The 115,343-nt window shown below is 37.8% G+C and carries 114 protein-coding genes and 16 tRNA genes (1 of these 130 running past the window's edge); 69 read left to right on the top strand and 61 right to left on the bottom strand.

The window, feature by feature from the left end; translation table 11 throughout:
• Both HHL23_RS13180 and HHL23_RS13175 read left to right on the top strand, forming a co-directional pair.
• Positions 1-397, top strand: the 3' portion of a protein-coding gene (locus tag HHL23_RS13180) for a GNAT family N-acetyltransferase (protein ID WP_169235250.1). The gene continues 50 nt to the left of window position 1, outside the view; only the last 397 of its 447 coding nucleotides appear in the window; its start codon lies beyond the left edge, outside the window; it ends in the stop codon at positions 395-397.
• A gap of 116 nt (positions 398-513) precedes the next feature.
• Positions 514-2,007 (top strand): S8 family peptidase, encoded by a 1,494-nt coding sequence (locus tag HHL23_RS13175; RefSeq protein ID WP_169235249.1) that lies wholly within the window; start codon positions 514-516, stop codon positions 2,005-2,007.
• Positions 2,008-2,195: 188 nt separating this feature from the next.
• Here HHL23_RS13175 and ygiD read toward each other — a convergent pair whose 3' ends face one another.
• Entirely contained in the window at positions 2,196-3,023 is an 828-nt protein-coding gene (gene ygiD / locus HHL23_RS13170; protein ID WP_169235248.1) for a 4,5-DOPA-extradiol-dioxygenase, read from the bottom strand.
• Between the two features lie 158 nt (positions 3,024-3,181).
• Positions 3,182-3,694 carry a YceI family protein gene (locus HHL23_RS13165; RefSeq protein ID WP_169235247.1) on the bottom strand — a complete coding sequence of 171 codons (513 nt, stop codon included), beginning with the start codon at positions 3,692-3,694 and terminating at the stop codon, positions 3,182-3,184.
• A gap of 370 nt (positions 3,695-4,064) precedes the next feature.
• Here HHL23_RS13165 and HHL23_RS13160 point away from each other — a divergent pair, with 370 nt between their 5' ends.
• Entirely contained in the window at positions 4,065-6,206 is a 2,142-nt protein-coding gene (locus tag HHL23_RS13160; protein ID WP_169235246.1) for a S9 family peptidase, read from the top strand.
• Positions 6,207-6,267: 61 nt separating this feature from the next.
• On the opposite strand, the gene HHL23_RS13155 is transcribed toward HHL23_RS13160, so the two are convergent.
• Positions 6,268-7,074 (bottom strand): TraB/GumN family protein, encoded by an 807-nt coding sequence (locus tag HHL23_RS13155; RefSeq protein ID WP_228464745.1) that lies wholly within the window; start codon positions 7,072-7,074, stop codon positions 6,268-6,270.
• A 108-nt stretch (positions 7,075-7,182) separates the two neighbouring features.
• Between HHL23_RS13155 and HHL23_RS13150 the strand changes: the two genes are divergently transcribed.
• The gene (locus HHL23_RS13150; protein WP_169235244.1) at positions 7,183-8,208 is read left to right on the top strand and encodes an LLM class flavin-dependent oxidoreductase; all 1,026 of its coding nucleotides are present in this window, start codon (positions 7,183-7,185) and stop codon (positions 8,206-8,208) included.
• Between the two features lie 65 nt (positions 8,209-8,273).
• Here HHL23_RS13150 and HHL23_RS13145 read toward each other — a convergent pair whose 3' ends face one another.
• From HHL23_RS13145 to HHL23_RS13125, 5 genes are all read right to left on the bottom strand, one after another.
• Positions 8,274-8,774: a hypothetical protein gene (locus tag HHL23_RS13145; protein WP_169235243.1), complete on the bottom strand. Its 501-nt coding sequence runs from the start codon at positions 8,772-8,774 to the stop codon at positions 8,274-8,276.
• Between the two features lie 101 nt (positions 8,775-8,875).
• Positions 8,876-9,517 carry a pirin family protein gene (locus HHL23_RS13140; protein WP_169235242.1) on the bottom strand — a complete coding sequence of 214 codons (642 nt, stop codon included), beginning with the start codon at positions 9,515-9,517 and terminating at the stop codon, positions 8,876-8,878.
• A 123-nt stretch (positions 9,518-9,640) separates the two neighbouring features.
• Positions 9,641-10,372: a dioxygenase family protein gene (locus HHL23_RS13135; RefSeq protein ID WP_194306304.1), complete on the bottom strand. Its 732-nt coding sequence runs from the start codon at positions 10,370-10,372 to the stop codon at positions 9,641-9,643.
• Positions 10,373-10,578: 206 nt separating this feature from the next.
• Positions 10,579-11,253 (bottom strand): LytR/AlgR family response regulator transcription factor, encoded by a 675-nt coding sequence (locus HHL23_RS13130; RefSeq protein WP_169235241.1) that lies wholly within the window; start codon positions 11,251-11,253, stop codon positions 10,579-10,581.
• A 2-nt stretch (positions 11,254-11,255) separates the two neighbouring features.
• Entirely contained in the window at positions 11,256-12,350 is a 1,095-nt protein-coding gene (locus tag HHL23_RS13125; RefSeq protein ID WP_169235240.1) for a sensor histidine kinase, read from the bottom strand.
• Between the two features lie 172 nt (positions 12,351-12,522).
• Between HHL23_RS13125 and HHL23_RS13120 the strand changes: the two genes are divergently transcribed.
• Together HHL23_RS13120 and HHL23_RS13115 are read left to right on the top strand one after the other, a co-directional pair.
• Entirely contained in the window at positions 12,523-12,774 is a 252-nt protein-coding gene (locus HHL23_RS13120) for a VF530 family protein (protein WP_169235239.1), read from the top strand.
• Between the two features lie 116 nt (positions 12,775-12,890).
• Entirely contained in the window at positions 12,891-13,391 is a 501-nt protein-coding gene (locus tag HHL23_RS13115) for an FKBP-type peptidyl-prolyl cis-trans isomerase (RefSeq protein ID WP_169235238.1), read from the top strand.
• Positions 13,392-13,427: 36 nt separating this feature from the next.
• Here HHL23_RS13115 and HHL23_RS13110 read toward each other — a convergent pair whose 3' ends face one another.
• Both HHL23_RS13110 and HHL23_RS13105 read right to left on the bottom strand, forming a co-directional pair.
• Positions 13,428-13,805 carry a YchJ family protein gene (locus HHL23_RS13110; RefSeq protein WP_169235237.1) on the bottom strand — a complete coding sequence of 126 codons (378 nt, stop codon included), beginning with the start codon at positions 13,803-13,805 and terminating at the stop codon, positions 13,428-13,430.
• A 166-nt stretch (positions 13,806-13,971) separates the two neighbouring features.
• Positions 13,972-16,113, bottom strand: a complete 2,142-nt coding sequence (locus HHL23_RS13105) for a M3 family metallopeptidase (protein WP_169235236.1) — start codon at positions 16,111-16,113, stop codon at positions 13,972-13,974.
• 59 nt (positions 16,114-16,172) lie between these two features.
• Here HHL23_RS13105 and HHL23_RS13100 point away from each other — a divergent pair, with 59 nt between their 5' ends.
• Positions 16,173-17,000: a head GIN domain-containing protein gene (locus HHL23_RS13100; protein WP_169235235.1), complete on the top strand. Its 828-nt coding sequence runs from the start codon at positions 16,173-16,175 to the stop codon at positions 16,998-17,000.
• 1 nt (position 17,001) lies between these two features.
• On the opposite strand, the gene HHL23_RS13095 is transcribed toward HHL23_RS13100, so the two are convergent.
• The 5 genes from HHL23_RS13095 to HHL23_RS13075 all read right to left on the bottom strand — a co-directional run bounded on the left by HHL23_RS13095 (position 17,002) and on the right by HHL23_RS13075 (position 21,434).
• Positions 17,002-18,888, bottom strand: coding sequence for a monovalent cation:proton antiporter-2 (CPA2) family protein (locus tag HHL23_RS13095; protein WP_169235234.1), 1,887 nt, complete (start codon positions 18,886-18,888; stop codon positions 17,002-17,004).
• A 3-nt stretch (positions 18,889-18,891) separates the two neighbouring features.
• A complete protein-coding gene (locus HHL23_RS13090) occupies positions 18,892-19,413 on the bottom strand; it encodes an NAD(P)H-dependent oxidoreductase (protein ID WP_169235233.1) in 522 nt (173 codons plus the stop codon).
• Positions 19,414-19,601: 188 nt separating this feature from the next.
• A complete protein-coding gene (locus HHL23_RS13085) occupies positions 19,602-20,417 on the bottom strand; it encodes a TPM domain-containing protein (protein WP_169235232.1) in 816 nt (271 codons plus the stop codon).
• Entirely contained in the window at positions 20,398-20,829 is a 432-nt protein-coding gene (locus HHL23_RS13080; RefSeq protein ID WP_169235231.1) for a TPM domain-containing protein, read from the bottom strand. The genes HHL23_RS13085 and HHL23_RS13080 overlap by 20 nt, the downstream gene beginning before the upstream one ends.
• Entirely contained in the window at positions 20,829-21,434 is a 606-nt protein-coding gene (locus HHL23_RS13075; protein ID WP_169235230.1) for a LemA family protein, read from the bottom strand. The genes HHL23_RS13080 and HHL23_RS13075 overlap by 1 nt, the downstream gene beginning before the upstream one ends.
• 74 nt (positions 21,435-21,508) lie before the next feature.
• Between HHL23_RS13075 and HHL23_RS13070 the strand changes: the two genes are divergently transcribed.
• Positions 21,509-22,003, top strand: a complete 495-nt coding sequence (locus HHL23_RS13070) for a dihydrofolate reductase (protein ID WP_169235229.1) — start codon at positions 21,509-21,511, stop codon at positions 22,001-22,003.
• A gap of 75 nt (positions 22,004-22,078) precedes the next feature.
• Entirely contained in the window at positions 22,079-22,648 is a 570-nt protein-coding gene (locus tag HHL23_RS13065) for a DUF2892 domain-containing protein (RefSeq protein ID WP_169235228.1), read from the top strand.
• A gap of 68 nt (positions 22,649-22,716) precedes the next feature.
• Here HHL23_RS13065 and HHL23_RS13060 read toward each other — a convergent pair whose 3' ends face one another.
• The 3 genes from HHL23_RS13060 to HHL23_RS13050 all read right to left on the bottom strand — a co-directional run bounded on the left by HHL23_RS13060 (position 22,717) and on the right by HHL23_RS13050 (position 25,036).
• Positions 22,717-23,349 carry a trimeric intracellular cation channel family protein gene (locus tag HHL23_RS13060; protein WP_169235227.1) on the bottom strand — a complete coding sequence of 211 codons (633 nt, stop codon included), beginning with the start codon at positions 23,347-23,349 and terminating at the stop codon, positions 22,717-22,719.
• A 90-nt stretch (positions 23,350-23,439) separates the two neighbouring features.
• Positions 23,440-23,913 carry a pantetheine-phosphate adenylyltransferase gene (gene coaD / locus HHL23_RS13055; RefSeq protein ID WP_169235226.1) on the bottom strand — a complete coding sequence of 158 codons (474 nt, stop codon included), beginning with the start codon at positions 23,911-23,913 and terminating at the stop codon, positions 23,440-23,442.
• A 139-nt stretch (positions 23,914-24,052) separates the two neighbouring features.
• Entirely contained in the window at positions 24,053-25,036 is a 984-nt protein-coding gene (locus HHL23_RS13050) for a D-alanine--D-alanine ligase (protein WP_169235225.1), read from the bottom strand.
• A gap of 155 nt (positions 25,037-25,191) precedes the next feature.
• Here HHL23_RS13050 and HHL23_RS13045 point away from each other — a divergent pair, with 155 nt between their 5' ends.
• The 5 genes from HHL23_RS13045 (at position 25,192) to murI (ending at position 30,684) form a co-directional block, all read left to right on the top strand.
• Positions 25,192-26,289 carry a PASTA domain-containing protein gene (locus HHL23_RS13045; protein WP_169235224.1) on the top strand — a complete coding sequence of 366 codons (1,098 nt, stop codon included), beginning with the start codon at positions 25,192-25,194 and terminating at the stop codon, positions 26,287-26,289.
• 73 nt (positions 26,290-26,362) lie between these two features.
• On the top strand, positions 26,363-27,436 hold the full coding sequence (locus HHL23_RS13040) for an RluA family pseudouridine synthase (RefSeq protein WP_185194874.1): 1,074 nt from the start codon (positions 26,363-26,365) through the stop codon (positions 27,434-27,436).
• A gap of 51 nt (positions 27,437-27,487) precedes the next feature.
• Positions 27,488-28,438 (top strand): PorP/SprF family type IX secretion system membrane protein, encoded by a 951-nt coding sequence (locus HHL23_RS13035; RefSeq protein WP_169235223.1) that lies wholly within the window; start codon positions 27,488-27,490, stop codon positions 28,436-28,438.
• A 51-nt stretch (positions 28,439-28,489) separates the two neighbouring features.
• Complete coding sequence (gene hemW, locus HHL23_RS13030; RefSeq protein ID WP_169235222.1) at positions 28,490-29,614, top strand: radical SAM family heme chaperone HemW; 1,125 nt, start codon at positions 28,490-28,492, stop codon at positions 29,612-29,614.
• Positions 29,615-29,853: 239 nt separating this feature from the next.
• Positions 29,854-30,684 carry a glutamate racemase gene (murI, locus tag HHL23_RS13025; RefSeq protein ID WP_048502928.1) on the top strand — a complete coding sequence of 277 codons (831 nt, stop codon included), beginning with the start codon at positions 29,854-29,856 and terminating at the stop codon, positions 30,682-30,684.
• Between the two features lie 55 nt (positions 30,685-30,739).
• Here the strand turns inward: murI and HHL23_RS13020 are convergent, their stop codons facing one another.
• On the bottom strand, positions 30,740-31,339 hold the full coding sequence (locus HHL23_RS13020; RefSeq protein ID WP_169235221.1) for a nitroreductase family protein: 600 nt from the start codon (positions 31,337-31,339) through the stop codon (positions 30,740-30,742).
• Positions 31,340-31,424: 85 nt separating this feature from the next.
• Here HHL23_RS13020 and HHL23_RS13015 point away from each other — a divergent pair, with 85 nt between their 5' ends.
• Positions 31,425-31,775: a winged helix-turn-helix transcriptional regulator gene (locus HHL23_RS13015; RefSeq protein ID WP_169235220.1), complete on the top strand. Its 351-nt coding sequence runs from the start codon at positions 31,425-31,427 to the stop codon at positions 31,773-31,775.
• On the opposite strand, the gene HHL23_RS13010 is transcribed toward HHL23_RS13015, so the two are convergent.
• The 4 genes from HHL23_RS13010 to HHL23_RS12995 form a co-directional block, all read right to left on the bottom strand.
• Positions 31,772-32,344, bottom strand: a complete 573-nt coding sequence (locus HHL23_RS13010; protein WP_169235219.1) for an RsmD family RNA methyltransferase — start codon at positions 32,342-32,344, stop codon at positions 31,772-31,774. The genes HHL23_RS13015 and HHL23_RS13010 overlap by 4 nt on opposite strands.
• An 84-nt stretch (positions 32,345-32,428) precedes the next feature.
• The gene (locus HHL23_RS13005) at positions 32,429-33,145 is read right to left on the bottom strand and encodes a DUF3822 family protein (protein ID WP_169235218.1); all 717 of its coding nucleotides are present in this window, start codon (positions 33,143-33,145) and stop codon (positions 32,429-32,431) included.
• 18 nt (positions 33,146-33,163) lie between these two features.
• Positions 33,164-33,688 (bottom strand): Smr/MutS family protein, encoded by a 525-nt coding sequence (locus HHL23_RS13000; protein WP_394354156.1) that lies wholly within the window; start codon positions 33,686-33,688, stop codon positions 33,164-33,166.
• A 2-nt stretch (positions 33,689-33,690) separates the two neighbouring features.
• Positions 33,691-34,188, bottom strand: a complete 498-nt coding sequence (locus HHL23_RS12995) for a metallophosphoesterase family protein (RefSeq protein WP_169235217.1) — start codon at positions 34,186-34,188, stop codon at positions 33,691-33,693.
• Between the two features lie 135 nt (positions 34,189-34,323).
• Here HHL23_RS12995 and HHL23_RS12990 point away from each other — a divergent pair, with 135 nt between their 5' ends.
• Positions 34,324-35,874, top strand: a complete 1,551-nt coding sequence (locus HHL23_RS12990; RefSeq protein ID WP_169235216.1) for a serine hydrolase — start codon at positions 34,324-34,326, stop codon at positions 35,872-35,874.
• Between the two features lie 489 nt (positions 35,875-36,363).
• On the opposite strand, the gene HHL23_RS12985 is transcribed toward HHL23_RS12990, so the two are convergent.
• A complete protein-coding gene (locus tag HHL23_RS12985; protein ID WP_169235215.1) occupies positions 36,364-37,248 on the bottom strand; it encodes an archaemetzincin in 885 nt (294 codons plus the stop codon).
• Positions 37,229-37,705, bottom strand: a complete 477-nt coding sequence (locus HHL23_RS12980) for a SixA phosphatase family protein (protein ID WP_169235214.1) — start codon at positions 37,703-37,705, stop codon at positions 37,229-37,231. The genes HHL23_RS12985 and HHL23_RS12980 overlap by 20 nt, the downstream gene beginning before the upstream one ends.
• Before the next feature lie 115 nt (positions 37,706-37,820).
• Here HHL23_RS12980 and ruvX point away from each other — a divergent pair, with 115 nt between their 5' ends.
• The 6 genes from ruvX to HHL23_RS12950 all read left to right on the top strand — a co-directional run bounded on the left by ruvX (position 37,821) and on the right by HHL23_RS12950 (position 42,325).
• Positions 37,821-38,237 carry a Holliday junction resolvase RuvX gene (gene ruvX / locus HHL23_RS12975; protein WP_073331993.1) on the top strand — a complete coding sequence of 139 codons (417 nt, stop codon included), beginning with the start codon at positions 37,821-37,823 and terminating at the stop codon, positions 38,235-38,237.
• The gene (gene def, locus HHL23_RS12970) at positions 38,234-38,806 is read left to right on the top strand and encodes a peptide deformylase (protein ID WP_073331991.1); all 573 of its coding nucleotides are present in this window, start codon (positions 38,234-38,236) and stop codon (positions 38,804-38,806) included. The genes ruvX and def overlap by 4 nt, the downstream gene beginning before the upstream one ends.
• 79 nt (positions 38,807-38,885) lie before the next feature.
• Positions 38,886-39,443 (top strand): DUF5606 family protein, encoded by a 558-nt coding sequence (locus tag HHL23_RS12965; RefSeq protein WP_169235213.1) that lies wholly within the window; start codon positions 38,886-38,888, stop codon positions 39,441-39,443.
• Positions 39,444-39,586: 143 nt separating this feature from the next.
• Complete coding sequence (gene mazG, locus HHL23_RS12960) at positions 39,587-40,354, top strand: nucleoside triphosphate pyrophosphohydrolase (protein ID WP_169235212.1); 768 nt, start codon at positions 39,587-39,589, stop codon at positions 40,352-40,354.
• A gap of 1 nt (position 40,355) precedes the next feature.
• Complete coding sequence (locus HHL23_RS22835) at positions 40,356-41,438, top strand: FUSC family protein (RefSeq protein ID WP_169235211.1); 1,083 nt, start codon at positions 40,356-40,358, stop codon at positions 41,436-41,438.
• A gap of 2 nt (positions 41,439-41,440) precedes the next feature.
• Positions 41,441-42,325: a hypothetical protein gene (locus HHL23_RS12950; RefSeq protein WP_169235210.1), complete on the top strand. Its 885-nt coding sequence runs from the start codon at positions 41,441-41,443 to the stop codon at positions 42,323-42,325.
• 29 nt (positions 42,326-42,354) lie between these two features.
• On the opposite strand, the gene HHL23_RS12945 is transcribed toward HHL23_RS12950, so the two are convergent.
• Together HHL23_RS12945 and HHL23_RS12940 are read right to left on the bottom strand one after the other, a co-directional pair.
• Complete coding sequence (locus tag HHL23_RS12945; RefSeq protein WP_169235209.1) at positions 42,355-43,074, bottom strand: hypothetical protein; 720 nt, start codon at positions 43,072-43,074, stop codon at positions 42,355-42,357.
• Between the two features lie 284 nt (positions 43,075-43,358).
• Complete coding sequence (locus HHL23_RS12940) at positions 43,359-47,072, bottom strand: metallophosphoesterase (RefSeq protein ID WP_169235208.1); 3,714 nt, start codon at positions 47,070-47,072, stop codon at positions 43,359-43,361.
• Positions 47,073-47,098: 26 nt separating this feature from the next.
• Between HHL23_RS12940 and HHL23_RS12935 the strand changes: the two genes are divergently transcribed.
• Together HHL23_RS12935 and HHL23_RS12930 are read left to right on the top strand one after the other, a co-directional pair.
• On the top strand, positions 47,099-48,280 hold the full coding sequence (locus tag HHL23_RS12935; RefSeq protein WP_169235207.1) for a Pycsar system effector family protein: 1,182 nt from the start codon (positions 47,099-47,101) through the stop codon (positions 48,278-48,280).
• A gap of 18 nt (positions 48,281-48,298) precedes the next feature.
• On the top strand, positions 48,299-49,222 hold the full coding sequence (locus HHL23_RS12930) for a bestrophin family protein (protein WP_169235206.1): 924 nt from the start codon (positions 48,299-48,301) through the stop codon (positions 49,220-49,222).
• Positions 49,223-49,322: 100 nt separating this feature from the next.
• On the opposite strand, the gene HHL23_RS12925 is transcribed toward HHL23_RS12930, so the two are convergent.
• From HHL23_RS12925 to HHL23_RS12825, 21 genes are all read right to left on the bottom strand, one after another.
• On the bottom strand, positions 49,323-51,626 hold the full coding sequence (locus HHL23_RS12925) for a GAF domain-containing protein (protein ID WP_169235205.1): 2,304 nt from the start codon (positions 51,624-51,626) through the stop codon (positions 49,323-49,325).
• A 127-nt stretch (positions 51,627-51,753) separates the two neighbouring features.
• Positions 51,754-52,005: a hypothetical protein gene (locus HHL23_RS12920; RefSeq protein WP_169235204.1), complete on the bottom strand. Its 252-nt coding sequence runs from the start codon at positions 52,003-52,005 to the stop codon at positions 51,754-51,756.
• Between the two features lie 149 nt (positions 52,006-52,154).
• Positions 52,155-53,540 carry an NADH-quinone oxidoreductase subunit N gene (locus HHL23_RS12915; RefSeq protein ID WP_169235203.1) on the bottom strand — a complete coding sequence of 462 codons (1,386 nt, stop codon included), beginning with the start codon at positions 53,538-53,540 and terminating at the stop codon, positions 52,155-52,157.
• Between the two features lie 158 nt (positions 53,541-53,698).
• The gene (locus tag HHL23_RS12910; RefSeq protein WP_169235202.1) at positions 53,699-55,192 is read right to left on the bottom strand and encodes a complex I subunit 4 family protein; all 1,494 of its coding nucleotides are present in this window, start codon (positions 55,190-55,192) and stop codon (positions 53,699-53,701) included.
• Positions 55,192-57,105, bottom strand: coding sequence for an NADH-quinone oxidoreductase subunit L (nuoL, locus tag HHL23_RS12905; protein ID WP_169235201.1), 1,914 nt, complete (start codon positions 57,103-57,105; stop codon positions 55,192-55,194). Before nuoL ends, HHL23_RS12910 begins: the two co-directional genes overlap by 1 nt.
• A gap of 3 nt (positions 57,106-57,108) precedes the next feature.
• Positions 57,109-57,438 carry an NADH-quinone oxidoreductase subunit NuoK gene (gene nuoK, locus HHL23_RS12900; protein WP_034703571.1) on the bottom strand — a complete coding sequence of 110 codons (330 nt, stop codon included), beginning with the start codon at positions 57,436-57,438 and terminating at the stop codon, positions 57,109-57,111.
• Positions 57,439-57,442: 4 nt separating this feature from the next.
• Entirely contained in the window at positions 57,443-57,940 is a 498-nt protein-coding gene (locus HHL23_RS12895) for an NADH-quinone oxidoreductase subunit J family protein (protein WP_169235200.1), read from the bottom strand.
• The gene (locus tag HHL23_RS12890; protein WP_073331953.1) at positions 57,940-58,497 is read right to left on the bottom strand and encodes a NuoI/complex I 23 kDa subunit family protein; all 558 of its coding nucleotides are present in this window, start codon (positions 58,495-58,497) and stop codon (positions 57,940-57,942) included. The genes HHL23_RS12895 and HHL23_RS12890 overlap by 1 nt, the downstream gene beginning before the upstream one ends.
• A gap of 112 nt (positions 58,498-58,609) precedes the next feature.
• The gene (gene nuoH, locus HHL23_RS12885) at positions 58,610-59,674 is read right to left on the bottom strand and encodes an NADH-quinone oxidoreductase subunit NuoH (RefSeq protein WP_169235199.1); all 1,065 of its coding nucleotides are present in this window, start codon (positions 59,672-59,674) and stop codon (positions 58,610-58,612) included.
• An 82-nt stretch (positions 59,675-59,756) separates the two neighbouring features.
• On the bottom strand, positions 59,757-60,755 hold the full coding sequence (locus HHL23_RS12880) for a 2Fe-2S iron-sulfur cluster-binding protein (RefSeq protein WP_169235198.1): 999 nt from the start codon (positions 60,753-60,755) through the stop codon (positions 59,757-59,759).
• A 27-nt stretch (positions 60,756-60,782) separates the two neighbouring features.
• Positions 60,783-61,325 carry a hypothetical protein gene (locus tag HHL23_RS12875; RefSeq protein ID WP_169235197.1) on the bottom strand — a complete coding sequence of 181 codons (543 nt, stop codon included), beginning with the start codon at positions 61,323-61,325 and terminating at the stop codon, positions 60,783-60,785.
• A gap of 2 nt (positions 61,326-61,327) precedes the next feature.
• Positions 61,328-62,329 carry an ATP-dependent nuclease gene (locus tag HHL23_RS12870; RefSeq protein WP_169235196.1) on the bottom strand — a complete coding sequence of 334 codons (1,002 nt, stop codon included), beginning with the start codon at positions 62,327-62,329 and terminating at the stop codon, positions 61,328-61,330.
• Positions 62,330-62,331: 2 nt separating this feature from the next.
• A complete protein-coding gene (locus HHL23_RS12865; protein WP_185194873.1) occupies positions 62,332-63,258 on the bottom strand; it encodes a hypothetical protein in 927 nt (308 codons plus the stop codon).
• A gap of 1 nt (position 63,259) precedes the next feature.
• Positions 63,260-64,618, bottom strand: a complete 1,359-nt coding sequence (gene nuoF, locus HHL23_RS12860; protein WP_169235195.1) for an NADH-quinone oxidoreductase subunit NuoF — start codon at positions 64,616-64,618, stop codon at positions 63,260-63,262.
• Between the two features lie 87 nt (positions 64,619-64,705).
• A complete protein-coding gene (locus HHL23_RS12855) occupies positions 64,706-65,215 on the bottom strand; it encodes an NADH-quinone oxidoreductase subunit NuoE family protein (RefSeq protein WP_169235194.1) in 510 nt (169 codons plus the stop codon).
• 128 nt (positions 65,216-65,343) lie between these two features.
• A complete protein-coding gene (gene nuoD / locus HHL23_RS12850; protein ID WP_169235193.1) occupies positions 65,344-66,567 on the bottom strand; it encodes an NADH dehydrogenase (quinone) subunit D in 1,224 nt (407 codons plus the stop codon).
• A 71-nt stretch (positions 66,568-66,638) separates the two neighbouring features.
• Complete coding sequence (locus HHL23_RS12845; protein ID WP_169235192.1) at positions 66,639-67,133, bottom strand: NADH-quinone oxidoreductase subunit C; 495 nt, start codon at positions 67,131-67,133, stop codon at positions 66,639-66,641.
• Between the two features lie 5 nt (positions 67,134-67,138).
• On the bottom strand, positions 67,139-67,699 hold the full coding sequence (locus tag HHL23_RS12840; protein WP_169235191.1) for an NADH-quinone oxidoreductase subunit B: 561 nt from the start codon (positions 67,697-67,699) through the stop codon (positions 67,139-67,141).
• 94 nt (positions 67,700-67,793) lie between these two features.
• Complete coding sequence (locus HHL23_RS12835) at positions 67,794-68,165, bottom strand: NADH-quinone oxidoreductase subunit A (protein WP_169235190.1); 372 nt, start codon at positions 68,163-68,165, stop codon at positions 67,794-67,796.
• Between the two features lie 121 nt (positions 68,166-68,286).
• A complete protein-coding gene (locus tag HHL23_RS12830) occupies positions 68,287-68,463 on the bottom strand; it encodes a hypothetical protein (RefSeq protein WP_169235189.1) in 177 nt (58 codons plus the stop codon).
• Positions 68,464-68,614: 151 nt separating this feature from the next.
• Entirely contained in the window at positions 68,615-69,748 is a 1,134-nt protein-coding gene (locus HHL23_RS12825) for a GNAT family protein (protein ID WP_169235188.1), read from the bottom strand.
• 107 nt (positions 69,749-69,855) lie between these two features.
• Here HHL23_RS12825 and HHL23_RS12820 point away from each other — a divergent pair, with 107 nt between their 5' ends.
• Positions 69,856-70,563: a zinc metallopeptidase gene (locus tag HHL23_RS12820; RefSeq protein WP_169235262.1), complete on the top strand. Its 708-nt coding sequence runs from the start codon at positions 69,856-69,858 to the stop codon at positions 70,561-70,563.
• On the opposite strand, the gene HHL23_RS12815 is transcribed toward HHL23_RS12820, so the two are convergent.
• From HHL23_RS12815 to rbfA, 9 genes are all read right to left on the bottom strand, one after another.
• The gene (locus HHL23_RS12815; RefSeq protein ID WP_169235187.1) at positions 70,560-71,162 is read right to left on the bottom strand and encodes an IMPACT family protein; all 603 of its coding nucleotides are present in this window, start codon (positions 71,160-71,162) and stop codon (positions 70,560-70,562) included. The genes HHL23_RS12820 and HHL23_RS12815 overlap by 4 nt on opposite strands.
• Positions 71,163-71,240: 78 nt before the next feature.
• Positions 71,241-71,417, bottom strand: a complete 177-nt coding sequence (locus HHL23_RS22990) for a bacteriocin-like protein (protein WP_423738654.1) — start codon at positions 71,415-71,417, stop codon at positions 71,241-71,243.
• A 238-nt stretch (positions 71,418-71,655) separates the two neighbouring features.
• Complete coding sequence (locus HHL23_RS12810; protein ID WP_169235186.1) at positions 71,656-71,838, bottom strand: bacteriocin-like protein; 183 nt, start codon at positions 71,836-71,838, stop codon at positions 71,656-71,658.
• A 158-nt stretch (positions 71,839-71,996) separates the two neighbouring features.
• Positions 71,997-73,028: a bifunctional diaminohydroxyphosphoribosylaminopyrimidine deaminase/5-amino-6-(5-phosphoribosylamino)uracil reductase RibD gene (gene ribD, locus HHL23_RS12805; RefSeq protein ID WP_169235185.1), complete on the bottom strand. Its 1,032-nt coding sequence runs from the start codon at positions 73,026-73,028 to the stop codon at positions 71,997-71,999.
• Between the two features lie 62 nt (positions 73,029-73,090).
• Complete coding sequence (locus HHL23_RS12800; RefSeq protein ID WP_169235184.1) at positions 73,091-74,896, bottom strand: DUF349 domain-containing protein; 1,806 nt, start codon at positions 74,894-74,896, stop codon at positions 73,091-73,093.
• Positions 74,897-74,970: 74 nt separating this feature from the next.
• Positions 74,971-75,708, bottom strand: coding sequence for a shikimate dehydrogenase family protein (locus HHL23_RS12795; protein WP_169235183.1), 738 nt, complete (start codon positions 75,706-75,708; stop codon positions 74,971-74,973).
• Positions 75,709-75,769: 61 nt separating this feature from the next.
• The gene (locus HHL23_RS12790) at positions 75,770-77,578 is read right to left on the bottom strand and encodes an endonuclease (protein ID WP_169235182.1); all 1,809 of its coding nucleotides are present in this window, start codon (positions 77,576-77,578) and stop codon (positions 75,770-75,772) included.
• A gap of 69 nt (positions 77,579-77,647) precedes the next feature.
• A complete protein-coding gene (locus HHL23_RS12785; protein ID WP_169235181.1) occupies positions 77,648-78,853 on the bottom strand; it encodes an ABC transporter permease in 1,206 nt (401 codons plus the stop codon).
• 4 nt (positions 78,854-78,857) lie between these two features.
• Positions 78,858-79,217: a 30S ribosome-binding factor RbfA gene (gene rbfA / locus HHL23_RS12780; protein ID WP_169235180.1), complete on the bottom strand. Its 360-nt coding sequence runs from the start codon at positions 79,215-79,217 to the stop codon at positions 78,858-78,860.
• A 94-nt stretch (positions 79,218-79,311) separates the two neighbouring features.
• On the opposite strand from rbfA, the gene mce reads away from it, so the two are divergent.
• The 3 genes from mce (at position 79,312) to HHL23_RS12765 (ending at position 80,451) form a co-directional block, all read left to right on the top strand.
• Positions 79,312-79,710: a methylmalonyl-CoA epimerase gene (gene mce, locus HHL23_RS12775; protein ID WP_169235179.1), complete on the top strand. Its 399-nt coding sequence runs from the start codon at positions 79,312-79,314 to the stop codon at positions 79,708-79,710.
• Positions 79,711-79,772: 62 nt separating this feature from the next.
• A tRNA-Ile gene (locus tag HHL23_RS12770) sits at positions 79,773-79,846 on the top strand.
• A gap of 215 nt (positions 79,847-80,061) precedes the next feature.
• Positions 80,062-80,451 (top strand): nuclear transport factor 2 family protein, encoded by a 390-nt coding sequence (locus tag HHL23_RS12765; RefSeq protein WP_169235178.1) that lies wholly within the window; start codon positions 80,062-80,064, stop codon positions 80,449-80,451.
• A gap of 66 nt (positions 80,452-80,517) precedes the next feature.
• Here HHL23_RS12765 and HHL23_RS12760 read toward each other — a convergent pair whose 3' ends face one another.
• The gene (locus HHL23_RS12760) at positions 80,518-82,659 is read right to left on the bottom strand and encodes an outer membrane beta-barrel protein (RefSeq protein WP_169235177.1); all 2,142 of its coding nucleotides are present in this window, start codon (positions 82,657-82,659) and stop codon (positions 80,518-80,520) included.
• 299 nt (positions 82,660-82,958) lie between these two features.
• Between HHL23_RS12760 and HHL23_RS12755 the strand changes: the two genes are divergently transcribed.
• The gene (locus HHL23_RS12755) at positions 82,959-84,005 is read left to right on the top strand and encodes an MBL fold metallo-hydrolase (RefSeq protein WP_169235176.1); all 1,047 of its coding nucleotides are present in this window, start codon (positions 82,959-82,961) and stop codon (positions 84,003-84,005) included.
• Positions 84,006-84,126: 121 nt separating this feature from the next.
• Here the strand turns inward: HHL23_RS12755 and HHL23_RS12750 are convergent, their stop codons facing one another.
• The gene (locus HHL23_RS12750; RefSeq protein ID WP_169235175.1) at positions 84,127-84,978 is read right to left on the bottom strand and encodes a DUF4822 domain-containing protein; all 852 of its coding nucleotides are present in this window, start codon (positions 84,976-84,978) and stop codon (positions 84,127-84,129) included.
• A gap of 420 nt (positions 84,979-85,398) precedes the next feature.
• On the opposite strand from HHL23_RS12750, the gene HHL23_RS12745 reads away from it, so the two are divergent.
• From HHL23_RS12745 to HHL23_RS12700, 10 genes are all read left to right on the top strand, one after another.
• Positions 85,399-86,112: a DUF434 domain-containing protein gene (locus HHL23_RS12745; RefSeq protein WP_169235174.1), complete on the top strand. Its 714-nt coding sequence runs from the start codon at positions 85,399-85,401 to the stop codon at positions 86,110-86,112.
• A gap of 2 nt (positions 86,113-86,114) precedes the next feature.
• Positions 86,115-86,765, top strand: coding sequence for a hypothetical protein (locus tag HHL23_RS12740; RefSeq protein WP_169235173.1), 651 nt, complete (start codon positions 86,115-86,117; stop codon positions 86,763-86,765).
• A gap of 69 nt (positions 86,766-86,834) precedes the next feature.
• Positions 86,835-88,199 carry an SDR family NAD(P)-dependent oxidoreductase gene (locus HHL23_RS12735; protein ID WP_169235172.1) on the top strand — a complete coding sequence of 455 codons (1,365 nt, stop codon included), beginning with the start codon at positions 86,835-86,837 and terminating at the stop codon, positions 88,197-88,199.
• Positions 88,200-88,204: 5 nt separating this feature from the next.
• A tRNA-Val gene (locus HHL23_RS12730) sits at positions 88,205-88,274 on the top strand.
• A 115-nt stretch (positions 88,275-88,389) separates the two neighbouring features.
• The gene (locus HHL23_RS12725) at positions 88,390-88,593 is read left to right on the top strand and encodes a hypothetical protein (protein WP_169235171.1); all 204 of its coding nucleotides are present in this window, start codon (positions 88,390-88,392) and stop codon (positions 88,591-88,593) included.
• A gap of 34 nt (positions 88,594-88,627) precedes the next feature.
• Positions 88,628-88,816 carry a hypothetical protein gene (locus HHL23_RS12720; RefSeq protein WP_169235170.1) on the top strand — a complete coding sequence of 63 codons (189 nt, stop codon included), beginning with the start codon at positions 88,628-88,630 and terminating at the stop codon, positions 88,814-88,816.
• Positions 88,803-90,719, top strand: a complete 1,917-nt coding sequence (locus HHL23_RS12715; RefSeq protein WP_169235169.1) for a hypothetical protein — start codon at positions 88,803-88,805, stop codon at positions 90,717-90,719. Before HHL23_RS12720 ends, HHL23_RS12715 begins: the two co-directional genes overlap by 14 nt.
• A gap of 130 nt (positions 90,720-90,849) precedes the next feature.
• Positions 90,850-90,918: transfer RNA gene (locus HHL23_RS12710), tRNA-Ser, on the top strand.
• A gap of 20 nt (positions 90,919-90,938) precedes the next feature.
• Complete coding sequence (locus HHL23_RS12705; protein WP_169235168.1) at positions 90,939-91,259, top strand: hypothetical protein; 321 nt, start codon at positions 90,939-90,941, stop codon at positions 91,257-91,259.
• The gene (locus tag HHL23_RS12700) at positions 91,256-92,041 is read left to right on the top strand and encodes a TatD family hydrolase (RefSeq protein WP_169235167.1); all 786 of its coding nucleotides are present in this window, start codon (positions 91,256-91,258) and stop codon (positions 92,039-92,041) included. The genes HHL23_RS12705 and HHL23_RS12700 overlap by 4 nt, the downstream gene beginning before the upstream one ends.
• A gap of 73 nt (positions 92,042-92,114) precedes the next feature.
• On the opposite strand, the gene deoD is transcribed toward HHL23_RS12700, so the two are convergent.
• Positions 92,115-92,825 carry a purine-nucleoside phosphorylase gene (deoD, locus tag HHL23_RS12695; protein WP_169235166.1) on the bottom strand — a complete coding sequence of 237 codons (711 nt, stop codon included), beginning with the start codon at positions 92,823-92,825 and terminating at the stop codon, positions 92,115-92,117.
• A 318-nt stretch (positions 92,826-93,143) separates the two neighbouring features.
• Here deoD and HHL23_RS12690 point away from each other — a divergent pair, with 318 nt between their 5' ends.
• The 30 genes from HHL23_RS12690 to HHL23_RS12550 all read left to right on the top strand — a co-directional run bounded on the left by HHL23_RS12690 (position 93,144) and on the right by HHL23_RS12550 (position 114,561).
• Complete coding sequence (locus HHL23_RS12690) at positions 93,144-93,533, top strand: VOC family protein (protein WP_169235165.1); 390 nt, start codon at positions 93,144-93,146, stop codon at positions 93,531-93,533.
• Positions 93,534-93,807: 274 nt separating this feature from the next.
• Positions 93,808-94,455 (top strand): hypothetical protein, encoded by a 648-nt coding sequence (locus HHL23_RS12685; RefSeq protein ID WP_228464743.1) that lies wholly within the window; start codon positions 93,808-93,810, stop codon positions 94,453-94,455.
• A 121-nt stretch (positions 94,456-94,576) separates the two neighbouring features.
• Positions 94,577-95,710, top strand: coding sequence for an AAA family ATPase (locus tag HHL23_RS12680; protein ID WP_169235164.1), 1,134 nt, complete (start codon positions 94,577-94,579; stop codon positions 95,708-95,710).
• Positions 95,683-96,426 (top strand): hypothetical protein, encoded by a 744-nt coding sequence (locus HHL23_RS12675; protein ID WP_169235163.1) that lies wholly within the window; start codon positions 95,683-95,685, stop codon positions 96,424-96,426. The genes HHL23_RS12680 and HHL23_RS12675 overlap by 28 nt, the downstream gene beginning before the upstream one ends.
• The gene (locus tag HHL23_RS12670) at positions 96,417-98,798 is read left to right on the top strand and encodes a hypothetical protein (RefSeq protein ID WP_169235162.1); all 2,382 of its coding nucleotides are present in this window, start codon (positions 96,417-96,419) and stop codon (positions 98,796-98,798) included. Before HHL23_RS12675 ends, HHL23_RS12670 begins: the two co-directional genes overlap by 10 nt.
• Positions 98,788-100,494 carry an APC family permease gene (locus tag HHL23_RS12665; protein WP_169235161.1) on the top strand — a complete coding sequence of 569 codons (1,707 nt, stop codon included), beginning with the start codon at positions 98,788-98,790 and terminating at the stop codon, positions 100,492-100,494. Before HHL23_RS12670 ends, HHL23_RS12665 begins: the two co-directional genes overlap by 11 nt.
• Positions 100,487-101,506, top strand: coding sequence for a tetratricopeptide repeat protein (locus HHL23_RS12660; RefSeq protein WP_169235160.1), 1,020 nt, complete (start codon positions 100,487-100,489; stop codon positions 101,504-101,506). Before HHL23_RS12665 ends, HHL23_RS12660 begins: the two co-directional genes overlap by 8 nt.
• Before the next feature lie 900 nt (positions 101,507-102,406).
• A tRNA-His gene (locus HHL23_RS12655) sits at positions 102,407-102,480 on the top strand.
• A gap of 105 nt (positions 102,481-102,585) precedes the next feature.
• Positions 102,586-102,659 (top strand) — tRNA-Lys (locus HHL23_RS12650).
• 6 nt (positions 102,660-102,665) lie between these two features.
• A tRNA-Arg gene (locus HHL23_RS12645) sits at positions 102,666-102,739 on the top strand.
• A 7-nt stretch (positions 102,740-102,746) separates the two neighbouring features.
• Positions 102,747-102,818 (top strand) — tRNA-Asp (locus tag HHL23_RS12640).
• 68 nt (positions 102,819-102,886) lie between these two features.
• Positions 102,887-102,961 (top strand) — tRNA-Pro (locus tag HHL23_RS12635).
• A gap of 111 nt (positions 102,962-103,072) precedes the next feature.
• Positions 103,073-103,144, top strand: a tRNA-Asn gene (locus HHL23_RS12630).
• A gap of 206 nt (positions 103,145-103,350) precedes the next feature.
• Positions 103,351-103,432, top strand: a tRNA-Cys gene (locus HHL23_RS12625).
• Between the two features lie 195 nt (positions 103,433-103,627).
• Positions 103,628-103,711 (top strand) — tRNA-Tyr (locus HHL23_RS12620).
• Between the two features lie 85 nt (positions 103,712-103,796).
• Positions 103,797-103,868, top strand: a tRNA-Glu gene (locus HHL23_RS12615).
• 272 nt (positions 103,869-104,140) lie between these two features.
• Positions 104,141-104,214 (top strand) — tRNA-Leu (locus HHL23_RS12610).
• Between the two features lie 68 nt (positions 104,215-104,282).
• Positions 104,283-104,355, top strand: a tRNA-Phe gene (locus HHL23_RS12605).
• Between the two features lie 7 nt (positions 104,356-104,362).
• Positions 104,363-104,435 (top strand) — tRNA-Gln (locus HHL23_RS12600).
• Between the two features lie 8 nt (positions 104,436-104,443).
• Positions 104,444-104,514: transfer RNA gene (locus HHL23_RS12595), tRNA-Trp, on the top strand.
• A 121-nt stretch (positions 104,515-104,635) separates the two neighbouring features.
• The gene (locus tag HHL23_RS12590) at positions 104,636-105,121 is read left to right on the top strand and encodes a ribonuclease H-like YkuK family protein (RefSeq protein ID WP_169235159.1); all 486 of its coding nucleotides are present in this window, start codon (positions 104,636-104,638) and stop codon (positions 105,119-105,121) included.
• 52 nt (positions 105,122-105,173) lie between these two features.
• The gene (locus tag HHL23_RS12585) at positions 105,174-105,539 is read left to right on the top strand and encodes a cyclic-phosphate processing receiver domain-containing protein (RefSeq protein WP_394354155.1); all 366 of its coding nucleotides are present in this window, start codon (positions 105,174-105,176) and stop codon (positions 105,537-105,539) included.
• Positions 105,540-105,691: 152 nt separating this feature from the next.
• Positions 105,692-106,708 (top strand): RNA ligase family protein, encoded by a 1,017-nt coding sequence (locus tag HHL23_RS12580; RefSeq protein WP_169235157.1) that lies wholly within the window; start codon positions 105,692-105,694, stop codon positions 106,706-106,708.
• A 49-nt stretch (positions 106,709-106,757) separates the two neighbouring features.
• A complete protein-coding gene (locus HHL23_RS12575; protein ID WP_169235156.1) occupies positions 106,758-107,702 on the top strand; it encodes an MBL fold metallo-hydrolase in 945 nt (314 codons plus the stop codon).
• Between the two features lie 170 nt (positions 107,703-107,872).
• Positions 107,873-108,520, top strand: a complete 648-nt coding sequence (locus HHL23_RS12570) for a 3'-5' exonuclease (RefSeq protein WP_169235155.1) — start codon at positions 107,873-107,875, stop codon at positions 108,518-108,520.
• A gap of 124 nt (positions 108,521-108,644) precedes the next feature.
• Positions 108,645-108,983 (top strand): 3'-5' exonuclease, encoded by a 339-nt coding sequence (locus tag HHL23_RS22830; RefSeq protein ID WP_317174693.1) that lies wholly within the window; start codon positions 108,645-108,647, stop codon positions 108,981-108,983.
• 15 nt (positions 108,984-108,998) lie between these two features.
• Positions 108,999-109,196, top strand: coding sequence for a hypothetical protein (locus HHL23_RS22825; RefSeq protein WP_317174692.1), 198 nt, complete (start codon positions 108,999-109,001; stop codon positions 109,194-109,196).
• A gap of 241 nt (positions 109,197-109,437) precedes the next feature.
• Positions 109,438-110,538, top strand: a complete 1,101-nt coding sequence (locus HHL23_RS12560; RefSeq protein ID WP_169235154.1) for a DUF6493 family protein — start codon at positions 109,438-109,440, stop codon at positions 110,536-110,538.
• Positions 110,519-113,215, top strand: a complete 2,697-nt coding sequence (locus HHL23_RS12555; RefSeq protein ID WP_169235153.1) for a DUF6493 family protein — start codon at positions 110,519-110,521, stop codon at positions 113,213-113,215. The genes HHL23_RS12560 and HHL23_RS12555 overlap by 20 nt, the downstream gene beginning before the upstream one ends.
• A gap of 2 nt (positions 113,216-113,217) precedes the next feature.
• Positions 113,218-114,561 carry an SWIM zinc finger family protein gene (locus HHL23_RS12550; protein ID WP_169235152.1) on the top strand — a complete coding sequence of 448 codons (1,344 nt, stop codon included), beginning with the start codon at positions 113,218-113,220 and terminating at the stop codon, positions 114,559-114,561.
• 42 nt (positions 114,562-114,603) lie between these two features.
• Here HHL23_RS12550 and HHL23_RS12545 read toward each other — a convergent pair whose 3' ends face one another.
• Positions 114,604-115,050 (bottom strand): VOC family protein, encoded by a 447-nt coding sequence (locus tag HHL23_RS12545; RefSeq protein WP_169235151.1) that lies wholly within the window; start codon positions 115,048-115,050, stop codon positions 114,604-114,606.
• Positions 115,051-115,343 lie beyond the last annotated feature (293 nt).

The following is a 115,343-nucleotide window of genomic DNA, read 5'->3' as shown; positions in this document are numbered from 1 at the left end:
CAAACTTCTGGATGCCGATCTTGCGGTACGGGATGGGGAAGATCATGAATTTTATCACCAGTTCAACTCAATTGACATGCTTAAAAACTGTGTGGTAGCTTACTCGGATGATCTTGCGGTGGGCTGCGGAGCTTTCAAACCTTTTTCTGAAGATACTGTAGAAATAAAAAGAATGTATACCGGTCCTGAAAAAAGGGGGAAGGGATTCGCATCAAAAATATTGAATGAGCTGGAAATCTGGGCTAAGGAAGAGGGATATAGCAGATGTGTTTTGGAAACGGGAATTAAACAACCGGAAGCCATTGCATTGTATGAAAAATGGGGCTACATAAGAATTCCCAATTACGGACAGTATATCGGTATTGAAAATAGTGTTTGTTTCGGGAAAGTAGTCTAAGTCTTTAAAAAGTAAAGGCAATGATTCATATTCTTGTAATACTAAATTCACTTTTTCTAAACTTTTAAGTCACGATAAAGTGTTATATTGTGGTTCCAAACCATACAATTAAAACTATGAAAAAAAGTGTACTTTACCTATTGGCACTCTTTTTTGTTTTGAATTCATGTACCAATGATGAACTTCAAAACGAAAATCCTACAATTGAAAATGTTCAGAAAGATCCTTTAACCGGGAAGCAGATCAATGCTGAAATTAACAGCACGATCAAGAATACCGGGTCTTTCAACTGGAAAAACGCTTCCGATCACTTGCTTTGGAGCGCAATTTTCAGGGGAAACAGAATGGTATCCATCGGATTCGGAGCTTCAAAAGATGATTTTGACCGAAGTCTTTCCGCTGACAGTAAAAGCATGGAAGCTGAAGTTTTAGGTCTGATCAAGCAATACGAAGGGATAGAGCAGACCAGATTTCTAATCTCATCAGATCAGTATCTTAACCAGATGGATGTTATTGTAGAAAAAGAGGAAACTATTATGGCACTGAGAAAGATGAAAAACATCCGGTATGTAGAGCCGGGAGATTATCATTATTTTGAAATTGAAAACAGCCTTAATCCCAATGCAAAGTCCAGCGGTTCCTCATCAGGATGCGGATTTGAATCTACGGCGTTAAATGCTGCAGATTATACCACTACCACCCCCAATGCTAAAGTTCCATGGGCATTTACCCAACACAATATTCCCAATGCATGGAGCCACAGCACCGGAGCCGGGGTTACCATAGGACTTATTGATACAGGAGTTTCACCCGAGCAGACGCTATTGGGAAGCAGTTTTAATACCGGAGCTTCTTCAGGAAGAACGATCAACAAATTCGGATCTTACGTCAACGGATCTACCACAGACGGTCCGGCTGACCAGTGCGGTCATGGAACGAAAATGGCTTCCGTGATGGCAGCACCGAAAAATAACGCAGGACTTCCGGTAGGAGTTGCTTACAATGCCAATCTGATCACTTACCGTGCTGCTTCCAATGTTGTATTGGAAACTTCCAGCGAACAAAATGGAGTAAAAACAGCATTTACCGATCTGGCTAATAATACAAGTGTAAAGATTATTTCCATGTCGATGGGGCATGTTTTCTCTGTAGGAAAAATTGAAGATGGTGTGAAATACGCTTATTCAAAAGGGAAACTGATCTTTTGTGCAGGAGGAACTTCCACGAGCTTTACCAATTTCGTAGGCGTTATTTTCCCGGCCAGTATGTCTGAAACACAGGCGGTAACCGGAGTGAAGGAAGGTACTTCCAACCAAAAATGTGATGTCTGCCATTCCGGAAGCCAGATTGATTTTACCTTCCAGATGGAAAGAGCCAATGGAAATACAGTTCCAGTTTTAAGCTATTATAACAATCAGGCTGATTATGTAGGCGGTTCATCCGTGGCAACAGCTGCCACCGCTGGTATCGCAGCTCTTGTTTGGTCTAAAAACCCTTCATGGACAAGAGATCAGGTACTGAATAAAATGAGACAGTCTGCCACGTATTATCCTACGGTAAATTCAAGCTATGGATACGGAAACATCAATGTTCTGAAAGCCGTACAATAGAATACATTTTAATAACAACCTAAGGGGAATATCTCAGTCTCCAGCTGATAATCCAACGGAAGCATATTTTCAATTTTATTGTTTGAAAAATTGCCTTCGTTGATGAGCTGGTCCGGATTGGTGATATTCCCTTTTTTTGAAACCTCAAGTATTTTACCTTCAGGATGCAGAAAAAGAGGAAATCTAGATTATCCTATCCTTACACTTGTCATGCTTAATGACCCACCGATCAGCTCATCATTAAATAAAGAAAGATTTTCAACCTGATCTTTTAATCCTAATGTATAGATCAAAGGAAGATAATGATCTGGTGTAGGAATGGCATATTGCAGGAATGTCCCCTGTTTTTGGTAGTCTATCAGATGCTGGAAATTTCCGTCCAGAAGCCAGTTATTTGTCTTTTCTCTTGCTTCTACAGCCCAATCCCAGCCGGCGCCAACAGTATCGATGTTTTTCCAGTCGATCAGGCGTAGATTATGCACAATATTTCCGCTTCCGATAATCAGGATACCTTTCTCACGGAGTTTATTCAGTCTTTTGGCCAGATCGAAATGATACTGTGGAGGTTTTGTATAATCTATGCTTAGTTGGATAACGGGAATGTCAGCTTCCGGATACATATGTTTAATAACCGACCATGCACCGTGGTCAAGTCCCCAGTTGTGGTCTTCTTCCACCAAAGCAGGTGCTAAAAGCTCAACCGTTTCTTTCGCCAGTTCCGGACTTCCCGGAGCAGGATACTGTACATCAAACAGAGCCTTTGGAAAACCGCCGAAATCATGGATTGTTCTCGGCATATCCATTGCAGTGACAAAAGTTCCCTGTGTATACCAATGTGCAGAAATACACAGAATGGCATTAGGTTTCGGAATTTCCTGCGCCGCTTTTCTGAATCCCTGTACAAACTGGTTTTCTTCAATAGCATTCATCGGTGAACCGTGCCCGAGAAATAAAACGGGCATTCTTTGGGTATTTCCAAAACTGTTACTGATGTTTTGCAGATCGTTTAGATTCATAAATAGGAGGTCATTAAAAAAGGTTCAAGGCTTTTAGAAAATCCCTGAACCTTTTATGTTATGAATTGGATAATTTTTTTGTTTAATAGGATTGCATCCTATTTTGGGCTAAGTCGCCATTTCATGGCTCCTTTTTTTACACCAAAAATCCGTTTTTATTATGCCTGTTTTACAAACTGTAATTCTCCGGCAATTTTTACTTCGTCGCTTACCATTACACCTCCTGCTTCAAGAGCGGCGTTCCAGTTCAGTCCGAAATCTTTTCTGTTGATCTTTCCTTCAAAAGAAAAACCAGCTTTTGTATTTCCCCAAGGGTCAACGTTGATTCCACCGAAGTCTACGTCTAAAGTAATTGGTTTGGTAATACCGTTTACAGTAAGATTTCCGGTTACTTTATCATTTAAAGCCTCAGATTCAAATGTAATAGAAGGATGTTCTTCTGCGTTGAAAAATTCACCGGACTTTAAGTGATTGTCTCTGTCTGTATTATTGGTGAATACAGAATCAGTCTGGATCGTAGCGGTTGTTTTAGCGTTGCTAAAAGTATCATCTTCAGCTTCAATTTCTGCATTGAACGTTTTGAAGTTACCTTTTATATTAGAAATCATCATGTGTTTTACTTTGAAAGTAATTTCACTATGTGTTGGGTCTAGGTTCCATTTTGTTGCCATTGTATTGTATTTTTTGTTTGTTATTGATACTGCAAATGTATGACAGAGAACATATACCAGTCATTGATTTAGGATAAGAAATGAAATAACCCGTATTTTTTATAGGTGAATAGTCCATTTTGCTTCGCAAGTGAATAGTGAATTATCGGTTGGAATAGAATTCACCATTGACCACTCACCTTTCACATTAAGCTTTTCCAATTCACTCCAAAAGGCGGTCAAAACCGACAATTTCTCCTCGGCAAAACATACCATTAAGTTAAGAATTTATTTTTATCAATACATTAATCCTATTTTATGAATGTTTTAATTTAACATTTATTAACGGATGATTTTTATTTCTTATTTTTGAAGGATTCAATTTTATACAATGAAATTACATAAATTTTCTTTATTGATGCTGGTTTTGGGCAGTTCTGCAATCGCACAGACCCAAAAATTTACAATGGCGGAGGCAGTAAACGGACTGAGAACGAATCTTGCCGTGAAAAATATTTCCCAATTTTCCTGGGCTGCAGACGGCAAATCTTATATTCAGGCTGTAAAGGGCGGATATCTGATGACCGATCTTAAAACCAATAAGCAGGATACGCTTGTGTCTTTGACCCAGTTAAACAAATCATTCTCTGATGGTAAACTGAAAGCTGTTCCGCAGATTAAATTCATCAGTGGTTCAAACGGTTATTTCAACGCGAAAGATAAAATGTTCTGGATTGAAAAATCAGGAAACGACTGGAAAGTAAAAACTTCTGCTGCAATTGAAGGAAATGCGTCCAACGTGAAAATGTTCGGAGACAACCAGACTTTTGCTTTTACGGTAAAGAATAATTTATTTGTAAACAAAAACGGAAAAACAATCGCTGTAACCAATGATTCCGATGAAAATATTATCAATGGAGGGGCAGCGGTGCATAGAAATGAATTCGGAATTGATACCGGAATTTTTCCAGCTCCTAACTCTGAAGCGGTAGCATTTTACAGAATGGATCAGACGATGGTAGCAGATTATCCGGTTATTGACTGGTCTGTAACTCCAGCTATCAACCACAACATCAAGTATCCGATGGCGGGACAAAAGTCTCATGAAGTTACATTGGGTGTTTACAATATCAAAAATCAATCAACTACTTTTCTGAAAATTGAAGGTGAAAAAGATCAGTATTTAACAGCCGTTACCTGGAGTCCGGATTCAAAATATATTTTTGTAGGCGTTCTGAACCGTGGACAGAATCATGTGAAAATGAATCAGTACGATGCAGCGACAGGAAATTTAGTAAAAACTTTATTTGAAGAAACCAGCGACAAATATGTAGAGCCTCAGCATCCGCTTACTTTCTTCCCCAATTCTAATACAGATTTTATTTGGCAGAGTCAGAGAACAGGATACAACCACCTGTTCCATTACAGCCTTGAAAAAGGACTGGTAGCCCAAATTACAAAAGGAGACTGGCTGGTGACCGATATTTTAGGTTTTAATGAAAAGAAAAAGGAAATTTATTTCACTTCTACGAAAGAAACTCCTTTGGAGAAACATTTATATAAGATCAACTGGACGAACTTCAAAATGCAGCGTTTAGACGATGCCGCGGGAGTACATACAGGTATTTTGAGCAGCGACGGAAATTATTTATATGATATTTACAGCAATGCAGGAACACCAAGATCTGCCAATATTATTAATACAGGCACTGCAAAGTCAACGAATATTCTTACGGCCGAAAATACATTGAAAAATTATCAGAGACCTGAAATTAAAAATGTAGAATTAAAAGCGGATGATGGAACACCTCTTTACGGAAAGATTATTCTTCCTACAGATTTTGATGTCAACAAAAAATATCCGGTGATCGTTTATCTTTATAACGGACCACACCTTCAGTTGGTGACCAATACATTCCCGGCATCAGGAAACCTTTGGTATGAATATATGGCTCAAAACGGATACATCATTTTCACAATGGATGGAAGAGGTTCTGCCAACCGTGGACTGAAATTTGAACAGGCTGTTTTCAGGAACCTTGGAACAACCGAAATGAACGACCAGATGAAAGGAGTGGACTATTTAAAATCTCTTCCTTACGTTGATGCTCAAAAAATGGGAATTCACGGATGGAGCTTCGGTGGATTTATGACAACAAGCTTCATGCTTCGTAAGCCGGATGTATTTAAAGTAGGCGTTGCCGGAGGACCGGTTATCGACTGGAAAATGTACGAAATCATGTACGGAGAAAGATATATGGATACACCGGAGGAAAATCCTCAGGGATATGCTGCAGCTAATCTTCTTGATAAAGTTCAGAATTTAAAAGGAAAATTACTCATGATCCATGGTGCTCAGGATGATGTGGTGGTATGGCAGCATTCCATTAAATTTATCAAATCCGCGGTAGATATTGGAGTTCAGTTGGATTACTTTGCTTATCCGGGACATCCGCACAATGTGATTGGGAAAGATAGAGTTCACCTGATGCAAAAAGTAACAGATTATTTTGATCAGAATCTAAAGAAATAATAACAAAATCCAGCCGCAAGGCTGGATTTTTATTTTAATATTGAAACTATTTTCTCACCAATCAATCATAAAACTCTTTGATCACATAAGTGCCATTATTGATTCTTTTCAGCTCTTTTAATATATAGTACCTGTGCAGGAAACCTGTAAGAACAACGATTTTTTTGCCGGGATGGGTTTCTGCAATCTTGTAAATGTTTTTAGCCATGGTCTGGTTTCGGAGATCCCAGAATCCTGACATTAATTTAAAACCATCTCTGTAGCTGATCTTTTCACCGTTTGGCTTTACAACAAATCTTTTTGCAAATTCAGGTCTTGCTTCAATGATCTTTAAAAGTTCTGAGTACTGGGCATTCTGTCTTTTTCCTGAGATCTGGTCGGTAGTGGCATTATTAAAATTTTCCGGGGATAATTCTGCAATCTTCATTAGCTCTTTTGTGAGATTGCTGAAGTTTTCATAGATCTTCACCTCAGAATGGGATAGTTTTTTTGCTTTATAAAGACTGTCAAGCAGTTTCACAGATAAATTATCCGTAGGAACCATTCCTCTGTCTTTTCTGTACTGATTTCTTCCTTCAAAATCAAAAGGGAATCTTAATGTTTTCGGATGTTTTTTCAGATAAGCATTGCTTGCTTTGATCTCGTTTTCTGTAATCTTAATGCCATTTTCGTATTCTTTCATTCCCTGGCTATCCACTTCATGAAGGGTGATATCCGGTTTTACTTTATCAAGTATGTCGAAGAGTATTTTAGGATGATAATTGGGTACACTATCATGGATGTTGCCGATAACATAGATTTCGGTCTTGCTTTGTGAAAAACAGAAGCTGGTTAGGAGAAGTAAGAACGCTGTTAAGGTATGTTTCATTTTTATCATTATAAGAAAGATTCAAATATAGGTAAAATCCGTTCTTAACAAACATCAATGTTTTTGACTTTTTTCATTCGTAATTTTGTTCATCTAAAATCTAAAAATATGGAATTAGGAATAGGAATGTTTGGTGATCTGGCTTTTGATCAGGCATCCGGAAAATATAGAGATGCAGGCGTAAAGATCCGTGAAATATTGGAGCAGGTAAAATTAATGGATGAGGTAGGAATTGATGTTTTTGCAATGGGAGAACATCACCGTCCGGATTACGCGGTTTCGTCACCGGAAATGGTACTGGCGGCTGCTGCAAGTATCACTAAAAATATAAAACTGGCAAGTGGTGTTACGGTTTTAAGTTCTTCAGAACCCGTAAAAGTATATGAAGATTTTTCAACCTTAGACCTGATATCAGACGGAAGAGCTGAAATATTTGTAGGAAGAGGAAGTTTTATTGAATCATTTCCACTTTACGGATATTCACTGAATGATTATGAAGAACTTTTTGACGAAAAACTGGAATTGCTGTTAAAGATCAATTCAGAAGAAAATGTTACCTGGTCAGGAAAACTTCGGGCACCGATGCAGAATCAAACGGTTTATCCGAGAGCAAAAAATGATGGGAAACTTTCGATCTGGAGAGCGGTAGGGGGAACTCCGCAGTCTGTTTTAAGTGCTGCCAAATTAGGAATGCCTTTGGTGGTAGCCATCATTGGAGGAATGCCGGTACAGTTTAAAAATTTAATAGAATTTTACAAACAGGAATATCAGAAAGCGGGACATGATGTATCCAAAATGCAGATCGCTATTCATTCACACACCTTTGTAAGCGATGATCAGGCTGTTGTGGAAGGATATTTCAATACCTATAAATCTCAGATGGACAGGATTGGGGCAACCAGAGGTTGGGCTCCCTACACGAAAATGCAATATGACGGAGGAAGAGCAAGAGAAGGCGCATTATTCATCGGAAATCCGGCAGAAGTTGCTGATAAAATCGCTTACATGAAAGAGATTTTTGGAATCACAAGATTCATTGGGCATATGGATATTGGTGATCCTGCTCATGATATTATGATGAAATCCATTGAATTATTTGGTGACAAGGTAAAACCGGTTATTCAGAATCTATAAAAAGAAACCTTCGCTATTGTTCAGCGGAGGTTTTTTATTTACAAATTCAGATCAGTTTTTACCATTTATAGAGGTTCATAATAAGCTATTGCCACCTGCGGATGGAATGCAAACATGAACGTTTCAAAACCATTTCCTTCCGAAATTTTCCGGCTCAAAAGATACCGGCTATCAATAATATCAATGAGAAAAAGATCAGGTGTATAAAAAGTAAGCCCTATTTTATGTTTTGAAGGATCTTCAATATGGGAACTGATAAGATCCAGCTTAAAATTTTCAAAAGCAAAGAACGTATTTCCCAAAACATCTGGCAGACTTTTAATAATGCCATTAAGTTGAGAAACATAATTAGCAGCAGAAGAACTTAGCAGAAAAGGAATTCTGTCCGCATGAGAATTCACGGCTAAAAGTTCCCAGTAATTTTTCACTGGATTTTCTTTGTCATCAAAAACCTGATGTTGAATTTTATATTCGAAGTACGTGTCTTCAAAGACATACTGATCCCACGGCATCGTAGAATTCTGGTCTATCACTATACGGAACGCAAGTTTTATCTTAGCTTTCATGATCTTAAATTTTTAATAAACAGGGCAGATCCTGAAAAACTGCCCTGATCTTTACAAAATGATATGAAAAAAATATCTAACATTTATTAAATAACGGTCATTCAAATCTCTAAGAAAATCAGGAGCGCATTTTCACTTAAAGCTTCAAACTCCAGGGTTTCAATTCCATTAAGTAGAATAGCATCTCTAGTTTCCATTAATCTGTTTTGAAATTCAAAAGCGCCATTGATAACCATTCCAAATATGGATCCCTCTTTTTTTTGAAGAACATATTCCTGTTCCTTTCTACCATCGTAAATACCGGTGAAATTGGGATATCCAAGATGTTCAGAGATCTGAAGCAATGCATTTCTTTCATGGAAATTTAGATCTTCCACAGAGAAAGAATTTTCAGAACTGCTGTTTTTTAATTCCAGAATCAGAATATCTGTTTTTTCGTTCCGGAGATTATTTTTGAAATTCAGAATGCCACTTTCATTAGCCAGCCTTGTAAAAATCTGTCCGGCAATAAAAGGTTCTGTAAAACCACTGATTAAAGTTTCTCCATACAGGACAACAACCAGAATACTGCTGTTTTTCTGATAATAAAAATCATAATCTCCATTTCCTTCCAGCACAATTTCAGATACATTCTTTAACGCCGAATGATCATCGGTGTTTATTGTATTGGTGAAACAGGATCTTTCTCTTTTCCATACGGAAAGATCAGACTTAAATATTCTTGAAGGGCTCTGGACTAACACGACTTTTTCATTTAAATAATTAATACTCCGCACAGCACAGATATTGGCCTTTGAGTTAACACTTCACATATATATGTTTCCCATGATCTGTGCGCGTACGGAAATGATAATAACTAGCAGCTCTTAGGCTGAAACTTTTATGGTATGGGTCAGAGCAAAACCTCCGCTTACGCTTCCCGAAATACTGGACATTTCATTGGAGGTTCCGTCACTGAACACGTTATCATTTGCATTATAGGTATACCCGGTCATTCCTCTGTAGCCTGTACTTGCTGCTACCAGTACTACTGCACTGCTGCTTCCTTCAGGAAAAGCAATCTGCGTTACCAGAAGTGACTGGCCGGAAGCATTGTAAACATGTACATGAATATGAGTTGCTCTTCCATTGTACCAACCTGGAAAAATAGACGTAAAATTCACTTGTCCGTTTGTATCCGTGGTCTGTCTTCCTCTTAGAAAGTGTACGGAAGTATAATTGGTAACCTGCATTCCCGTTCCGCCGTATTCAGAATAATTTCCTTCTTTATCGCAGTGCCAGATGTCTACTAAGACTCCTTGCAAATTAGCGCATGATGCATTCACATTTTGGATGGTAAGAGTGATGGTGAAAGGAACACCGGTTCTGTCACTTACAATATTACTCTGTACAAGGCTTGATGGCGTTTTAGTAGGGAAGGGGCCTTCAGTTTCTGAATTCGTTACAGAACATCCTGTAGATGTGCCAGATGAATCAGTTGTGGACGAAGTGATCACGTCATCATCACTTCCACAATGGATTAAAAGAGGGGCAGCAACAGCGGTTACACCTGCTAAACCAAGGCTTTTCAAAAAGTCCTTTCTGTTGATTGTTTTCATAATATGTGCTTTAAGGTTAATATGATAAAAGATGTCAGTTTCCATCTTTCAGTTTCTTAGACCAAATGTATTTTGAAAATAAGCCTCCCGGAAATTTATGAGGTAAACGGATAAAATGTGTCGGTTAAACCCTTATTTTTAAGAAATGTTAAGAATATTTCCAGAAGAAAAGGAGAATGAAATTTGAAGACGTAGAATGGAAACGGCTATTTATTGACAATGGCCATTACCACCTCTTTATACGTTTCCCCAATAGGAATAACAAATTCCCCAATATGAATATTACGGTTGACAATCGTTCGGATGCTGTTAACAGGAACAATATAAGAACGATGAACTCTGATGAAGTCCTTTTCAGAAAGTTTTTCCAGAATATTCTTCATAGAGGAGCGTGCCGTGATCTTTGAGTTGTCTTTAAGATGAATCTGGATGTAGTCGTCCAGCCCTTCAATCAGTACAATGTCATTAAAATTGATCTTGTGGAGTTTATAATCTGCACGGATAGAAAGATATTGTACATCATCGGTCACACTGTTCAATTTCACTTTTTCCACCGCAGTTTTAAATCTTTCAAAAGAAAAAGGTTTTAGCAGGTAATCTACTGCATTGATACTGAAAGCATCCACCGCATATTCGGAATAAGCGGTTGTGAAAATAACTTTGGTGTTCTGGGAAATACTTTTATAAAAATCGAGACCGTTTTTAGACGGCATTTCAATGTCTAAAAAGATGAGGTCAACAGGAAATTTGTTAAGATATCTTTGAGCATCACTTTGAATATTGAAGATCTTTTCAAGCGAAAGGTTTTCAATTTTTCCGGCATAGTTCTCAATGATTTTAAGCGCAAGAATTTCATCGTCCAAAGCAATAGCTCTTATCATATTTAGGTTAAATCAATTTTTAAATTTACATCAAAAGTGTTGCCGTCATTATGGATATTCAGGCTGTGTTTTTCAGGATAAACCTGGTTCAGGTGTTCCACCGTGTTTTTCATTCCTACTTTCAGACTGTTGTCACCGGCAGTTTTCAGACTGACAATATGATTAAAGGCATTAAAGCTTAAAACCTTCTCCTTTATCATGATTTTGATCGCTATTTTAGAATTTTCCTCCGCATTAAGACCATATTTGAATGCATTTTCAATAAAATTAACCAAAATAAAAGGTGCGATTTGAAGGCCTTCCGTTTCACCATCTTCCGTATAAGAAAAATCCAGACTGCTGTCTGCTCTGATCAGCTGAAGAGCTGTGTAATCTTTTAAATATTCAATCTCCCTGCTTAAGTCAACGAAATCCTTACTGCTTTCCTGGACCACATACCGCATGACATTGGAAAGCCTTAAAATTCCACTCGGGGCATCATCAGACTTCATCAGTGCCAGTGAATAAACAGAGTTGAGAATGTTGAATAAAAAATGCGGCTGCAGCTGATATTTTAAATTTAATAATTCGGCTTTGGCCTTTGACCTTTCCAGTTCTTTTTTCTCCATATTCCGGAAAATGAAAAGCGAGGACAAAAAAGAAAACAGAAAAGGAAGCACCGAGGCGAAAATCATCTGGTAATAGGAACCGTCATTTCTGGGTCCCGAATTTCCGGAAGGAGAGGCATTCTCCATTGGTGGGGGAGATGGGTTCCCATTGGGCAATGGCATCATTTCATGTGGTGTCATACTCATAGAAGACGGCTCTGAAACAAAAATATGTTGAGATGTTAGATAATAAGGCATGAAAACCATGATCCCAAAACTCAGGATGATACAGCAGGCAAATATCCCATACTTTTTTCTGCTGTAAAACTTTGGAAGGAAAATATTGAGATTGATATAAAAGAAAATAATGACCAATACAAAACGTATAAACTCTCTCTGAAAAGGAGAAACCCTGAAAACAGAAAGTGTCCCGTCAAAATCCGGAGAAGAAACCACTGGAATGGTTAGCAGCAAGGGAATGAGGATGATATGTGGCAACAGTTTTTTCAATGAAAAATGATAGTATTTGTTTTTTGTTATCCAAATGTAATTAAAAGTGGGGAGAAAATCTTTTAAAATAATTTTAATTGAATTCAGTATTTTATGTTGAACGGTTGCTGGAATATGAACGGTGAGATTTCCATATCAGCTTATAATATTCTACTTTTACAAAAAAATAGCAATGCAGGAATCGTCCAAAGATCCATTACACGGAAAAAGACTCGATGCCATTCTTGAAGAACTGGTAGAATACTATGAAGGCTTCGAGAAACTTAGCGAGCAGATCAATATAAAATGTTTTACAGACAATCCAAGTATAAAGTCTTCATTGAAGTTTCTGAGAAAAACAGATTGGGCAAGAACCAAGGTAGAAAGCCTGTATCTTTATGTATTGAGACAGAAAAAACGAAACGAAACAAAGGAAGGAAAGTAAAGAAGACTGGTGTTTTAAGATTTCTGTTTTAACGTGTTTTCCATAATCAATCATTTCAAAAATACTATCTTTGTGCTGTTAATCGTGAAAAAACATCACGAAAAAAAAGAAAAAATATGACAATTGAAAACAACCATGTTGTAGCAGTAAGTTACATACTTCACACGATCGAAGAAGATGGAAGTAAGATTCTTGTAGAAGAAACAACAGCCGAAAATCCACTTACATTTTTATATGGTGTAGGAATGATGATTCCAAAGTTTGAACAAAACATCCTGGGCCTGAAAGCCGGTGATAAAGCAGCTTTTGTTATTGAAGCAGAAGAAGCTTATGGAGAGAAAGATCCGAATTCAATCACGCAATTGCCTATCGATATGTTTCAGGAAGCGGGAATTCCTCCTGTAGGAGCTATTTTACCTTTATCAGATGGTCAGGGAAATAATTTCCAGGCATTTGTAATAGACGTAACTCCGGAGGCTGTAATTGCAGACCTTAACCATCCAATGGCTGGGAAAGTTTTAGATTTCCAAGTGGAAATTGTAAATACACGTCCTGCGACAGAAGAAGAATTGGCCCATGGTCACGCTCATGGTGTTGACGGAACTGATGCTCACTAAAACTATAAGAAATGTCCGATTTTTTCGGACATTTTTTTATTCTAAAAATTTTCCACTCACATAAAACCAACGGTTTTGAATCATTTTGAAGTCTGATAATTCGTGATGGACTTCTTTATCCCCTTCTTCATTGGTATAAAAGGCTTTAAATTCAACTTGGCTGACAGAAGGTGTATCTATAATTTCCAATTTCGTCCACTCATTAATTTCACCCCATTCCTGGAGGTCTTCTTTATTGTGAAATTTCCTTTTTGCCGGAAATGTAGTTTCCATCAGATATTCTCCGTTCGGAATGGCAAATGCCGAAAACCGGGAACGCATCAAAGCTTCTGCAGTAGGAGCATGCTTTTCTCCCGTGTGGTAAGGCTTGCAGCATTCTTCATAAGATTTTCCTGAACAGCAGGGACAATTCATATTTTTTAATTTTTTTGAACAACAAAAATAAAAATTTTATCAATAGGAAAGAGCTTTAGCCCTTTAGACACAACAAACGTTTCAAAATATAATCTCTTTTATTCAATAGGAATTTAGCCATTTACATAAAAAAAGAAGCATCCAATCGAATGCTTCTTTGTACAATTTATTTTATAAAACCTCTGTTTCTCAATAAAGGTTTGATATCCGGATCATGTCCCGTGAAATCTCTGAATGCCTGGTTAAGGTCTACAGAATTTCCTACAGAAAGAATATATTTTCTGAAACGGTCACCGTTTTCTCTCGTCAGACCTCCATTGCTTTTGATCCATTCCCATGCATCATTGTCAAGAGTTTCAGACCATAGGTAAGCATAATATCCTGCAGAGTATCCTCCGCCCCAGATGTGGGCAAAATAAGGAGTGTGGTATCTAGGAGGTACCGTAGCTAATGTAAATCCGTGGCTGGCCAATGATTGTTTTTCAAAATCAAGAACCGGAATCAACTGACTTTCATTGGTCACAGTGTGCCAGTCCATATCCAGAGCTGCCGCAGAAACAAGTTCTGTCGTCATATATCCCTGGTTGAAAGTAGATGCCTTTTTGATTTTTTCAACTAAAGTTTGAGGGATCGGCTGTTTTGTTTCGTAGTGGATGGCATAGTTTTTAAGAACTACAGGATCCAGAGCCCAGTGCTCATTGATCTGTGATGGGAATTCCACAAAGTCTCTCGGAACACTGGTTCCTGAAAGCGATGGGTATTTCTGGTTTGCAAACATACCGTGGATAGAATGTCCAAACTCATGGAACATCGTAGACACATCATCATAGCTAATCAGAGATGGTTTTCCTGGAGCTGGCTTCTGGTAATTATAACAGTTGACGATGACAGGTTTTGTTCCTAAAAGATAAGACTGCTCAACGAAGTTACTCATCCATGCACCACCATTTTTAGAATCTCTGGTATAGAAATCGAGATAATAGATTGCGATAGATTTTCCATCGTGGTCAAAAACCTCGTAGGTTACCACGTCAGGATGATAAACCGGAAGATCAGTTCTCTTTTTGAAAGTAAGTCCGTAGAACTTTTCAGCGGCATAGAACACTCCTTTTTCCAAAACAGTAGTCACTTCAAAGTAAGGTTTGATCTGGTTTTCATCAAGGTCGTATTTTGCTTTTCTCACCTGTTCTGCATAGAAATTCCAGTCCCATGGCTCAACTTTGAAACCGCCTTTCTGCTGGTCGATCAGATCCTGGATGTCTTTTGCTTCACGTCTTGCAGTTTCCACTGCAGGAGTAGCAATTTGGTTCATCAGTTTAGTTGCTGCTTCCGGTGTTTTAGCCATCTGATCCTGAAGTTTCCATTCAGCGAAACTTGCTTTTCCTAAGGTCTGGGCCTTTTTAAGTCTTAGTTTAGCTAATTTTTCAATCGTTTCACGGGTATCATTTCCATCACCTTTTTCAGCTCTAAGCCATGATGCCTTGAACAGCTTTTCTCTGGCAGCTCTGTTCTTCAGATTCTGAAGAAGAGGCTGTTGGGTTGTATTTTGAAGGGCAAGAAGATATTTTCCCGGTTGTCCAGCTGTTTTAGCATCCGTTGCTGCTGCTTCGATTTCGTCAGCAGAAAGACCGTCCAGTTCCTTCGCATCAGAGAAAAATACACCACCCTGCTTTCTTGCTTCCAATAGTTTATTGGCATATTGCGTGGAAAGTGAAGCCAGTTCCTGATTGATCTGCTTTAATTTTTCTTTATCTGCTGCAGAAAGATTAGCACCTGCAATCTCAAAATTCTGTTTGTAGTACTGAACAAGTTTTTTACTCTCTGAATCTAAACCGTCTTCTTTGATAGATTTGATTCTTTTATATAAATTTTCATTCAGGTACATTTTATCGGAATGGGCTGCAAAAATAGGAGCAAATTCTTCATCTAAAGCCTGAAGGGTAGGGTTGGTATTGGCGCTTGTAAGATTGGAAAATACAATAGTGGCTCTTTTTAAAACTTCGCCGCTTTTTTCCAAAGCAACAATAGTATTTTCAAAAGTAGGAGCTTCCGGATTATTGGCGATTTTCAGGATCTCAGCATCGTGCTGTTTAAGTCCAAAATCGAAAGCAGGTTTGAAATGTTCATTTTTAATTTTATCGAATTCCGGAGCTTCATACTGAAGCTTGCTTTTCTTCATAAAAGGGTTTGAAGATAAGGATGGATCGGTAACAGGAATCTCCTGTTGAGTATCGGTTTTCTTCATTGTAGTACAAGATTGGTTAAGTGCCAGTGCAGAAATTAACAATACCGATGAAATATTTTTCATAAATTAGTTGTTATTAAAGTATAAAGATATTAAAAACTTAATTTATAAACGCAGTAAACATGAAATCAACAACTCTTTTTATGTTGTCAGCCTTCGCGCTGATGGCCTCATGCAATGAAAATCATAATAAAAGAAACAATGATAATGACAATAATGGTAACGGCTGGGTAGATAAAGTGATTGACAAAGAAAGCGGCCCGGTCAAAGAGAAAGAATTTAACGGAAATTTTGACGAAATAGAAGTTTCTCAGGCTATCGATGCTGAGGTGATCAAATCTGAAACAGAGAAAGTGGTTATTTCTGCACCTGAAAATATCATCAACGAAATTCTTGTGGATAACGATGGCGGAAAGCTTCATATCCATTACAAAAAAGGAATCAGAGTGATGAACAGCCATAATGTAAAAGCTAAAATTTATACGAAAGATTTCTCAAAACTTACGGCCAATTCTGCAGCGAGCATCACTATAAAAGATAAATTCACACAGGAAAAAGTAAGCATTGATATATCCAGTGCAGCCAGTGTGACAGGAGATCTGGAAGCCAATGATTTCGATATCTCAGCAGGAAGCAGCAGCAGTTACAGTGGAAAAGTATGGGCGGTAGATCTTGATATTGAAGCTTCTTCAGCGGCAAGTCTTGATATTTCAGGGAAAAGTAAAAATGCTGATATCACTTCTTCATCTGGGAGTAGTATTTCAGCCAAAGATCTTATTGCAGACAATGTAAAAGCCGACGCATCCAGTGGGGCTAGCCTTCAGGTTAGCGCTGTTGCTTCAGTTGATGCCGAAGCTTCTTCCGGAGGAAGTGTAGATATTTCTAAAAAAGGAGAGCTTAAAAATGTAACCAAACAGGAAAGTAGCGGCGGAAGCGTCAGTATCCAATAAATCAATTCGGAGTTTCCTCGTCATTGTCATCATCTACTGACGAGGAGCCTTCCCAATCTCTATTATCAAAATTAAGATTGTCATAAGCCAATAATTCCTCCTCACGCTGGAGGAATTCTTTTGTGGTGAATGATAAGATTTCATCATCTTCTTTTGCTTTGGACAGCCTTCTTATGGAAGCTTTGTCTATTGCCATAAATCTTTGTCCAAGCCGTCTGGCCGCATATTTTCGCATTCCGGTTTCATGAAGAACGTCTATCGCCATATCCACAGCGGTTCCTAATGTTTCACGGTAAATATTTTCAATGCCGTTATTGAGGTAGTTATACGCATCGATCCTGTTTTTGGCTCTTACAAAAATTTTAACCTTCGGATAATGTTCACGCACCAGATCTGCAATAAATTTATTATCATCCCGGTCATCAAGACATAGCACTAAAAGTTCAGCATCTTCAATTCCGGCAGCCCTTAAAGTAGGAATTCTTGTCGCATCTCCATAATATACTTTAAAACCGTGGCTTCTCAATAGTTTCACACGGTCAGAATCTCTGTCCAGAACTGTTGCCTGGATTTTATTCGCCTTTAAAAGACGCCCTACCGTACTTCCGAAATGTCCGAAACCTACAATAATGATCTTCTTCTGGCTAACATCATTGTCAAGAATATTGAAATCGTTCTCTTCATCAGGAATTTCCTTTATGAATTTAGGCGTAATGAATTTATCATTAATGATCAGAAGGATAGGGGTAATACACATCGTGATCGCCGTGACAGCCATCATCTGAGCATTAAGTTCGGGACTCAGGAGATAAAGATCCGAAGCGTAATTAATCAATACAAAAGCAAACTCTCCTACCTGAGAAAGAGCAAATGCATAAAATAAACTCTGTGGAGTATCCATCTTAAAAAACTTTCCTATGGCATAGAGAACAACAAGTTTTACAGCCAATACGGCAAAAACAGTAGAGAAAATAAATAAAGGATCCTGCTGAATAATATTAAAATTGATGGTAGAGCCTACACTGACAAAGAATACGGCTAATAGAAGCCCTTTAAAAGGATTGATCTGTGCTTCCAGTTCATGCCTGAATTCACTGTTGGCAAGCATTACCCCGGCAAGGAAAGCTCCCAACGCAGGTGAAAGCCCTATTGCGGCCATAAGCTCCGAAACTCCGATCACAAGGAATAAAGAGGAAGCGGTCAGCAGTTCCGTCATTCCTGACTTTGAAACATATCTTAAAAAGGGAACGAATACATATCTTCCTAACAGAATCAAAATAGCAACACCTAAAATCACGGTTCCGGCCTGTAGCCACTCCGGAAGTTTCTGTATGATAATCTGAATTTCGTTATTGTGATGACTTGATTTATAATTCGCGATGATAGGTAGGATGGCGAGGATAGGGATCACTGCAATATCCTGAAACAGAAGGGTAGAGAAGGAAGCTTCTCCGGCCATGGTTTTAAAGTTGTTTTTTTCCTGTAAAGTCTGCAGTACAATAGCCGTAGAAGAGAGCGCAAAACACATCGCAATAGCAATGGCCTTATCTATTCTCCATCCGGCACTGATGAAAACCAGAAAAAGGAGTGAAATAGAAAGCAGCATCTGCGTAAGCCCCAGGCCCACAATTTTCTTCCGCATTTCCCAGAATTTCCGGGGTTCCAGTTCCAGTCCAACCAGGAAAAGAAGCATGATCACCCCAAATTCACTGGCATGCATGATATCATTGACATCTTTTCCGGTAAGCCGAAGAACATAAGGACCAATGATGATACCGCCTAAAATATAGCCGATCACCGAACTCAGACCAAATTTTCTAGCCAGCGGAACCATAATAATGGCTACACCTAAGAAAAGTAATGTATTCATCGCTAAGCTGGACTCCATATGTTATTGATTGAGTAGTTCTGTAAATTCTTTTTTATGTAAAATAATATCTTTTTTGCTCAGTTTATTAGCTTCGTAAACGATTTTGATATGTTTGATATCGGCTTTGAAAACCTTTAAAGAAACAATCAGCCCGCTGATTAGTTCTTCGATAGTATACTGATACGTTCCGGTTTTGCTGAAAGACCTTTCTTTTCCTCCGGTTGTAATCAGAATGTAAATCTCTTTACCTTCCAGCGGATTGGTTTCGCCTTCCCGGAGCCAGTCTCTGTCGAAAACTTCATCGATCCATAATCTTAATAAAGGAGGCATTCCAAACCAGATGAGTGGGAACTGAAAAATAAAACGGTCATAGTTCCTTAATCTTTTTCTCTCCCTGAATGCCGCAATATGAAAATCCGGATATTCTTCGTAAAGATCTCTGAGGGTAAAGTGCTGGTGACGGACATAGAAATTAAATAGCTCTACGTTGGAATTGGAGTGCTCTAAATAGGGATGTGCAAAAACTACCAGCGTCTTCTTCATGAACCTGTTTTCAGTAAATATAGCGAAAAAATATTGAATAAAAGACGGTTTTTGTGTGGTTTTGTTAATTTTTTAATACGTAAAGTTGACTTTAGTGTTAAATAAAATAAAGAAGTGACGTATTTGTAGCATATTAAATAAAAAATCGGGCAGTCAGCCCGATTATATTGAATGTCGTTATTTTTTAATTACCATCCGCCGGAAGCACCGCCTCCGCCAAAGCTTCCTCCGCCGCCGAAACCGCCGAATCCACCACCGCCTCCGCCGGAACTTCCTCCACCAAAGCCTCCTCCTCCGAAGCTGCCAGGGAAAGGGAAGAACCCGCCGGGGTAATTTCTGCGTCCTCTTCTGGTAATGATCACATCATCGTCATCATTATTGCCACCGCCTCCTCCGCCACCTCTGTTACCAAAGATAATAGCCAGAAGGATGAAAATGACAAATGCAATAAGAATGATCTTAAATGCACTTCCATTGCCGGAAGGTGCTGAGGTTTCCGTAGGCTTGAATTTTCCCTGAACCGCCTCCATAATTGCTGAGGTTCCCCGGTTGATACCTTCATACCATTGCCCCTGCCTGAAATTAGGCGTGACAATATAATCGAGAATCTGTCCTGCTACGGAAGCTGTAAGATATTGTTCTACGGCTCGTCCCTGCTGAATAGACATTGTTCTGTCTTCAGTCGCAATAAGGAAAACGACGCCATTATCTACTCCCTTTTTTCCGATTTTCCATTGCTCACCGAACATGGTCGCTAGAAAATTGACATCTTCTCCTTTTGTGGAAGGAATAATGATGACTTCAATCTCCGTGGAAGTAGAGTCTGCAAATTTGATCAGCTTATTGTTCAGTTCATCTTTTTGCTGCTGGGTAAGCAGTCCTGCTTCATCAAACACAGGATACAGAACCGCAGGTTTTTGCGGAATCGTGTATTGTGCTGATACAAAAGTGTAAAAGCAGAAGAGTATAAATGAAAATACCAGTTTAAGAGAACGTAATTTCATTAGATAGCTGATTGGGATTTTTTCCCTGAACAGGAAAATATTTTTTTAATTCAAGACCTGTTTCCAGGATGCCGCTTTTTAAAGCTTTATAATAATTTCCTTTGGCAAATTCAGCAGTGATGTAGTCGTGGAGGTGATCCCAATACGACTGGTGTACTTTGTCATGAATTCCGATATCCCCAATGATGGTAAGGTATTTCTGTTCGAAATTCACATGAAAAAGCACAGCATTTCTGTCGGCAGTTTTATTCATACAGAGTTCTTTGAAAACTCCAAATGCAGTTTCCGCATTTTGGGTTTCGGTGTTCGAGTCAATGTGTATCCTGATCTCGCCTGTAGAATGTTCTTCTGCCGACTGTATCGCTTCCACCAGGGAAGTGATTTGCTGATTTGTCAGAAAGCGGTTGTTCATTATTTAAATACTTCAGGCGCTTTTTCTGCACCGGCTTCAGCCTTGAAGAAAGGTTTTTCTTTAAAGTTTGTAAAATTCGCCAGAATGTTGTTTGGGAATGTTTTGATCGTTGTATTGTAATCTTTGGCAGCGTCATTATAATAAACCGTTTCGGTTCTGATGCTGTTTTCGATTGCTGTAAACTCTCTCTGGAAGTTGATGTACTGCTGGTCCGCTTTTAAATTCGGATAAGATTCCACCACAGCCATCAATCTGCTTAAGGCTCCGGATAATTCTCCCTGTGCAGCCTGAAATTTTGCCATGTCTGCTTCTGTCATATTCGTAGGGTCAATGTTAATAGAAGTAGCTTTAGAGCGTGCTTCCACAACTTTGGTTAGTGTTTCCTGTTCAAATTTTGAATAGGACTTAACTGTTCTTTCGAGGTTAGGAATAAGGTTGGCCCTTTTCTGATAGACTGTTTCAATATTAGACCATTTGGAATTCACGTTCTGTTCTTTTGAAACAAAATTATTATACCCGTTTTTCCCCCAGAAGAATATTACACCTACAATAAGAAGTAGAGCAATACCGATAGTTCCTGCACTTAGGCAGCCTTTATTTTTCATAGTTTATTTTTTTTTAATTTTTTGTGCTAATCAAATATACAAATTATGTGCTAATTTTGTAAAAAATTATTAGAATGACAACAATAGTGGTGGCAATGGGAGAGAAAAACGAGATCGGTTTTGAAAATAAACTGCTTTGGCATCTTCCAACAGACCTGAAACACTTTAAAGATATTACTTCCGGACATCCTATTATTATGGGAAGAAAAACCTATGAAAGTATAGGAAAGGCACTTCCTAACCGTACGAATATTGTTGTTTCCAGAAAGAAAAACTGGTTTGTAGAAGGTATTCTGATCGTGGGAAGCATCAAAGAAGCTGTAAAATTTGCTAAAAAAATTGATGAAAATGTTTTCATCATCGGTGGCGGAAATATTTATGAGCAGACTATAGATATAGCAGACAAATTAGAAGTGACTTTAGTAAAGGCTGATCTTGAAGCCGATACATTCTTTCCCCAGATCAATACGAAAGTTTGGAGAAAAACTGAAGAGACCTGTCATGAAAAAGATGAAAAGAATCAGTACGATTTTTGTTTTCAGACTTTTGAACGGATCAAGACGGAGTAGTTATGAAAATTCTAACCCGTAACCTCTAGCTTCTAACCCGTAAATTTTCTATCTTTGCACTCTTAAAATTGAATAATGAATAAGTACATAAAAATTGTAATTGCAGCAGTTCTTATACTTCTAGGACTTTATATGATGATTTTCACAAGAAATCTAGGCTGGGGAATTGTAGTATTCCTTCTTGCAGCACTGCCTATTTTACTTTTCATCAAAAATGAATATATCCTTCTTGCCTTCTGGCAGCTGAGGAAACAGAATATGGAAAAGGCCGCAAAATGGTTAAATGGAATTACCAATTACCAGGCACAGCTTCATAAATCTCAGTATGGATACTTCCACTATTTAATGGGCCTTACCCAGGCTCAGGAACACCCTGCCAAAGTAGAACCTCTTATGAAAAAAGCTTTGGAGTATGGATTGAATATGAAACATGACCGAGCTATGGCCACATTGAATCTTGCAGCAGTCGCTATTTCCAAAGGAAGAAGACAGGAAGGACAAAAGCTTCTGGAAGAGGCTAAAAGATTAGACAGCGCAGGAATGATGGCGGATCAAATCAAAATGATGAAAGATCAGCTGAAAATGCCTTCTATGCAGAAACACATGCACAACCCGAATATGAGACAGAGAGGAAAATCCTTCTAAGAAAAATAGACGAAAACGAAAGCACCTCAAATGGAGGTGCTTTTTTAATTTTACTGAATCATAGGTTGTCACATCTCAGAATTCTGATCATACCCATAAAACTTGGGCATCTGCCATTGGTATTTCACGGCAAGCGTTCGGATCGCGACAATCAATATAATAGTGAAGATCTGTATAAAGGTATAGGAAAGTGGGATGAATTTCGTCATCAGAAGAAAGGCAGATCCCCCAACGATACATGCTGTAGCATAGATTTCTTTCCTGAAGATCAGCGGAATCCTGTTCAGGAGGATATCCCGTATAATTCCTCCGAAACAGCCGGTAATGGTTCCCAGTGCGATACATATCAGCGGATGAATTTCGGCATTAAGCCCTTTCTGAACCCCGATAATCGTAAATAATCCCAATCCGAAGCTGTCGAAAATAAACAGCGTAACTTTAAAGTTCTTTTCAATAGACTTGAAGATCATTGAAAAAATGCTTGTTCCCAGGATGAGTGCACACGTTAAAAGGTCGTGCATCCAGAATACCGGAATGTCAAGCAATAAATCTCTCACAGTTCCTCCACCTACAGAAGTAACGAACGCAATAATCAGAACCCCAAACGGATCAAGGCGTTTCTGCATAGCTGCAAAACTCCCAGACATCGCAAAGGAAATGGTTCCGAGTACTTCTATGGCAAAATTGAACTGTTCGTGCATATATTATGAATAATAAATGATAATCGATGAATGATTTCTGCATCTGCAAATTGTCGGCCATTTAATCAATTATCATTTATAGTTGATCATTTATTTTGCTTTTTTCTCTACCCTGACGGAGTCCGGAACCAGCAGTTCATATTCTCCATCGTGGTTGATGATCTCCCTTACAATGCTGCTGCTGATGAAAGATTTTCCTGATGAGGTCAATAAGAATACGGTTTCCAGTTTTTTGTGGGCCAAAGTTCGGTTGGTGTGAGCGATGGCTTTCTCAAATTCAAAATCGGCAGGGTTTCTTAAGCCTCTCAGAATATATTGAGCATTCTTTTCGAAACAATAATCTACCGTTAATCCTTCGAAAAAGTCAACTTCCACATTGGGAAATTCGGATACGGAATTTTGGATAAATTCCATTCTTTTTTCCAGAGGAAACATATACCTTTTTTGGGAATTCTGTCCGATTGCAATAATCAGTTTGTCAAAAAGCGGAGCCGCTCTTTCAATAATATCATAATGTCCCAGAGTAATAGGATCAAAGGATCCGGGGAAAACAGCAATTTTCATGTTTTACGTGTTATGATGAGTTATGGGGTATGAGTTACGGGTTAAGTGATGATTTTCGGGATACGGGTTTCGGGTTGTTACCTCTATCTCCTGTCTTCAAACTTCCATCCTCTAACATCTAACCTCTAATTTCTAACTATTATTTATTCAATGCTTTTTCTACCTCATTTCCACATAAGTCTGTGACAGAGATTCCATAATGTCTTGCTTGTTGTGGCAGAATGCTGGCCGGGGAGAATCCTGGATTGGTATTCATTTCAAGCATGTAGGGAATTCCGTCCATCAGGATGAATTCGCTTCTTGAAAATCCGCTCATTCCCAGAGAATTGTAAGCTTTTTTTGAAATTTCTTCCACTCTGATTCTGGTGGCATGGTCAATTCTTGCCGGTGTAATTTCTTCTGAAGCCCCTTCATATTTAGCTTCATAATCGAAGAATTCATTTGTAGGTACAATTTCAGTGATTCCTAAAACGATGGTTTCCCCTTTGAAATCTATGACCCCCACGGAAACTTCCATTCCGTCCAGAAAACTTTCGATCAGAATTTCATCATCTTCTTTGAATGCTATTTCTGTAGCAGCGATTAATTCTGACTTCTCTTTTACTTTCGAAATTCCAAGAGATGATCCTGACTGATTGGGCTTAACAAAAACCGGAAGCCCAAGACTTTCTACGATTTCGTCTGTATTGATCTCTTCTCCTTTTCTTAAATAAATGCTTTTAGCAGAAGGAATTCCATATTTTGCCAATACCGCCAATGTATCTTTTTTATTGAAGGTCAAAGCGCTTTCATAAAAACCGCAACCGGTATATTTCTGCCCGATGGCATCCCAATAGGCCTGGAGGATTCCATTTTCACCCGGGGTTCCGTGGATAATGTTGAAACAGGCATCGAATTTCAGTTTTTCATCATGATCTAACGTCACTGAAAAATCTCCGCGGTTGATTTCATATTTCTTATCGTTATCCCCTAAAAAATACCATTCATCTTTAAGGATGACCACTTTATATACATCATATAGATTTCTGTCCAGAGAATCGTAGATCAACTGACCGCTTTTTAAGGAGACCACATATTCGTCTGAATAGCCCCCCATGACAACGGCAACACTTTTTTTGCTCATAACCATTATAGTATCAATTAAGGCAAATTTAATCATTTTATGTAATGCAATAAGGGAAAATCAGAAATTTTAAAATTGAAAATGAATTGTGTTAAATAAAAGTACATTTAAAATTATTAGCTATATTTGCCGTTATAATTAAAGTATTTTTAAGTATGCTTAAATCACTTTTCAATTGGAAAGTTTTACTGAATTTAGTAGTCGCCATCGGTGTTTTTGTGGGATTGGTGTGGCTTACTTTCCGCTGGTTGGAATATCATACCAATCACGGTCAGGAAATTCCTGTACCCAATGTCATCAATAAATCTGTTTATGATGCCGTAAAAATATTGGAGGATACTGGACTGGAGTATGAAGTAGACAGTGCTGAATATAATCCTGTATATAAGCCTTTTCAGGTTTTAAAGATGCATCCTATATCCAGTTCGCGTGTAAAACCGGGATCGCTGGTGAGAATTGTTGTTAATCCAAGAACCTGGGCGCCTATTACGATTCCTGATGTGATCAATAGATATTCAGGACTGGCTTTCCAGAGACTGGATCAGGTTGGTCTTAAGATTGGGGATACCATCTATGAACCAAGTATTCAGAAAGATGCTCTTTTAAGAGTGTTATATAAAGGTAATGTTGTTAATCCGGGATCACGTCTTCCGAGATTCTCTGTGATTGATGTTGTTTTGGGGTCAGGACCTATGAGGAATATTTCAATTCCTAGTGTGGTAGGGCTTACCGTAAAAGAAGCCAAAGCTGTGATCTCAAAAAGTATGTTTGAGGTTGGATTGGTAGAGCATGAGGACGGAAGTAAAGATGAGTCTGATATTGTCTATTATCAGGATCCTGCTGCCGGAGATGTAAGAGACCAGGGAATGCAGATCGACCTTTGGGCGAGTAAGAGAACTCCTGCTGAGCTCAGAGCTAAAGTAGAACAGCTGAACTCTATCTATCGTATGAAGGTAGACACATCACTGCCTCCGGTACATTATGATGAAGTTCCCAACCATGCGGAACCCAATTATGACCCACCCGTAGCAGCACCTATACCTAAAAAAGAAATTCCAAAACCTGAACCTGCTAAACCTGAACCTGCCAAAACCAGTGCAACCACTGGAGCTAAGCCAGCCGGAACCGGGGCGGAAAAGCCTAAAACCACTGCAACAGCTAGTCAGGGTTCAGGAAATAAGCCGGCGACGTCTGGAAATACAGCACAACCGCCAGCTCAAAAGCCAAAAGCTAAAAAAGTAGTAGTAGAATAATAACGGTTTATTATATAAAATATAGGCTTCAACTGCAAAATGTTGGGGCCTTTTGCGTAAAAAAAATAAAATAATGGCAGAAGATAACGAGGATTTTTTAGATGAAGAATTATTAGATTCCGACAGTATGGAAAATATCGATATTGATGAGGAAAATAAAGGATTGTACGAGCATCTTAATATCAAAGTTGATAAAAAACAGGAGCCGTTGAGAATCGATAAATTCTTATTAATATACAGACAAAACTCTTCACGGAATAAAATTTCGCAGACCTGCAGAGCTGGAAACGTGATCGTAAACGGCGCTCCGGTGAAGCAGAACTACCGTGTCAAGCCCGGGGACCAGGTTTCAGTGCTTCTTACCCATCCGCCGAGAGAAAATGTGATTATTCCTCAGGATATTCCTGTTAATATCATCTACGAAGACGATGATTTGGTCGTGGTGGATAAAGAACCCGGAATGGTTGTACATCCCGGTCATGGAAACTGGGATAAAACCCTGGTGAATGCATTGGCTTTCCACTTTGAAAAGAATGGACAAAAATCTGATCTGGACAGAGTAGGTCTTGTTCATAGAATTGATAAAGATACTTCCGGACTTTTGGTGGTGGCGAAAAATGAATATGCACTGAGCTTTTTAGCAAAACAGTTTTTCAACAGAACGACAAAAAGATTGTATTGGGCTTTTGTCTGGGGAAATCCTCAGGAAGAGGAAGGCACAATTACAGGGCATATAGGAAGACATCCCAAGAATAGAATGCAGATGTCCGTTTATGAAGATGGAAGCCACGGGAAGCACGCCGTTACGCATTACAAGGTATTGGAACGCTTCAGATATATGACGTGGGTGGAATGTAAACTTGAAACAGGAAGAACGCATCAAATCAGGGCGCATTTCAAACATATCGGCCATACTTTGTTTAATGACGAAAGATATGAAGGGCATACGCCTCTCAGAGGAGTGAATCTACCTAAGTATAAGCAGTTTATAAAAAATGTTTTTGAAATTCTGCCGAGACATGCACTCCATGCCCATACTTTAGGCTTTATACATCCAACCACAAAAAAGGAATTGTATTTTGAGAGCCCAATGCCGAAAGATATGGCGGATGCCGTAAAAAAATGGAGAAATTATTTAGAAAACTAAAAATATATTGAGAATTTTTTTATATTTGTTGAATTGAAATCAAGATTTGTTATGAGAAAACTATATGCTATCGTATGTTTAGCTCTTTTGTCAAATGCATACAAAGCACAAGAATCACTACCATACTATCAGCAATATCTTTTGGATGGTGAATTCCTGTTCAACCCAGCTCAGTACGGTAAGACAGATTACGTACAGCTTAATGCTAATTACCACAAACAATTTGACAAGTTTAGCGATTCTCCAAATACGCAGTCTATAGGAATTAACGGGAACATCTTCGACAGAGTAGGAGCAGGGCTCTCTATTTTTAGAGACAGTAATGGACCTATTTCTGCAGGCGGTATTACAGCGGGAGCTTCATACTTTATTCCACTAAGCAGTGAAGGAGAAAGAAAAGACCAATTCTCTTTTGGTACTAGTGTTTCATTTTATAATATGAACTTTGACTATACTTCAGTGAATGTTGAAGATGGTTACGATCCATTATTGATCGGAAAAGAAGGGAATATTTTTATGGCTTATGCCAACTTTGGTGCAGCAGCTACTTACAGAAATATCTTTGCAGGGATCTCTGTGAACGATATTGCGTTAAGTAACGACAAGGCAATCGTGAACGGAATTGAGCCTTCACCAATTAAATTCTTCTTAAACTTAGGATATAACTGGCATTTTGCTGACAATATCTTTGTAACGCCATCAGCGTTGATCAACCTGAATACCAATTCAACAAGAATGATCGACTATAACTTAATGGCTACTTTCTTTAATGACATCAATTCATTCTCTGCCGGAGTAAGTTACAGAACGGTACAGAATAGATTTGACAGCCAGCAGCTACAGGTGGCACCAGTTGTTAAAGTTAGAATTAATAAATTAATGATCGGAGCAACTTATAACATCGGAATGTCTGATATCCAGACTTATGGTGGAAACAGCTTTATGCTGAGCTTAGGGTATAACTTTGATAACTTTATTAATCATAGAGGATATAGATATTAATCTGATTTAATTTAAATAAATTTGAGCTCTGAAATTTTCAGAGCTTTTTTTATGATATACATTCACATTCCCTTCTGCAAGCAAAAATGCAGCTACTGTAATTTTCACTTTTCTACATCTTTGAACTTTAAAGATGAAATGATCAGTGCTATGAAGACGGAAATCAGACTCCGGAAAAACGAATTAGACAATAAAAGTTTAAAATCACTGTATTTTGGAGGCGGAACCCCTTCCATTCTTTCAGCAGATGAGATCACCTCAATGATTGATGAAGTGCTGAAGTATTTCAGTTTTGACCCCGATATTGAAGTTACTTTAGAAGCCAATCCCGATGATCTGGATAAAAATTTCCTGAAACAGCTCTCTAAATCTCCCGTTAACAGACTGTCTATTGGTACCCAGAGTTTCTTTAATGAAGATTTAAAGTTAATGAATCGGGCCCATAATGCTTCCGAAGCTGAGGGTTCCATCAAAAGAGCACAGGATTTTGGGTTTGAAAACTTAAGTATAGATTTGATTTATGGCTCACCGACCTCCAATCTGGAGATCTGGAAAGAGAATTTAAACAAAACCATTGCTCTTGAAGTTCCTCATATTTCCTCTTATGCACTGACTGTTGAACCAAAAACGGCGTTGGAGAGCTGGATATCGACAGGTAAAGTCGCCAGTCCCAAAGAAGAAGAGCAGAATGAAGAGTTCTATTATCTCTCGGATTTCTTAAAAGATAACGGATTTGAGCATTACGAAGTCTCCAATTTTGCCAAACCCGGCTTTTATTCAAAGCATAATTCCGCTTATTGGAAGTATAAAGAGTATCTGGGAATAGGTCCTTCCGCACATTCGTATAATGGTTTTGATGTCCGAAGCTGGAATGTTGCCAACAATCAGCAGTATATTAAGAAACTTTATACCGGAATTCTTGCCAAAGAAGAAGAAATCCTGTCGCAGAACGACCAGTTCAATGAAATGATTATGATCGGTCTGAGGACGATTTGGGGAGTAGATATGGGAAGCCTCAATGATAAATTCAGTGCTCAGGTTCATGAACATTTTCAAAACGAGATAAGATCAAAAATAGAAGAAGGCATTCTGGTGGTTGAAAATAATCATCTTAAAATTCCTGAAAAGCATTGGTTCATGGCAGACGGAATTGCATCGGATCTATTTATTGTATAAGCAAAGCATTAATTTAGTAAAGATATCTCGACTACGCTCAGCATGACATCGCTAATACTTATAGCTTTAAATTTTATTAGATATCATGTTTAACAATGTATGTTGAACGAGGTTGAAACATAATAGTTTAATCATAATAATAGCTTAATTGTTATAAAATCATACTGTAGAAATAAAGTCCGGAATCTGGAATACAGAATCTAAAAATCTTCGTATTTTTGTGTAAAATTTCAGCTCACTTGAAAACTAAAAAACAAGATTATTCACATCTTTCGCCAAGCCAGCCTATCGGTATTTTCGATAGTGGAGTGGGAGGACTTACTGTAGCCAAAGAGATCAAAAGACTTCTTCCACACGAAGATCTGATCTATTTCGGGGATACCAAACACCTTCCGTACGGGGAAAAGTCGAAAGATGCGATTATAGAATACTCTACCAAAATCACCAATTTTCTGCTTCAGCAGAACTGCAAAGCTATTGTTATTGCCTGTAATACGGCTACAGCGAATGCTTTGAACGAGGTCATGCAGTCGGTGAATGGAAAAGTTCCCGTCATCGATGTGATTAACCCTGTTGCTGAAAAAGTAGCTTACGAGATTCACAATAACGTTGGGGTGATTGCTACAAAAGCAACGGTGAATTCAGGGTTGTATAAAAAGAGTATCAGAAAGCAGAATAAATGGATCAAAGTAGATGAACTTGCCACACCTTTGCTGGTTCCTGCCATTGAAGAAGGGTTTAAGAACCATCCGATTACGCATGCGATCATTTATAATTACTTAAGCAATAACAAGCTGAAAAATATTGAAACGTTGATTCTCGGTTGTACGCATTATCCACTGTTGATTGATGAAATCAAGCAATATTATGGAAACAGGGTCCGAGTGATTGACTCTCCCAATATTGTAGCCAATCATCTGAAGATCATTTTGGATAAGTACCATCTTCTGAATGACAATAATCCAAAACCCAACTATCACTTCTATCTTTCAGATCTGACGAAAAACTTCGAGAAGATCTCTAAAAAATTCTTCGGAAAGACCATCGATTTAGAATTGAAAGTACTATAATACAAAAGCTGTTTCTTCTGAAACAGCTTTTATTTTTAAGGAACCCCCTGAAATATTAATGTTCTAAGATCACCATTTCACTTTTCAGCCTTATTTTTGGAGTTACTTCCGGATGGTTGCTGTCATTGTCAGCTCTTTTTCCTATAGCAACGGCAAAAAGTGTTTCATAAGAATCATTTTTCAGAATTCCGTCATATTTATCCGTTTCAATACCTTCCATGGGAGTAGAGTCAATTCCCATCGCAGCACACGCAGAAAGAAGAACGCCCAGCGAAAGATAAACCTGATGTCCCATCCATGAACGGACCCCAGCTTCACCATTCGGCTTTACCATGGTTCTGTAATAATTAACAGAACCTTCAGGAAGATTTTCTTCGATCTGCTTTTCAAATTCTTCCGGATTTTTCATCACCTGGAATACAATCACATGACTGCTCTCCAGTACTTTTTCCTTATTAAGATAAGACGCTTCCGCCAATTGTTCCTTGATTTCAGAATTATTAATAAAAATAAAATTCCAGGGTTGGCTATTGATGGAAGATGGACTTAAATTAAGGATCTCTTTCAGTTCGGCAATCTGTTCTGCACTGATTTTGCCTTGAGGATTATACTTTTTTACAGTATACCTGTTTTTCATTTGTTCTAAAAAGCTCATAAATTATTATACTATCATTTTTATAGTTACAAAAGTAATTTAAGTTTGTTACCTTTGCAATAACGGTAAAAAATGATAGTATAAAATGTATACAATAGATAACAAAGAATATCCGTGCTGTACCAGCGTAACGATGAAGTTTATAGGGGGAAAATGGAAGGCTGTGATTTTAGTTCATTTGACGAAAGGTGCCAAAAGATATAATGAATTAAGAAAACTAATTCCGACGATCACGGAAAGAACCTTAAGTCTTCAGCTTAAACAGCTTGAGGACGACCATATCGTCAACAGGAAGGTCTATACGGAAAAACCTCCCTTAATGGTAGAATATACGTTGACAGATTTCGGAAAAACATTGCTACCTGTAATTGAAGCAATTACGAATTGGGGTATTGCTGCACCGGATCTTTCCGTAAAAAAAATAATCAGGAATTAAATTTCCTGATTATCTTCTTTATTCGCTTCGAAAAAACTGAAACTTACATTTCCGTATTTTCGGGTGTCTATTAAATTTGGGTGATCAAGTTTCATCCTGCTCTGATGTTCTATGATCATAAAACCGTTCTGTTTAAGGTATTTATTGTTCAGAACTAAAGACAACAATTCATAATATTTCTTCTCTTCCATTTCGAAAGGAGCATCAGAAAATACAATCTCGAAACTTTTCTTATTTCTGAACTTTTTAAGCCAATCGAAAACATCACCTCTCTGAACACTGATCTGTTTTGACATATCCAGCTCTGAAGCGGTAGAATTGATGAAACTCGTGTGTTTTGGGTTCAGTTCCACTGAAGTGACATCCTGGCATCCTCGGGAAGCAAATTCGAAAGTAATAGAGCCAATGCCTGCAAAAAGATCAAGCACCGAAATCGACTGCATATCATATTTGTTTTCCAGGATGCTGAATAGCGCTTCCTTCGCAAAATCTGTAGTAGGTCTTACATCAAAATTTTTAGGAGCGGCTATTTTTTTGGCTTTCCACCTGCCTGAGATTATTCTGAACATATTTATTTAGTTGTTAGGTCGCAGATTACAGGCGGCAGGTAGTTATATTGGGGAAATTACTCCCTGTTACCTGCTGCCTGAAACCTAGTTTAATATAAAATTCTTATTGGGAACATTGTCAAAGACAATCCTCATATTCTTAACGAATTTCTGAAGTTCAGAAATAAAAGTTTCATTTTCTGTTGTCTCGCCATAAGCATAAAAGTTGGTTTCATTGATTCCGAAACCTATTTTGCTCAGCGTAAACATGACGAAATAAAGAAAATCTACCTCAGAATTCACATCCAGATTGTTGTATAAAATGACTTTCTTGTTATCGATGGCAAAAAACTCACACTGGTTATGATACAGATTGATATGGATTTCCTTATTGTTCTTATTATTGATAGAGTTTAAAAACTTTTCTCCTGAAAAATTAAAATGAACGGGGATGGCCAGTTCTTTTATTTTTTTATAAAAGTTTTTAGGGAACGTATAATAAAACTGTACCCCGAATCTTTTGTTGACAGAAAGCATCAGTTCTTCTTTTTCTCTGTCCGCCGGAGCATTAAAAGCAATCAGTTCAAATCCTGCATCATGTTCTGAAAATCCTTCCGGCATCAGGGTAAAATGATTCAGTGCAGAGATTACATGAATCTCTTCAAACCTTTGCTTCAGCAGAATTTCATCAAGTTTATCCCCGATAAGATTCTCCGGTGTTTCTTCAGTAACGAAATAAGACTTTTCCTCCAGAATGCTTTTATTTTTTGCAATCTGGTAGATTAATCCGTCTTTGGTAAAAAGTAAATTAAGTACGTTCATATTTCAATTGAGGCAAATTTAGTGAAATTCTATCATAACGGCACCTGATTGATGATGAAGTATTTCTTTATTGTAAAAATCGATATCTGACTGACTTTCTAAAACATCCATAACCATTCTCTGCAGTGTTCCGTCGCCGATCCCATGAACGATCTCTAGCCTTTTCAAATTGTGTTTTCTGCAGAAGTCCAGAACTTCTATCAACTTTGCTTTTTGAATAAAAAGTCTTTCGAAACTATCATAATCACTGGGATTTTTAACCATATGGTGAAAGTGCAGGTCCAGGACCATATGATTTTTCTGGTGCTTTTTAGAAACTACTTTCTTCGGTTCTGCTTTTTTAACTACCCGGATGTTTTCATAAAGATTGACATCTTTCGGAACCAGCTTCTCTTTTGGATACTGATAGGTAAACCCATATTCATCTTTGAAAACAACAATATTGCCTTTCACAGAAGTAATCATCCCGCTTAAATCCTCATCTACCACAGAAACTTTGTCTCCAATTTTCATGTACTGTACTGTTTCTTTTATTGTTTTCAAAATTAGCTTTTCGGTCCCAGTTCAATGATTTCCAGATCTTTAATTTCTTCCCCTTCCACCACAAAGCGCATCATTGTTCTCATCTTATGCCATCCCTGCATACCACAGGCTCCCGGATTCAGATGCAGAAGTTGATTCTTTTGGTCATACATCGCTTTTAGAATATGAGAATGTCCTGAAATAAATAATTTGGGTGCCTTTTCAGAAATTTCCTTGTTCGTAATGGGCGTATATTTTCCAGGATATCCACCAATATGGATCATTAAAACCTCTAAATCTTCACAGAAAAAACGGTTTACTTCCGGAAATTCAGCTCTGATCTTCGCGTTGTCTATATTTCCGTAAACTCCTTTTAAAGGTTTTATTTTTTCAAGTTCTTCAATAACTTCGATACTTCCAAAATCTCCGCAATGCCAGATTTCATCGGCCTGAGACGCATATTCTAAAATGCGGTCATCTATATAAGAATGGGAATCGGATAGAAGGAGAATTTTTGTCATGAAGATCTGAATGTTTTTGCAAAGTTAGGAAAGATTTATTTTTTATTAAGTTTTAGATACTTTTTAAATAAACAAAGTTGTACAACGGAAGCCTGCATCGCCTAATATTTATTAAATTTGAGAAAATTAAAAAAAATGAAGAAGAAATTCTCTCTTTTACTTTTTCTTGCAGCGGTAGGGCTCTGCAGTGCTCAGGTTGAGGAAAAAAAATTGGATGAACTGATCCAGAATACATTAAAAACTTTCGACGTTCCCGGAATGTCCGTAGGTATTATAAAAGATGGAAAAGTGATCTATTCTAAAGGTTTCGGACAGCGTTCTTTAGCAACAAAACAACCAATGGATGACAGCACATTGGTAGGAATCGCTTCAAACTCAAAAGGTTTTACCTGTACTGCCCTGGCTATTTTAGCCGATGAAGGAAAACTGAACTGGGACGATAAAGTTTCAAAATATATTCCTGAATTTCAAATGTACGATCCGTATGTTTCCCAAAATGTAACCATCAAAGATCTTATCACCCACAGAGCCGGATTAGGTTTAGGACAGGGAGATCTGATGTTTTTCCCTGAAGGCGGAGGTTTGACAGTTAATGATATTGTACACAATGTAAGATATCTGAAGCCTGAAAATCCTTTCAGAACGACCTTAGACTACAATAATGTGATGTTCATTGTAGCCGGAGAAGTGATCCACAGAATTTCAGGACTGAGCTGGGCCGAATTTATTGAGCAGAGAATCATGAAACCCGTCGGAATGAATTCAAGCTTTGGAAGCTACAGTAGAGCTAAAGCGGTATCCAACAAGATTGATGCCCATGCTCCTGTAGATGGGAAAGCTATTGCTGTTCCACACGACTGGAATGAAACGGGGAATGCAGCAGGCGGAATTATGAGTAATATTAAAGATATGACCGTTTGGGCAGAGTTTCTTTTAAATAACTTCACAACAAAAGACGGTAAAAAACTGGTTTCAGATAGAAATGTACAACAGTTATGGAGCCTGCAGATTCCTGATAGAGTGGCCATGAAAAATCCTTACGATACAAGTTTTTATGGCTATGGATTAGGATGGTTTCTAAGTGATGTTAAAGGGCATAAGCAAGTTCAGCATACCGGTGGATTAATTGGTACTGTGACGCAGTTTACCCTGATTCCGGATATGAAACTGGGAATAGTGGTGCTTACAAACCAGCAGTCCGGAGCAGCTTTCAATACGATTACAAACACGGTGAAAGATTCTTACCTGGGGGTGGCAGATAGAAACTGGCTGAAAACATACGGCGAAAGAATGTCAAAAGTAAATGCAGAATATGACAAGCAGAAAAAAGAAGCTTTTGCAAAATCTGAAGCCTTTAAAAAAGAAAAAAATACTCAGCCGAAAGCAGAGCAGTTTGTAGGAAAATATAACGACCAATGGTTTGGTGAAGTAGAAATTTCGCACCAGGAAAGCTCCTACAAAATTTCCTGCAAAAACTCTCCAAGACTGAAAGGGGAGCTGTTGCCGTATTCCAACAATTCATTCATCATCAAATGGGACGACAGAAGTTATGATGCCGATGCCTACATTATTTTTAATTATGATGAAACAGGAAAAGCAGAATCTGCGAAACTGAAACCCATTTCAGATGTGACAGATTTCAGCTTTGATTTTGATGACCTGGATCTTAAAAAGCAGAAAAGCTAAATAAAGAAAATTAAAATATTCAATAGGAACGGGCTTTAGCCCAATGTCATTAAGATAAGGTTTTAATATATTGATTTTCAGTTATTTTTACTTTTTTTAAGTTGTTTTTTTTGTATATTTAACAGTGAATCAAGCAGTTAAATTGAGACGAAAAAATATATTTATAAAGTAAACACCTCATTATCTTATGGTTTTTTGAAAGACAGAATTGTAGGTATGCTTTTTTCCAATTCTGATATGGACAAGGCAATAGAGGAATTAAAAACTCTTTTCAAAGCGCATTTAATTCCTATAAGACCTCAGAGATCAAACAAAAGAAATATAGGTAAATATAGAGCAAGAGCTAAACCCATAGTCTCTAAAAATCAAAAGGATAGCTTGTGATATTTTACTAACTTAATGACATTGGGCTTTAGCCCGTTTTTTTATTAATCATTTTCAAATTGGCTTTAGCCAAAACCTATTTATGATGTTTTTTGGAGACGAAAATTATTTCAATAGATTAAGATCCTTCTCAGCACGGGAAAGCTCAGAATTTAAATGCTGTTTTTCAAAGAAATGTTTAAGATCAGCAAGTCGTTTTTTATGATCATACAAAATGCTTGAATTTAATTTCTGCTGGCAGAGTGAGCACGCCCTTGCAAAATGAAAATCAGTTTCGGTAAGTGTATTGGTTCCATTCATCACGCAGTTGGCGTTCAGACAGTGGCTGAGTCCGAACATATGTCCGATTTCATGTGAACTTATTTTGATCAGCCTTTCAAGACTTTCATTAAAATTGGATTCAGATAGATCGCCGTTAGAAAATCTGTATAGGGAAGTGACACCCACAGCGTCTATATAAGAAGCCTGTCCGAAAACATAATTCCATTCTGGTCTCGGAAAAAGATCTTTTTCTGTGATTCCCATGACGGCCACGGCATCTTTAGGTTTTCTTTTGAGCAGAATGCTGTCCAGCACATAGCCTGCCAGAATCTGTTCCTGGCCTTCTTTGAAAATTCTTCTCGCCGTTTTTGGGAAAACACTGTTGGGTAAAGCAGGGAGGACTTTCGTTTCCAGCTGGAAATACATGCTTAAATATTCTTTCGTAAGTTTTATTTCCTTCTTTTGGAGTTCACTGAATGCTCCGATTGGCTGAAGGTAAATCGTATTTTTCCCAGATTCCGGCCTTATTTTATTCAGTTTCTGAAAATCTTCAAAAGTCTGGAATTGCTCATCCCGGGAATATCTCCAGTCACCAGGTTTTACTTTTGGGAGCTGAACATCATTGAGAGCAATGGTTTCAATATAAGTCTTCTCCTTTTTATGACATGAAAAAAAGAGTAGGAAGGTTAAAAGATAAAAAAAGATAAAATTATATTTTCCCGGGCTCATAAAAGAAAAGGAGTTTCTTTTTGGCACCGTCAAATTCAGACCATGAATTGCAGTCTATTTCAAAACCGGCTACACCGCAGGTCGGGAAGTGAAAAATATCTTCGGAGATGGAATTCGCAAAATTGGAAATTCCATTGTTATGGGAAAAAAGAGCTACAGAGCTCACGCTGTCATCCAGGTCGTAGATCACAGATTCAAAATTTCTTTCTGAGGGATTATAAAGCTGATCTTCCGTAGAGACGTTAAGCTGATAGGTTTGGTTAAAAATTTTGCATGTATTCAGCGCACGTACCGCCGGGCTTGAAACAAAATGATCAATGGAAATATCATTGCTTTTCATGAATCTGGACATGTTCATTGCATCTTTCAATCCTTTGTCTGCCAAAGGTCTATCGAAATCCTCCGTTTCTTCCGGCCAGTCGCTTTTCGCATGTCTTACGAGGATGAGTTTCTTCATATTTTCGTTTTTTGGAAGATTAAAATTATAAAAAAAATAATGGAATAAAACATGATTTTTATAAAAAAACTGCGTTATGAATAAAATCATTAAATTTTACTAAATTTGCACACTTATGGGACAGATCCTTGCAATAGACTATGGAAAGGCACGCTGCGGTATCGCTGCAACAGATGATATGCAGATTATTGCAAGTGGACTGGATACCGTTGAGACCCGGTTTTTGATGGAATTTCTGAAAAAATATTTCACCGAAAACAAAGTGGACGATGTGGTAGTAGGCCTTCCTACAGATTTGAAAGGAAATGTTTCCGCAGTGGAGACGGATATTTTAAAATTCATTGAAGAATTTCAGAAAGAATTTTCCGGTATTCCGGTCCACCGCCTGGATGAGAGATTTACCTCTAAAATGGCTTCTTTTTTTATTTCCCAAAGTGGAAAAAGCAAAAAAAAGAGACAGGAAAAGGGGTTAATAGATAAAGTAAGTGCAACTATCATACTGCAGAATTTTTTAGAACAAAGAATAAGATGATTTTACCGATAAGAGCTTTTGGGGATCCTGTTTTGAGAAAAGTAGGGAAAGATATAGAAAAAGATTATCCCGGTTTACAGGAACTTATAGATAATATGTTCGAAACGATGTACAGTGCCAACGGCATTGGCCTGGCTGCACCGCAGATCGGGCTGGACTTGCGCCTGTTTGTAATCGACGTTACTCCTCTTGCAGAAGACGAAGATTATGAAGACATCAAGGACGAGCTGGCTAACTTTAAGAAAGTTTTCATTAATGCTACGATTCTTGAAGAATCCGGCGAAGAATGGAAATTCAATGAAGGGTGTCTTTCTATTCCGGATGTAAGAGAAGATGTGAAAAGAAAGGGAACTATTGTTATTGAATATTATGACGAAAATTTTGTGAAACATACAGAAACTTTTTCCGATATTAGAGCCCGCGTAATTCAGCATGAATATGATCACATTGAAGGGGTGCTGTTTACAGACCATTTGAGCGTATTGAAGAAAAAATTAGTAAAAGGAAAACTGACGAAAATCTCCAATGGAGAGGTAAGCATCAGCTACAAAATGAGATTTCCAAAGTAATTTAAACAAGAATTAAAAAACAAAATAATAAACAGCAAAAAGCCTCGTGCCGATTGCAGAATTTACAAAAAATAAAATTATGCTGTTAGAAAAAATAATTTCAATTTCTGGAAAGCCAGGACTTTTCAAATTAGTTTCTCAATTAAGAAACGGTTTTATCATTGAAGATGTTACGACTAAGAAAAAAGTAAGCATCGGAAACTCCAGCCAGGTGAGTTTATTAGATAATATCGCCATGTTTACATTTGATAAAGAAGTTCCTTTATTCGAGGTTTTTGAAAATATTGCTAAAAATTATGATTATAAAGAAGCTATTTCTCACAAATCTTCTGATGATGATCTGAAAGTTTTTATGACGGCTTCTCTTCCTGATTATGATACAGAAAGAGTATATGCTTCAGATATCAAGAAACTGGCTCAGTGGTACAATATCCTTCAGAAAGCTGGATATGTTACTCCTGAAAGCTTTGTAAAAGCAGAATCTGAAACATTAGATGGAGCACAGGAAGAAGTGAGCATTGATAAAGATGCTCCTAAAAAAGCAGCTCCAAAAGCAGAAAAGCCTGCACAGCCAAAAGTAAAAGCTACTTCTGCAGCGAAAGCAGCTCCAAAAAGTACACACACTAAGAAAGGATAATTCATCCTGAATTGTAAATACAAATCCCTGTCAAGGTTTCCTGACAGGGATTTTTGTTTTTATTACTGTCTTTTTACCCTGAAACAAATGGGCTTCATTAAAGATTTACCCTAAATTTGCATCACTTGAATTTTCAAAGACCTATGAATACCAGACAAGAAAAATTAGAAGCTTTCGGAAGATTATTAGACATCATGGATGATCTGCGTGAAAAATGCCCCTGGGATCAGAAGCAGACCCTTCAATCGCTTCGCCATTTGACGCTTGAAGAAACGTATGAGCTTTCAGATGCTATTCTGCAGGAAGATTTACAGGAAATCAAAAAAGAGCTGGGCGATGTTTTGCTTCACCTGGTCTTTTATTCTAAAATAGGATCGGAAAAAGAAAGTTTTGATATTGCTGATGTCATCAATTCATTAAATGAAAAACTGATCTTCCGTCATCCCCACATTTATGGCGATACAGAAGTGAAAGATGAAGAAGAAGTAAAACAGAACTGGGAAAAGCTGAAACTGAAAGAAGGCAATACATCTATTTTGGGTGGTGTTCCGAAAAGTCTTCCAAGTTTAGTAAAAGCCTACAGGATTCAGGATAAAGTAAAAGGAATCGGATTTGAATTCCACGATGCAGAAGACGCCTGGAAAAAAGTAGATGAAGAAATTCAGGAATTCCATGAAGAAACCGATTTAGATAAAAAAGAACTTGAACTGGGTGATGTATTTTTCTCGCTCATCAATTATGCAAGGATTTCAGGACTGAACCCGGATTCTGCACTGGAAAGAACCAATTTAAAATTTATCTCGAGATTCCAGAAAATGGAAAAACTGGCTGAAGAATCCAATATCAGTCTGGCGGATCTTTCTTTAGAAGAGATGGATGTCTTGTGGGAAAAAGCAAAACTACTGCCATAAAGTGAAGATAGAGCGTCCCGTACACCATAGATTTCAGTATCTGTTGGAATTCAAAAAAACAGAAAGGAAATGGCACTTTCCGTTTCTTGCGGCACTCTGCATCGGAAGTTGCCTGTTTATAGGATATTTTTTAGGAAAACCTAATTACGGTAGCTTGTCTAGTTTGGGAGCTTTGACTATTTTGTATTTTACATCAGCGCCTATCACGCAGCGGATGGTTCATCTGGCGGTATGTGCATTCGGGATGGTTTTTTCTTTTACCATCAGCCTGTTTTTTAGCTTTAATGCTTATGCGGCGGGTTTGTCTTTGGGAATCGTTTCTTTTCTGGCTCATTTCATTACGTCGTATTTTAAAGTTCCCCCACCCGGAAATTTTTTCTTTATTATGCTGGCAGCGATGGCGAGCACGTATCAGTTTGACCTTGAAATGATTCCGGTAAGAGTAGGGCTTGTGGCTATGGGAGCGATTTTATCGTGTACATTGGCTTTTCTATATTCAGTGTTTATAGAAAAAGGAGAGGTTTTATCTCTTCCAAGAAGGAGAAGTTTTAATAAAAGAAGATATACCAAATTTGTAGAAAGTAGCATTATCGGCTTCTTCATGATGCTGACGCTGATCGCAGGACATCTTCTGAAATTTGAAAACACCTACTGGATCTCCATTGCTACAATAGCGATTATACAGGGCCGGAATTTTGAACACGTCCGCCAAAGGAATATGCACAGAATCCTGGGAACCTTTATTGGAATAGGTTTTGCATGGCTGATCCTGCTGTTTGATCCTGCAAAAATAGAAATGATTATCATGATCACGGTTTTGCAGTTTATTATAGAACTTCTGATCGTAAGGAATTATGGTTTTGCAGTGATATTTATAACACCATTAACGATCCTTTTGACGGAAACCGGAAGCCTGGTTCATCATGATGTGGAAAATCTGATGCATGCAAGACTTCTGGACACCATTATCGGAAGTTTAATAGGACTTGCCGCTGGTTTTTTTCTTTACCATCAGCAGATTATTAATAACTTAGAGAAAAATATACGGTACTCGTATTTTCAGTTTAAAAAATTAAAAAAATAGCTATGTTGCGTATTCTTACCTTATCCGCCTTTTTATTGTGGAGTTGTAATCCAAAAGCTCAGGATTCTCCTAAAACTGATGAATTGAAAGTAGAATTTCCATTACCTAAAAAACTGAAAGAAGTTTCCGGAATAGTATTGTCTCAGGATAGAAATACCATTTGGGCTATAGAAGATCAGGGAAATAAAAATGTAGTGTATGGTTTGGATATGCAGGGGAAACTGGTAACTGATGTTCTGGTTGAAAATGCTGAAAATAATGATTGGGAGGATATCACAAAAGATGGACAGGGAAATATTTACATTGGTGATTTTGGGAATAACGACAATATGAGACAGAATCTGGCTATTTTAAAATTAGACTTAAAAGATGCTTCCCAAAAGACAACAAAAGCCATCCAGACAACAAAATTTCATTACGAAGGGCAAACAGAATTTCCACCAAAAAAGTCGAACTGGCTGTATGACTGCGAAGCTTTCGTAGAGATGAATGGGAATTTTTATCTTTTCACCAAAAACAGAAGCAAAGGTTTTGACGGAACTTTCCTGGTATTCCAGATTCCTAATAAAGAAGGTGATTTTGAAGCCAAATTAATCGGAAAATTAAAACTTGACGGGAAGTACAGTGATGCGGCCATTACTTCAGCAGCAGTGAGCAGTACAAATGATAAAATCGTTTTGCTTACCCATAAAAATATTCATGTACTTTCAGGATTTACAGCGGATAATTTCAATACGTCCAAAATTGAAAAAATAACGTTAAATCATGATTCACAGAAAGAAGCGGTTGTTTTTCTTGATGATAAAACCCTTTTGATTGCTGATGAAAAAGATAAAAGTACAGGAGGAAATGTATATAGATTTGAATTTAACCCTCAGGCTCAATAATAGCAAAAGGGTTAAACTCAAAAATATCTTTACGGAGTCAGATAAGAAATGTGAATATTTCCGGCTGACAATCTGAAACTTTGAGTATAAACACATCGAATCCTGAAGGTATCATCCTTATTAAAATAGGTAATAGAAGACAGGTTATGGTTTACAGCCAAGGTACGTTCGCCGTGTCCTGTAGATATGGACGCCAGTGTTGCCGTGGCTGGAGAGACCTTTTGAATAGACGACTTGGCCGTTCCTGCCGTATATCCATTACCGTTCAGGCTCAGGTCATACGTAATGTAAGGGACAATGTTGTAAAATCCGGGCTTCACGACTGTGAATAATCCTGTACCGGTATCATACTTCAGATACGTATTATCTATTTTGTTACTTACGTTATAGACATAGCTCTTTGCGTAGCTGTCATGCGTACTTACCGGGCTACTGCCGGTACCGGTATAGCTGCCGGAACTAGGGTTCGTATCGGTTTTATTACCGACAAATACGACCTTTAAAAAATTCTGAGATTCAATAGTGCTCCAGGTTGGTGCAGCTCCTGCTCCGTTGGACATCAAAACTTCACCCCGGTTTCCCGAATTTCCTCTTGTTTTGGCATTGCCGCCCACATTAAAGTCTTTGACGACCTGAAGGCTTCCGTTGACGTGTAGTGTACTTTGTGGTGTTGGGGTCTCTATACCCACTTGTGCATTTGCGTTTAAAGACATGACAAATAATGCCATGTATAATAGCGTTTTCTTCATCCAATAGTTTGTTTTTGTTGAAATAATTTAAAACAAATATAGATTCTTTTTAAAACATTGAATTTTTCAAAGAAGTACAAACATATTGGTCTATGGATGTGTATGTTTAAGGCTGAAGAAAATATGAATTGGTTTTCCTGATCGTATTTACTTTATCTGTAATGATTTACAAATGAATAGAGCGGGTTTTTAAATTTCTATTTTATTGAGATTTAATGAGTACAGCTAATCTTTCTACACTTTGGAATGTAGAATTTAAAGTCTTCATGAAAAAACGGCTCGATCTAAAAAGTCATTCCAACGCCTGCGGAGATCCTGCCTCCATCAGAGCCATAGAAGTAATTCAGTCTTGCGGAGAACATATCTACAACGCTCATCCAGAAGCCTGCTCCTATAGATTGGTGCCATTTTTTAGAATCTTCATTGTCATTCCATACGCGTCCAAGGTCATAGCCTACCAGAACTCCCATATTCGCTGGGATGATATTGTTTCTGACCCTTCCGAAATCCCAACGGATCTCAGAATTGTTGGTAAAATAAGATTTCCCTGAAAATCTGTCATTTCTGAAGGCTCTCATTCCGTTATTACCGCCAATACTTGCTGCCTGATAGAACTCAAAATTGTTGTTACTGATCCACATGGCATTACTGGAATTCGCAAAAACGAAGTTTCCTCTTTTGTCCAGTCTGTGGTCTATAGTCAGTGTTCCGTTAAGAGTGAAGAAATTCTTTTCCGTATTGGAAAGATTCGTTCTCCAATCCGCGTTCATTAAGAGTTCAAGCCCTAAAGTAGGAAATGCTTTATTATCTAAATTTTTGAAGCTGAAGGTATAGTTGGCTCCGGCAAACTGCTGACTTCTGAAAACTTCAGTTCTTACATCCGGCGACTGGTCTACAAAGCGGTCTCCTTTCTGCTGAACCTTATTGTCCTCAAACGTAAGCTGAAACTTATGTTCAAGGTTCATCCAGCTTTTTTTAGAGATCGATGGTGCGAAATTAAGCTTAGAGATCCTGGCTCTGTTGTATTCTCTTTCTGTATTTTCTTTGTCGTATATACTTTCATTGGACAGTCCGAAGAAATTTTCGGAGAATTTCGGGGTCGTATAGGCTGCATCAAGATTGAAATCCCATCCCGATATTGCTTTTTTGAAAATTCCTTTATAGGCAACGTTAAACCCACCGGTAGCTGTGTAAAAATTAGCCTTAAGACTGTGTTTTTGAGTATAGGGATCACGGATGAAATTATTAACTGTGTAATTAGCCAAAACGCCTAAGATCACACCATCATCAGGATTGTAATCGGCGTTCGGATATCCTGCAAAGAAATTATATTTCGGATGCTTATAATTGTAGGTGTTGATATCGTAATCATCAGAAATATTTTTTGTGGCAGAACCGTTGTAGGTGTTTTTCTGAGATTTAAAATCATAAATTTTCACACTTTTCCCGTCCGCAATATTGTACACATCGTGGTTGTAGCCTCCAATAAGCCTGATGTTCATCTTTGGTCTTCCTTCTCCTGAAACATTATAAATGTCATCGTCTTCAAGACCGTAGATCCAAAGTTCTTTCGTTTTTGAATCTTCATAGGTTTTCTCAAAAACCAATTCAGGATTTTCCTTGTTTTTGTCTAATTTATATTGTTTTACAGTAACAGAGTGTCCGTTTTTTGTAATAACGAATTGATCAGGATTCACCGTTCCTGCCAGAGAAACTTTTTCCTGCAGTACATCATAATACTGAGCAGCATAATCCTGCAGTTTTGTTTTTCTTATTTTTAATTTTCTCTGAATATCAGCGATAGTTTCATCTTTTACTTCTTGGGGAAGATTGGTGAATGCCTCATCAATATCAGTATCCGTAAGATGTTCCTGAATATATTTGGCCTGTGCATTCCATTCCTCCTGTGTGGCACCCTTTAAAAAGATAAGATCTAACGGATAGGGCTCCATATTGATCCATTTCACGTTTTTGATCTCTTCTTTGAACGTTTTCATGTGGCGGATAGCCGGAACATTCATAATAATCTTGAAAGCAGCGCCATCATATTTACTGAAAGCCTGATCTCTGTCTTTTGGGATAGGTTTGTAAATAACTTTGTCACCGTCCTGATATTCGGCCCATTTCCACTGATCCGAATGCCTGTCCCAGTCACCGATCAGCATATCAAAGATCCTTGCCCGGATATAGGATTCACGGTCTACAGAATATTTGTAATTTTTGGTGAAATTTTTCAGAACATCATCCGTAGAAACAATATCCTTAGCGTTATCAAGGGAAGCTAAAGTTTTAGGATCAGAAGAAAAACGTTCTTCGATCATATACATTTCATCACCGTAATTTTCATTGTATTCTCCTAAAGCATATTGCTTGGGAATATAATGTAATTTCGGATTGCTGTGGAAGATATTCAGTTTATCTGCCATATTTCCTACTGAAAATGGTGTAAACGGATGGTTGGTTGTATAAAAATCAAGCAGGAACTTTTCAGGAAACGTGTTGTTCAGCTCATTTCCAAAAGTGCTTTTTTTGAAAGCCATATTGTTAAGGAAACGTACAGCACTCTTTTTCACGCCACGCATAACAAATTCCTGTCCGTCTGCTGCTTTCAGTCTTAAACTGTTCGACTGGTTTCCTCCCCCTTCTCTGAAAGGGGTAAATCCGCCATTCAATGAAACCAGATCGGCTGTAGGCGCCTCAATAGGGATACCATAATATTTTCTGTAATGTTCTCCCCATAACCAGCGGTACACTTTTCCTTTTTTGGTAAGCTCTACAGGATAAACGCTGGATTGAACTGTACCCGGAAATGATTTTGGATAGTTGTTTACAAATACATCGGGTTTTGAAATCACCGAAATATGGGTAAGCTTTTTCAGGGTGTTATCTTTTGTAGAGAAATACTCCACGTCTGTGCTTTGGTCTTTTCTGATATTCAGAACTGCAAAGCCACTGCCTCCGTAAGAAAAATCGGTCTTTTCAGCAATGGTGGAAGGATCTGTTTTAGAACCTGCACCGCTGATGATCTGTCTGATGTTTCTGTCTTCATGATACTGCAGATTATGATCATGTCCGGAAACAAAAATAATATTTTCTTTATCCTGAACAATGCTCTTCAGTCTGTTGGCCAGATCTGCATAATGCTGATTATTGATGTCTTCAAGACTTGCTCCGGAAGAAGTTCTTAGTACATTGATCACACTGGCTACTACCGGAACCGGAATTTTGCTTTTCAGCGGATAAAGATGTGATTTCGCAGAGTTGAACCCTGCATGTGTTCCGCTGCTGATCACAGGATGATGCATGGCAACAATGATTCTTTTATCCTGGTTTTTAGTCACAAGATCTTTAAACTCTGTGAAGAAATCTTCGCGGGTTTTGATCGTACAGTTTTTGTTGACACCCGGATATTGATCCCAGTTGACCAATGCCCATTCGGTATCTATAACGATAAGTTTAATGTCTTTGGAGAGATTGATATCATCAATGCCACATGAGTTTTTAGGAAGGAAAGCTTTTTTGTCATTAAAATAAGCCTTTACAAGATCTTCCTGGGCTTTTAATCCTTCCAGACCATTATTCCAGTCATGATTTCCCGGAATGACCAATGTTTTTCCTTTGAAATTTTTGGTGATGGCAAACTGGTTTTCAAGTTTCTGCTTCGCTAATGCATAATCTTTGTCTGATTCTTTGGGAAGCCCGTTGGGATAAATATTATCGCCAAGAAAGATCAGCATAGAGTTGCTGTCTGCAGAATCCAGTTTATTTTTGAGTAAATTTAAGGTATTCTGTGCCTGCGGTTCATCCGCATTTCCGGCATCTCCGATCAGGAAAACTTTAAAATCATTCTCAGATTTTATATCAGAATTTTTAACTTCAAATAAGTTTTTACCCTTTTTTACGTTATATGTTGCGCAGGAATACAGAACTCCTGCAGATAATACTGCTCTAAAGGCAATAGAAGTATTTTTTAAATGAGTTTTAAAGGATAAAGTCATAAATTTACATTAACAAAAAATCAGGAATGAGCATTTTACACAAAGCTAAAGATTATGTCGAAATCTTATTCAAAGATAAGTTATCTTCTGTATACTTTTATCATAATTTTATTCACACGACCTACACTGTAAATAAGGCCGAGGAGATCATGCGAAGTACGCCCGTGTCCAAAGAGGACCAGGAAAAGGTTCTGCTTGCGCTGTGGTTCCATGATACGGGCTATGTAGAGTGCGCCCAGAACCATGAAGAAAAAGGGGTGAGCATTCTTGCCGGTTTTCTGAAGCAGGAAAACTATCCTGAAAATTATATCGAAGATGTATCCCGATTAATTCTGGCGACAAAGATCAGCTACGAACCGCAGAATCTTCTGGAGAAGATCGTGAAAGATGCAGACTGCAGCCACTTTGCGAGCCATGATTATAACGATATCTCAGATGCACTGAGAAAAGAGTGGGAGCTTACCAACGTAAGATGCTTCTCCAATGAAGAATGGAATGCCGGAAACCTTGATATGCTGAAAAATAAGCATCATTACTATACAGAATATGCCAGGGAAAACTGGGAGCCTCTGAAAAAGAAAAACATCAAGAAAATAGAAAAGAAACTGGAAAAAGAGGAGGATAAAAAAGAGGAAAAAAAGGAAAGTTCAGAGAGTAAAAAGGAACCTAAAGAGGCAAAATCTGACCGTAGCGTTGATACCCTGTTCAGAGTTACTCTGAATAATCATACAAGATTGAGTGATATTGCAGACAGCAAGGCGAATATTCTTCTTTCGGTCAATGCAATCATTATTTCAGTCTGTCTTTCTGTACTGGTTCCAAAACTGGATACCCCTAAGAATGCTCACCTGATTATTCCAAGCTTTGTATTGTTGCTTTCAAGTGTTTTGACCATTATATTTGCGATATTATCTACTAAGCCTAATGTCACAAAGACTAATTTTTCCGCTCAGGATATCACAGACAGAAAAGTGAATCTTCTGTTTTTCGGAAATTTTCACCAAATGATGTTCAATGATTTTCACGATGCGATGAAAGATCTCATCAAGGACAGGGATTATATCTACGATTCTATGGTGAAAGATCTTTACTTCCTTGGAAAAGTTCTGGATAGAAAATACAAGCTTTTATCGATAACATATAAGATTTTTATGGCTGGAATTATTATTTCCGTACTTTCTTTTGCCTATGCTTTTCTTTCCCTTTAATTAAAAAAATAAATACAGATGATTATCAGACAGCGGACCAATTGGCTGAAAATGTTGTTTATATGGAGAGGTTCCGTGTTGAAGAAAATTGTTGTCCAGCTGAGTGTTATTTTATTATTTTCACTGTCCATCTATTTTTTTAAAGGAAAGATCTTCGATTATAAAGTACATCTTAATCCTACCATTTTTACCTTGCTTGGTCTCGCGCTGGCTATTTTCATGGGATTCTGTAATTCTGCAAGTTATGACCGTTTTTGGGAAGGTCGTAAGCTCTGGGGATCATTGGTCATTGAAACCAGGTCTTTTACAAGACAAATTCTTTCACTGGTGAATGATCCGTCACCGGGAGCACAAGAAGAAAAAGAAAAGATCATCCAATTAATATCAGCATTCTGCTGGTCTCTGAATTATCAGTTGAGGGATAAATCCGGGACAGAACATTTAATAAGGCTTCTTTCTCCGGAACAGACAGAACAGCTGAAGGGTAAAAAATTTATTCCTAGCATTATTCTGGGCTTTATTGCAGACTGGCTGAATGAACAACAGCGGAAAGGAAATATTGACACCATTGTGATGACCTCTATGGACCATCAGCTGAATCAGTTCTCCAATATTTCGGGAGGATGTGAGAGGATTTATAATACGCCGCTGCCTTTTGCCTATAGCGTTTTGCTTCACCGTACGGTGTATCTGTACTGTTTCTGGCTGCCTTTTGGGTTGGTGGACAGTCTGGGCTGGATGATGCCTTTGATCGTTCTTTTAATCAGCTATACATTCATTGCACTGGATGCTATTATCCAGGAGATTGGAGAGCCGTTTGGGGAAGAGGAAAATGATCTTGCCCTGAACAGTATATGCAGAACCATTGAATATTCTATTTTTGAACAGGCGGGCATACCACAGGATGAGCTTAAAAAGCCGGATTCTTATTTTATAGATTAAGCTGAGCTGTTTGTTCGAAGATAGAAGATGAAGGTATTAAATTCAGGAAAACAATTAAAATCAGTTTCATGAATGTTTTAAACTTCCACAGATAACTTCGTTAGCTAGCCAAAGAAATCCTCAACGCCAGCAATCCTGTGATTCCCTGCAGATCTTCAACTTTTAGAAACTCTACATCATTCTGAAGAATTTCTTTTTTCTGAAGCTTACTGATGTATTCCAGATATTCTTTCTGATTCTCCATGCCGAAGTAGACAATGGTGATTTTTCCGGGACAGGTTATTCTTTCTGAAGAGTCTTTAACGTGGGCTTTGTCCAGACGTTTTTTTATGATTTCGTAATAAGAATTGTAAGCGCCATCTACATCGAAGCGTTTTTCATCCATTCTGAAGCGGATGTCTATTTTTTCATTGTAAACAAAGATGAGCGACGCAATATCCAATTGGATGGGAAGATCTCTTTTAAAATTTTGAAATTCACGCTCCATATTGCACATGGTTTTCAGCTGCCAGTATCTTAATTTATGAACTTCTTTTGAAGTATAATTAAGATCCGGAGCAATATTGTGCCCGATGTACAGGTTATGCTCTACACCATCAGATTTAAACCTTTCATAATAATGCGGAAAAATCTGTTGGGCTTTTACCTGGCCTTCATCCAGCATGTCTGCCAGCTTTCTGTTAACCAGTGTTATAGAATCATCCAGGCTTTTTCTGTTGGCGTAAAATAAATTGGTTTGTGTAAAGACCTGTACAAAATAATCTTTGATCTTCGTCTTTATTTCTCTGTCGGTTTTCAGTTCCAGTTTTCCCTGCAGATAAGGATGGGCCTCTTCCCTAAGGAATCTTTGGAGGCGCTGCTCGGTATCGGCTCTGATCTCGTTGTTCAGTTCATTTTCAAAAGCATCCAGAGCCATGAAATATTTCTCTGACTCAGAATTGATCATTGCGAAAATCTCCTGAAGGCTTTCAATCTGTTGGTTGAGGTCTTCAAGCATCAGGTTGAAACGTTTTTCTGAAGAAGAGCGGATATCAGAGAACCCAAACAGTGGAGTCAGGTTTTTAAATGAGATCTGCTTCAGTGTATACATTTTTTTCCCCAGTGAAGCATTGAAATATTTTTCGGCTTCATTCCTGAATTTCCACACAACACTGTCGTGAATAGAGGTGTATTCACGCTGGATAATAGCCTCTATCTGATAGTTTTTTTCATAACTGAACCTGTTCAGAGAGAAGAGAATCATATCGGTGAAAAACTCCATTTTTTTCAGCTTTAATCCGTTGAAACTGTTGGCCTGTGGAGATGTAAATTCCATGATAGCCAGAAGATTATTGTCTTTCATGATGGGAATCACCATGAAGCTGTTGATATTGTTATCCCTAAGAATATTAAAAGAAGGGAGTTCTTTGATGTTGTCATCCAGATTGTCGACATTCGAGATGACAATCGGTTTGGAATTGTGATTTAAATTGGTAAAAGTACTTTTTCGGGTTTCTTCATCAAATGCATTGATCCAGAAATCTAAAACATGATGGGTGAAAACATTTTCGTAGATCGGAAGTTTGCCTAGTTTCTGATCTTTTTGATCAAATAACATTAATCCGAAATTAAGCTCCGGGACATCGAAATAAGACTTGAAAATTTCCACAAGATTTTCATCCGGGCTCAAATCCTCCGGATCAATTTCTATCATACTCGATTTAAGGTCGGACAGGGCTACTTCTGAAGTGCAGTCTACCAGGGAAATGATTGTAAACCCTTTTAGTACCCATGATTTTGAAGGGAAAAACTTTTTCCAGAGTTTAAAATCGTCCAGGTTTTCCAGCAGCATATCCAGCACATCATCTGTTGGAATTTTTGCTTCTTCAGTAGGATAAATCTCTGTAAAATCTGAATTGACCGTAATTTTATAATGTTTCATGATTCCCAGCCTGTTTGGGATATCATAATAAAGAGGCATGGTACTTTTGATATCTCTTTTGAAATAACTCTGAAGGATAAGACAGCAGCAGAATACGTAAAATTCATCGTCCCCGATATTCCTCAGCTCTATTTCAAAATCTTTTCCGGCATCTTTAAGTATACCCTTAAATCTTTCGGTATAGTTGAAAGTGGTTTTGGAAAGCGGAATACTGGCCGCTTTGATTTCATTGTGTGTAAGACCGGTAGGGAAGAGGTCTGCAAGAATTTGCCTGATGAGGTCTTCATGCTTTTCGAGAAGGGCTTCATCCAGGAATCCATCTCTTAGCTCAGGAAATTTTTTTGTTCTTTCAATTAAAGATTCAGCATAATTAACCCGATACTCCAAACGGTCGTTATAACGGATATGTTCCAGCACATCCAAATATTTTTTGAACGATATAAGAACCTGAAAGGGAGCGTCTTTTTTATAAAGATTGGCCAAGAGCTGTAATTTAAAGTAAAGTTATGAAAAAAAGGGCACTTCCGAACGTTGCGTCAATTGGTGAAAACTATCTTTTCGGATAGCTTTACTTCTTTTTCTTAAACAAAATTCGGAAATAGATAACACATTATCTGTTACTGCTTTTCTTTTTAAAAAAATCTGCAGTTTTATGAAAAAGATGGGGATAAAATTCTGATGTTCTGATCTTTAATTCTTTGGTTACCGGAAATAGAAATTTCATTAGCGGAACACTAAATATTAAGGTGATAACTGCGACCAGCATACTGTAATTGGCTGTATCTGTTTTGTCTTTGTTTATATACAAAACCATGGCAGAAATGGATACCGCAGTCAATAAGGTTATAATGAATTTTTTCATGTGATCAAGGTTATTCAAATTTAGCTGTTTTCCGGGATATTTAATATAAAAACTCTGTGTTTCTAATGGAAAGTTTTTCAGAATACTCGGCAGCCACAAAAAAAGCACAACTGAAAAGTTGTGCTTTTGTATATTTTGATATTGAGATCTTACAATCCGAACTGTCTTGCAAACAGATCAGGGAAAACACCCAATAGAATAATAGATGCGATTACAAATACCGCTACAATATTGTACGTAAGGGTTACTTTTTCTGAAGATTTGAATGTAGAATCTTTGAAGAAGAACATAGAAATGATCAGTCTTAAATAATAGGCAATAGATACTGCAGAACCTAAAACAGCTACCAATACTAAGAAAACTCCGTGCTTAGAATTCATCGCCTGAGAGAATAAAGCAAATTTCCCCATGAAACCGGCTGTTAACGGAACTCCTGCCATTGAAAGCATAGAGATGGCTGCAACTGTAGCCAGTAGAGGTTCTGATTTTGCCAAACCTTTGAAAGCTCCGAAAGAAGTTTCTCTCTTCAGTTTTTCCACATAAATAAGACACATGAAAACACCCACTGTAGATAACGAATAAGCGAATAAATAGAATCCTAAATTATAGGTAGAAAGGCTTGTCATTCCGAAGAATACCAATCCGATGTATCCTGCATGAGAAACGGAAGAGTAAGCCAGCATTCTTTTGGCGTTGGTCTGGGCAAGACCCATAACATTGGCTAAAAGTAATGTGATGATCAGGAATACTCCAAAAACATTAATCCATTGTTCAGTAACTCCTCCAAACCCGATGGTCATTAATCTGAATAAGGCATAGAATCCTGAGATCTTTACCACACTCGCCATAAATGCTGTGATCAGTGAAGGGGAACCCGCATATACATCCGGACTCCACATGTGGAAAGGAGCTAATGCTACTTTGAATGCCAGTGCACAAAGAATAAGCAGAACGCCTAAAATGAACATGACATCTTTAGGATTTTTAACTCCGAAATCCTGGATTTTATACAAGTCAAAACTTCCGCTGCTTCCGTAGATAAATGCAATACCGAAAAGTAAGAAACCTGTCGCAAAAGCACCCATCAGGAAATATTTGATCGAAGCTTCGTTTGATCTTAAATCAGTTTTGTTGGCACCTGCCATGACATACAACGGAATGGAAAGAATTTCTACCCCTAAGAAAAGGGTTACCAGATTCTGGAATCCAAAAAGGACGATCCCTCCGCATAATGCAAAAAGCATCAGTGCATATAATTCCGACTGGTGGCTTCTGTGGTTGCTGAACGCAAAACCTCCAAGGAAGAATAACAATAAGGTTGTTACAATAGATATTTTGGTGAATAACGCAGTATTTGCAGTATATTCATACATGTGTCTGTACTTTTCAAAGAAAGCACATTCAGGTAAGAAACTTACGTATAATGCGATGATCAATCCTAAAATCCCAATGTATCTTGCGAATTTTCCTTGTTCAAAAACTCCTGAAAATAACGCAATAACTGCCGTTAGGAAAACAATAATTAAAACACTCATAATATAGATTTGAGATGTGAGATTTTAAGTTAGAGTGTAAAGTTCAAGGTTTAAAGTTTAAAGTCGGTGGAATAATCTCCTGTCTCTAATCTCCTTGTCTCTTTTCTTTTACTCTTCTCTAATCTCTTAATTTTTTAATTTTTAAATCTTTTAATTTCTTAGCTGGCCATCGCTGTATAGATAAACGTCAGCGAACTATTCACCATATCGATTACCGGCTGAGGGAATATCCCCAGCAAGATCACGAAAACCGCTAAACTTGCCAATACAGAGAATTCCACAGTGGATAAATCTTTTGCTGTACTTAAAACGGCTTCGTTTCCTTCACCAAACATTGCTTTTCCGTAGAATCTCAACAGGTAAACGGCACAAAGAATGACGGTAAGACCAGCGATTACTGCTGCCAATCCATTGAAGTCATATACAGATTTCAGCAAAATAAATTCTCCGATGAATCCATTGGTTAATGGAACTCCCATTGAACCTAATATAATGATCAGGAACAACACTGCAAATTTAGGAGCCACTTTCGCTAAACCTCCCATTTGTCTGATGTCTCTTGATTTAAATCTCTTGTATAAAATATCACAACAGTAGAATAACCCCACTACGTTGATACCGTGGGCAAACGTCTGTACCAACGCTCCTTCAGCTCCTTCAATGTTGAATGTTCCTCTTAAAGTGATCACTGCAGAAGAGAAAATCCCTGCCACCATTAATCCTACGTGAGAGAAAGAAGAATACGCTATGATTCTCTTCATATCGGTCTGGATAATCGCGATAAGCGCTCCGTGAACAATTCCTACAATAGCAAGAATAATCACGATCTGTCCTGAAATTCCCGCAATAGGAAGCGGAGTGATCGGAAGAAGGTAACGGATAACACCATAGATCGCCATCTTCAGCATGATCCCTGATAATAGCATGGATCCCTGAGTAGGAGAGTAGGTATAGGTGTCCGGTTGCCAAGTATGGAAAGGGAATACCGGTAATTTCACTGCAAATGCAAAGAAGATAAACCAGAATACCACCGTCTGTTGTGCTTCGTTAAGCTGAGCGTTGTATAGATCTGTTAAAGCGAAAGATGCGGAGTGGTTGTACACATAGATCAATCCGGCTAACATAAATAATGACCCAACGAATGTATAGACGAAGAATTTCGTGGTGAATTCAAATCTTTTATTTTCCTGGCCCCAAAGTCCGGCGATGAACCAGATCGGAATCAGGGTTACTTCCCAGAAAATGTAGAATAATAATCCATCTAAAGAAGTGAACACGCCTACAAGACCAAACTGCATCAGCAGGATCAGACCGTAGAATGTATTTCTATAGTTTACATTTTCGTTGAAAGATGATAAAATAATAATTGGCGTTAAAATATTGGTCAACAATAATAGAAGCAGACTCATTCCATCTATTCCGAAATGAAGAGAGCTTTTAATAAATTGTGACCAAGGATAATTGATCTCGTGCTGCAATACACTGTCTACCGTGGGATTAAAATCAAAATCCGCTGCGATGTAGAAAGTAATAAGCATTTGGATCAATGCAATTCCTAGCGCCAAATATTTGCTGGATTTATTTTTCCAAGCAAAAACTAATCCCGAACCTACTAGAGGTAATAGTAATAATGTTAATAATAAACCAGACATTATTGTAATATAAAGTTAACAATCAGTATAATTCCCACTGCTAAAGACATGATAAGAATATAAGTCTCTACATTTCCGTTCTGTATACGCTTCATCGCTTTTCCGCTGTCTTCAGCGCCTTCGCCTACAAAGTCTACAAAACGGTCTAAGATCCCTTTATCAAACATCTTTCCTCCGCGTCCTAATCCTTCAACAGTTTTTACAATCAATGCATTGTAAAGTTCGTCTACATATAGTTTTTTAGCAGAAAGCTTTTCCCATCCGGTATAGCTTTCTTCTGCCAGAGCCATCTTTTTCTTCTTCACGTAGGTATTTTTTACAATAAACCATACGGAGAAGAACATCAGCACTGTGGCTGCTAATAATATCATTTCAGTACCAAACGGAACTCCCGAAAGAGTAGCTTCCATTTGTTTGTAGCTCTGCTCGGTAAGAACAGGTTTCAACCATTCCATCAATTTAGCATAATGGCCATGTCCGATAAAGTGAGGAAGGTTAATGAAACCTCCAAGCACCGAAAGGATTGCCAGAACGATTAGCGGAAGCGTCATGCTGGATGGGCTTTCGTGTAAGTGATGTTTTTGATCTTCCGTACCTCTGAACTCTCCGTGGAATGTCAGGTAGTACAGTCTGAACATATAGGTGGCAGTCATTGCCGCTAAAACAAATAAGATTACCCAGTACATTGGGTTTTTAGCGAAAGCTGCTACTAAAATTTCGTCTTTGGAGATCATCCCTGATAATAGAGGGAAACCTGAGATCGCCAGTGTTCCGATAAGGAAAGTAGCGTGTGTAATCGGGATGTATTTTTTCAGACCTCCCATGAAACGCATATCCTGCTCGTTGCTCATCGCGTGGATCACAGAACCTGCCCCTAAGAATAATAATGCCTTAAAGAATGCGTGAGTCATTACGTGGAACATCGCTGTTGTATACGCTCCCAATCCTAAAGCAATGAACATAAATCCAAGCTGAGAAACGGTAGAGTAAGCCAACACTTTTTTGATGTCGTTCTGACGAAGTGCATAGAATCCTGCCAAAGCAGCCGTTAAGAATCCTATGAATAAAATTCCTCCCTGAACCGTAGGAGCCAAAGTAAATAAGAAGTTTGATCTTACTACCAAATAGATCCCGGCTGTTACCATCGTTGCCGCGTGGATTAACGCTGAAACCGGAGTAGGACCGGCCATCGCATCCGGTAACCATGTATATAAAGGAACCTGAGCCGATTTACCGGTAGCACCGATAAATAAACTGGCGGTAATAAAGATAATTACTGTTCCGTCTAATTCAAATTTTGAAGCGTTCTGTGCTACGGTAAGGTAATCTACTGCATTGGTCTGAGAAGCGATCATGAAGATCCCGATCAATAAGGCAAGGTCACCAATTCTGTTCATGATGAAAGCTTTTCTTGCTGCTTTCCCGTATTCTTCATTGGTATACCAGAATCCGATCAGCAGGTAAGAACAAAGACCTACACCTTCCCATCCGATGAACAGGATCAGGTAGTTGCTTCCCATTACCAGAAGTAACATAGAGAAGATGAAAAGATTCAGATAAGTAAAGAACTTATAGAAACCCTTGTCGTGGCTCATATATCCGATAGAGTATAAATGAATCAGAGAACCGATACCTGTAATGATCATGACCATCATTAATGAAAGCTGATCAATCTGAAATCCTACGTTGATCTGGATCCCGTTTACTGTAAACCACTCAAAAGCTTTTACAATGACAGGTTGACTTTCAGAATCAAATTTCATGAAAAGACTTACTGCGATACAGAAAGATCCGAAAACCATTGCTGTAGCCAGGGAGCCTACGAATATTTTTGGAAGATTTTTCCCGAATAAACCGTTAATAAGAAACCCTAATAGTGGTAAAAGTACTATTGCATACACTAAATTTTCCATTCCTTATCCTCTTAATTTATTAAATATACTTACATCCACAGAACGGGTATTTCTATATAGCATAGCAATAATTGCCAGACCTACCGCTACTTCAGCGGCGGCTACCACCATAATGAAGAAAACTAAAAGCTGCCCGTCTCCATTTCCTTTGTATGCTGAAAAAGCAGCCAATAAAAGGTTTACAGAATTTAGCATAAGCTCTACACAGCCCAAAATAACAATAGCGTTTTTTCTCAACAATACTCCCAATACTCCCAGACAGAACAAGACTGAAGAAAGAATGATGAAATAGTTAAGAGGGACGCTTTGTATAAATGTATTTACTTCTCCCATAATTTTATAAATCTTTTTTACCGATTAATACCGCACCTACAATACCTGCCAAAATTAGGATGGATGCAAGCTCAAACGGTAAAACATATTGATTAAACAAAAGTCTGCCCAGATTTTTAGTAAGACCCACCCCTTTGTCTACATTTTCCAATACAATGTGGTTATCGGTTACTCCTCTGAATACGCCTAAAACTCCAATTAATAAAAGACCGGCTGTAAAAACTCCAACAAATTTTAAAGTATTGTTCTTCTTACTTTCGTCTTGTTTATTAAGGTTAAGCATCATCAGGATATAAAGGAATAATACCATGATGGCTCCCGCATACACTATGATCTGAATGATGGCAAGGAACTGTGCATTCAGAAGAATGTACATTCCTGCAATTGAAAACATCGTAACAATTAATGACAAAATAGCATAGAGAGGATTTCTTGCAAATACAAAATACACTGCACTAGCTACTGCTAAAAACGCTACCAAGAAAAATAAAAACTGATCCATTATTTTACCGCATTTTTTTGTTTCTCGGATTGTCTTGTCGTAATATCAATCCTTTCATTTATTTTTTCAACCAATTTATCTTTTCCATAGATGAAAGAGCCTCTGTTGGTTTCTACATCCACTAATCTGTCTGTAAGATAAATGGCCGATTTCGGACACGCTTCTTCACACATCCCACAGAAAATACATCTCAGCATATTGATTTCATATACCGATGCATATTTTTCTTCTCTGTAAAGACCTTTTTCCTCCTTCGTTCTTTCTGCGGCAGTCATCGTAATGGCTTCAGCAGGACAGGCCACGGCACAAAGTCCACAGGCTGTACATCTTTCTCTGCCTTCTTCGTCTCTTTTCAGAACGTGATGACCTCTCCAGATGGAAGCTCTTGGTTTCTGTACTTCCGGATATGAATATACTGCCGGAGCACCTTTTATCACGGTTCTTACAGCATGCTTAAATGTAATCCCCATCCCGGTAAAAATAGCAGGAAGGTAGATTTTTTCAGCAAGGGTCATTTCTTTATTGGAAACAACTTTTGATCTGTTTGTAAGTTTCATTTAATTATGGATGTTAGATGTTAGACGTTAGATGTTAGAAGATGGAAGTGGGTGTTTATTTCCCGCATCACCATATTATCACATCATCACATCATCTCATTTTTAAATTATTCTAGTTGGCAAATGCTAAAATCACAGCACCTGTAATCAATAGGTTTACTAATGCCATTGGGATCAGAGTTTTCCATCCTAAGTGCATCAATTGGTCATATCTAAATCTTGGAAGCGTCCATCTGATCCACATAAAGATCAGAATTCCGATTACCGTTTTTGTTAAGAATGCTACGATACTCAAAATTCCTGCAGCGTTTTCACCCCAGTGTTGAGTTACCCATTCAATTCCAGGATAGTTGTAACCACCGAAGAAAAGAACGACCATGAAAGCATTAGAGATAAACATGTTCACGTATTCACCGAACATATATAATCCTAGTTTCATGGAAGAATATTCCGTAGAGTATCCTGTTACCAGTTCAGATTCACACTCCGGTAAATCGAAAGGGTGTCTGTTGGTTTCTGCCAAAGCAGCTACAAAAAATACAAGGAAAGCAATAGGTTGGTAGAAAATATTCCAGTTCATCCCGGAAATCCAAGGAATCACTCCCCATAATTTTCCACCTGTTTGACTTTCAGTAATTTCTTTTAAATCCAAACTTCCCGTCATCATAATGATAGAAAGCAATGCTAATCCCATCGCCAATTCGTAAGAGATCATCTGTGAAGAAGCACGGATAGCACCTAATAATGAATATTTGTTGTTCGAAGCCCAACCTCCGATCATGATTCCGTATACGCCAATGGAAGCCATTCCGATGATGAAAAGTACTCCAACATCAATATTTGCTACCTGTAAATCATAAGAAACTCCACCGAAATTCAAGGTTTTACCCCAAGGAATAACCGCTCCTGTGATCAATGAAATAAACATTACCAAAGCCGGTCCCAATACGAAAAGAAACTTTTCAGCATTGGCAGGGGTAAAATCTTCCTTAAAGAAAAACTTTCCACCATCGGCCAGAGGCTGCAGTAACCCGAAAGGTCCGGCTCTGTTGGGACCAATTCTATCCTGCATGATTGAGGCCACTTTTCTTTCTGCCCAGGTAGAGTAGGCCGCTATCGTCAAAGACAGCAGGAAAAGTGCCAGTACAAGTATAAGTTTAAATGTTAGTAAATCCATTTTATTTTTATAGATGTTAGATATTGGAGGTTAGAAATTAGAAAGTCTGTTGTCTAATGTCTGAAATCTGATATCTTATTAATTATTTTTCGTCTTTTTCACTGATTTCTTTCGCCATAGGATTGTCTAATACTCTTAGCTCATCCTTAGGTTTTTCGTAGTGGTTCAATGAAATCACTGAATGTCTGTCGATATGTCTAGGACCTTCAATATTCCAGTCGGACAATTCTTTTCTTTCGAAACGACACGTATCGCAGATGAACTCTTCAACTTCACCCCACTGGTCTTTTCTTGCAGTGACTCTTACAATTTCATCACCCTTCATCCAAACTACGGCTTTTCCTGAACATTTTCCGCATTTACAAGAGGCATTCATTGGTTTTGTAAACCAAACTCTGCTTGCAAAACGGGAGGTTCTGTCTGTTAATGCTCCCACCGGGCAAACATCAATAATGTTTCCGATGAAGTCATTATCCAAAGCTTTATTTAAATAAGTAGAAATTTCAGCGTGATCTCCTCTGAAAAGAATTCCGTGCTCTCTTGAATCTGTCAGCTGATTGGCTGTCAGTACGCATCTTGCACAAAGAATACAACGGTTCATATTCAACTTGATATTCGGACCAAGATCGTCTGCTTCGTACGTATTTCTTTCAAATTCTGTTCTGGTTTCAAGGTTTCCATGCTCATATCCAAGATCCTGAAGGTGACATTCCCCGGCCTGGTCGCAAACTGGGCAATCCAGCGGATGATTCACCAATAAGAATTCGGTAACAGCTTTTCTTCCTTCCTGAGCTTTTTCAGACGAAAGGTTTTTCACTTCCATACCGTCCATTACGTTAGTTCTGCAACTAGCAACTAACTTTGGCATAGGGCGAGGATCTGCTTCTGATCCTTTTGAAACTTCGACTAAGCAAGTTCTACATCTCCCTCCACTGGTTTCCAATTTGCTGTAGTAGCACATTGCAGGAGGTACAGATTTTCCACCGATTTGTCTGGCAGCTTCCAAAATAGAAGTTCCAGGCAAAACTTCAGTAGTCTGTCCGTCTATAGTTATTTTGAATTTTTTAACCTCTTCGCTCATATTCTATGCTTTTCGCTTAATAAAGCTCTATAAATTTTTAAATCTCTCTAAATTAAAATTATAAGTTTCGGTAAGAAGATAATCAATGTGAATTTTAAATTCTTTGATATGATTATCAAAATCTGGATACGTTTTAATAATATGTTTAACCAGATTTTTATACTTACTTTCCTTATCTATTTGTTCACTTTTAGTTTCTTTCTTGAATGATTCAAAATCAATATAATCAAATTCACTTAAAACTTTGTTTTGAACTTTTAAAAACTGGTAAATCCAATCTTCAAAAGCTTTAGGACAAAGTGCAAAAATAAACTGATATTTTGTTTTCTCCTTATAAATTTTAAAACTGTTTCCGTCTTTAATTTTCTCGAAGTTTTTTAAATTAGGATTAAGTAATAAATCTTTTCTGTCTTCATCTACAATGCCGATAAGAAATTCTCCTCTTACTCTCTCAAAAGCCTTTATAACCTCATTTTTATTTTTTTCTTTTCGGATGCGTTTTTCATTTTGTAATAGCTTTCCAAAAAAATATTTATCTGCAAAACATTCAACAGCAACAACCCTTTCCATGATTAATTATTTTCCCAAAGGCTGTCGAAGTTAAAAAATACATTCATCCCGTATTCATAGACATCATCATTACTTTCTTTATCTAATTTTTTTACTTCTGTCTTTCCATCAACATTATTAACTAAATAAATTTGCAAATTGTTTCTACTTTCCTCATCTCTCAGAAATTCTTGAATAATAAAATCACTATGAGTGACCATGAAAAACTGATTGTTGTTTTCATTGTACTTTACTTCATTAGTAAATTCTAAAATATACGGCTCAAAACAATGTGCTTCTGGCTCTTCAAATAATAAAACAGAATTTTGATTGCTCATAATTGCCGTTTTATAGAAAATAAGTCTTTGAAGTGTATCTGCAATCATATTGTATGGAAGGGTAAATACAGTTCCGTCTTCATATTCTTTAAAAATTTTTAGTTCATTTGAATTCTTTTCAATTAATAATTTAAGATTATTAAGTGCTAAAAATTTATTAACAAAAATTCTTATTTCAGAATACTGAGAAATTATTGATGCAATATTTTCACCATATGGATAGTCTAAATATTTTAAATAGTTATTTTTTTTATAACTCGATAACTTAAATTTATAATATTTAATATGTTCAGAATATTTGATATGATTTATTAAATCGTCACCTTTTTTTTCTATTGCAGAATTAATGGTTATTTCGTGTAAATCATCTTCAGATAAATCGGGATAATCAAAATTTAATTCAATTTGATTAATACCTATTGAAATTTCATCAAAAATATTATTTTCAAAAAAAATATCTTGTAAATCTTCAAATCGTGTAAAATCTTTTAAAGTATTAATTAAATCAATTGATTTTTTATGACTTTGATTTTTCAAAAGTTGATAACTACCTACAGCCTCCAAAATATTACTCTTCCCAGCATTAGGCTTTCCTGCAAAAATATTTATTTTTTTGCAACCGTCAATTTTCAAATCTTTTATAGATTTGAAATTGGAAATTTCAATATTTTGAATATGTTGATTCACTTCTAATTATACTTCTTCGTGTTAAATGTATACCCGATTCCAGCAAGGACCTGTCCGAAAACAAAATCCTGACGCGCTTTATCCGGTTTATTATTCAATGTAGTCTTAATATCCCACATATTGATGTATCCGGCTTTAGCTTCTGCTCTTATCATCCAGTTTTTCCAGAAAACCATGTTAAGGCTGGTTCTAACGTCGGTTCCCATCCCTGCAACGTGAAAACGGTCGCTTCTTTCATTTCCAAAAAGTTTGATATTACTTTTAGGAAACATCACCCCGATTCCGGCTCCATAAGACCATACTAAATCTATATTTTTTTTATGAATAAGATTTTTGTATTTCTCAAGACCTAAATTTTCATAATTAAGTCCGTCTGTATGTTCAAAAGTAAGGAACTGGGTATCTGCTAAATTCACCTGTCCGTTCTGTACCATCCCTGCATATTTAGGATCTGAAATTGTTCCTGAAAAATCAACCGTCTGGTCCTGTTTCATCACATATTTCATATGATCGATTCCTAAAACTAGGGCTAAGTTATCTTTTATAAAATATCCCAGTCTGAAGTTATACTGCGTTACGGTAAACCAGCTTGGATCAATATAAACGATTCCAAATTTGGTAGGTTTATCTCTTGCCTGTACATTATTCAACTGAAAATCGTAGCCGTTTCCTGTGAAATGGATATCAGAATTGCTGAAAGCACCTCTGTTCCATCCGTAAAAAACAAACACCTGACCTTTTTTGCTTAATGGTAAAGGTTTTTCCTTTTTTTCAGCTTTATAAGATGTGGTTTCTACTTTAACCTCCTTAAATTTAAGAGGTATATAACCAGCAGACTCTTTATAAGATAAAGTATCATTTTTATTTTTAGCTACCTGTGCAAATAAAAAATTCGACATCATTAAGCCAACTACCAATAACTTTTTCATTCTAAGCATTTTTTTCAACAGCAGGAATAGGATCTGCATAATGTGCCAATCCATAATTTTGTGTCTGAGATAATTCAGGGTTTTTCACATGCCATTCAAACTCGTCTCTAAAGTGACGAATTGCTGCTGCTACAGGCCAAGCTGCCGCATCACCTAGAGGACAAATGGTATTTCCTTCGATTTTTCTCTGGATATCCCAAAGTAGATCGATATCTTCCATTTTTCCTTCTCCTTTTTCTATCTTCTTCAAGATTTTATGCATCCATCCCGTTCCTTCACGGCAAGGCGTACACTGCCCACAACTTTCGTGGTGATAAAATCTCGCCAAAGTCATTGTATGTTCCACGATACACTGGTCTTCATCTAAAACAATGAAACCTCCTGAACCCATCATCGTTCCGGTAGCAAAACCTCCATCAGCTAATGATTCATAGTTCATGTATCTAGGTTCTCCGTTTACGGTTCTCAATAATAAATTGGCGGGAACAATCGGAACGGAGCTTCCTCCAGGAATACAAGCCTTCAGCTTCTTCCCGTTGGCAATACCACCGCAGTATTCATCAGAATAGATAAATTCTTCAACAGTGATGGTCATATCAATTTCGTAAACTCCGGGTTTGTTGATGTTTCCACAAGCCGAAATCAATTTCGTTCCTGTAGATCTTCCTACCCCGATTTTAGCGTATTCAGCTCCAGTGATATCAATGATCGGAACGATGGCTGCGATAGATTCCACGTTGTTTACCACCGTTGGTCTTTCCCAAAGTCCTTTTACAGCCGGGAATGGCGGTTTTAATCTTGGATTTCCTCTTTTACCTTCAAGGGATTCAAGCAATGCAGTTTCTTCACCACAGATATAAGCTCCTCCTCCTCTCTGAACATAAATTTCACAATCGAAACCGGTTCCTAAAATATTTTTACCTAAAAATCCTGCTGCTTTAGCTTCTTCAATAGCTTCTTCCAAAATATCTGGAATCCATGAGTATTCTCCACGGATATAGATATAAGAAACATTTGAACCTAAAGTAAAAGATGAAATAAGCATTCCTTCAATCAGTAAATGAGGAAGGAATTCCATCAGATACCTGTCTTTAAAAGTTCCAGGCTCAGATTCATCAGCATTCACTACAAGGTGTCTTGGTACACCTTCCGGTTTTGCCAGAAAGCTCCATTTCATCCCTGTCGGGAATCCTGCTCCACCACGTCCACGAAGTCCTGAAGCTTTTACTTCTTCAAGAATTTCGTCAGGTGTCATTTTCAAGGCTTTTTCAGCTGCAGTATAACCTCCCTGTTTACGGTAAGTTTCAAAGTAGCGAATACCTTCTATATGTGCGTCTTTAAGTAAAAGTTTTTTACTCATTTTTATATGCTTTTAGCGGATGGCTTTTACACTTCGACAAGCTCAGTGTGACAGCTTTGCGCCTTTTTTAATTAATTTAAAATTTATTTAGCCCAAATCAACCTGTCCTTCTCTACAAAGATCCAGAATTTCGTCAACTTTCTCTATTGTTAAATTTTCATGAAAGAATTTTCCAAGCTGCAACATGGGTGCGTATCCGCATGCTCCAAGACATTCAGCAGGCTTTAAAGTAAACATACCGTCTTCGGTAGTTTCTCCGTCCTTAATGTTCAGTTTGGTTCTGATATGATCAAGAATTTTCTCGCTTCCGCAAACCATACAAGGTCCGGTTCTGCATACTTCCAAAACATATTTACCAACCGGCTTCATATTGAACATGGTATAAAAAGTAGCTACTTCATATACTTCAATTGGCTTAATACTTAATAATTCAGCAACATAATCCATTACAGGAACGTCTAACCATCCTCCGAATTCTTTCTGTGCTAAGTGTAGGACAGGAAGAAGAGCAGATTTTTGTCTTCCTTCAGGATACCTTGCGATAATTTTATGTACCTGTGCTAAACTTTCCGGTTTAAAAGCTATTGTTTCGCTCATTTTTTATCTAAGATTAAAGAGTAAAGAACAAAGAAAAAAGATTCTGAAGTCCGTTATTCTAAATTCGTATTTATATTGGGTTGAAGAAAGTCTTTTATCTTTCTTCTTTTATCTTTTTGTCTACTGTATTATGCGTCTAATTCTCCCGCAATAATATTCATACTACACATCGTTACGATCGCATCTGAAATCACAGAACCTGTGATCATTTCAGGATATGCCTGGTAATAGATGAAGCATGGTCTTCTGAAGTGAAGTCTGTAAGGGCTTCTTCCTCCGTCGCTCACCAAATAGAATCCTAATTCTCCGTTTCCACCTTCTACTGCGTGGTAAACTTCTCCTTTAGGCACATCCGTTTCTCCCATTACGATTTTGAAATGGTAGATCAAAGCTTCCATTTTCTTGTAAACATCTGCCTTTTCAGGAAGATAGAAATCAGGAACATCCGCGTGGAATGGTCCTTCAGGAAGGTTTTCGTATGCTTGTTTGATAATTTTAAGGGATTCCCAGATTTCCTGCTGACGAACCATGAAACGGTCGTACGTATCACCTGCAGTTCCTACCGGAATGATGAAGTCGAAATCTTCGTAAGAAGAATAAGGCTGTGCCACTCTCACGTCATAATCTACTCCTGCTGCACGTAGGTTTGGACCTGTAAAACCATAGCTTAATGCTCTTTCAGCAGAAATAGCTCCTGCTCCGATGGTTCTGTCCATGAAAATTCTGTTTCTTTCCAACAGGGTACCGAATTCTTTAAATCTTGCCGGGAAGGTTTTTAAGAAGTCTTGTAATAGCTCATGGAATTTCGGGGTGAAATCTCTTTCAAAACCTCCGATTCTTCCCATATTGGTGGTCATCCTTGCCCCGCAAATCTGCTCGTACATATCATAAATACGCTCTCTTTCGATGAACATATAGGTAAGACCTGTAATAGCTCCTGCATCCATTCCGGTTACTCCGTTACAGATCAGGTGATCACCGATTCTGGCCAATTCCATCAAAATAACACGCATATAATCTACACGCTTTGGAACTTGCACCCCGATCAGCTTTTCTACTGTCATGTGCCAACCCAGATTGTTGATAGGTGCAGAACAGTAATTCATACGGTCGGTAAGGGTAGTGATCTGAGCATAATTCCTTTTTTCAGAAATTTTTTCAAATGCTCTGTGGATGTATCCTACCGTCTGTTCCGCATGAAGAATCCTTTCTCCATCCATCGTTAAGATGTTTTGGAAGATTCCGTGTGTGGCAGGGTGGGTAGGTCCTAAATTGAGGGTATACAGCTGCCCGTCAATTTGCTCCTTACTTTCGTATTGGTTAAGTATATTAGATAATGAGTTATCTTTCATAATATATAATTGATATTGATAGGTGATAATTAATCATTGATCAATCATCATTAATCATTTATATTTCTATTTTATCTTCCGAACATGCTATCGTTCTTATCCGTTCTGGTACCATCTTCAAGGCGATATTCCTTCAGCATCGGGTGGTATCCGAGATCTTCCATATTCAGGATAGCTCTCAGGTCAGGATGTCCTTTAAATTTAATTCCGTAGAAATCAAACGTTTCTCTTTCCATCCAGTTGGCCCCTGCAAATAATTCTACAAGAGAATCCACTTCAATATTTTCTCTGGACATAAAGATTTTCAGACGTAATCTAAAATTGGCCATCATGTTGTGCAGGTGATACACTACACCTATTTCCTTGTCCGGAAATTCAGGGTAATGAATCCCGCAGATATCGGTAAGGAAATTAAATTCCAGTGATGAATCTCTCAGGTAGTGAATGATCTTTTTGATATCTTCTTTCCTCACTTCAACCGTCAACATTCCATAAGGATCTGAGCTTGAAATAACAGAATCCGGAAATTCTCTTGTAATGGCTTCTAATACAAATTCGTTTGTCATTTCCGTTAGTTGCTTATGTTGTAAGAATCTAGTAATTTCTGGTATTCAGGCATATCTCTTCTTCTGATGCTTTCGCTTTCTGAAAGAGCCTGAACCTGCATTACGCCTTCAATGATCTGCTCCGGCCTTGGAGGGCATCCCGGAACGTAAACGTCAACCGGAATAATTTTATCAATTCCCTGTAATACAGAGTAAGTGTCAAAAATACCACCGCTGGAAGCACAAGCTCCAACAGCAACCACCCATTTTGGCTCTGCCATCTGAGTGTAAACTTCTTTTAGGACGGGTCCTAATTTTTTAGATATCGTTCCGCAAACCATCAACATATCTGCCTGTCTTGGCGAGAAAGAGTTTCTTTCCATGCCAAATCTTGAGGCATCATATGTAGGGTTCAGGGTAGCCATAAACTCGATACCACAACAAGAAGTAGCAAAGGGTAACGGCCAAAGAGAAAACTTTCTAGCCATCCCGATTACACTGCTCAGTTTCGTTGCGAAAAACCCTTCTCCTTCAAATCCTTCGGGAGCAGGTGCATCTGTTCTTATTATTGGTTTGTTATCTGACATTTTGTAATGATTTTAGATTTTAAATTTTAGATTTTAAATTAATTCAATTCAAAACCATTATCTAAAATTTTTAATTTAAAATTTATAATTCTATTTATTTATCCCAATCTAATGCACCGCGCTTCCAAACATAGAAAAACGCCATGAAGAAGATCGCCACGAACATAAGTACGGCCAGGAATCCTTCTACTCCGAATTCTCTGAAGTTAACCGCATATGGGTAAAAAAATACGATTTCAATATCGAATAGTACGAACAATACCGCAGTCAGGAAGTATTTAATAGAAAACGGTGTTCTCGCATTTCCCTCTACGGGAATTCCACATTCCCAGCTTTGGTTTTTCACAGAATTTCCTTTCTTCTGTTTCGGTCCCAGAAAATGTGCTCCAAGCAAAGAAACGGCTACAAACGCCATTGCTACACCTGCTTGGATAAGGATTGGAATATAACTTTCAGGTAAATTCATTTTTGCATTATTATCTCAATTTGCAAATTTAGCGAATAAACAATAAAGCATGAAATTAATAAGCTTAAAAGTGGGATGAAAATGGGGAAAAGCGGTAATTTAGAATCAATAAAAATAGTACTTATTTCTTCATTTTTTTGAGGAGAGAGTAGGCCATGAATGAAATATATCCGAAAAGAATACTTGCCAACATTATGTTAACTACCGTATTCATTCTATCATCTTCGATCTGAAAAAAGAAGTTATAAGCGATAAATGCTGCGATCAGAACAGCGAAAACAATGAGATGTGGTTTCATGGGTTGTGGAATACGGGGTTAGAGATTCGGGTTTCAGAGTGTGGAGTGAGTGGTGTAAGATCCAGGGTTTATTTTTTTGTGTAAAATATGAGTTATTAGTTGCCGGTTTAAAATAAGTCACCAATAACTCATACTTGTGAATCGTCAATGATCAATCCTTATTGATCGTTAATGAATATGTTCTTCTCCTCTTGTGATTCACCGGATTGTAGTCCTGCCACAGAACCTGGACACTTTTGTTTTCTTCAAGCTCAGGATTGGTTTCTGCAAAATCGATTCCCATACTGGTAAAACGTACAAAAATTTCTTTAAATATAATGGCTGTTACCCCACGTCTCTGGTATTCAGGGTGAATTCCGATCAGGTAGAAATTGGCGCGGTCGTTTTTCTTCCCGGCCTGCAAGAAGTGCCACCATCCGAAAGGAAAGAGCTTTCCTTTGGATTTCTGTAAGGCCTTTGAATAAGAAGGCATTGTAATGGCAAAAGAAACGAGCTCGTTGTTTTCGTCTACAACACAGATCACATAGTTCTTATCTATAAAAGGAAAATATTTTTCTCTGTAGGTCTGTATCTGTTCGTCTGAAATAGGAGTGTAGGTAGAAAGGTGTTTGTATGTTTCATCAAGCAGCTTAAACATAGGTTCCACAAACGGCAGGATTTCCTGTTTTGACTTGAAATTGAGAACTTTAAGTTTGTATTTCTGAGCAATCAGGCCACTGAATTTTTCTACTTTTTCAGGTAAGATTTTCGGGAAGTTCATTTCATATTCTACCCATTCCTTTTCTTTGGTAAGTCCCAGTTCTTCTAGGTGTTTAGGGTAGTATTCGTGATTATAGATCCCGATCATAGTAGCCAGTTTATCAAATCCCATGGTCAGCATTCCGGCTTTGTCCAGATTGGTGAAGCCCATTGGTCCTTCGATCTTGTCTATATTGTTTTCTTTGGCGTAGTCTATTGCTTTCTGGATCAAAGCTTTAGAGACTTGTTTGTCATCAATAAAATCGATCCACCCGAAACGTACTTTTCTGATCCCTAATTCCTTTTCTTCCTTATGGTTGATAATTACAGCGATTCTTCCCACCACTTTGTTACCTTTTAATGCCAGAAACTGTCCGGATTTTGAATAATTTAAAGCAGGATTTTCTTTTGCATCCCAAATTTTAAATTCGTCTTTGATAAAAGAAGGAACGTAATATGGGTTGTTTTTATAAAGATCCATTGGAAACCTTACGAATTGTTTTAATTCGCTTTGGTTTTTGACTTCAATAACTGAAACTTCAGACATAATTAGAGGGTAATTAAAGGGCAAATATAAATAATAAAATGTAATACTTTGGCACAGTTTTTACATCATTATGCTTAAAATTTAAACACAAAAATCTATATAAAATGATGAGTTATTATATTATTATTGGTATTTCAATGTTGGTGAGCTGGTGGGTTTCATCCAGGTTGAAATCGAAATTTGAATATTATTCCAATGTACATCTCAGAAATGGTTTATCGGGTAAAGAAGTGGCGGAAAAAATGCTTAGAGATAATGGAATCAATAATGTACAGGTAATTTCAGTTCCCGGTCAACTGACGGACCACTATAATCCGGCAGACAAAACAGTCAATCTTTCTGAAGGAGTCTATATGCAGAGAAATGCGGCGGCAGCTGCAGTGGCAGCCCACGAATGCGGACATGCAGTGCAGCATGCTGTAGGATATTCGATGCTGAATCTGCGTTCAAAATTGGTTCCTGTAGTCAATATAACTTCTAATTTAATGCAGTTCATTCTGATTGCAGGTATCGGAATCATGGCAGCCACAAGATCCATTGAAGATCCAAATGGAAATACAGCTGTTTTGGCGATTGGAGTAGCCATGTTTGCTATGACAACGCTTTTTGCTTTTGTAACGCTTCCGGTAGAATATGATGCCAGTAACAGGGCTATGAAATGGCTTAAAGATACTGGGACGGTTACTCAGGAAGAATTTGTAGGGGTACAGGACAGTTTGAAATGGGCAGCAAGAACCTATGTTGTAGCAGCCATCGGATCTTTGGCACAACTCCTGTATTGGGGTTCTTTGCTTTTAGGCGGAAGAAGAAATTAATCTTTAAATTCAAATGAAACATACTGCATCTCGGATAATTTATCTGAGATGCTTTCTTTTTGTGCCAATTTTAAGGAGGCGGTAAGAATGCAGTTTTCATTGGCATCGAAATGTAAAACTTTAGCATCAAACTTAGAAAGTAGGGTGAAGATGGTATTCTGCTGATTGAAATTAAATTGAATTTCAATTTCTGCTTCAAGCTCTCTGGTGATGATGTTAGCTTCTTCCAGAGTGATTTTTGCACATTCTTTATAGGCTTTTACCAGACCTGAAACGCCGAGTTTTGTCCCTCCATAATAACGGACTGAAATAACAAGAACGTTGGTGATCTCATGAGCTAAAAGCTGATTATAGATGGGAAATCCTGCACTTCCTGACGGTTCTCCATCATCATTGGCACGGTAATTTTCCCCTTCCAATCCCATTCTGAAAGCGTAACAGTGGTGGGTTGCTTTTGGATGTTCTGTCCTGACTTTCTCCAATGCCCCTTTCAGTTCCTTTTCATTATTGACGGGAAATGCAAATCCGATGAACTTGCTTCCTTTTTCTTTCAATAAAGTATTTTCTATGGGTTTTTCTATGGTTTTGTATTCGAACATACCGCTCAGTAACTTTTGAGCTGCAAATTTACGGTTTATATATTGATAAAAAAAAGAGCGTTTCCGCTCCTTCATATTTTAAATACATAGCGTACCATTAGGTTTACAGACTTCACTGGCGTCTGTAGGAACGCATCTGAAGTATCCGGGTCTGCAAGGGCAAAAGTAAGTGCCATTTGCTAAATAGTAACATCCCTGGATTCCACCTTGAATAGATTTTAATTCTCTGTTTGATAGTTTTCTTAAATTTTTCATGGTTATATTGGATTTTAATGGTTTTAGTTGAATAAAAAGGTAAGCAATTAAATCCAATAAAATGAAAATATCAAAAAAAGTTTATTATGTTAAGTTTTTGATTGTTATGTTTTTATGGTTGTTCTTTTTGTATGATTGACCGTAAAAATAAGGTGTATATATTGCAAATAATGATCAAAAAAGAAGCCCTCAAAATTTTGAGGGCTTCCTATATTTTTTTGATTTTTATACTTAATGACTATATCCCTGTTCCGCAAAGATCCATTGGAATCAGACACATATAGCTTATAGGACCACAAAAATCCTGAGGACATCTATCTCTGCATCTGGTAGGTTCACCATTAGGTAGGGTACAATTTACAAATGCTCCACCTGTAATGCTTTTTAAACCGATTCTAGAAATTTTCTTTAGATTTTTCATTTGATTATGATTTGTATTTTAATTCACTATAAAGTTAATTATTTGTTTTAAATTAAAATATGATTTTGAAACAATTTTATTATGTTAAATTGATTTATGGTGATATTAAACCATTAAATAGTAAAAAGGGTTATTTTGAAACTATAAATAAGCCAGCCTTATATATTTGGCTGGTAAAATGAAATGGTATTGTCTCTAATCGTTTTAATCTTGAAAGGCGTTAAACAATCTAGCTTAGGTGCTTTAGTCCCGTTCTCCAGTTTCAGGTCTTCGTTTCTGATTACGACAGCTTCATCCCAAAGTCCGGCATTAATGAATTGCTGTAGGGTGTAAGTTCCGCCCTCTATAATAATAGATTGGATCTGTTCTTTATAAAGTGCATGCATCAGATCCTGCAGGAAATTCTCTTTTCCCACTTTAATAAATTTGATGTTGTTTTCTGCTCCTTCTTTTGTGGTATTGATCACTAAAGTTGGTGCTTCATCATTGAAGAGTTTAAAATTGTTTGGAACTTTTAAATCAAAATCTATAAGAACTCTTACCGGATTGGTTCCTTCGGTATTTCTAACCGTCAAACTCGGATTGTCGTTTAGGGCAGTCTGGGTTCCGACCAGGATGGCATGTTCGTCTGCTCTTAATTGATGAACAAATTGATTAACCAAAGAATTTGAAATGGCAGTAGGCTTAAAGTCTTTATCCAGAAATCCGTCTCCTGATTGTGCCCATTTCAGGATAATATAAGGTCTCTTCTTTTCGTGATAGGTGAAAAACCTTTTGTTTAATTCAATGCATTCTTTCTCCAGTATTCCGGAAACGACTTCTATGCCGGCATCCTGGATGATTTTCTTTCCTTTGCCATTCACTTTATCATGAGAATCCATGGCGCCAATCACTACTTTCTTGAACCTGAGTTCTTTGATTTTTAAAGCGCATGGCGGCGTTTTTCCATAATGTGCACAAGGTTCCAGGGAAACATAGATCGTAGACTCAGGGATCAGCTCTTTATTTTCTACAGAATTGATCGCATTGATCTCAGCATGATTCTCTCCGGCTTTGTGATGGTAACCTTCCCCGATGATCTTTCCGTTATGGACGATCACGCTTCCTACGAGAGGGTTGGGGTAGGTTTTACCTAGAGCTTTTTCTGCAAGCTCGATGCATCTTTTTATATATAGTTCGTCGTTGTTCATAGGTGAAAAGAAAAAGCGAAGACAAATTTCTTTGCTTCGCCCTTATTATATTTTTTAATAGATTAATCTCCGGTAATGATCTTGTGAAGATTCTGTTTTAAAGTTTCCAGATGTGCCTTTTTATCATCGATCGTATTGAAGGTATCTCTAAGCATAGGATTTTCTCTTGACGGCTTGTTGAAGAATGCAAGGTTGTTTTCCAGTTTTACAATTTCACCTTCAAGGTCAGAGATTTGACTCTTGATCTTTCTTGCTTTATCTGTAAGCTGGTTTTCGGTTAATCCTTCTTCTTTCAGTTCAAGCTCATTGATTTTATTCAATTTCAACTTTTCTCTTAAGGTTCTGTTGAACTCGGTATTGATCGCAATTTTGTCTCTCGGTACTTTTCCTATGTTATTCCAAGCTGTTTTTATAGCTTCTATTCGTTCAATACTGCCTTCGTCATTAGAAACGGTTTTCAGGTCTTCCAGAATTTCTTTTTTCTGCTTGTAATTCTCTTTCCAGTTGTCATTGGAAGCATTGTTTTTCTCTCTGTAATTATTGAAGAAGGTATTACATGCATCACGGAATTCATCCCAGATTTTGTTGGTCATGCTTTTTGGAACGTGACCTACCTTTTTCCAGTCTTCCTGAAGTTTTTTGAATAAAGGAACGGTAATATCCCATTCTTCATTCATCATATTATCCTGAGCGGTCTGGATCAGTTTCAATTTTTCTTCAAGATTAGCCTGTTGGGAACCTTTCAGCGATTTATAATAATTATTCTTTGTTGTATTGAAGCTTCTCAATATTGTTTTGAAATCATTCCAGTTCTGGTTGGATAATTTTCTTGGAACACTTCCTGTTTTTAAGAATTCAGTACGAAGGTCTTCCACTCTTTTAATGGAATTCTGCCAGTAGTTGTGATTGGGAGTTTCAGAAGGCTCAGACAATTTTTTGATCTCTGCGATAATCTGGTTTTTCTTTTCCAGATTGTCATTCTGTTCTCCTTCGATAGCTGCCGAAAGTTCAGATTTTCTTTCGTGAATTTTATTGGAAATTTCTTTGAATTCTTCCCATGTTTTTTCACGGAATTCTTCTGCTACCGGTTCAGCTTCTTCTTTCCAAAGCTTGTGAAGGTACTGAAGTTCGTTTAATGCTTTCTGAATCACAGGCTCACTTTCTAGTTCTTTAGCACGCGCAATGATATGCTGTCTTTTTTCCAGATTGTGACTGAATTCCTGCTCAAGAAATTCTTTATTCAGATCCAGCATCTGGTAAAACTGATTCAGATGGTGGAAATAGTTATTGTTAAGGATCTTGAATTCAGATTTTGCTACCTGACCCGCTTTTGACCATTCTTCTTTGATTTCACGGATAGATTTGAAAAGGTTGGTTCCCGGTTCGGAATTGGTGTAAAGATTTTTAAGTCTTTCTATAATGTTCTGACGGTGATCAAGGTTTTTCTTCTGTTCTTCATCCTGAGATTTCTGGTACGTGTCATATTTCTCTCTGAAAATATTAATCAATGCAGAAAGTTTAGACTGTAGAGGATGCTCATAGCTGAAATTTTCAGAAGCATTTCCTCCTTCTTCATATTCATGCTTTTTATCTTCCACTTCATCATGGATGTAATGACTTGCTTTTTCTTTTAACTGATTGAATCTTTTGAAATTTTCACCAGCATTGGTTGTGTTGATGATGGTTTCCATTTCTTTCAAAGCATCAGCCAGCGAAATATCATCAGCATGTTCCTCTTCCAAATGTTCTGTGTCATCAGCAGGAGCACTTTCAGCATGAACAGCCGGTGTTTCTGATGTTTCTTGTTGAGATACTTCGGTAGAAATTTTATTTTCTTCGTTTTCAGAAAGATTGTTTTCTGTAATCATAGCAAATCTTTTATGTGAGTGGCGTTATTTCCTTTTGTATATAGCTGTAAAGCCAATTAAGGTACTAATTTAGGTTATTTTTTTTGAAAATTCCAAATTTCCCAAGCTTTTTCTGCTTGCTGTTCAAGCATGTAATATCCGTTCACGGTTTTAGCTCCTTTTTCAGATGCTTTAATGATGAATTGAGTATAGTTTGGGTTGTAGATGAGATCGATGATCAGGTGTTCTGAAGTGATACCGTCAAAAGGAAATTTGAGGCAGTCTTCAACATTGGGGAATGTCCCAACAGGAGTACACTGGATAATGATTTTATGGTCACGAACCGTGTCGGGATCCAGGTTTTTAAAATTAATTTCAGAATTTCTGGAAATGGTGATGGCTGGGATTTCATGTTTATCCATGATATATTTCACGGCCTTTGCTGCGCCTCCGTTTCCCAGGATCAAAGCTTTGTCGTGGTATGTTTTCTTGTGAAGCAGAAGGGTTTTCTCAAAACCAAAAGCATCGGTATTATAGCCGGTCTTTTTGCCGTCTTTGATCAGAACGCAGTTTACTGCTCCTACTTTCTCAGCTTCGTCACTAAGTCCGTCAAGGTAATCAATAATCTTTTCCTTGTAAGGGATCGTCACATTGAATCCTAAAAGGTCCGGATCAGTAAGGAGGTTTTCCACTTCATTCATTTCATTCAGATCAAAAATATCGTAGGTAAAGTCTTTCAGCATCAGCTTCTGAAACTTGTCTTCAAAGAATTTTTTGGAAAAGGAATAGGAAATATTCTTTCCTATCAGCCCTAGTTTTTTATTGGAATCCATAGATCAAAAATAAAAAAAAGACCGAATAAATCGGTCTTTGTTCTCAAATATTTTTTACGGTTTATTCTACAATGAATTTTGTAGAGAAACTGTCTGTTTTTAGGATGTAATTCCCTTTAGTAATTCCTTTAAGATTGATCTTATTAGAGTTTTTGAATGGATTGGCCATCACTTCAATAAGTTTTCCTGAAAGGTCATAGATTTCAGCTTTTGAAATTTTGCTTAGGTTTTCGCCTTTTACAAATAATTCATTGTTTTTTACCGGGTTAGGGTAGATGCTGAATTCTGATTTGTCCTTTTTCACCTCTGAAGTTCCAAGGGCACCGAAACATGTCCAGGTAAGGTCATCCAGAGCCACTCTGTTTCCACTGGTTGATACAGGATTAACAATTTTAATCACTATGTTTCCGCTTACATTGATATTGTTGATATTCAATGTAGATACTGTTTTATTAGCTGTATATGTTATAGTACCTACCTGTACGTCGTTTATAAATACGTTTAGAGATCCTGCTGTACTTCCGTATTTTAACTGTGTCTTTATTTCTAAATTCTTAATACCTCCTGAAATAGGGGAACTTGTTAAAGTACCGTTTCTGAGTGTAATTGCTTTTCCATTCATAGTTTCATCTGCTCTTGAAACTGTAGAAGTCCAGTTGATATTATTATTGGTCCACGTTATTGTTGCATAAGTGTTTGGAGTACCGGTAATCATTTCAAAATCTTCAGTTCCACAACCTGTATTTCCGCCAGGCTGTCCTGCCAGGGTTGTTCCATCTGAATTATTACTTTGAGGAGAAGGGTTTCCTGCTGCATCTTTAGCAATCACATAGAATGTATAGGTAGTAGATGGTGCCAGTCCCTGAACCGTTGCTGTAGTTCCTGAAACAGTAGTTTTCAAGACTCCGTTAGCATATACATCATAACTTGCCACACCAATATTATCCGTAGCAGCTGTCCAGCTCAGAGAGATGGTGCTGGAAGTAGGATTTTGAGTAATAAGATTAGTAGCAGCGGTTGGAGCCTGAGTATCTACAACCTGTGCTCCCCAGATTAGCTCAACAAATTCCGGATGATCAATGAATGGATTTTTGTTTTTCTGATATTCGTAAGTCGCATTATTTCTTGAAATTTCAGCAGGTGATACAGGATCTGCTGCATGCCATGCCCTTAACTGATCAAGCTCCCAGGGTTGTAGTCCCGGAAATGCTGTTGTCCCAAGCATACCTCCCGTTCCGTTGGTACTTGTAAAGTTTCCTAATTGAGATTGATATCTTGTTACAAAATAAAAGATCATTCTTGCAACATCACCTTTAAATGCATCAATAGGTTCAAATACAATTCCTGTATATCCAGGAGATACAGATGTTCCTAATTTTGATCCGTTTTGAGATGTGAAAGATGGGCTAGTGTTTACTTTTCCAAATGGATAATTAGATCTCATCCCATTTACTTTTCCGTCTGTTGCTCTGATGAAGTTGACATCAGCCACCATTGGAGAAGCCTCATCAAAGAGACTTTGAGGAACAATATGCTCTCTGTTGTAACAGTCACTTTCAACGGAGTATTGTCCACATTGGTTAGTGCCGATCGTAAAATTGTAAGGATCTTGTCCCGTCGGATTTTCAGAATAAATATCTAAAACAGAACCGTCATTTTCATAGAAGTAGTCACGATCTGTTGTCTGGTACGCCGTCCATAAACCATTATAGGTTTTAGCCTGGTGGCCGTCCGTAATAATTTGGCTTAACTTGTTTTTTAAAGTTATACCAGTCAAACCTGCAGTTCCATCATAATAGGTGGCAGGTGCCTGTGCTGATGCAAAAAAAATTGCAGAACTCAACAGAAAAAAGGATAAAATTCGTTTCATTTAAAAAAAATTGGGCCGTAAAGGTACGAAAAATGAAAAATGAAGTAGATTTATTTTATAGTAAGTATATTAACTTTTAGTAATATAGTCTTTGTTAATTCTGGAAAAGAACCATGAAATAATGATTCCAAAAAGAGAAGCTGTGAGGGCTACGATAAGATAATTTTTTCCAACAATTTTTACAGGGAAAGGTAATAATTCATTGGCTCTGAAGAATTCAGTATAAAGCTGGAAATAGCAAAGGATGGTTCCTGCGATTAATCCTGAAATCACTCCGGAAATTACAATGAGTATTCCCGTATAAAAATACGTCATCCTTAAATGACTCAGTGGAAAGCCTAGTGAAATAAGAGATTTTGACTGTTCTTTTTTGTCAATTTGAAGGATAATAATAGCTCCGGCTAAGTTGAAGGTTGTAATGAAAATAACCAGTGCAAAAATCAGGTAGATGAACATTTTTTCTGTGTTGATCATCTTCCAGAAGGCCGCATTTTCTTCTTCCTTGGTTTTTATTTCAATATTTTTCCCCAATGCTGTAAGAAGACTTTGCTTGACGGCATCAACCGTTTCCGGATTTTTTAATTTGATGACAATCTGGTATGCTGATTTCTTTGGTAAACTAAGAAGTTCTTCTGTAAGTTCTATTGGAGCGATAATATAACTGTCCAGTTGCTCTTTTCCGGGGAAAACTCCGGTAACCAGAAAATCTCTTTTGTTATAGATGTCTTCCTCTTTGTTGATGATCCCGGTTCCTGGCTTAGGCATGAAAACGGTAGCATAATTGCTTGTGGAATCAATAGGAATGGAAAGCCTGTTGTGCAGGTTGGTTTCCATCAATACTTCATTGGAGTATTTGAAACTGGGATACGTTCCGTAGAATACATCCTCGTTAATAGGGTTGACCTTTATATAAGCGGAGTCTACCCCTCTTAAATAAGCAATATCACCCTTACCTTTATAGTTGACATACACTTTTTCCTCAATCACCCGGGAAAAATTGCTGATCGCTTTATTGTTTTTTAAAACATGAATAACCTTGTCAATATCTTTTACCGTTTTTCCTGAAGCACTTTTAAGGGTCAGGTCTGCGTGAAGATTGGAGATAAGATCTTTGTTCAGGGTTTCAAGTCCGGAAAATACGGAAATGATTACGAACATTGCAGTCACAGCAACCATCATGGCACCTGCCGAAAGCCACGTAATGAACGTCACAGCGGTGCTGCCTTTTTTAGCCAAAAGGTATCTGGATGCTATGTAAAATGCAATATTCTTCAAGATCTTATAAAACCGGGTTGTCGCCTTCGCCTCTTAATTCTCTTTCTAATTTTTCAACGTCATCAAGAGCGGTATCCAGGTAGAAGTTAAGTTGGGGAATGATACGCACCTGTTTTCCCATTTTCTGGCCAATAAAGTTTCTGTACTGAGCTTTATTTTCTTCAATTTCCTTCATGACCGCAGAACGGAATTCCTGAGGGAAAATGCTCAAATAAATTTTAGCAACACCAAGGTCTGCTGATACTTTTACGTCTGAAACGGATACTAATATACTCTGCTTGCTTTCTGAAGCCTGTTTGCGGAAAAGCTCTGCGAAGTCTTCCTGAATGATTTGTGCTACTTTTCTTTGTCTGTTACTTTCCATAAGTTATGCAAATTTAGTACTTTTGTTTGAATTGATACCTTTGAAATTCAGCTCCGGTATCAAATTTACGATTTAATTATATTTATTAGTATTTATGAAGCTAGAACATATTGGTATTGCCGTGAAATCTTTGGGAGTCTCTGACGAGCTTTTTACCAAATTATTAGGAAAAGAATCCTATAAAAAAGAAAGTGTGGAAAGGGAAGGGGTCGTGACTTCTTTCTATGCAACGGGAGAAAGTAAAATAGAACTGTTAGAAGCGAGTAATCCTGAGAGTCCGATCTCAAAATTTATCGATAAAAAGAGCGAAGGCATGCATCATCTGGCATTTGGCGTGGAAAATATTCTTGAGGAGATCGAAAGATTAAAAAAAGAAGGATTTCAGTTTATCTCCGAAGAACCGAAAGAAGGTGCTGATAACAAATTAGTTGTCTTCCTGCACCCGAAATCCACGAATGGGGTGCTGGTAGAACTTTGTCAAGAAAAGCAATAAAAAGTTTTGTAGTGAAAGAAATTTTACTATTTTTGCAATCACAAAATTTAACCAAGTTTTGAGGTCCTATAGCTCAGTTGGTTAGAGCACCTGACTCATAATCAGGTGGTCCCTGGTTCGAGCCCAGGTGGGACCACATAATATCAACCACTTACATTAATGTGAGTGGTTTTTTTATGCTAATTCAAGAAAATTGCACTTCAACCAGAAGAATAATCTGTCAAAAATACCCAACACTTACCTTATATATCAAAAACACGGCGAGTATGACGTTAAAGATGATGGTAAAACGATTTAATCAACTTGGTCATATTTTTGTATTATTATGTTGTTGCTTAAAAAGATGAAAAAATGACAAATCTTGAAATTGTGAAAAGTACTTACGAAGGAAAAACTTCAGAAGAAAACGGTGCCAATCTGGCCCAATATGCAGCTGATCATATTTCCTGGACAGAAGCGAAAGGGTTTCCCTATGCAGGAACTTATATCGGTCTGGAAAATGTGGTGAAAAATGTATTCAGCAAATTGGGAAGTGAGTGGATTGACTATAAATTTACTCCCGAAGATTATGTGTCCAGCGATGATAAAGTGGTAGCCTTCGGGTCTTACACAGGTAAAAATAAAGTGAGTGGGAAACCTCTTGAAGCTAGAGTAGCTCACATTTGGAAACTAAAAGATGGTAAAATTATTAGTTTTGAGCAGTTTGTAGATAGCCAGACAGTCAATGATTCAATGAAATAAGATTATCAAATGTATTCATAAAAATATCCAGTCTTTAAAACTGGGTACTTCTATATTTTAATTCTCTTACTTCCCTCCGCCACTGTTTTTCTCCACATCCGTCTTTGTATTTCCTTTTACTTTCTGGTTTCCGAAACGTTTCACGAAGGAAAGTGAAAATCCATACCAGTCCGATCTTGTTGCGGTTCTTGAGGTTCCTTCCTGGCTATAACTTGTGGAGTCGAAATTAGGTCTGCTGAAAATATTCATCAGCTGAAGACTTACTTCCATTTGTGTTTTAGGGAATATTTTGGTAGCAGAAATATTGTGGAAAATATTCGTTTTATTGGCGTATGAATTTCCGTTATTCTGATTAGAAAGCTCTGCCCAGATACTCAGATTAATGTTTTTGTTAAACAGGTTTGTGTACGACAAATTAGCTGAGGCACCCAGATAATTGATGTATTTTTGACCTTTCAAATCGTTGATTTCATTAAAATCATGATTGTCAATATAGTACCATCCAACTCCTACATTCACATTTAACTTATTTTTCAGGAAAGTCTGGTTAGTATTCGCAAAAAGGTAATATTTCTGTACTTTTCCGTTGAAATTATCCGGCAGGGTTACCAGTCTGCCATTTTCCTCAGCTAAAGAGGTCCAGTAATCCTTATCCGTATACATATACCTTGCAGATAGGAAGTACTTTTTAAGAATTCCCAGTTTCATATAAACTCTGTGACTCGGGTTCGGGTCCAGGTCCATGTTTCCACGGGAGAATGTTCCATCATTTGTAGGAACAAGAAAAGGATTGAACTCCGAATACCACGGACGCCACAGATTACGGTTGTACGTCAGGGTCAGGTCATATTTATCGGAAAAAGAATATTTCAATAATAAATTGGGAAGCAAAGTACTGTAGGAATCCTTTCTGTTTTTCCCGGATACATCTTCCCTCATTTTATAATCGATATGTTCATAACGAACTCCGACTCTTGTTTCCAGCTTCTCAAAGAAGGTTTTGCTGTAGTTCGCATATAAGGAATTGATATTGTCCTCGTAATGAAAAATATCATTCGTATGGAGATTATCTGCATTATTTCCTGAAAGAGTATTCGGGATCACATTATTATTGAAATCCATTTTTCCACCCACTTCAAAGCTTCCGCCTTTCCCCAGAGGCTGGGTGTAATCTACTTTGATATAATAGTTTCTGGTCTGCTCATGAGAATTGATTCCCAGCTGACTTACTTTTGAATTATCGCTGTATGTTTTTAAAAATTCATTAAGATTTTCCTGAGAATTGTAATTGGATCCTAAATTGACATCCAGAATCCTGTTTTTCTCCTTATCATAGTACTTATAAAAAACATTCGTCCCCAGCGTGCGGTAACGCCCCGTTACATCCTGATCCTGATGATAAGATTCGGGTTGATCATTATCCCTGGTTCTGAGGAAATCTGCATCAGAAGTGGAAGAATTTTTACTTTGATAATATTCCAGAATAACGCCTATATTGTTTTTGTCATTCAACTCATATTCTGAAGTAGATGACATGGATGGGCTTTTGCCTCGTCCCAAAGTTTCGTTGCTGCTCTGGGTAATATCATTATCCTTATACAGCATATTAAGACTGGTGTTTCTCTGGAAATAGGAATTGTCACTGTAACTTCCGATCAGGGTCTGCGTGAAACTTTTCTTATGATAATTCAGGTTAAGGTTCGTATACTGTGAGTTTTTAGCATTCTGTCTGTTGTTGAAGGTTACGCTGCCCTTCATGCCTTCATCATCTCTCTTTTTCAGTACAATGTTAATCACGGATCCCGCTGTTTCATAACGCGAGGACGGACTTGTAATCACTTCAATTTTCATCAGGTTATCCGCAGGAATGGTTTTCAGATATTCCTTTAATTCCTTACCCGTAAACACCGATTTTCTGTCATTGATATAAACCGTTACAGATTCACCTTCCGCTTTCACCGCATCATTATTATCAATGCTTACCAGAGGTGTCATTCTCAGAACATCCCAGGTTGTATTTCCAGCAAGGATAGAGCTGTTGGATACATTAAAAACCGTTCTGTCTGCTTTAGATTCTACGGTAGGCTTTCTTGCTGTTAGGGTAACACCTTCAATTTGATTTTCCTTCTGCTTGATGGTGTCATTTTTTACCTGTGCAAAAACCAAAGTACCCATTAATAAAGCCGCCGAACATATAATTATTTTCATCTAAAGTGATATTTCACCAATAAGACACTTATTATAGGAGGTTTGTTACATCAGATTGGAAAAATAAATAAAAAATTCACATAGGCCTGAATTTTCATTAAATCATATTTCATGGCTCTTATCATATTGTGATAGCCCTTATTTTTTAATTGATTTGAGTGCCTTATAAAAAGATCTTTGACCCTTATAAAGTAAAATGCTTCCTTTGTTCGTTGATTTATATAAATAAGAAATCTATTCTTATATTTATTCTTCTGATTCAATCTTAATTATCAAGGTTCAGAACAAAAAACAACGTAATGAATTTAAAAAAACAAATGGGACAATTTCCCAATGAAAAAAGAAAAATATATTTCAGTACACTCCCCAATTATACAAACGGGAAATTTCAGAATATCCTTCCCACACCGGCACTTTTGGAGGGGGAAAGCATGACCAAATTACTCCTGGAGACCTTATGTAAAATAGAAAATGTAACCCCAAAACTACCTATTCCATTTGTAGTAACGGATCTGAAGAACCTTAAGCCTGAAGAAAATGCGCTTGTATGGTTTGGGCACAGCTCTTATTTTATCCAAATTGACGGCAAAAAGTTTCTGGTAGATCCGGTTTTCAGCGGAAACGCTTCTCCGATGCCGGGGTCTATAAAGGCATTTCCCGGATCAGACCATTACAAGCCTGAGGATATGCCGGACATCGATGTACTCCTTATTTCTCACGACCATTGGGATCACTTGGATTATTCAACCGTTCAGACCCTGAAAGAGAAAGTAGGGAAGGTCATATGTGGATTAGGAACCGGGCAGCATTTCGAGTATTGGGGATGGGAGACGGACAAGATAATTGAAAAAAACTGGTGGGAAAGTATTGATTTGGTTGATGGTTTCACCGTCACACTCACTCCGGCAAGACATTTCTCAGGACGATTGCTGAACCGGAATATCTCCCTGTGGACTTCCTTTGTTCTGCAAACCCCTTCTAAAAAACTTTTTCTGGGTGGTGACAGTGGCTACGGAAATCATTTTACTGAGATTGGTGAGAAGTATGGACCTTTTGATCTTGCTGTGATGGAATGTGGACAGTACAATGAAAAATGGCCTTATATCCACAGCCTGCCCGAGCAGATTATTGAAGAAGTAAAAGAACTGAAAGCCCGGAACTTTATTCCCGTTCATCATTCAAAATTCAAATTGGCCCAGCATCCATGGTTTGAACCTTTGGAATTGGTCTCAAAATATGCAGAAGAAAACAGCATTCCTGTTACGCTGCCCATGATTGGAGAAAAGGTAGATCTGGATCAATTGGGAGAAATAGCCTGGAAAAAATGGTGGGAAGAGTTGATGTAAAAAACAGTTGAAATCCTTCTTCAATAATTGTAATAAAGATCATAAACAGCTTAAAATAGGAGTCTGTGGCCCGAATTCGGGCCGCAGACTTACATCAATAATCAACTAACTTAAAAAATATCTAGGGTTCCTGATGATTCACTTTGGTATGGATGATATCATAGTAAACAGCAGGATTTCCTGCATCAGGAGTGATTCTGTAAATAAATTCTGAATTGTTTAGCGTAAGAATATCAACCGTTCTGGTGAAAAGGACATTCCCGTTTGCATCCAGAGCCGTGATCGTTCTTTTTTTTCCGTCCGGAGAAATAGACCATGTTCCCTGAGATCTCAGAACATTATTTAATCCATAAATCGTAAAAGTTCCGTTTGCTTTAAAATAAGAATACCCAACGAAGCCCGAAACACTTGTCTCGGTTAAGGCTATCGGATTTCCGATACTATTTTTAGCACCTGTAGTTTCCCATGGGGTAGAAGCTAAAGTAAGCTGTCCGTTCGTTGGTTCAGCGTGTGCTGTTTTGGTGTGAATAATATCGTAATAAACAGAAGGATCACTTGGATTGGTGTGAATTCTATAAGTGAATTCATTGCTGTTTAACACTAGAATATCTACAACGCGGCTAAAGATGGCGGTTCCGTCAGGATTTAATGCGGTGATCATTCTTGTTTTCCCCTGAGAATCCACAGACCACGTTCCTCTGGATCTTAAAACATCGTTCAATCCGTAAATCACGAAATTTCCGTCAGCTTTGAAGTAAGCAAAACCTACAAAACCGTTTACGCTGGAATCATTCAGATTCACAGGCTGGCCATTTTTGTCTCTTGCAGCCGTAGTTTCCCACGGAGTAGAAGAGAGGATCTGAGAGGGAGTCATCTGTTCCATAACCATATCATCATTATCAGAACAGGAAACAAAAGCAGCAGACAGGAGGATAGCTGTAAGCAGGTAACATAATTTTTTCAATGTATTCATAATCGATATTTTTATTCACTGCAAACATATCCCTTATGAAAATCAAAACGTTGTACGAAATATCTCTTTTGTTGTAAAATGTATAACTCCACATTTCAGATGTTGATAAATTAACATGAAATCTGGATAATATATTTTTGTTGTCATAATAAGGTCAGGAAGTTTGAAGCTTGAAGAGGGAAGTTTTTGAAGTTTAAAGGCAGAACTGTAACGTGGTTTTATTAATTTTTAAAACAATTTCATCAAATTTTAGGATAACTGTTAAAAATTATTGGCCAATAGCATCTCCCAACCTCCCTCTTCCAGCTTGCTGTTTCTTAATCTTAACTTCCTCAATCCAAGCTCAAGTCAAATGATAAGTAGTAGAGAGTCAAAAACAGATTACTGCAATTATATCCCCTTAAAAAACTATTTTTGAGTATGAATAACAGAAACCGTGGGAAAAATACAGGTGATGATGTACTGTTCGGCTCACAAAAACAGCTCGATAAGCTGAAAATGGGTGTTCAGGATATGCTGTATGTATTAAGCAGAGGTTATCCTGAAAAAGCTTCCTCCGAACTTGTAGGAAACCGATATAAACTGAAAACACGACAGATTCAGGCATTACGCGGTGCTTCCGCATCCGGACAGCAGATAGAGAATAGAAAACTTAAGCAACTTGAAGTTTCGGATTTGAAAGGTAAAATTCTTTATCTGGATGGTTTTAACGTATTGATCTTAATGGAAAGTTTACTTTCAGGAGCTTATGTTTTTAAAGGAGCAGACGGATGTTTTCGCGATCTTTCAGGTGTTCATGGAACCTATAAAAGAGTCAACCAAACACAAAGAGCTATTGAATTAGTGGCCTCATTTTTCCAAAAAACGGAGGTACAGAAACTGGTCTGGATCTTTGATAAACCAGTTTCCAATAGTGGACGGATTAAAGAGATTGTTCTCGATTATGCAAAGGAAAATAAACTGAACTGGGAAGCCGGACTGGAGTACAATCCGGATAAATTTTTAGCAGAAAATTCAGAAATAGCAGTGTCTTCAGATGCATGGATTCTGGATCACTGTCAAAAATGGTTCAATCTCATTGCCTATCTGATAAAAGAAGAAAAATTGGATGTTAATCTCATTAAAATGGCTTAAAAATGAATGTGTTTACATCATATATTCCACTAATTTCAAACTCCTGGACAGAAAAATATCAGGCCATTCTTGCTGAAGAGCACCTGCAGACCATAGAAAACAACATCCGGAAATTTCAGGATAAGACTCTGGAGTGGGAGCAGCCTTATTTTAATGAAGAAATTAAAACAGACAGAAAAGAAAGTTTTGAACTGTTCATCGATATACTTCAAAGCAATGACTGTGATGAGGTTAAAGTATTACAGTTGGAAAAAATTCCATTTGAACACTGGTTGAATATTTTGGGCCAGCGCCTGACTTCTGCCAGCGTACGGGATGAAAATGCTGTTCCACCCTTAAAAGAGACTTTGCTCGAAGCCTGCCGGAAACCTTTTAACAGCGAAATTACCATTGCACACAGAGCCTGGGAAAAACATATCGGAAGAATAGATGACCGGTTCTGGGGCGAGATCAAAGGAAATAACCAGCATAAACAGAAAAATGTAATGGAGAAGATCAACTATATTCTGGACAATAGAACCTGGTGGAACGTTTTCTATCATTACAAACATGAACTTGTTTTCGAAGTCAGGGAAAAGGAAGGTCACGGAATCCGGTGGAGCCACGGCGGTAAACAGCTGATCGGTTTTCTTGAAAAATTTATCAACGGATAAAAGATAAAATTTCACTACGTAAAAAGATTGCGTACTGGGTAAATAATTTTGCAGATATATACTGAAGCTATGGATTTTTCAGATCAAAAATTTTCGAAAAATGAATGGGAAACATGTCTCAAGGTTCTGAATGCCTTGAAAGATGATCCGTTCCTCAATCCTGATAACAAAACATTTTCAGGATTGATCACGAAAATTCATAAGAATGCTAAAAAACAAAACCGTCAGGAAAATTATTCCATGATGAAATCTCATGATCTTGCGGTGAGTTCTGATGCTGTGCTCATGCAAAAAGCATTGTCAGGAGCTTCAGCTTTTTACGATGAAGAACGAGATGAGACAAAACTCACTCCACTTCAGATCCCAAAAAACTGTTACTGCTGTAACCAGAGCTATCAGTATGCTCATTCTTTCTACACCAGACTCTGTCCGAAATGTGCCGCAGAAAATTATGAAAAGCGTTTTGAAACAACAGATCTCAAAGGAAGAAATGTTATTCTGACGGGAGGAAGAGTGAAAGTAGGATTTGCCGCAGCATTGAAACTGCTGAGAAACGGGGCCAATTTGGTTTTGACAACCCGTTTTCCGGCACTGGCGCTGGAACTGATGCAGCAGGAAGCAGATTATGAAGACTGGAAAGAAAGACTTTGGGTATACGGTTTGGACCTGAGAAATCTAAAGGCGATACAGGATTTTATAGATTTTTATAAAACCCGTTTTGATACATTGGATATCCTGATCAACAACGCAGCCCAGACTATAAAGTATCCCGATGAATATTATCTTCCGATCATCAAACATGAAAAAGAAAAGTGGGTTGAATTCAAAAATATTCAGAATCTTTTTCCGAACCAGACGGAAATTTCAAGCGAAATCGCAAAGCTTGAATATGCACAGAACGAGGAAACTCCGGTTGCACTTACCCGTTTCGGACAACCTGTGGATAACAGAGAAAAAACGAGCTGGAATTCTACACTGGAAGAAGTTTCCATGTATGAACTGGTAGAGGTGAATCTGATCAATCATATCGCCCCTTATTTTCTGATCAAAGAACTGAAACCTTTGATGAAAAATTCAGCATTTCAGGAGAAATTCATCATCAATGTGACCTCTTCAGAAGGTATTTTCAGCTACGATAATAAAACGGTATTTCATCCGCATACCAATATGACAAAGGCGGCGCTGAATATGATGACGCTCACCTCAGCAAGAGAATTTGAAAACGATCAGATTTATATGAGTGCGGTAGATGTAGGATGGATTTCTACAGGAGCCAAAGAAAGCCTTCGAAAGAAACAGTTTGAGCAGGGATATATTCCGCCACTGGATTCTGTAGACGGAGCTGCGAGAATACTGCATCCCATCGCTGAAGGGATAAAAGGAAATTATTACAGCGGAGTACTGCTGAAGAATTATAAAATAAATGCCTGGTAAAAGGAGAAACGTTAGCTCAATGGAAGAGCGCTGAGTCGACAAGTCAGAGGCGCAGGTTCGAATCCTGCCGTTTCACAGAGAATAATAAGGAAAGAAATAGTTTAACCCGGAAAAAACCAGCTTCTAAGAAGCGAATTATCGGTTCGAATCCGATTTTCTTTCTGTTTTTTACCATCAAAAAATAAAAGCCATGTTGAAAAAGATATTTGATTTTTTTAGAGAAAACGGTCCTGTTGAAGAAATAAGAGTTGTTCCTGTCACGCAGGAAAGTACCCTTCATTTTGTAGAAAACATGAATATTCCTGAATCATCTGAAATAAAGCCTCACATACGAAAAAGCTCAGAGATAAGAGAAAAAAATCAACAACTTAGAAGAACACACCAAATCCTATAAAGAATATTGTCTGGAAAAGACAAGCAATCAACATATGCTGAAGGCACCCGGATATAAGATCATTGAAAAGGATGGCAGTACTGAAACCTTTAGAATCTATGGTGATGGCTTTATCTTTCATGGTGAACACAAAATCCTTCGCGTAGAAAGTTACTATTTTGTAAAGTATATACAGCAGGAATATAACCCCATAACACAACTGACAGAAAATGCATACGACTGATCCCATCACAAGATATAAAGTATTCTCCACGGAAGACCTTCCGGAGACAGCTTCTGATGAGCAGGTGACCGTAGAGATCTATGGCAAAAATATCATATGGGACATTGAAGAACTGAACGGAAACCTGCTGCTTCGGGGAGAAGGATGTCATCTTCCGAACCTGACAAGGGTCAATGGATCTCTGTCTGTAGATGCTGGAAACTGCTTTCTTCCTAATCTTAAAACGGTAGAAGAAAATTTCACCCTTCACTGCCCGGCAGAAGTCAGCAAACTGGAAACCGTAAAAGGACATTTCAAATGCATCATTGATTTTGATTTTAAAAACCTGACAACGATAGGTGGAAATATCTCCGTTAAAAAAGCCAATGTCATTGCAAGAGGTAAAAAGCTGGTGCAGTCCAGAATCGTTATCCCGATCAATCATCAGTATGAAGTGGAATTTCTTCCGAAAGAAGGTATTTTCAATATTGATATTTTTGGCAACGATATTATAATTCCGCATGATGAGATCCGAGGAAAGATCAATGTTTACGGTAAAAATGTATCTTTTCCCTACCTTGAATTTCTTCAGGGGCAGATCAATATGGAATGCCGGGACAAAACAGGACATTATTTTACGCACGATTTTCCTGAACTGAGGAAAATAATAGGACACCTTAGATTTGAAAAAACAAAAGCTTCTTTTCCGGTGCTGCAGGAAATCACAGGAAATATTCTATTGGAACAGGGTTGCTATGCAAATTTTCCATTGCTGGAAACTTCAGGCAGCATTTCTGTTAACCATAATTCAGGCGTAAGATTTCCATTATTGAAGAATGTGAATGGAAATATTCAGAATCAGGGCGAAACCTGTCATTTTACCGCTCTTGAAAAGGTGAAAGGAAACTATAAGACATTCCGCACGATTGCTCCCAGGCTTCAGGAAGTCGGGGATCTGGAGATGCATACTTCTTTGGAATTTGACCATCTTAAGAAAATCAACGGAAGGCTGATTAATGCATTTAAAGTTAATTTTAAATCTCTGGAGTATATTAATTTTTTCGGTGATGAAAGACAAAACGGGTCGCATCTTCCGGCATTAAAAGAGATCAATTTTTATCTGTACCAGAAAGATGATCATTTTGAGCATCTGGCTAAAAATATTTATTTTAAGATCAACGACAGGATGTATCTTTCCAAGGATAAACTGATCCTTTCGGGAATGTCTTTCAACTATGTGGTTCATCAGCAGAATTATACCATCCGGAAACTGGTTTCTATTCTGAAGTTGCGTCACAGCAGTTTTCAGAACTTTATGACAAGAGAATATGAACGCCAGTGGACCAGGTTTGAAACGCCGTTTTTTACCAAAATTCTGGAAAAAATAGAAAAACTATGGAATGTGGTGGAAACCATACAATTTGAAGAATTCTTCGAATCCACGGACAGAAATCTGCGTCTCTTCTGTTTTAATTATGTAGGAGTAGGAAATCTGATGAAGCGTCTGGAAGCGGAAAAGATCAATGAAGAAGAAGCGGAACTCAATTACAACGAGTACGATCAAAACGGAAATAAAATGCAGATCAGGAGAGTCAACCGTTATGAAGTGTATAAAATTGAAAATAGAAAATTAGGAATTTATACATGGCGCGAAACAAATCAGTATTCCTACGCCGTAAAATGCTGGTGTCCTTCCACAGAAAAGGAACACTGGCTTTGGATAGAACAGGAGTATAAAGGAAATGCACTCACCGCCATTGCCTCTACTTTCAGGATACACGAAAACATCATTCCACACATCAAATGTCTGAAAAGACAGGGCGATCTTCTGATCTTTGAACTGGAAAGGGAAATTACGCCACGAGGTTTTCCCAGAGCATTGACGGCATCAGAATATTTCAGCCTGCTGGAAGTGGAAGCATAAATAAAGAAACAGTAGTTTAACTGGAAAAACATTCCACTCAACGGAAAGTTGCAGGTTCGGGCCCTGTCTGTTTCTATTTTAAAACTAAAACAATGAAGGAATAGTAAACTCTTAAATTTTCAAATAAACGGAGGCAATAGTTTAATGGAAAAATGCACACTGCTAATGTGATATGCGGGTTCGACTCCCGCTTGCCTCCCTTTTTAATCTCAATAACGAATGAGAAATACTTACAATAAAGGAGATTTCAGAGCTGGTGAATACGGGAAAATTTCACAGGAATTAAGAAAGTATGGGAATAAAAAATGGCGGAGAACAGAAAAAGCAGCTATTGAAGATCAGTTCAGTGAAACTTTTACATTCAAAAAAGCCAGAAAAGCCAGACACAAAATAATCTGGGTGAAAATAACGAAAGTAGCTAATGGAGTAAAGCGCTCCGATTTCCGCGGGTTTTATTCCGAAAAAGAATTCAAAAACGTCTTGAAAGGGCCCAACATTGTCAGATATTTTCACACAAAAAGACAAAACAAAAACAAATGAATACATACATTGATATTGGCATTAATCTGACCAATAAACAGTTCTATAATGAACACGAAGAAATAATCAACCGCGCTCTGGATAATGGCGTAGAACAAATGATTCTCACCGGAACAAGCGTACGCGGAAGTAAAGAATCTGCTGAGATCGCAGAAGAATATCCGGAGATTTTATTTTCTACAGCAGGAATTCATCCGCATGACGCCAAATCGTTTAATCAGGAAAGTATCCGGGAACTTCGGAACCTTTTGAAGTTGGGTCATGTAGTCTCGGTAGGAGAGTGCGGACTGGATTTTGATCGGGATTTTTCTCCCAGACCCATTCAGGAAAAATGCTACAGAGCCCAACTTGAACTGGCTGTTGAAGTGAATAAACCCCTTTTCCTTCATGAAAGATCAGCGTTTAAAAGATTTAATGAAATGACAGATGAATACCTTTCCAGGTTGCCGGAAGCGGTTGTTCATTGTTTCACGGGAACATTAGCGGAAGCCAAAATCTATCTTGATAAAGGATTTTATTTAGGATTTACAGGCGCTATAAGTGATGACAAAAGATTTAAACAGCTGGAAGATGTCATAAAATACACGCCGCTGGACCGGATGATGATCGAAACCGATGCTCCGTTCATGCTTCCGAAAAATATGCCGAGAATGCAGAACCGCCGCAATGAGCCGTCTTTCTTGCCTTATGTAGCACAAACGATTGCTCACTGGAAGAAAATAAGTATTTCCGAAGTCGCGGATGAAACTACAGAAACCGCCAGGAATTTTTTCAAACTATAAAAAAGAGCTCTACTCATCAAGTAAAGCTCTTTTTTTATGGTGAAACTGCAAAACTACAGCTTAGCTTTTTTTATTAAAGACTTTTTATCGCTGATTCCAAAGCCAGTTCCATCATAGGTTTAAGGGCTTTTTCTCTTTCGTCGGCAGAAATTTTTTCGTGGGTAGGAATAATATCGGTTACCGTAAGAATCGTCGCTGCATTTTTCCCTAAATGCTGGGCATTGGCGAATAATCCGAAAGCTTCCATTTCTACAGCCGGACAGTTGTATTTCGTAGCAATTGCAGGAACATTCGGGTCTTTTCTGTAGAAAATATCGCTGCTGTGTACATTGATCGATTTAGTTGCTAAAGAAAGCTCCTGAGCGCTTTCATTGATTGTTCCGAAGATATTTCCCTGATGAGGAAGGATCTCGTCTTCAATTTCCCATGCATATTTGGCATACGTACTTTCGCTGGCTGCATTTTCAATATTTAAAATATCAAAAAGCTTAAGGTCTGTCGTATAAGCTCCGCAGGTACCGATTCTGATGATGGTATCTACTTCATACTCCGTAAATAATTCAAAAGAATAGATCCCGATACTTGGAAAGCCCATTCCGCTGGCGCCTACAGTGATCTCTTTACCTTTATAAAGACCTGTATAATAAAAGATTCCTCTTGTTTTGCTTACCAGTTTAGCATTTTCCAAATAATTTTCAGCAATATATTGTGCACGAAGCGGATCCCCCGGCTGCAATACTACTTTAGCAATTTCTCCTTTTTTTGCACTGATGTGAATACTCATAATGTTATTTTGAAGGGACAAAGATAGCAACTTTTAGATTGAAATATCCAAAGGTTTGTTTCTCTATAGACTAAGTTTTTTAAGCATGAATGTCTATCATCTGACGGGGTCGTGGATCAAAAACCAGACCGTGTAGTAAAAAGAATCAATAATTTAATTCTCCAAACAAACCTATGAGGTTTAATCAACAATAATAATCAACAGAGAAAACTAGCACACCATTTATTAATGCCAATACAGTTTCAAAATAGAATAACACAGAAGAAGTATGAGCAGGATCTCCTTCCTATTTTAGCGAAAGTTAAAAAATAAACCATAATGAAAATTGAACATATTGCTTTCTGGGTGAAAGATTTGGAAAAGATCAGAGAATTTTATCAGAAATATTTTGGAGCCGTGTCCAATGAGAAATACCATAATCCCGTAAAACATTTCCAGTCTTATTTTTTAAGTTTTGATAACGGCTGCCGTCTTGAAATCATGACCAAACCTGATATTCAGGAAAGCAGAAATACTTACGATTCCCAGCAATACGGAATCATCCATCTTGCTTTTTCTACAGGAAGTAAAGAAAAAGTAGATGAGCTCACGGAAACTCTAAGAAAAGACGGTTATACAATCGCCGGAGAACCACGTACAACAGGGGATGGATATTACGAAAGCGTCATTTTAGATCCCGAAAACAATATCATCGAAATAACAGATTGAGTTCAATCTGAAAGAACATTCTGGTTCAAGTTTTCAGGTCGCGTCGAAGACGCGGCCTGAAAACTTGAACTCTAAATCTGTAAACAATCCACCTCATAAGCTTCCAAAACTAAATTAAGCATAGGCGATTATCTGTACCATTTGCCCAATCTGCGAGAGCTAAAAAAGAAAAATAAAGAGCTTTATCATTAATTTAATCAACATATTTATGAATTATACATTATAAATAATATTGAACTGTCAATCATTCACATAAAAATTTTATTTTTGTTAGATGATGGAAACCAGATCCCCATTTTTAGACACTATTTTTCTGCTGCGAAACAGCGGATCTATCACTGTTTTTTCAAATCTTCACGAAATCTCAAAAAAAGAAGAACAGGAATCCGGAGATTATTTTGAAGCAGAATTCGAAAAAGAGAGACTGGAATTTTTATCTACGGATATGAATTGCGATAAAGAAGCTGCGGTTTGGGGAGCGAAAATTCTGTACTACAGCGCACAACTCTACCTCATCCGTGAAAACACCGCAAAAGATCTGTATAAGCTGATTCCGAAACTGAAATCAAGTTCCGATATCTCTTCCATTTTATCTGCTGATTTATCATTAAGATTTTTGCCACAGATCACTTCTGTGTTGCAAACGGCAGATCCTTATGACCCGTTGGTTAAAATTTTAGAAGAAATACTCACTCAATTTCATTATTCCGGCATTGGATATCCGCTTAATCTGGAGAAAGTCAACTGGGAAAAAGAGCTCAAAGACAAAACCTACAGGAAATTATATCTTGAAAGAATTGTTGAAAAGAAAGCTTATGCACTGGCGGAAATCCCTTATATTAACAAGTTGCTGATGGCAGATTTTGGACTCCATAAAGATATATACTGGCGGGATTTAAAGATCGTTGCCCATGAAGATTAATAAGGTGTCAATTTCAATACATACCTTTTTTCCGGAACTCCCGTTTACTTTTTATATTGATCTTATCATAAGTGAATTTATATATTTTTTATTATTAAGATTTTTCATTAAATAAATACTAATGACTCAAAATATTACAAAACTCAATACCGTTCTCAACTACGTAAAAGATACTTTCGTAGGAAAAAATGATGTCGTAGATCTGCTGGGAATATGTCTTCTGGCTAAAGAAAATGCATTTTTGTACGGACCTCCGGGTACCGCAAAATCAGCGATCGTAAGAACATTGTCAAAAACAGTGAAAGACGGTAAAAACTTTGAATATCTACTAACCCGTTTCACAGAACCGAACGAGATTTTCGGGCCTTTTGATATCCGGAAATTAAAAGAAGGCGAACTTCTCACCAATACGGAAGGCATGATGCCGGAAGCTTCACTGGTGTTCCTGGATGAGATCTTCAATGCCAATTCTGCCATCCTGAACTCACTCCTGACCGCCCTGAATGAAAAGATCTTTAAAAGAGGAAAAGAAACAAAGCATCTACCAGCCCTGATGTTTGTAGGAGCCAGTAATGTACTTCCCGAAGATGAGTCTTTGAAAGCATTGTTTGACCGTTTTCTGGTGAGAATTAATGTTGATTATGTAAATCCTGAGCTGCTTCAGCAAGTTCTTATTGCCGGGAGAAAACTCGAAAACGAAGTGGAAACAAATATTCCCGAAATTCTGGCAGACGAGATCAGGGAGCTTCAGAACCTGTGTAAAACAGTGGACTTGAGACCCATCTACGAAGTCTATTTAAATACCATCATCAACTTAAGAAATACCGGAATTGCTATTTCAGATCGTAGAGCCGTAAAACTTCAGAACCTGATCGCGGCCAGCGCCCTGATCTGTGGAAGAAATGAAGCCGTACTTTCCGACCTTTGGGTACTGAAACATATCTGGGATACAGAAGAACAGATTGAGATCCTGGAAGGAATTATCAACAGAACCATTGAAAAAGATGACAACCCGAAATCCCATCCACAGGCAATGCAGAATAAAACCCCAAATCCGGAGGAAGTGATGAAGGACGTAAAGATCCTGGTGGAAAAATGGAACAGCGGAACGTTGAGTTTTGAAGAGCAGAATGTGATCAAAGATAAATTGAGATATCTGCAGACCCGTTGCGACTGGATCAGAAATCCGGAGCAGAAGCAATATATCCAGCAAGAAATTGAAAGCTTATGGCAGAAGATCCTTCAAAGTGTATAAAAGAATTCTGGGCAGAACTTCCCCGGACCGATGAAGATTTTCTGGGCGCTATCCGGGACTGGAAAAATGTGCAGATTGCAGTAGACGATGATACGGTTTGGCTGAAAGGCTTTACCGAAGAGCAGGCTATTTCCGCAGATATCCAGCAGCTGCCTAATTTTATGCTGTACGAACTGCGCGACGGACTTTTATTCAAAAAAGAGGCGCTGGTGCCAAGCAAAAAAATGAGAACGGCTTTGCTTTGGTCAGCGATAGATAAAGCATTGCGTCTTACTTTTCCTGCTTCCAACAATAATTATTTTGGGATCAGCGAAAAAGTGGAGGTCAGATTGAAACCGGGGGATGAAGAATATCCTGCCGTAGCATTGTTAAGCATAATCACAGAAATTAAAGACAGTATTCCTGCACAGCCGAATTTCAAACTGGAAAATATAGAATGGACAGTCATTGGCGATAAAGCATTGTTTCTCGGAACACCACTGCTGAGCCTGCCCGGAAAAACCTATTGGACCAGAGATGGCCATCTTTTACCTGCGGGTTTTGATTTCGAATTTAAAAATTTGAGTTCCCTGTTGCAGCAGCAATATGACAAAGACTTAGACAAATGGCTTTTATGGAACGAAGACGGAACCTATCTTCCCGTTAAGAAAGACGATTTCCGGAAACTCTCCGTAAGCTCATTCCGCCTTACTGAAAAAACAAAAGAATGGATTTAAACGAATATTTCCAGTCATACGAAAACTACTTTTGGGAGTGGGAGACCGACGAGGATGTCGCCGGTGATTCCGGGTACCATCATCATAATCTTGTCTCGATTCCAGGGGTGGGGGCTATAGCCTACAGACCTTATGTTATGGAGATTCTGAAAGAACTTCAGCCACAGGGATGGCCTCCGTTTGGCGCACTGTTAATGGTTTTATATGCGATGCAGGACGGCTACACAGATTTTGCAGGCCCGCTGAAACATACCGCCAATTTTCACAGTATTGGAAATTTTGATTTTACAGCCGATAAGAGTATTGAGTTTCTTGAAAGACTGAAATCCCTAAATAAAGCCTATAAACACGGACAGAACAGAATTGTATTGCTTCAGACCCTTTTTCAGGATGCCCACAACAGAATGGCTCCCGGCAAAGCAGAAATGATTTTAACGATCTACTACAAAAGACCCCATATGCTGGCGGCAAGTGCAGAAAAAAAATATGCAGGACCGTCCGCCATCAACAGAGACCTGAGCGCACTTGATCTGTTAAATGAAAAGTTCCCTACCGTACAGTCTATCGTTGATGCCATGCGGGATCACATTGATGAACCTGAACTGGATGACGAAGTCGTAGAGGAAGAAACTACTGTAGAAACGGATAAAGATTTTATCCAGCAGCTGATCGAAGAGCCGAAAACCTTTCAGGTGGGAAGTCTCATCAAAAGAATCTGGAGTGGACTGAGAATTCCTATGCGTCATCTGTCTCCCGGAGAACAACCCATTGGAGGAATTTCCGATATGGCAAATAAAGGAGATCTCCACAGAATGCTTCTTTCTGAATTTGCCAATGAAGATGAAGTTTTCATGAACCGGATAGCGAATAATGAAGCACTCTACATTCAAAGAGAAATACCACCGGAGGAAAATATTTTTGAGCGTATCATTTTAATTGATACTTCCCTGAGAAATTGGGGAACACCTAAAGTGCTGGCCTTTGCATCAGCCATTGCAGTGATCCGGCATCCAAAAGCCCATTCAGAATGTAAAGTTTTTGCTTTGGGGCAGGCAGGATTACCGGTATCTCTTGATAAAACGGAAGATGTTATCGAAAACTTGAATCAGGTGAGTCCGGTTCTGGAAGTTTCCGAAGCACTGGGAAAATTTTTTAACGAAGAGCATCCTGAAAAAGATCTTGAAGTTTTCTTCATTACCCATCAGGAAAATCTTGCTGACGAAAAAGTAAGGAAAGTGATTCACGAAAACATGGACCGCCTTAAATTCCTGATCACCACAAACTCAGACGGCGAACTGAATTTTTATAAACACCATAAAGGAGCCCGGAAACATATCCAGAAAATAAAACTTCCGCTTCAGGAATTGTGGGCGAACCCACCTCAGCGTAAACTGAAAGCGACTACTGTTAATGGTAAGAAAACGGATCTTCCACAGAATTATCCGATCCTGTTTCCAACGCCATCCAATAAAATTGCCCAGTTTTTATATGAAGGAGAATTTTATATTTTAAGCTCAAAAAAGCAGTTGCTGAAAACGTATCTTTCTGATAATTATTATGACCGAAACTCCTATGATTACTACAAAACGTATCATGGATGTGAAGTGTTGATCGAGGATGTTTCTGTAAAACCTAGAGGGCAATTTGCACTGGCAAAAAACAGGCAGCAACAATTTATTCTCTGTCAGTATCAGCCGGATAAAAAACTGATTTCAAAATTGAATCTGACTACCAAAGAATATTCCGAACTGAATTTGACAGGACTTAATATTCCGAACTCATACCATTTAACCTATTTTGGAAGAAGTTTTTATCTGCATCAGCCAATGAATTCCTCTCTTTATAAGATCAATTTGGAAGGAAATATATCTGTAGAATCCATTTTTAATGAGGATCGTGAAATAGATAAGAATATTGCAAAAGCTGAAACAGAAGTTGCTAAACTGAACAGGAGCGGGATGAAGATCATCAGCAATTTCAACAGAATGGGGATCAATGAAAATCATAACCTGGTGATCTCAGGAAATGAATTGTGCAGTTTATATGACAACTCACTGAATCTTTATAAAAACAGATGTACCGTTACTATTCTTGCAGAGCAAAACAAAAATAAATTTACATTTCAGGACGGCAGTGAGGTGATTACAGATTCCCGTGGAATGCTTACCTTTAAAAGCAGCAATACCGGGATTCCTACATTTTATATTCCTTCTACCGAATATGGTTTTCTAGCATTGGCTACGGGCACAGAGTACGGAGGTTCGGAATATTATCTTCCACAACATACCTTGCTGAAAGTAAAGACCCTGGAAGAAATGTATTCCCAATATTTAACAGCGTTTATTGATCAGATCTTGGATTATGGAGCTTAGAATAAAACCTTTTCCGAAAAACACATATCCTAAAAAAGGGCTTTTGATCAAAAACCCTTCACCAAAGGTATGGCTTCATGAAATGGAGATGTTGGGAATAGATCTCAATAAGGTTAAATCTTATGCTGTTCCCGCAGACGAACCCAATGTCCTGTACGGATGTTTGCTGGTATTTCATGATGAAGCTCCACACGAAATTGGAAGGAATGCGTATTTCCAGTGTGTAGATGATCAGCTTTTTATCCCTGAAAATACGATATTTTACCCTAAGATCAATCCGGAAGACTGGAAGTCTGGAGGGGCAAAACTCATGATCATGCATCCTGAGTTTGGATTTGTAAAACTGACAGAAGAAATAGACTGGCTTTCTGTGATACAGGAACCCGAAATAGCACAGGGAAAAATAAGAAAACCGTCGAATGGCGTGAAAACGCCTCAGCATATTGAAAGCTTTACGGTTGAGATGGACGACGAAAAAATTCTGGCCGCCCTTCAGCAACCGAAAAACGAAGAAGAGTGGATGAAAAACCTGCCTTTTGACCTGAAGAAAGTGATGGCCGGAAATAAAAAAGAAATCGAAAAGTATTTAAAATATATAGAAAAATATCCTGACAGAGCCGTAGAACTGGGAGTACCATTGGATATTATGGGAACTTCACGTGGGGACGGATTTGGAAAATTTACTTTTGGAGACAACTGGCTGAGTACCTTATTCGGAGGTTCCGGAGATAAAAAAGAAACCGCAGGAACCCGAAATTTCCGCAGGATATTCTGGGCAGTTGTTGTTATTGCTATACTTTTCAGGATTTTTATGCCTTCTGATAAAGACAGGACCCTGAAAGAAGATTTTCTCGTTTCATCCGGAAAAATTATGAACGGGACAGATCAAGCCCGGGCAGATATGATTGCTTACCAATCCGGAGTGACAGATATCGATATGAAAATTGATTCCATTTACGGAAAAACAAGAAAAAAATTGTCCCGTGAATATACTGCGGCAGGAGCTGCGATGTCAAAAGATAAAAATGAAAGGGAACAATATAAAAAATCCGGAGGCAGAAATCTGGGTGAGGTCGGTAATGATATCGAAAAACTCAACACCAGGGAGCAGAACAGCCGAGATTCCCTGAAAATCGTTTACTCAAGAAAGATAACAAAGCATCTCGTTCAGCAGGAAGCCACCATGAAGCGTCGCATTTCAGACTCCCTGAAACAGTACAGTAAGGGAGAGCCTGTGAACGGAGAAGTGGTGAAATTTGTTTTAAAGAAAAAACAGGTACTCATGGCAGATTCGCTTGGTCGACTGTATGGAACGCTTGATATGATACAACTTCCTCCAACTCCTGTTAAAGATTCAAAAATAGGAAGGCTCGAGTCCGGCGACAGCAGTTCTCATGAAAAGACGGAGGTTTCAGATATCCTGTATCTTGTTATTTTTATGTTTGGAGCTGTAGGAATTTATTCTTTTATCTTCAAAAGGAAATCATTAAACCTTGGTGGAGACAGTGTCCCGCTTTGGGTGAAGATTATTTTGTCAGTATTCCTTGTTTCTATGCTGGTGTATCTGTTCTATCCACTGATAAAGATGTTCGGATACAACTGGTTTGTATGGATGCTGGTGATCTGTGTGATCCTTCTTCTTTACCGGCTGTTCAGCGAAGACAAAACCATTTTAAACCCTGACAACGATGAATAAGCAGAAATTTATAGACAAATTCCTGATCGCATTTATGATTCTGGCGGTGTTTAAGATCATAGGAATTGCCGCACAGTTATTCCACGAAAGCTTTTGGAGTGTTGTAGGGACGCTGGCGATTTTCCTTGTGGTGGCCTTTATTATCTTGATCATTATTACTGCTTTAAAAGATAAAGAACAGAACAGGAATAATTCCGGCAAACGAGGTTCCGGGGGTGGGAATTTCTATCTCGAAGCTTCCCTGTTTGACCGGATCCGAAGTAAATATGAGGAACTTGCCGAAAAATATATCGCTGAAAAAGATTACAAAAAAGCAGCAAAAGTATATATGAACCTTCTTCAGGATAATTTCCGCGGGGCGAAAACACTGGAAGACGGAGGTTTCTACAATGAAGCGGCAGCGGTGTATCTGAAAAAACTAAACAATAAATCAGAAGCTGCATCATGTTATGAAAAAGCAAAACAGTACAAAAAAGCCATTGATCTGTACAAAGAAATGCAGCAGAAAGAAAAAGTAGGGGACTTGTATAAGGAACTCAACGATATCAATAATGCTCATAACTATTATCAAATGGTTGTAGACGATTATACAATCAACAGTCAAATGGTAAAAGCTTCTCTGGTGTACAGCAAGAAAATGGAACAGCCTGAGGAAGCTCAGAAAATACTGCTGAAAGGATGGGATGAAGATAAGGATGGATTCAACTGTCTGAATAATTATTTTGCCAATGTTTTTGATGTCGGAAAACTGGAGACGGAAATTCAAAAACTTTATCAGAAAACCCCTTCCTATAAAAAGACCATCTACCTTGAGGCGATGAAACATGAGTTTAAAAAAGATCCGAAACTACAGTCTGTAACACGGAGTATTGCGTATGAAATTATTGCAGAAAAAGTCGGAACCCGATCTGAGATCATCAATGAACTCAAATACTTTAATCCTGATGACAATGTGATCCTGAAAGATATTTCAAGGTTTAAAACGGGAAGGAATAAGATGTTGAGGAATTGAAAAATTGAAAGATTTAAAAATTCAAGTATTAAAAGATTATAGAAAATCCCTTGGACCAACAAATATAAGGTGGCTGAGGTCCTCAAAGCCACCGTCTCAAAAGCTCTTAATTGAACAATTTCCACAAGTAAACTATCCCCCTGATCAGTGAACAAAAGTATTATTTTCATGGCTGAAAAACAATTTTTCATATCTTTGCGCCAGAAAATTATGACACTACAAAGAGCACATATCAATGTAAATCTATGCGATAGCCCTTCAATAAAAGGATTATTCGGATACGAATGGATGATATGGAATGAGGCGAAATGTGCTTACTTTGAAAATTATTTACAATAAACCCGTAAGAATTTAAACAAAATACCGCAGAAACGCCTCGAGTTATCGAGGCGTTTCTTGTGTTTTAGGCCATAAATTATTTAGAATGAAAAAAAATAACCATACAAACAAACAATTTTTAATTAACAATGTCAATTTAATACGATAAATAAGAGTGATAAGTAACCCGATGAGAGACAGTCATTTAGGTATTTAAGAGATCCGCAGGATATTGCGGACGGTTATTCTATATGCTTAAATTACAATATAAACTATTGACTATCAATTAATTAAATGAAAAATAAATTTGCAGATTAAAAAATTTCATATTTACTTTGCAACCGAAAATTGAAAGCAACAGGTTTTCAGGATTCAAAAACTTTTTAAATAACAAGAATATAATGAAACAATTACATAACATATCTAATCAGTATTCAAGACTAGACGGACAAGGGCCGAAAGGATATGCATGTATTCTGGATAGTGAATTTATAGATAAAAGGTGCTTATATACGTAGGTCTCAGTGATCTGACACGTCAAAATATATACAGCACCTCCCGAAAAGAGGTGCTTTTTTTATGGTTTCTTTAGCTTATTTGGTAAAGCGCCGGTCTGTGGAACCGGAGAACAGGGTTCGATCCCCGAAGATACCCCAAAATAAATAGGAATGGTGAATCTTGTTAAGTGTGAATGGTCAATGGTGAATTTAAAATTGACAAGCAAAGCAAATTAACAATTGACCATTCACATTAAAAAAAACAATCTCATAGCTCAATTGGTCAGAGCACCGGTCTTTTAAACCGGGGGTTGAAGGTTCAATTCCTTCTGGGATTACAAAATAGTTCTGTAGCTCAATTGGATAGAGCGTTGGTTTTCTAAACCGAAGGGTAGAGGTTCGATCCCTCTCAGAATTACAAAAAAGGTCTATTGAGGTAAAGGCTAACCTGCCCGACTGTCTCTTGGGCACTGCGGGTTCGATTCCCGCATAGACCGCAAGGTTCAAAGAATATTTTAGCTCCGGCTGTCTCCCGGAAAAGAAATTGGAAACTGAACCTGAAAAACTGGAAAGATAACGGTGGTTGTTTACCCGTCTTGGACGCGGGAGGTCGCAAGTTCGAATCTTGCTTTCCAGACCAGTTTTGCTTGGTGCAAAAGTGAATGGTGAATAGTGAATTTTGCGTTGCAAGTGAATTTTTAAAAATTGACAGTAAAACGAATTGACAATTGACCATTCACAAACAAAAAACGATTTCGTAGCTCAATGGTAGAGCGCCGGTCTGTTAAACCGGAAGTTGAAAGTTCGAATCTTTCCGGAATCGCAGATAACTAAATGTTAATTGTTTCAAAAGAGAAGAAATAAAGTGTGTCAAGAGCAGAAGATCTTTACGCCAAATATGGAAAATACCGACAACCTTTTTCTTTTTTTATTGAGAAGTTAGATGTTAGAAACTAGAAGTTAGGAGGGGTGTAAATTCAGTATCAACTATCAACTATCGATCATCAATTATCATTTACAATCACATCTGATGGTTCGCCGAAGTGGAAGAGTCGGGGCGGTCTGCAAAACCGTTGCATAAGCTGAGTGGGTTTGAGTCCCATAGCCATCTCAAATAACTAAAATGAGATTAGTTCAGAAGAAAAAGTAAAAGTTTGTCGAGCGAAGAAGTTCTTATATCAAACAAAAAATTAAGACAGGCTTTGTTTTTCTTCAAAAGAGAAATTAGAGGTTAGAAATTAGAGATTAGAAGTTAGAAGTTAGAAATTGCTCATTACTAATTGCTTATTACCTATTACTCATACTGGGAAGCGCGCCGGAGTTGGAGAGTCGGGGCAGACTGTAAATCTGTTGCTTTATTGCTGAGTAGGTTCGAATCCTACCGCTTCCACAAAAACCGCTGATAATGTAAGGGCAGCATGCAGGAAAAGTACTCTTGTTGTTCAGGTTCGACTCCTGGTCAGTTGGTTTAAAATGCTCTATTCGTCTAACGGTTAGGACGCCTGCCTTTCGAGCAGAAGATAAGGGTTCGATTCCCTTATAGAGTACAGACGTGAATGGTCAAAAGTCAATAATGAATGATAATACCATGAAAGTTCAGATTGAGAAATAAATTGATATGATCATTCACAGAAAAACAGGAAAGAGAAAGGTTTGTCGAGCGCAGAAGATCTTACAAACAAAAACTACAGGCATAGTTTTATAGGTACAAACCTTCTCCAACCTTAATTCATAAATGATGAATGATAAATTATCATTGATAAAAAATTTACGTTCTTAAAAATGATTGATCACTTATCAATAATCATTTATAAAACCCACGGGAATGGCGGAACTGGCAGACGCACTTGATTTAGGCTCAAGATATTGGGGGTTCGAATCCCTTTTCCCGTACAGAACATAAATGATGATAAGGTTATTTGGGGATTATTCATTACCAATTATTCATTACTCATAAACAGGGATCAGTGGTGTAGAAGGTCTGCACATTTGTCTGAAAAGCAAAAGGGAACCGTTCAATTCGGTTTTGATCCACAAAAAATGATTCATAGTGTAATGGGTCAGCACACAAGACTTTGACTCTTGTTGTTCAGGTTCAAGTCCTGATGAATCAACAAAAAATACTCTGATAGTGTAAGGGGAGCAGCTCAGTCTCCAAAACTGATGGTATCGGTTCGAATCCGGTTCGGAGTGCAAAATAGAAATTAGAGGTTAGAAGCTAGAGATTAGAAGTTAAACTACTTACAAAATCATTAATCAATTATCATTGATCAACTATAAATAAACATATGTAGAACTTAAAACATGTAAAAAAATGGAAACGCAACAAGAAGTATGGCAGAATATGAAAGGAAATTTTTTCCAAAAACCTATCACACAGCTGGTAGAAGAAGCCATCATCCGCGAACAGGCTAACGGTCACCGCCTGAAAGTATGTGTGGGCTCAGATTCCCACGTTTACGGCGAAGCGATCAGCTATGCTACAGCAGTAGTATTTGTACGTGAGGGAAAAGGAGCGTTTACCTTTATCAGAAAAGAAAGACAAATACAGAAGATCAGTATCAAAGAACGAATGCTGAATGAGGTCAATAGATCCGTAGAAATTGCTTACGCTATCTGTGCCATTCTGGATGATTATGGTGTGGAAATGGAAGTACACGCAGACATTAATACCGATCCTGATTTTAAATCAAACACTGCATTGAAAGATGCTATGGGATATATTCTGGGAATGGGATATGTGTTTAAAGCAAAACCGTATGCATTCGCAAGTTCCAATTGTGCTGATATAATGGTTTAAAAAAAATAATTGTTAACATAAGTCTTCGGGCTTAAAAAATAAAACAATGGAAATGACTAAAAGACTATTATTTCTGGATGATATAAGATACCCGATCGAAGCGTATCATTATACCAGACAGGATATTTTCCTCAGAAAGGACTGGCATATTGTTCGGAATTACGAGCAATTTGTCAACAGAATAGTGGAAAAAGGACTTCCGGAAATAATTTCTTTTGACCATGACCTGGCAGATCAGCATTATCTGAAACCCGATTCTCAGGAATATACTGAAAAAACAGGCTATGACTGTGCCAAATGGTTAATAGAATATTGCATGGATAACTATTTAGACCTGCCCAAATTCTATTGTCATTCCATGAATCCGGTCGGAAAGAAGAATATTCTAAGCCTTTTGGAAAATTTTAAAAAGTTGTAATCAACATTTTTAGATCAGCGCAAAAAGATTGCGTCATTGCTTTTTTACTTTGCATAATCGTAATATCAAAGATGACTGAAAGGAAGAAGTTAAAAATGATGAGTCTGCAGGAAATATTCTAAGCTTTAAAAAAACTAAAAAAACTAAAAAAAATGATTTTCAAAACATATAACTCTATAGAAAATGCTTACCAGGCCCGCGTGATCGAGCAGATCAGATTGCAGGGTTTTTGGGATGAGATTTTCATTTTACAGGAAAAGGTTCACGGGGCTAATTTCTCTTTCTTTACCGATGGAAAGGAAATTAAAATCGGGAAGAGAACCGCTTTCATTGAAAAAGATGAGAAGTTCTACAACGCACACCATATTTTAGAGCGTTACAGAAAAAATGTAATTGATTTGTTCCAGAAGGTGAAAACCATTCATCCGGAATTGGAAACAGTAGTGATCTACGGTGAATTATTCGGTGGTGGCTACAAACATCAGGAAGTAGAGCCCGTAAAAGATGCTATAAAAGTTCAAAAGGGCATTCAATATGCGCCTCACAACGAATTTTATGGATTCGACATCAAGTTGAACGGAATTACTTATTTGGATACAGATCGGGTTAATCAGATTTTTGAGGAAACCGGATTTTTCTATGCTAAAATTTTGTTCCAGGGCAGCTTGGAAGAAGCTTTGAAGTTCCCGAATGTATTTGATTCTAAAATTCCGGGCTGGTTAAGCTTACCCGAAATTGAAAATAATACGTGTGAAGGAACTATTGTCAAAACTTTGAAAACCAAATATTTTGGAAATGGAGCAAGAGTCATTCTTAAAAACAAGAATGAAAAGTGGATAGAAAAATCTAAAATGGTCAGAAAAGAATACAAACACGTTCAAAAACCGGCAGATTTTTCTGAAAATGCTCAACATATTTGGGAAGAGATCCAAAAATATGCTACGGTCAACAGGTTGAATAATGTGGTGAGCAAAGTTGGAGAATTTGAACCTAAAATAGTAGGCAAAATCATAGGTCTTTTTGCTCAGGATATTTTGGAAGATTTTGGAAAAGATTTCCCTGATGCTTTCACTTCAGTGGAAAAAGATGAACAGAAAAAAATCAATAAAAAGTTGAATACTTTAGTGGTTGATTTTATAAAAGAAGAGTTCATGACTCTTAAAGTTTAGTTTCGGTATATATTACCGGAACTTTTTTATGTTTAAAAAACTAATAAAAATGATACAGGCAGAGATAAAAAGTCTTCTGAGAGAAGACATCAGTATATTAATAAAAATTACAAATTCAGCAAAGCATTATTTATGTGACTGCGGTGAGGCCAGCTTGCTGACTGTGAAAGAAATACAGTCCGTTTCGGCAGTATTTATCAGCCATACCCATATTGACCATTTTTCAAATTTCGACGGAATTTTCAGACATCAGATCGGTAGCGGAGAAAAAGTGGTGATCTGCGGACCTAAAAATATCCATCATCAGATTGAAGCACGGTTAAAATCTTACACCTGGAATCTCATCGATGAAAAGGCTATTGAATATGAGATCCGGGAGATTATTTCCCCTGAAGAAATCAACGTCTATATGCTCCGTCCGCCCTATTGGAACCTGGAATTGGTAAAAACGCAGAACTTTCTTTTTGAAGACGATCAGGTCAAAGTAGATTTCGCCATTCTGGATCATAAAACAGCTTCCATTGCTTATCTGTTCAAAGAAAAAGATTCAGTGACCTTTCATGAAGAGGCTTCCGGTTTCAGAAAAGGAAGGTGGATCAGCGAGTTGAAAACAGCTTTTGAAAAGGGTGATTCTGATAAGGAAATTGAGATGGAAGGAACAGTTTACAAAGCAGCTGATCTTTTTCATTTATTGACCCTTAATCCCGGTTATAAACTTGGTGTCATCATGGATCATGCAGCAAAGGAAGAAAATTATGAAAAGATAAAAACAGTCTTCAACAAAGCAGATCTGATATATATCGAGAGCTTTTATAAAGATTCTGACCAGGAGTTTGCCAAAATTAATTATCACAGTTTTGCATCTGCATCAGGAAAGATCATGAAGGACTGTCAGGTGAAAGAAGCCATTCCCATTCACTTTTCGAGAAGATATACGGAAAGTGACGTTATTGAAATTGAAACTGCTTTTTATAAAGCATTTCGCGAAAATTAAACAACAAATTATTAAACAAATGAAACCTAATATATTTTTTACAGCAGACCATCATTTTGGTCACGCCAATATTATAAAATTTTCAGAAAGACCATTCGAGTTTTTGGATCATATGTAATTTATAAGTAATAAGTAATAAGTAATGAGTAATGAGTAATGAGTAATGAGTAATGAGTAATGAGTGGCGGCATTGTAACGATACCGGCCCTTATACTTTTTACATTGTACTTTATACATTTAACTTCAATACTTTTTACATTTTACAAAAAAACCATGAACACAACAACGAAATATTAATCATCGATTTAGAAGCTACCTGCTGGGAAAATGACAGGATTCCCATAGGGCAGAAGGTCGATATTATAGAAATAGGGATCTGCAAGCTGGATTTAAAATCAAAAGCCATTTCCCAAAAACAGAGCATTTATGTAATTCCCGAAAGATCAGAGATCAATGATTTCTGTACAAAACTGACAGGAATCACGCCACAGCTCATCGAAGAAAAAGGAATCTATTTTGAAGAAGCCTGTGAAAAGATTTTGGATGAATATCATCCTTCAACACTTACATGGGCAGGTTTTGGAAACTTCGACAAGGAACAGATTTTCGAACAATGCGACTGGCTAGGAATAGAAATTCCTTTTGCCGGACCATATCTGAATGTGATGGAAGAATTCAGAGATCATTTCAGACTTCATAAAATGATAGGCCTGAAAAGAGCCCTGGAGTACCTGAAAATGGATTTTGAAGGAAATCACCACAGCGGTGCAGACGATGCATACAATGCAGCCAAAATTTTACAGAAGATTTTGGAGTAAAAAGAAAGTAGGAAGAGGGAAGCTTGAAGTCCGAAGTCGGATGCCATAAGTGAATGATGTCGACTATGAACTTCCATCTTCGCGCTCCCATCTTCCCTCTTTAAAAACATTAAAATTTAAACAAATGAAAACAACAGAAAATATATTAATTATAGACCTGGAAGCCACTTGTTGGGACGACAGACCGCCCAGAGGCCAGGAAAGCGAGATCATCGAGATCGGGGTGTGCATTATGAATGCTGCAACCGGTAAGGTCTCAAAAAATGAAGGCATTTTAGTGAAACCACAGTACTCAAAGGTGAGTCCATTTTGTACAGAACTGACTTCCATAACGCAGAATATGCTGGATGATGAAGGAATCATGCTGGAAGATGCTCTGGATATCCTGAGAGCAGAATACGATTCTGAAGATCTTACCTGGGCAAGTTACGGTAATTATGACCTGAATATGCTGCAGAACTAGGCTAGAAGATTCAATGTGGATTATCCACTTAGCGATGACCATATCAATGTGAAAACATTGTTCGGACAGCTCCATCCTACCGTCAGAAAAAGCGTAGGGATGAGCAGAGCTTTAGGCGAGTTGAATCTTGAGCTTGAAGGTACACACCACAGAGGCGTGGATGATGCAAAGAATATTGCGAAGATTTTACATTGGTGCCTGAAGCAAGGTTAATGTAAGAATTGAAAAATATAATAGTTTAGCAATAGCTCCCTTTTTTAAGGGAGTTTTTTTATAGGTAAGGTTGAGTATAGAATAGTAAAGTTAAAAAATAAGAATTCCATTTAACTTTTATTCAGAAATGATTGCAGAACTCCTATTGAAAGCATAATTTTTTGTTAAAAAAATCACTTTATCGGGATATTTCAATGTCTGTCAGCCAATTTTTATTATTTTAGTCCCCAAGATTGGAATTATGCTTATTGGAGATGAATTGAAAACGATTTATTTAAATTATAGAATCAAGGAAATTGTTCCTTTTCTTATAAAGCTGACCCCAAAAGAAAAGAAAGAAACTGCAGTCATTTTAAAGAAATATCTAAATAAAGACTGGGGTTATAATCACGTCTCCATGCTGGCCACTCTGGCCTGCAGCAGTACTCAGGATGAATACGAAAAATGGGCTCCCGGATATTACGCGGCACCCATCCATCTTATCGATGAATTATTTGAATCTTATGTTCCGGAATGGATTGGAAACAGCTACCCGTTTCTAAGAAATATCGACTATCTGAAAGTTCTTGAATGGCAACAGAAGGGCTATCTTAAACTGAATGATGAAGTTTGTGCAAATCTTCTTTCAGAATCACTGGCCTCAGATTATACATCAGAAGAGCTTAGGATAACGATTGAGAATAAAGAAATTTCCGCGGAAGCACCTCTTCTGGATCACTTATTTAACTCATATCATGGCGTTTATGATCAGTACCTGATTCGTATTTTATATACAGCTCCGTACTTTTCAGGCTCTGTTTTTGCGAAAAAATATAACGAAACGTTATCCAACGCTGTTTACCAGTATGACAGCAGGACCAATACCGAATTTTTAGATGCATGGATGAAGTTGGATCTTCCATTCCAGCCAGTGCATTATTTATTCCTTTCCGCGGCTATGTTCAGTAAGGATAAAACCTTCTCTGGTACGGCTTTTGAAGCGATTATTCACAAGATAGTTTCAGATGATTTTGACATTGAAACATTAGGAATAATGATCGGTGAAAACATTAACTTCGGACTTGTTCCGGTAAAAAGACTTACCGATGGAATTTCCGGGTTTATCGGCTTGAATTCCAGTCATAACCGGGCTTTTGAAAAACTATTGATATCCATTCTTACAGCGATAAATCATCCGGTTTTTAATCTTAAAAAGATTTTGGAGATTTATTATGAACTGTTGCACCTCAATCAGTCACCCACTGATGATGCTGTAATCGGGAAGCTGAAAGAATGGGAAAACGAAAATAACCTGAAAAAAATGATCATCAAATTAAAAACAAATGAAAGAAAGATTGTATGAGATCCTTAATGAGGAAAAAGCACATGAGATTATTCCCTTTCTGAAGCAGCTTACCGCAGAAGAAAGAAAATCCCTGGTACCTACTATAAAAAAACTGGACAGGGAGATCAGTAAGATTGTAATGACGAAAAACTCCTACCACACTGCCGGTTCTGCAGATCAGCATTCTATTATAGATATAGCCTCATTTGTCTGCATGGATCAAAAGCATTACGGAAAAAACTATTGGAGTCTTTTTAGAAACAAAGAGCAAACCAGTACCATATTGGAATGGGGCTGCCCGCACTGGTTTTCAGATTTTATCAATGATTCTATAGATGCAGAATTTACCGCATTTGATTATCAGGATATTCTGGGCTGGGCAGAGAAAGGATATGTACAGCCGAGACCTGAGCTGCTTGGCTATCATTTAAGCCTTCAGCCTTATGACCTTGACAAATCTCCGGAAACGCTGGAGACCCACTTTTGGTATCTGTGTGAATTCCCTTCAAAATCGCTTCCTTTTAAAAGAGAATGGTTGCCATTAGTTCAAAAACTCGTCACCGAAAATAAAATCGAAAGAAAAAGATTTCTCAAAGAATGCCTTCTGGCAGCGAACAGAAATTTTAATAAAAATGTAACAGGATGGTTCATGGAGGCATTCAATGCATTAAAGCCTTCTGACGAAGAACTTGTCTTGCTTCAGGACGAACTGATGGCAGGGCTGGCTTCTGTACAGTCAAAGGCAGTTAATACCATGCTGATCCATTTGAAAAAGATAGTGCCGGCTGTTGAATTTAAAACTGCGGAGTTTTCTCATTTTCTTCCGAACCTATTAAGTTCAGAAGTGAAAACGGTAGTTGCAGCCAGCCTGACAGTAACAGAAAAAATATTTCAAAAAAAGAAACTGGATACAGAAAACCTGGAAATGGCCTTGAGTGCAGCATTTGTAAGCAAAGACGAAAGCATTCAGAGTAAAGCGGCAAAGATTATTCAGAGGTACATTCCGGTTTCCGACAACATAAAAGAAGCACTATCTCATTATGCCGATAATATTTTAGCTAATGTAAGACCTGGTTTAGTTCAGTATATAGAAAACACACAGCTGGAGCTGGATATTGTCATTCCAGAAAAATTAGAACTGATCAGTGACGAAAGTCAGGTTCAGGAACCCGGAAGCTTTGAAGATCTGATGTTTTTTCTTCCACAGGCCATAGAAAATTGCGGAACATATTATTATGATCTGGCACTGGCAGGCCTTATCCGTTTTGCTGATGAAGCAGATAACGAATCTGTAAAACTTTTTGAACCCGTATTTCAAAAAGCGTGTAAAACCATTGCAAAATGGGAAGTTCATCATTTTAATGTTTTGCTGTGCAATCTGATTATCAATTACGGACTTTCCTTGTTAGAAAGGTTTCCTGTTCAGCTTAAGAATCTGGAAAAAATATATAAAAGAACCTGCGACGACGAAGCCACAAGGGAAGCGTATTCCAGTTATCATAAAAAGCTCGGACCTGTCAAAGACATCCACGCAGGTGGGGTGGCTATGAAGCCATTTAAAAATATAGCCATACATGTTTTTAATAAAATAAAATCTGGAGATACCACACCGTTGTTGTCCACGGTGACTCATGCCCCATGCTGGGTAAGCCCCGAAGCATTGGTAGAAAGATTTGAAATCTATCAGAACAAAAATATACAACCGGATGATCTGGATGTACAGCTTGCATTGCAGCGATGTTCAATGGAAAAAACTTCAGACAGATGGCAGCTTGTTGAAGAGAAGTTAAAAGACGAATATAAAGAACTCCTTCTTTTCTTTTTTAATAAAAATACTGAGCCCAAAGGAAAATTTGAGCACCCTTCATGGTGGATGACAGCAGGAATAACACGCTCTCCGGGGAAAATTTTTGAAGAATTCAAAGACTTCGGATATGATGATATTCCTAAAGAACTCCTTACCGGTGCTTACAACTGGAAAACCATTGACAGCAAAAAGAACTCCTATTATCCGGTAGAACTTAATATCAGTGTACCCAAATATCACTTGAAAAAAAGAGAACATCAACTTTTCTTAGAATACTTTGTTGCAGAGCAGAAACATTTTTCCGAAACACCTTCATTCATGTGGAGCTTCCCAAATACCCTTGGAAATGTGTTCGCTAAGATTATTAAAGACTGCCTGTTTTATTCAGGGATTGCGGAAGTCTATGAAAGAAGCCTGGTTCTGAATACGGCACAGGCACTTCATCAGATGAAAAAGCCACTTGACGCTATGGGTTACCTGTTTCTGGGCACCATTTTTCTGGATGGTGACAAAGTAATCCGCGGAACTGCTGCTGAGATCTGGCTGGAACATGTTTCCCATAAAGTGATGGATAATAGGCAGTTGGGGCGCGTAATCGGATTGCATGAAAAGTTGGAATGGGCACCTGTAAAGAGATTCACGGATCTTGTTCAGAATCAGATGCTCAATGTCAGCAAAGACCACAATCTGGCACTGGAAGAGCTTCTTACCCATATTTTATTGCAGATGGAAACACCTGTTACCAATCTTAAAAAAATATTAGATATTTATCACGAGGTTTTGGCTTTAAACCAATCAGAAGCCGATAAAGACTTAAAAGAAAAACTGAATAGCTGGAAAGACAATTCCAGTCTGAAAAAAATCTGCAATCTTCTTCTAAAAAAATAGATATGGAAGATACGCTTGTTTACCATTATCAGAGACCATCGTCTTTGATAAAAAAAGATGCATCTGAAGAATTATTTCTGTCCAAGTACAGCGAGATTCAGAAGAATACAGATGCTCCCTGCTTTTTCTGGGGAAATGTCAGTCAGCCGTTTATAGTGGCAAGATGCCTTATTACATTGTCTAATATTGTGAAATCCAGCTTTAATCTGTCGCCGTTTCAGATGGCTCTGCTTAAAGACCCTATCGTTACCGCAGGAAACAGCAGGTTACGTTTTGAAGGATTTTCGCATTGTGCCGGCGTTTATGCCAGGGTAGATGTACTGCCTGACGGCCTTGATGGTGAGTTTCTGGAGAACGGAACCACCAATGTGGATTTTAACCAGCCGATGATCACGGCTTTAGGAAGCATTCGTCCCAACGAAAAAATAGTCCTTTCTGTAGGTGAAAAAGAAGTAGGGCTTTACAAAGAAGAGAAAAAAGTAGTGGAAAGAAAAGTTCCACTGCCTGTAAAATGGATCAAAGGGCTCAGCACGGTTCAGATCTATCTCTCTGAATCAGAAAAGCTTCATACATTTAATAAAATTCAGACTCAGCAGCTGTTCAGAGGAATACCGAAAGGTCCGGTAAAATCAGACTATTATCTGATCATAAGAGGGAATAAGGCTATGTTTTCCCCTGTGAAATCGGCAGATGCGGTTTGTATTGGAGGGCTTAACAGGCTTCGACTGCTGGAACCGCTTCTTCCTTATATTGATCAGATGCAGGTATTTCCTCATTCCGGTATGCAGTCTACCACGTGGCAATTGTATATGGGAAATATCAGGTTCAGTTTTTCATTGTCAAGAGAAAGCTGGAGAGGGTTTTCCGGTGAAGGAGCCGTTTTAGAGAGTCTGATTGATGATATTTCTGATGAATGGATTGACGCACTGGATAAATATGCCTATGCCAATCAGTCTTTTAACCCTACAGCTTTTGCTTTAGATGAAAATATAAGTCTGAAAAAAACAGATAACCTTACCGGAAGACTTGCGGCTATGGGACTTCTGGGGTATGATCTTGATGACAACGGATTTTTCTATCGAAGATTACCGTTTCAACTCAACAGAATTATAGGATTAAATCCACGCATGAAAAATGCAGAAAAACTGATTGCCGAAGGAAAAGTACAGATATTAAATAAAAGCCTGGCCAGAACTGAAGCCAGGGTAGAAGGGACTGGTGTTCACCATACCGTAATTATCGATAACAGCAAAGAGCGTTGCACCTGCGAGTGGTTCAGTAAATACCAGGGTGAAAGAGGACCCTGCAAACATGTGCTTGCCGTAAAAAAATTAGTACATATTTAAATAAAAAGGACAGCTTCATAATGCAAGACTGTCCTTTTTTTATTATTGATGTTTCATCCATTCTTCATAAGAGATCACACCCAGTTCCGGTTTTCCTTCCCCTTCAAGGATGGAGATAAATTCCAACTGGTTACCATCCGGATCATTAAAGTAAATGGCTAATGCAGGCATCCAAGCAAAAACCATGGGCTCGTCAATACCATCTTTCAGGAAGTTATAAGGTTTCAGATCTTTATTTTTCAGAAAGTCTACGGAATAATTTAAAATATCTTCTTGGCTGCTGGAAAAAGCAAAATGTCTTGGCTGCAGGTTTTCTTTCTGCTCCCACAATCCCAACATAAATTCTTTGCCTTCACCGATCCACAAAAATGCAATGGGACGAGTCTTATCCATATGCGCCAACTTCAGACCCAATACCTCAGTATAAAACCGTACAGAATTTTCTAAACTGCTAACCTGAACGTGGGTTTCATATAATCCTTTAATCATAGCTTGAATTTTAATGTACACAAAGCTAGACAATGCTGTTGGGAAAAGCAGAGAATGCTGATTCCTTTATTGGAAATGAATGATAGACATTTTGTATGTGGAAAAGATGGGTTAAAAGATAAAAGATAAAAGATAAAAGATATTTTCATTAAACATCAATAGGAGTGGGCTTTAGCCCAATGTCATTAAGTTATGGATTTAATACGTTGATTATCAGTTATTTTAATTGTTTTTTTGGTTTGTTTTTTGTATATTTAACAGTGAATCAAGCAGTTAAATCGAGAAGAAAAAAA

It is taken from the genome of Chryseobacterium antibioticum, assembly GCF_012927325.1.
Classification (GTDB): Bacteria; Bacteroidota; Bacteroidia; order Flavobacteriales; family Weeksellaceae; genus Chryseobacterium; species Chryseobacterium antibioticum.
Note: the sequence above shows the minus strand (reverse complement) of the source record. Positions and strands in the feature narration are given on the sequence as shown.

Excerpts from the sequence above, each read along its gene's own strand:
- ruvX (WP_073331993.1), top strand. The coding sequence starts at position 37,821 with ATGGGACAGATCCTTGCAATAGACTATGGAAAGGCACGCTGCGGTATC.
- HHL23_RS12840 (WP_169235191.1), bottom strand. The coding sequence starts at position 67,699 with ATGTCAGATAACAAACCAATAATAAGAACAGATGCACCTGCTCCCGAA.
- HHL23_RS12830 (WP_169235189.1), bottom strand. The coding sequence starts at position 68,463 with ATGAAACCACATCTCATTGTTTTCGCTGTTCTGATCGCAGCATTTATC.
- mce (WP_169235179.1), top strand. The coding sequence starts at position 79,312 with ATGAAGCTAGAACATATTGGTATTGCCGTGAAATCTTTGGGAGTCTCT.
- HHL23_RS12940 (WP_169235208.1), bottom strand. The coding sequence starts at position 47,072 with ATGACTTTATCCTTTAAAACTCATTTAAAAAATACTTCTATTGCCTTT.
- HHL23_RS12750 (WP_169235175.1), bottom strand. The coding sequence starts at position 84,978 with ATGAATACATTGAAAAAATTATGTTACCTGCTTACAGCTATCCTCCTG.
- HHL23_RS12685 (WP_228464743.1), top strand. The coding sequence starts at position 93,808 with ATGATGGAAACCAGATCCCCATTTTTAGACACTATTTTTCTGCTGCGA.
- nuoK (WP_034703571.1), bottom strand. The coding sequence starts at position 57,438 with ATGGGAGAAGTAAATACATTTATACAAAGCGTCCCTCTTAACTATTTC.
- HHL23_RS12835 (WP_169235190.1), bottom strand. The coding sequence starts at position 68,165 with ATGAATTTACCTGAAAGTTATATTCCAATCCTTATCCAAGCAGGTGTA.
- HHL23_RS12740 (WP_169235173.1), top strand. The coding sequence starts at position 86,115 with ATGAATGTGTTTACATCATATATTCCACTAATTTCAAACTCCTGGACA.
- HHL23_RS12815 (WP_169235187.1), bottom strand. The coding sequence starts at position 71,162 with ATGTTCGAATACAAAACCATAGAAAAACCCATAGAAAATACTTTATTG.
- HHL23_RS12790 (WP_169235182.1), bottom strand. The coding sequence starts at position 77,578 with ATGAAACGAATTTTATCCTTTTTTCTGTTGAGTTCTGCAATTTTTTTT.
- HHL23_RS12575 (WP_169235156.1), top strand. The coding sequence starts at position 106,758 with ATGATACAGGCAGAGATAAAAAGTCTTCTGAGAGAAGACATCAGTATA.
- HHL23_RS13075 (WP_169235230.1), bottom strand. The coding sequence starts at position 21,434 with ATGAAAAATAAAGGCTGCCTAAGTGCAGGAACTATCGGTATTGCTCTA.
- HHL23_RS13050 (WP_169235225.1), bottom strand. The coding sequence starts at position 25,036 with ATGAGCAAAAAAAGTGTTGCCGTTGTCATGGGGGGCTATTCAGACGAA.
- HHL23_RS12545 (WP_169235151.1), bottom strand. The coding sequence starts at position 115,050 with ATGATTAAAGGATTATATGAAACCCACGTTCAGGTTAGCAGTTTAGAA.
- HHL23_RS12560 (WP_169235154.1), top strand. The coding sequence starts at position 109,438 with ATGCTTATTGGAGATGAATTGAAAACGATTTATTTAAATTATAGAATC.
- HHL23_RS12700 (WP_169235167.1), top strand. The coding sequence starts at position 91,256 with ATGAATACATACATTGATATTGGCATTAATCTGACCAATAAACAGTTC.
- HHL23_RS12820 (WP_169235262.1), top strand. The coding sequence starts at position 69,856 with ATGAGTTATTATATTATTATTGGTATTTCAATGTTGGTGAGCTGGTGG.
- nuoH (WP_169235199.1), bottom strand. The coding sequence starts at position 59,674 with ATGGATTTACTAACATTTAAACTTATACTTGTACTGGCACTTTTCCTG.
- HHL23_RS12585 (WP_394354155.1), top strand. The coding sequence starts at position 105,174 with ATGACTAAAAGACTATTATTTCTGGATGATATAAGATACCCGATCGAA.
- HHL23_RS12945 (WP_169235209.1), bottom strand. The coding sequence starts at position 43,074 with ATGAAGAAAACGCTATTATACATGGCATTATTTGTCATGTCTTTAAAC.
- nuoL (WP_169235201.1), bottom strand. The coding sequence starts at position 57,105 with ATGGAAAATTTAGTGTATGCAATAGTACTTTTACCACTATTAGGGTTT.
- HHL23_RS12880 (WP_169235198.1), bottom strand. The coding sequence starts at position 60,755 with ATGAGCGAAGAGGTTAAAAAATTCAAAATAACTATAGACGGACAGACT.
- HHL23_RS12895 (WP_169235200.1), bottom strand. The coding sequence starts at position 57,940 with ATGGATCAGTTTTTATTTTTCTTGGTAGCGTTTTTAGCAGTAGCTAGT.
- HHL23_RS12875 (WP_169235197.1), bottom strand. The coding sequence starts at position 61,325 with ATGGAAAGGGTTGTTGCTGTTGAATGTTTTGCAGATAAATATTTTTTT.
- HHL23_RS12990 (WP_169235216.1), top strand. The coding sequence starts at position 34,324 with ATGAAGAAGAAATTCTCTCTTTTACTTTTTCTTGCAGCGGTAGGGCTC.
- HHL23_RS12910 (WP_169235202.1), bottom strand. The coding sequence starts at position 55,192 with ATGTCTGGTTTATTATTAACATTATTACTATTACCTCTAGTAGGTTCG.
- HHL23_RS13015 (WP_169235220.1), top strand. The coding sequence starts at position 31,425 with ATGTATACAATAGATAACAAAGAATATCCGTGCTGTACCAGCGTAACG.
- rbfA (WP_169235180.1), bottom strand. The coding sequence starts at position 79,217 with ATGGAAAGTAACAGACAAAGAAAAGTAGCACAAATCATTCAGGAAGAC.
- nuoD (WP_169235193.1), bottom strand. The coding sequence starts at position 66,567 with ATGAAAGATAACTCATTATCTAATATACTTAACCAATACGAAAGTAAG.
- HHL23_RS12930 (WP_169235206.1), top strand. The coding sequence starts at position 48,299 with ATGATTATCAGACAGCGGACCAATTGGCTGAAAATGTTGTTTATATGG.
- HHL23_RS13155 (WP_228464745.1), bottom strand. The coding sequence starts at position 7,074 with ATGAAACATACCTTAACAGCGTTCTTACTTCTCCTAACCAGCTTCTGT.
- HHL23_RS13160 (WP_169235246.1), top strand. The coding sequence starts at position 4,065 with ATGAAATTACATAAATTTTCTTTATTGATGCTGGTTTTGGGCAGTTCT.
- HHL23_RS12760 (WP_169235177.1), bottom strand. The coding sequence starts at position 82,659 with ATGAAAATAATTATATGTTCGGCGGCTTTATTAATGGGTACTTTGGTT.
- HHL23_RS12590 (WP_169235159.1), top strand. The coding sequence starts at position 104,636 with ATGGAAACGCAACAAGAAGTATGGCAGAATATGAAAGGAAATTTTTTC.
- HHL23_RS12865 (WP_185194873.1), bottom strand. The coding sequence starts at position 63,258 with ATGAAAAAGTTATTGGTAGTTGGCTTAATGATGTCGAATTTTTTATTT.
- HHL23_RS13100 (WP_169235235.1), top strand. The coding sequence starts at position 16,173 with ATGAAATCAACAACTCTTTTTATGTTGTCAGCCTTCGCGCTGATGGCC.
- HHL23_RS13135 (WP_194306304.1), bottom strand. The coding sequence starts at position 10,372 with ATGAAAACAATCAACAGAAAGGACTTTTTGAAAAGCCTTGGTTTAGCA.
- HHL23_RS13165 (WP_169235247.1), bottom strand. The coding sequence starts at position 3,694 with ATGGCAACAAAATGGAACCTAGACCCAACACATAGTGAAATTACTTTC.
- HHL23_RS12825 (WP_169235188.1), bottom strand. The coding sequence starts at position 69,748 with ATGTCTGAAGTTTCAGTTATTGAAGTCAAAAACCAAAGCGAATTAAAA.
- HHL23_RS12800 (WP_169235184.1), bottom strand. The coding sequence starts at position 74,896 with ATGATTACAGAAAACAATCTTTCTGAAAACGAAGAAAATAAAATTTCT.
- HHL23_RS13080 (WP_169235231.1), bottom strand. The coding sequence starts at position 20,829 with ATGAACAACCGCTTTCTGACAAATCAGCAAATCACTTCCCTGGTGGAA.
- nuoF (WP_169235195.1), bottom strand. The coding sequence starts at position 64,618 with ATGAGTAAAAAACTTTTACTTAAAGACGCACATATAGAAGGTATTCGC.
- HHL23_RS13110 (WP_169235237.1), bottom strand. The coding sequence starts at position 13,805 with ATGAATTGTCCCTGCTGTTCAGGAAAATCTTATGAAGAATGCTGCAAG.
- HHL23_RS12570 (WP_169235155.1), top strand. The coding sequence starts at position 107,873 with ATGAGTAATGAGTGGCGGCATTGTAACGATACCGGCCCTTATACTTTT.
- coaD (WP_169235226.1), bottom strand. The coding sequence starts at position 23,913 with ATGAAAATTGCTGTTTTCCCCGGATCCTTTGATCCTATTACTCTGGGA.
- HHL23_RS12755 (WP_169235176.1), top strand. The coding sequence starts at position 82,959 with ATGAATTTAAAAAAACAAATGGGACAATTTCCCAATGAAAAAAGAAAA.
- HHL23_RS12935 (WP_169235207.1), top strand. The coding sequence starts at position 47,099 with ATGAGCATTTTACACAAAGCTAAAGATTATGTCGAAATCTTATTCAAA.
- HHL23_RS12715 (WP_169235169.1), top strand. The coding sequence starts at position 88,803 with ATGCATACGACTGATCCCATCACAAGATATAAAGTATTCTCCACGGAA.
- HHL23_RS13070 (WP_169235229.1), top strand. The coding sequence starts at position 21,509 with ATGACAACAATAGTGGTGGCAATGGGAGAGAAAAACGAGATCGGTTTT.
- HHL23_RS12890 (WP_073331953.1), bottom strand. The coding sequence starts at position 58,497 with ATGAAACTTACAAACAGATCAAAAGTTGTTTCCAATAAAGAAATGACC.
- HHL23_RS12915 (WP_169235203.1), bottom strand. The coding sequence starts at position 53,540 with ATGAGTGTTTTAATTATTGTTTTCCTAACGGCAGTTATTGCGTTATTT.
- HHL23_RS12550 (WP_169235152.1), top strand. The coding sequence starts at position 113,218 with ATGGAAGATACGCTTGTTTACCATTATCAGAGACCATCGTCTTTGATA.
- ribD (WP_169235185.1), bottom strand. The coding sequence starts at position 73,028 with ATGAACAACGACGAACTATATATAAAAAGATGCATCGAGCTTGCAGAA.
- def (WP_073331991.1), top strand. The coding sequence starts at position 38,234 with ATGATTTTACCGATAAGAGCTTTTGGGGATCCTGTTTTGAGAAAAGTA.
- HHL23_RS12950 (WP_169235210.1), top strand. The coding sequence starts at position 41,441 with ATGTTGCGTATTCTTACCTTATCCGCCTTTTTATTGTGGAGTTGTAAT.
- HHL23_RS13120 (WP_169235239.1), top strand. The coding sequence starts at position 12,523 with ATGCAGGAATCGTCCAAAGATCCATTACACGGAAAAAGACTCGATGCC.
- HHL23_RS12795 (WP_169235183.1), bottom strand. The coding sequence starts at position 75,708 with ATGGATTCCAATAAAAAACTAGGGCTGATAGGAAAGAATATTTCCTAT.
- HHL23_RS13010 (WP_169235219.1), bottom strand. The coding sequence starts at position 32,344 with ATGTTCAGAATAATCTCAGGCAGGTGGAAAGCCAAAAAAATAGCCGCT.
- mazG (WP_169235212.1), top strand. The coding sequence starts at position 39,587 with ATGAATACCAGACAAGAAAAATTAGAAGCTTTCGGAAGATTATTAGAC.
- HHL23_RS13105 (WP_169235236.1), bottom strand. The coding sequence starts at position 16,113 with ATGAAAAATATTTCATCGGTATTGTTAATTTCTGCACTGGCACTTAAC.
- HHL23_RS13045 (WP_169235224.1), top strand. The coding sequence starts at position 25,192 with ATGCTTAAATCACTTTTCAATTGGAAAGTTTTACTGAATTTAGTAGTC.
- HHL23_RS22990 (WP_423738654.1), bottom strand. The coding sequence starts at position 71,417 with ATGAAAAATTTAAGAAAACTATCAAACAGAGAATTAAAATCTATTCAA.
- hemW (WP_169235222.1), top strand. The coding sequence starts at position 28,490 with ATGATATACATTCACATTCCCTTCTGCAAGCAAAAATGCAGCTACTGT.
- HHL23_RS12965 (WP_169235213.1), top strand. The coding sequence starts at position 38,886 with ATGCTGTTAGAAAAAATAATTTCAATTTCTGGAAAGCCAGGACTTTTC.
- HHL23_RS12725 (WP_169235171.1), top strand. The coding sequence starts at position 88,390 with ATGTTGAAAAAGATATTTGATTTTTTTAGAGAAAACGGTCCTGTTGAA.
- HHL23_RS12580 (WP_169235157.1), top strand. The coding sequence starts at position 105,692 with ATGATTTTCAAAACATATAACTCTATAGAAAATGCTTACCAGGCCCGC.
- HHL23_RS13175 (WP_169235249.1), top strand. The coding sequence starts at position 514 with ATGAAAAAAAGTGTACTTTACCTATTGGCACTCTTTTTTGTTTTGAAT.
- HHL23_RS12680 (WP_169235164.1), top strand. The coding sequence starts at position 94,577 with ATGACTCAAAATATTACAAAACTCAATACCGTTCTCAACTACGTAAAA.
- HHL23_RS12735 (WP_169235172.1), top strand. The coding sequence starts at position 86,835 with ATGGATTTTTCAGATCAAAAATTTTCGAAAAATGAATGGGAAACATGT.
- HHL23_RS12670 (WP_169235162.1), top strand. The coding sequence starts at position 96,417 with ATGGATTTAAACGAATATTTCCAGTCATACGAAAACTACTTTTGGGAG.
- ygiD (WP_169235248.1), bottom strand. The coding sequence starts at position 3,023 with ATGAATCTAAACGATCTGCAAAACATCAGTAACAGTTTTGGAAATACC.
- HHL23_RS13065 (WP_169235228.1), top strand. The coding sequence starts at position 22,079 with ATGAATAAGTACATAAAAATTGTAATTGCAGCAGTTCTTATACTTCTA.
- HHL23_RS12690 (WP_169235165.1), top strand. The coding sequence starts at position 93,144 with ATGAAAATTGAACATATTGCTTTCTGGGTGAAAGATTTGGAAAAGATC.
- HHL23_RS13145 (WP_169235243.1), bottom strand. The coding sequence starts at position 8,774 with ATGAAAGCTAAGATAAAACTTGCGTTCCGTATAGTGATAGACCAGAAT.
- HHL23_RS13090 (WP_169235233.1), bottom strand. The coding sequence starts at position 19,413 with ATGAAGAAGACGCTGGTAGTTTTTGCACATCCCTATTTAGAGCACTCC.
- HHL23_RS12980 (WP_169235214.1), bottom strand. The coding sequence starts at position 37,705 with ATGAAGAAACTCATCCTCGTAAGACATGCGAAAAGCGACTGGCCGGAA.
- HHL23_RS13130 (WP_169235241.1), bottom strand. The coding sequence starts at position 11,253 with ATGATAAGAGCTATTGCTTTGGACGATGAAATTCTTGCGCTTAAAATC.
- HHL23_RS13115 (WP_169235238.1), top strand. The coding sequence starts at position 12,891 with ATGACAATTGAAAACAACCATGTTGTAGCAGTAAGTTACATACTTCAC.
- HHL23_RS13005 (WP_169235218.1), bottom strand. The coding sequence starts at position 33,145 with ATGAACGTACTTAATTTACTTTTTACCAAAGACGGATTAATCTACCAG.
- HHL23_RS12555 (WP_169235153.1), top strand. The coding sequence starts at position 110,519 with ATGAAAGAAAGATTGTATGAGATCCTTAATGAGGAAAAAGCACATGAG.
- HHL23_RS13020 (WP_169235221.1), bottom strand. The coding sequence starts at position 31,339 with ATGAGCTTTTTAGAACAAATGAAAAACAGGTATACTGTAAAAAAGTAT.
- HHL23_RS12855 (WP_169235194.1), bottom strand. The coding sequence starts at position 65,215 with ATGAGCGAAACAATAGCTTTTAAACCGGAAAGTTTAGCACAGGTACAT.
- HHL23_RS13035 (WP_169235223.1), top strand. The coding sequence starts at position 27,488 with ATGAGAAAACTATATGCTATCGTATGTTTAGCTCTTTTGTCAAATGCA.
- HHL23_RS13150 (WP_169235244.1), top strand. The coding sequence starts at position 7,183 with ATGGAATTAGGAATAGGAATGTTTGGTGATCTGGCTTTTGATCAGGCA.
- HHL23_RS12675 (WP_169235163.1), top strand. The coding sequence starts at position 95,683 with ATGGCAGAAGATCCTTCAAAGTGTATAAAAGAATTCTGGGCAGAACTT.
- HHL23_RS12810 (WP_169235186.1), bottom strand. The coding sequence starts at position 71,838 with ATGAAAAATCTAAAGAAAATTTCTAGAATCGGTTTAAAAAGCATTACA.
- HHL23_RS13060 (WP_169235227.1), bottom strand. The coding sequence starts at position 23,349 with ATGCACGAACAGTTCAATTTTGCCATAGAAGTACTCGGAACCATTTCC.
- HHL23_RS13085 (WP_169235232.1), bottom strand. The coding sequence starts at position 20,417 with ATGAAATTACGTTCTCTTAAACTGGTATTTTCATTTATACTCTTCTGC.
- HHL23_RS12985 (WP_169235215.1), bottom strand. The coding sequence starts at position 37,248 with ATGAGCCCGGGAAAATATAATTTTATCTTTTTTTATCTTTTAACCTTC.
- HHL23_RS22830 (WP_317174693.1), top strand. The coding sequence starts at position 108,645 with ATGAAAACAACAGAAAATATATTAATTATAGACCTGGAAGCCACTTGT.
- HHL23_RS12705 (WP_169235168.1), top strand. The coding sequence starts at position 90,939 with ATGAGAAATACTTACAATAAAGGAGATTTCAGAGCTGGTGAATACGGG.
- HHL23_RS12995 (WP_169235217.1), bottom strand. The coding sequence starts at position 34,188 with ATGACAAAAATTCTCCTTCTATCCGATTCCCATTCTTATATAGATGAC.
- HHL23_RS13040 (WP_185194874.1), top strand. The coding sequence starts at position 26,363 with ATGGCAGAAGATAACGAGGATTTTTTAGATGAAGAATTATTAGATTCC.
- HHL23_RS12720 (WP_169235170.1), top strand. The coding sequence starts at position 88,628 with ATGCTGAAGGCACCCGGATATAAGATCATTGAAAAGGATGGCAGTACT.
- HHL23_RS13095 (WP_169235234.1), bottom strand. The coding sequence starts at position 18,888 with ATGGAGTCCAGCTTAGCGATGAATACATTACTTTTCTTAGGTGTAGCC.
- HHL23_RS12845 (WP_169235192.1), bottom strand. The coding sequence starts at position 67,133 with ATGACAAACGAATTTGTATTAGAAGCCATTACAAGAGAATTTCCGGAT.
- HHL23_RS12920 (WP_169235204.1), bottom strand. The coding sequence starts at position 52,005 with ATGAAAAAATTCATTATAACCTTATTGACTGCGGTATCCATTTCTGCC.
- HHL23_RS12745 (WP_169235174.1), top strand. The coding sequence starts at position 85,399 with ATGAATAACAGAAACCGTGGGAAAAATACAGGTGATGATGTACTGTTC.
- HHL23_RS12660 (WP_169235160.1), top strand. The coding sequence starts at position 100,487 with ATGAATAAGCAGAAATTTATAGACAAATTCCTGATCGCATTTATGATT.
- HHL23_RS12665 (WP_169235161.1), top strand. The coding sequence starts at position 98,788 with ATGGAGCTTAGAATAAAACCTTTTCCGAAAAACACATATCCTAAAAAA.
- HHL23_RS12765 (WP_169235178.1), top strand. The coding sequence starts at position 80,062 with ATGACAAATCTTGAAATTGTGAAAAGTACTTACGAAGGAAAAACTTCA.
- deoD (WP_169235166.1), bottom strand. The coding sequence starts at position 92,825 with ATGAGTATTCACATCAGTGCAAAAAAAGGAGAAATTGCTAAAGTAGTA.